Annotated in this window: 82 protein-coding genes, 2 tRNA genes, 1 other RNA gene, 4 pseudogenes and 1 riboswitch (1 of these 90 only partly in view); of the genes and pseudogenes, 41 read left to right on the top strand and 48 right to left on the bottom strand. The window is 45.4% G+C overall.

The genetic code is table 11. The annotated features are described in order from the left end of the window. Positions 1-97: 97 nt before the first annotated feature. The 7 genes from LZT22_RS09115 to LZT22_RS09085 form a co-directional block, all read right to left on the bottom strand. Entirely contained in the window at positions 98-853 is a 756-nt protein-coding gene (locus LZT22_RS09115; RefSeq protein WP_233924829.1) for an MFS transporter, read from the bottom strand. A 690-nt stretch (positions 854-1,543) separates the two neighbouring features. Further along, positions 1,544-3,133: a class I adenylate-forming enzyme family protein gene (locus tag LZT22_RS09110; protein WP_233924828.1), complete on the bottom strand. Its 1,590-nt coding sequence runs from the start codon at positions 3,131-3,133 to the stop codon at positions 1,544-1,546. A 30-nt stretch (positions 3,134-3,163) separates the two neighbouring features. After that, positions 3,164-4,777 carry a CoA-transferase gene (locus LZT22_RS09105; protein ID WP_233924826.1) on the bottom strand — a complete coding sequence of 538 codons (1,614 nt, stop codon included), beginning with the start codon at positions 4,775-4,777 and terminating at the stop codon, positions 3,164-3,166. A gap of 39 nt (positions 4,778-4,816) precedes the next feature. Continuing rightward, entirely contained in the window at positions 4,817-5,584 is a 768-nt protein-coding gene (locus tag LZT22_RS09100; protein ID WP_233924824.1) for a crotonase/enoyl-CoA hydratase family protein, read from the bottom strand. A gap of 14 nt (positions 5,585-5,598) precedes the next feature. After that, entirely contained in the window at positions 5,599-7,251 is a 1,653-nt protein-coding gene (locus tag LZT22_RS09095; protein ID WP_233924822.1) for an FAD-binding protein, read from the bottom strand. 62 nt (positions 7,252-7,313) lie between these two features. Next, the gene (locus LZT22_RS09090) at positions 7,314-8,114 is read right to left on the bottom strand and encodes an HpcH/HpaI aldolase/citrate lyase family protein (protein ID WP_233924820.1); all 801 of its coding nucleotides are present in this window, start codon (positions 8,112-8,114) and stop codon (positions 7,314-7,316) included. A 45-nt stretch (positions 8,115-8,159) separates the two neighbouring features. Next, entirely contained in the window at positions 8,160-9,143 is a 984-nt protein-coding gene (locus LZT22_RS09085) for a tripartite tricarboxylate transporter substrate binding protein (protein ID WP_233924818.1), read from the bottom strand. A 167-nt stretch (positions 9,144-9,310) separates the two neighbouring features. On the opposite strand from LZT22_RS09085, the gene LZT22_RS09080 reads away from it, so the two are divergent. Genes LZT22_RS09080 through LZT22_RS09070 form a run of 3 tightly spaced genes read left to right on the top strand, consistent with a single transcriptional unit; the run spans position 9,311 to position 12,118 of the window. Next, entirely contained in the window at positions 9,311-10,003 is a 693-nt protein-coding gene (locus LZT22_RS09080; protein ID WP_370635209.1) for a GntR family transcriptional regulator, read from the top strand. Positions 10,004-10,035: 32 nt separating this feature from the next. Further along, positions 10,036-11,355: a histidinol dehydrogenase gene (gene hisD / locus LZT22_RS09075; RefSeq protein ID WP_233924815.1), complete on the top strand. Its 1,320-nt coding sequence runs from the start codon at positions 10,036-10,038 to the stop codon at positions 11,353-11,355. Next, positions 11,348-12,118, top strand: coding sequence for an SDR family NAD(P)-dependent oxidoreductase (locus LZT22_RS09070; protein ID WP_233924814.1), 771 nt, complete (start codon positions 11,348-11,350; stop codon positions 12,116-12,118). Before hisD ends, LZT22_RS09070 begins: the two co-directional genes overlap by 8 nt. A 166-nt stretch (positions 12,119-12,284) precedes the next feature. On the opposite strand, the pseudogene LZT22_RS09065 reads toward LZT22_RS09070, so the two are convergent. From LZT22_RS09065 to tsaE, 5 genes and pseudogenes are all read right to left on the bottom strand, one after another. Further along, positions 12,285-13,497: pseudogene (locus LZT22_RS09065) on the bottom strand (IS3 family transposase). A 62-nt stretch (positions 13,498-13,559) separates the two neighbouring features. Next, positions 13,560-13,769, bottom strand: a complete 210-nt coding sequence (locus tag LZT22_RS09060; protein WP_233924813.1) for a hypothetical protein — start codon at positions 13,767-13,769, stop codon at positions 13,560-13,562. Positions 13,770-13,881: 112 nt separating this feature from the next. After that, positions 13,882-13,957, bottom strand: a tRNA-Lys gene (locus LZT22_RS09055). Positions 13,958-14,022: 65 nt separating this feature from the next. Next, positions 14,023-15,372: an N-acetylmuramoyl-L-alanine amidase gene (locus LZT22_RS09050; RefSeq protein WP_233924812.1), complete on the bottom strand. Its 1,350-nt coding sequence runs from the start codon at positions 15,370-15,372 to the stop codon at positions 14,023-14,025. 10 nt (positions 15,373-15,382) lie between these two features. Then, entirely contained in the window at positions 15,383-15,886 is a 504-nt protein-coding gene (tsaE, locus tag LZT22_RS09045; protein WP_233924811.1) for a tRNA (adenosine(37)-N6)-threonylcarbamoyltransferase complex ATPase subunit type 1 TsaE, read from the bottom strand. A gap of 13 nt (positions 15,887-15,899) precedes the next feature. Here tsaE and queG point away from each other — a divergent pair, with 13 nt between their 5' ends. The 11 genes from queG (at position 15,900) to LZT22_RS08990 (ending at position 25,266) form a co-directional block, all read left to right on the top strand. Beyond that, entirely contained in the window at positions 15,900-16,967 is a 1,068-nt protein-coding gene (gene queG / locus LZT22_RS09040) for a tRNA epoxyqueuosine(34) reductase QueG (protein ID WP_233924810.1), read from the top strand. Between the two features lie 3 nt (positions 16,968-16,970). Continuing rightward, positions 16,971-17,777: an AzlC family ABC transporter permease gene (locus LZT22_RS09035; RefSeq protein ID WP_233924809.1), complete on the top strand. Its 807-nt coding sequence runs from the start codon at positions 16,971-16,973 to the stop codon at positions 17,775-17,777. Further along, positions 17,774-18,115, top strand: coding sequence for an AzlD domain-containing protein (locus LZT22_RS09030; protein ID WP_233924808.1), 342 nt, complete (start codon positions 17,774-17,776; stop codon positions 18,113-18,115). The genes LZT22_RS09035 and LZT22_RS09030 overlap by 4 nt, the downstream gene beginning before the upstream one ends. Before the next feature lie 104 nt (positions 18,116-18,219). Further along, positions 18,220-19,203, top strand: coding sequence for a tripartite tricarboxylate transporter substrate binding protein (locus tag LZT22_RS09025; RefSeq protein ID WP_233924807.1), 984 nt, complete (start codon positions 18,220-18,222; stop codon positions 19,201-19,203). Positions 19,204-19,227: 24 nt separating this feature from the next. Beyond that, positions 19,228-20,871 carry a malonate decarboxylase subunit alpha gene (gene mdcA, locus LZT22_RS09020; protein ID WP_233924806.1) on the top strand — a complete coding sequence of 548 codons (1,644 nt, stop codon included), beginning with the start codon at positions 19,228-19,230 and terminating at the stop codon, positions 20,869-20,871. Between the two features lie 2 nt (positions 20,872-20,873). Further along, positions 20,874-21,194, top strand: a complete 321-nt coding sequence (gene mdcC / locus LZT22_RS09015; protein ID WP_233924805.1) for a malonate decarboxylase acyl carrier protein — start codon at positions 20,874-20,876, stop codon at positions 21,192-21,194. After that, positions 21,191-22,087, top strand: a complete 897-nt coding sequence (locus LZT22_RS09010) for a biotin-independent malonate decarboxylase subunit beta (RefSeq protein WP_233924804.1) — start codon at positions 21,191-21,193, stop codon at positions 22,085-22,087. Before mdcC ends, LZT22_RS09010 begins: the two co-directional genes overlap by 4 nt. Further along, positions 22,080-22,787, top strand: coding sequence for a biotin-independent malonate decarboxylase subunit gamma (locus LZT22_RS09005; RefSeq protein ID WP_233924803.1), 708 nt, complete (start codon positions 22,080-22,082; stop codon positions 22,785-22,787). The genes LZT22_RS09010 and LZT22_RS09005 overlap by 8 nt, the downstream gene beginning before the upstream one ends. Continuing rightward, on the top strand, positions 22,774-23,460 hold the full coding sequence (gene mdcG / locus LZT22_RS09000; RefSeq protein WP_233924802.1) for a malonate decarboxylase holo-[acyl-carrier-protein] synthase: 687 nt from the start codon (positions 22,774-22,776) through the stop codon (positions 23,458-23,460). The genes LZT22_RS09005 and mdcG overlap by 14 nt, the downstream gene beginning before the upstream one ends. Further along, positions 23,457-24,329 carry a triphosphoribosyl-dephospho-CoA synthase gene (locus tag LZT22_RS08995; protein WP_233924801.1) on the top strand — a complete coding sequence of 291 codons (873 nt, stop codon included), beginning with the start codon at positions 23,457-23,459 and terminating at the stop codon, positions 24,327-24,329. The genes mdcG and LZT22_RS08995 overlap by 4 nt, the downstream gene beginning before the upstream one ends. Further along, on the top strand, positions 24,322-25,266 hold the full coding sequence (locus LZT22_RS08990; protein ID WP_233924800.1) for an acyltransferase domain-containing protein: 945 nt from the start codon (positions 24,322-24,324) through the stop codon (positions 25,264-25,266). Before LZT22_RS08995 ends, LZT22_RS08990 begins: the two co-directional genes overlap by 8 nt. A 160-nt stretch (positions 25,267-25,426) precedes the next feature. Here the strand turns inward: LZT22_RS08990 and LZT22_RS08985 are convergent, their stop codons facing one another. After that, a complete protein-coding gene (locus LZT22_RS08985; protein ID WP_233924799.1) occupies positions 25,427-28,480 on the bottom strand; it encodes an FAD-binding and (Fe-S)-binding domain-containing protein in 3,054 nt (1,017 codons plus the stop codon). Positions 28,481-28,566: 86 nt separating this feature from the next. Here LZT22_RS08985 and LZT22_RS08980 point away from each other — a divergent pair, with 86 nt between their 5' ends. From LZT22_RS08980 to LZT22_RS08970, 3 genes are read left to right on the top strand one after another with little or no spacing between them, the layout of a single operon-like run. After that, complete coding sequence (locus tag LZT22_RS08980) at positions 28,567-29,799, top strand: alanine--glyoxylate aminotransferase family protein (protein ID WP_233924798.1); 1,233 nt, start codon at positions 28,567-28,569, stop codon at positions 29,797-29,799. Positions 29,800-29,810: 11 nt separating this feature from the next. After that, the gene (locus LZT22_RS08975; protein WP_233924836.1) at positions 29,811-30,218 is read left to right on the top strand and encodes a heme-binding protein; all 408 of its coding nucleotides are present in this window, start codon (positions 29,811-29,813) and stop codon (positions 30,216-30,218) included. A gap of 45 nt (positions 30,219-30,263) precedes the next feature. After that, on the top strand, positions 30,264-31,706 hold the full coding sequence (locus LZT22_RS08970; RefSeq protein ID WP_370635210.1) for a DEAD/DEAH box helicase: 1,443 nt from the start codon (positions 30,264-30,266) through the stop codon (positions 31,704-31,706). Between the two features lie 22 nt (positions 31,707-31,728). On the opposite strand, the gene gluQRS is transcribed toward LZT22_RS08970, so the two are convergent. Further along, positions 31,729-32,652 carry a tRNA glutamyl-Q(34) synthetase GluQRS gene (gene gluQRS, locus LZT22_RS08965; RefSeq protein ID WP_255700947.1) on the bottom strand — a complete coding sequence of 308 codons (924 nt, stop codon included), beginning with the start codon at positions 32,650-32,652 and terminating at the stop codon, positions 31,729-31,731. A gap of 3 nt (positions 32,653-32,655) precedes the next feature. On the opposite strand from gluQRS, the gene dnaE reads away from it, so the two are divergent. After that, complete coding sequence (dnaE, locus tag LZT22_RS08960) at positions 32,656-36,237, top strand: DNA polymerase III subunit alpha (RefSeq protein WP_233924796.1); 3,582 nt, start codon at positions 32,656-32,658, stop codon at positions 36,235-36,237. Here dnaE and LZT22_RS08955 read toward each other — a convergent pair. Together LZT22_RS08955 and LZT22_RS08950 are read right to left on the bottom strand one after the other, a co-directional pair. Further along, positions 36,231-38,147: a glycosyltransferase family 9 protein gene (locus tag LZT22_RS08955; protein WP_233924794.1), complete on the bottom strand. Its 1,917-nt coding sequence runs from the start codon at positions 38,145-38,147 to the stop codon at positions 36,231-36,233. The two genes, dnaE and LZT22_RS08955, sit on opposite strands and share 7 nt — an antisense overlap. Then, on the bottom strand, positions 38,144-38,938 hold the full coding sequence (locus LZT22_RS08950; RefSeq protein ID WP_233924792.1) for a glycosyltransferase family 2 protein: 795 nt from the start codon (positions 38,936-38,938) through the stop codon (positions 38,144-38,146). Before LZT22_RS08950 ends, LZT22_RS08955 begins: the two co-directional genes overlap by 4 nt. A 10-nt stretch (positions 38,939-38,948) precedes the next feature. Here LZT22_RS08950 and msbA point away from each other — a divergent pair, with 10 nt between their 5' ends. Further along, a complete protein-coding gene (gene msbA / locus LZT22_RS08945) occupies positions 38,949-40,712 on the top strand; it encodes a lipid A export permease/ATP-binding protein MsbA (protein ID WP_233924790.1) in 1,764 nt (587 codons plus the stop codon). A 28-nt stretch (positions 40,713-40,740) separates the two neighbouring features. Here the strand turns inward: msbA and rng are convergent, their stop codons facing one another. From rng to LZT22_RS08905, 8 genes and pseudogenes are all read right to left on the bottom strand, one after another. Further along, entirely contained in the window at positions 40,741-42,204 is a 1,464-nt protein-coding gene (gene rng, locus LZT22_RS08940; RefSeq protein WP_233924788.1) for a ribonuclease G, read from the bottom strand. A 1-nt stretch (position 42,205) separates the two neighbouring features. Next, entirely contained in the window at positions 42,206-42,856 is a 651-nt protein-coding gene (locus LZT22_RS08935; RefSeq protein WP_233924786.1) for a nucleoside triphosphate pyrophosphatase, read from the bottom strand. 2 nt (positions 42,857-42,858) lie between these two features. Then, positions 42,859-43,302, bottom strand: coding sequence for a 23S rRNA (pseudouridine(1915)-N(3))-methyltransferase RlmH (rlmH, locus tag LZT22_RS08930; protein WP_233924784.1), 444 nt, complete (start codon positions 43,300-43,302; stop codon positions 42,859-42,861). A gap of 33 nt (positions 43,303-43,335) precedes the next feature. Next, positions 43,336-43,707: pseudogene (gene rsfS, locus LZT22_RS08925) on the bottom strand (ribosome silencing factor); the annotation flags it as partial. 52 nt (positions 43,708-43,759) lie between these two features. Continuing rightward, positions 43,760-44,461 carry a nicotinate (nicotinamide) nucleotide adenylyltransferase gene (gene nadD / locus LZT22_RS08920; RefSeq protein ID WP_233924782.1) on the bottom strand — a complete coding sequence of 234 codons (702 nt, stop codon included), beginning with the start codon at positions 44,459-44,461 and terminating at the stop codon, positions 43,760-43,762. A 3-nt stretch (positions 44,462-44,464) separates the two neighbouring features. Then, positions 44,465-45,391, bottom strand: coding sequence for an oxygen-dependent coproporphyrinogen oxidase (gene hemF, locus LZT22_RS08915; protein ID WP_233924780.1), 927 nt, complete (start codon positions 45,389-45,391; stop codon positions 44,465-44,467). Next, complete coding sequence (purD, locus tag LZT22_RS08910; protein WP_233924778.1) at positions 45,388-46,671, bottom strand: phosphoribosylamine--glycine ligase; 1,284 nt, start codon at positions 46,669-46,671, stop codon at positions 45,388-45,390. The genes hemF and purD overlap by 4 nt, the downstream gene beginning before the upstream one ends. A 10-nt stretch (positions 46,672-46,681) precedes the next feature. Next, positions 46,682-47,401 carry a YebC/PmpR family DNA-binding transcriptional regulator gene (locus tag LZT22_RS08905; RefSeq protein ID WP_233924776.1) on the bottom strand — a complete coding sequence of 240 codons (720 nt, stop codon included), beginning with the start codon at positions 47,399-47,401 and terminating at the stop codon, positions 46,682-46,684. Between the two features lie 159 nt (positions 47,402-47,560). Between LZT22_RS08905 and LZT22_RS08900 the strand changes: the two genes are divergently transcribed. The 3 genes from LZT22_RS08900 (at position 47,561) to LZT22_RS08890 (ending at position 49,550) form a co-directional block, all read left to right on the top strand. Further along, positions 47,561-48,535 carry a quinone oxidoreductase gene (locus LZT22_RS08900; protein WP_233924834.1) on the top strand — a complete coding sequence of 325 codons (975 nt, stop codon included), beginning with the start codon at positions 47,561-47,563 and terminating at the stop codon, positions 48,533-48,535. A 35-nt stretch (positions 48,536-48,570) separates the two neighbouring features. Beyond that, positions 48,571-48,655, top strand: a tRNA-Leu gene (locus LZT22_RS08895). 193 nt (positions 48,656-48,848) lie between these two features. Beyond that, positions 48,849-49,550 (top strand): DUF5672 family protein, encoded by a 702-nt coding sequence (locus LZT22_RS08890; protein WP_233924775.1) that lies wholly within the window; start codon positions 48,849-48,851, stop codon positions 49,548-49,550. A gap of 76 nt (positions 49,551-49,626) precedes the next feature. On the opposite strand, the gene LZT22_RS08885 is transcribed toward LZT22_RS08890, so the two are convergent. The 3 genes from LZT22_RS08885 to lptF all read right to left on the bottom strand — a co-directional run bounded on the left by LZT22_RS08885 (position 49,627) and on the right by lptF (position 52,907). After that, positions 49,627-50,568 (bottom strand): CysB family HTH-type transcriptional regulator, encoded by a 942-nt coding sequence (locus LZT22_RS08885; RefSeq protein WP_233924774.1) that lies wholly within the window; start codon positions 50,566-50,568, stop codon positions 49,627-49,629. Positions 50,569-50,652: 84 nt separating this feature from the next. Next, a complete protein-coding gene (gene lptG / locus LZT22_RS08880; protein WP_233924773.1) occupies positions 50,653-51,807 on the bottom strand; it encodes an LPS export ABC transporter permease LptG in 1,155 nt (384 codons plus the stop codon). Next, positions 51,804-52,907, bottom strand: a complete 1,104-nt coding sequence (gene lptF, locus LZT22_RS08875) for an LPS export ABC transporter permease LptF (protein WP_233924772.1) — start codon at positions 52,905-52,907, stop codon at positions 51,804-51,806. The genes lptG and lptF overlap by 4 nt, the downstream gene beginning before the upstream one ends. A 63-nt stretch (positions 52,908-52,970) precedes the next feature. Here lptF and LZT22_RS08870 point away from each other — a divergent pair, with 63 nt between their 5' ends. Genes LZT22_RS08870 through LZT22_RS08845 form a run of 6 tightly spaced genes read left to right on the top strand, consistent with a single transcriptional unit; the run spans position 52,971 to position 59,834 of the window. Next, positions 52,971-54,653, top strand: a complete 1,683-nt coding sequence (locus LZT22_RS08870) for a leucyl aminopeptidase (protein WP_233924771.1) — start codon at positions 52,971-52,973, stop codon at positions 54,651-54,653. A gap of 12 nt (positions 54,654-54,665) precedes the next feature. After that, positions 54,666-55,130, top strand: coding sequence for a DNA polymerase III subunit chi (locus LZT22_RS08865; protein WP_233924770.1), 465 nt, complete (start codon positions 54,666-54,668; stop codon positions 55,128-55,130). A gap of 9 nt (positions 55,131-55,139) precedes the next feature. Next, complete coding sequence (gene lgt, locus LZT22_RS08860) at positions 55,140-55,928, top strand: prolipoprotein diacylglyceryl transferase (protein ID WP_233924833.1); 789 nt, start codon at positions 55,140-55,142, stop codon at positions 55,926-55,928. 10 nt (positions 55,929-55,938) lie between these two features. Further along, entirely contained in the window at positions 55,939-57,243 is a 1,305-nt protein-coding gene (locus LZT22_RS08855) for a malonyl-CoA decarboxylase (RefSeq protein ID WP_233924769.1), read from the top strand. Positions 57,244-57,283: 40 nt separating this feature from the next. Continuing rightward, on the top strand, positions 57,284-58,279 hold the full coding sequence (locus LZT22_RS08850) for a Bug family tripartite tricarboxylate transporter substrate binding protein (protein ID WP_370634826.1): 996 nt from the start codon (positions 57,284-57,286) through the stop codon (positions 58,277-58,279). A 31-nt stretch (positions 58,280-58,310) separates the two neighbouring features. Then, complete coding sequence (locus LZT22_RS08845; RefSeq protein WP_233924768.1) at positions 58,311-59,834, top strand: malonyl-CoA synthase; 1,524 nt, start codon at positions 58,311-58,313, stop codon at positions 59,832-59,834. A 3-nt stretch (positions 59,835-59,837) separates the two neighbouring features. Here the strand turns inward: LZT22_RS08845 and LZT22_RS08840 are convergent, their stop codons facing one another. From LZT22_RS08840 to LZT22_RS08770, 16 genes and pseudogenes are all read right to left on the bottom strand, one after another. Next, positions 59,838-60,662 (bottom strand): sulfite exporter TauE/SafE family protein, encoded by an 825-nt coding sequence (locus LZT22_RS08840; RefSeq protein WP_233924766.1) that lies wholly within the window; start codon positions 60,660-60,662, stop codon positions 59,838-59,840. Positions 60,663-60,667: 5 nt separating this feature from the next. Next, positions 60,668-60,886: non-coding RNA, 6S RNA (ssrS, locus tag LZT22_RS08835), on the bottom strand. A 105-nt stretch (positions 60,887-60,991) separates the two neighbouring features. Continuing rightward, positions 60,992-61,213, bottom strand: a pseudogene (locus LZT22_RS12770) (cell division protein ZapA); the annotation flags it as partial. Beyond that, positions 61,194-61,484: a hypothetical protein gene (locus LZT22_RS08830; protein WP_233924764.1), complete on the bottom strand. Its 291-nt coding sequence runs from the start codon at positions 61,482-61,484 to the stop codon at positions 61,194-61,196. The gene LZT22_RS08830 and the pseudogene LZT22_RS12770, both read right to left, overlap by 20 nt. Positions 61,485-61,529: 45 nt before the next feature. Then, positions 61,530-62,072, bottom strand: coding sequence for a histidine phosphatase family protein (locus tag LZT22_RS08825; RefSeq protein WP_233924763.1), 543 nt, complete (start codon positions 62,070-62,072; stop codon positions 61,530-61,532). 10 nt (positions 62,073-62,082) lie between these two features. Then, complete coding sequence (locus tag LZT22_RS08820; RefSeq protein WP_233924762.1) at positions 62,083-62,892, bottom strand: adenosylcobinamide-GDP ribazoletransferase; 810 nt, start codon at positions 62,890-62,892, stop codon at positions 62,083-62,085. Between the two features lie 7 nt (positions 62,893-62,899). Then, positions 62,900-63,943, bottom strand: coding sequence for a nicotinate-nucleotide--dimethylbenzimidazole phosphoribosyltransferase (cobT, locus tag LZT22_RS08815; protein WP_233924761.1), 1,044 nt, complete (start codon positions 63,941-63,943; stop codon positions 62,900-62,902). Positions 63,944-63,952: 9 nt separating this feature from the next. After that, complete coding sequence (locus LZT22_RS08810) at positions 63,953-65,446, bottom strand: cobyric acid synthase (protein ID WP_233924760.1); 1,494 nt, start codon at positions 65,444-65,446, stop codon at positions 63,953-63,955. Continuing rightward, the gene (locus LZT22_RS08805; RefSeq protein WP_233924759.1) at positions 65,436-66,470 is read right to left on the bottom strand and encodes an aminotransferase class I/II-fold pyridoxal phosphate-dependent enzyme; all 1,035 of its coding nucleotides are present in this window, start codon (positions 66,468-66,470) and stop codon (positions 65,436-65,438) included. Before LZT22_RS08805 ends, LZT22_RS08810 begins: the two co-directional genes overlap by 11 nt. A 3-nt stretch (positions 66,471-66,473) precedes the next feature. After that, entirely contained in the window at positions 66,474-67,496 is a 1,023-nt protein-coding gene (cbiB, locus tag LZT22_RS08800; RefSeq protein ID WP_233924758.1) for an adenosylcobinamide-phosphate synthase CbiB, read from the bottom strand. A gap of 17 nt (positions 67,497-67,513) precedes the next feature. Further along, positions 67,514-68,083 carry a cob(I)yrinic acid a,c-diamide adenosyltransferase gene (cobO, locus tag LZT22_RS08795; protein ID WP_233924757.1) on the bottom strand — a complete coding sequence of 190 codons (570 nt, stop codon included), beginning with the start codon at positions 68,081-68,083 and terminating at the stop codon, positions 67,514-67,516. 3 nt (positions 68,084-68,086) lie between these two features. Next, positions 68,087-68,878 (bottom strand): ABC transporter ATP-binding protein, encoded by a 792-nt coding sequence (locus LZT22_RS08790; protein WP_233924756.1) that lies wholly within the window; start codon positions 68,876-68,878, stop codon positions 68,087-68,089. After that, positions 68,878-69,888, bottom strand: a complete 1,011-nt coding sequence (locus tag LZT22_RS08785; RefSeq protein WP_233924755.1) for an iron ABC transporter permease — start codon at positions 69,886-69,888, stop codon at positions 68,878-68,880. The genes LZT22_RS08790 and LZT22_RS08785 overlap by 1 nt, the downstream gene beginning before the upstream one ends. 4 nt (positions 69,889-69,892) lie before the next feature. Further along, on the bottom strand, positions 69,893-70,765 hold the full coding sequence (locus LZT22_RS08780) for an ABC transporter substrate-binding protein (RefSeq protein WP_233924754.1): 873 nt from the start codon (positions 70,763-70,765) through the stop codon (positions 69,893-69,895). Beyond that, positions 70,762-71,352: a bifunctional adenosylcobinamide kinase/adenosylcobinamide-phosphate guanylyltransferase gene (cobU, locus tag LZT22_RS08775; protein ID WP_233924753.1), complete on the bottom strand. Its 591-nt coding sequence runs from the start codon at positions 71,350-71,352 to the stop codon at positions 70,762-70,764. Before cobU ends, LZT22_RS08780 begins: the two co-directional genes overlap by 4 nt. A 42-nt stretch (positions 71,353-71,394) precedes the next feature. Continuing rightward, on the bottom strand, positions 71,395-73,287 hold the full coding sequence (locus tag LZT22_RS08770; protein ID WP_233924752.1) for a TonB-dependent receptor domain-containing protein: 1,893 nt from the start codon (positions 73,285-73,287) through the stop codon (positions 71,395-71,397). 245 nt (positions 73,288-73,532) lie between these two features. Next, a riboswitch (cobalamin riboswitch) is annotated at positions 73,533-73,767 on the bottom strand. Between the two features lie 114 nt (positions 73,768-73,881). Between LZT22_RS08770 and LZT22_RS08765 the strand changes: the two genes are divergently transcribed. The 8 genes from LZT22_RS08765 to LZT22_RS08730 all read left to right on the top strand — a co-directional run bounded on the left by LZT22_RS08765 (position 73,882) and on the right by LZT22_RS08730 (position 82,395). Further along, complete coding sequence (locus LZT22_RS08765; RefSeq protein WP_233924751.1) at positions 73,882-74,499, top strand: Crp/Fnr family transcriptional regulator; 618 nt, start codon at positions 73,882-73,884, stop codon at positions 74,497-74,499. A gap of 155 nt (positions 74,500-74,654) precedes the next feature. After that, the gene (gene oxc, locus LZT22_RS08760) at positions 74,655-76,367 is read left to right on the top strand and encodes an oxalyl-CoA decarboxylase (protein WP_233924750.1); all 1,713 of its coding nucleotides are present in this window, start codon (positions 74,655-74,657) and stop codon (positions 76,365-76,367) included. A gap of 40 nt (positions 76,368-76,407) precedes the next feature. Next, the gene (frc, locus tag LZT22_RS08755; RefSeq protein ID WP_233924749.1) at positions 76,408-77,658 is read left to right on the top strand and encodes a formyl-CoA transferase; all 1,251 of its coding nucleotides are present in this window, start codon (positions 76,408-76,410) and stop codon (positions 77,656-77,658) included. Positions 77,659-77,740: 82 nt separating this feature from the next. After that, positions 77,741-78,163: a PAS domain S-box protein gene (locus tag LZT22_RS08750; protein WP_233924748.1), complete on the top strand. Its 423-nt coding sequence runs from the start codon at positions 77,741-77,743 to the stop codon at positions 78,161-78,163. Between the two features lie 97 nt (positions 78,164-78,260). Further along, complete coding sequence (gene frc, locus LZT22_RS08745; RefSeq protein ID WP_233924747.1) at positions 78,261-79,508, top strand: formyl-CoA transferase; 1,248 nt, start codon at positions 78,261-78,263, stop codon at positions 79,506-79,508. Positions 79,509-79,548: 40 nt separating this feature from the next. After that, a complete protein-coding gene (locus LZT22_RS08740) occupies positions 79,549-80,490 on the top strand; it encodes a methionyl-tRNA formyltransferase (RefSeq protein ID WP_233924746.1) in 942 nt (313 codons plus the stop codon). A 51-nt stretch (positions 80,491-80,541) separates the two neighbouring features. After that, on the top strand, positions 80,542-81,390 hold the full coding sequence (locus LZT22_RS08735) for a prolyl oligopeptidase family serine peptidase (protein ID WP_233924745.1): 849 nt from the start codon (positions 80,542-80,544) through the stop codon (positions 81,388-81,390). A gap of 18 nt (positions 81,391-81,408) precedes the next feature. Further along, positions 81,409-82,395 (top strand): tripartite tricarboxylate transporter substrate binding protein, encoded by a 987-nt coding sequence (locus LZT22_RS08730; protein ID WP_233924744.1) that lies wholly within the window; start codon positions 81,409-81,411, stop codon positions 82,393-82,395. A 28-nt stretch (positions 82,396-82,423) separates the two neighbouring features. Here LZT22_RS08730 and panC read toward each other — a convergent pair whose 3' ends face one another. From panC to metG, 4 genes and pseudogenes are all read right to left on the bottom strand, one after another. Then, positions 82,424-83,266: a pantoate--beta-alanine ligase gene (gene panC / locus LZT22_RS08725; RefSeq protein WP_233924743.1), complete on the bottom strand. Its 843-nt coding sequence runs from the start codon at positions 83,264-83,266 to the stop codon at positions 82,424-82,426. After that, a complete protein-coding gene (locus LZT22_RS08720) occupies positions 83,263-84,114 on the bottom strand; it encodes a ScpA family protein (protein WP_233924742.1) in 852 nt (283 codons plus the stop codon). Before LZT22_RS08720 ends, panC begins: the two co-directional genes overlap by 4 nt. Further along, a complete protein-coding gene (locus LZT22_RS08715) occupies positions 84,107-84,295 on the bottom strand; it encodes a DUF3460 family protein (protein ID WP_233924741.1) in 189 nt (62 codons plus the stop codon). The genes LZT22_RS08720 and LZT22_RS08715 overlap by 8 nt, the downstream gene beginning before the upstream one ends. Positions 84,296-84,403: 108 nt before the next feature. Then, positions 84,404-86,113: pseudogene (gene metG / locus LZT22_RS08710) on the bottom strand (methionine--tRNA ligase); the annotation flags it as partial. A 106-nt stretch (positions 86,114-86,219) separates the two neighbouring features. Between metG and LZT22_RS08705 the strand changes: the two are divergent. Genes LZT22_RS08705 through LZT22_RS08695 form a run of 3 tightly spaced genes read left to right on the top strand, consistent with a single transcriptional unit; the run spans position 86,220 to position 89,972 of the window. After that, a complete protein-coding gene (locus LZT22_RS08705; protein ID WP_233924740.1) occupies positions 86,220-87,056 on the top strand; it encodes a formate dehydrogenase accessory sulfurtransferase FdhD in 837 nt (278 codons plus the stop codon). 38 nt (positions 87,057-87,094) lie between these two features. Further along, positions 87,095-87,661: a dCTP deaminase gene (dcd, locus tag LZT22_RS08700; protein WP_233924739.1), complete on the top strand. Its 567-nt coding sequence runs from the start codon at positions 87,095-87,097 to the stop codon at positions 87,659-87,661. 40 nt (positions 87,662-87,701) lie between these two features. Then, positions 87,702-89,972, top strand: a complete 2,271-nt coding sequence (locus LZT22_RS08695; protein ID WP_233924738.1) for an arginine/lysine/ornithine decarboxylase — start codon at positions 87,702-87,704, stop codon at positions 89,970-89,972. Here the strand turns inward: LZT22_RS08695 and argH are convergent. Further along, complete coding sequence (argH, locus tag LZT22_RS08690) at positions 89,965-91,398, bottom strand: argininosuccinate lyase (protein ID WP_233924737.1); 1,434 nt, start codon at positions 91,396-91,398, stop codon at positions 89,965-89,967. The genes LZT22_RS08695 and argH overlap by 8 nt on opposite strands. Before the next feature lie 38 nt (positions 91,399-91,436). Between argH and hemC the strand changes: the two genes are divergently transcribed. Both hemC and LZT22_RS08680 read left to right on the top strand, forming a co-directional pair. Beyond that, complete coding sequence (gene hemC, locus LZT22_RS08685) at positions 91,437-92,390, top strand: hydroxymethylbilane synthase (RefSeq protein WP_233924736.1); 954 nt, start codon at positions 91,437-91,439, stop codon at positions 92,388-92,390. 21 nt (positions 92,391-92,411) lie between these two features. Next, positions 92,412-93,197 carry the 5' portion of a uroporphyrinogen-III synthase gene (locus tag LZT22_RS08680; RefSeq protein ID WP_233924734.1) on the top strand. 63 nt of this gene lie beyond the right edge of the window, so 786 of the gene's 849 nt are visible here — the first part of the coding sequence; its start codon is at positions 92,412-92,414; the stop codon falls past the right edge of the window.

Genomic DNA, 93,197 nt, shown 5'->3' with positions numbered 1-93,197 from the left:
GACTGGATGTGGACATACAATCATGAAAGACCGAATATGGGCTTAGGGGGAATTACACCTAAGCAAAAACTAGCACTTGCAGTACCAGCCTCTACTTTTAGCTTATGTTAAAAATGGGGGGATTACCGATGGGGCGATAGCTTTCCCATGAAAGTAATTTGACCTTATTTGAATTTGATATCCAAATTGTAGGCTTCTCTTTTGGAGTTTTAACCGGTAGAAAGAAATACAAGATAACTATGGATGCGGCGCAAATCATTGCAAGAGATAAAAAGACTCCTCTCCATCCAATATAAGGCAAAATAATGCGAACAGGTGCAGAGGCAAAAAGAGCTCCCGATGTACCAAAGATAAGCATGGCTGATGTTAATTGAGGTTGCTTATCAATTGGATACCATGACCTAAAGCCTGAAAGTGCTGACATTAAGCAAGAAGAAACTCCAACGCCAATTAACATTCTTCCTGCAAAGAGGAGCGCAAAGTTATCGGCAGAATAAAAAAGCAAGGCACCTACAACAGCAAAAATCATTAAGCTTATTTCCGTAATTCGGGGACCATACTTATCTAAAAGTACCCCAACGGGAATCTGCGCTAGTCCGAAACCAATTAAATAAGATGATGATAGGAGGCCTAGCTCGCCGCTGCTAATATCTAAATCATTTATTAGTTCGGGAGAAAGGACTGCATTCACCGATCTAAATGAATATGAGATGAAATATGCAAATGCAAAGCAAAAAAATACTTTAAACGCCTGCCTACCTATAAGAGGTATTTCTAAGGCTTGTTTATTTGAAAGCCAGAAGTCTGCCATAGTTGCTTTAATTGTGATTGGGAATGTAGTATCCCCCGTCAAGCCGACATTTGTTAATTTACATCAAATCCTAACCCGCCAGTTGCATTGAAATCAGATCCACCTAAGTGATGAGGTAATTTTTCACTAGCAGACCATATTAAACAGATGTTGGGCTAAAATTAGATGAAAATTAAGGCCTTAATTGGACTGGAATTTGATGCAAAGGGACGCACCAAATCCAAGTTTTATCGGTAGTTTTTCTGACCTTTTTAAAAAAATTCGAATCCCGAACCCATCACCAATTTGACCTAAAAAGTCATTACACACTTCATTGCACACCCTATTTTGACGCTTGTAAGCTATTGAATTAATTAGGCTTTTAGGTGGAACAATATTCTTTTAATCCGTTGGTCGTGGGTTCGAATCCCGCCCGACCCACCAAATAAAAATGGCCCTTTCTGGGGCTATTTTTATTTGATATGTTGTGTTGGATGAGAACCTTGGTTCGACTTTGAGCAAAGCGAAAAGCGGTGGACACTAACTTTGTGTAGCAAAGTTATGTGGAAGCCAATCCCGCCCGACCCACCAAGCCTCTAGAGTTGATATGGGGGGCTTTTTTATTTGGTTGGCGTGGATGTGAATGACTTTGATCTCTTTATAAGATATTGTCAACCGCTCTACCAATAATTTTCACTATTTGTCGAGTATTAAAAGTACACTTCTTTTGCTAGAAATTTTATAGTTGCGGCTCTAAGTCTTATTATGATTAGAGTTAAGTGATAACTTAATCCGTGCAAGCTCAACTTCTGCAAGTTGTCGTAGTGCGATTCGGTTCACTTTCTCAGAACCAGTTGTAGGGAATTTCTTTAACAGGATCACGTGCCGTGGGTGCCGATAGACTGGGGCATGTTCGAGCGCAAATTTGCGGAGATCTTCAGGAGTTGCACTAACACCAGCATGCAGGATTACGAAAGCAAATGGCTTTTGCCCTTTGATTTCATCATCTACAGGTACAACACAGGCCTGTTCAACTGCAGGATGTTGCTCTAGTAGTTGCTCAACCTCATTAGGATAAATGTTCTCTCCACCACATACGAACATGTCATCGTCCCGCAATAAAAAGTAGTATTCTCCGTCAACTCCGCGGCGCATTCGATCTCCCGTGCAATACAACCCACTGGAGTCAAGTACAAGCTTGCTAAGTTCCGGTAGGTTCAAGTACCCCTTCATAGTTGCAGGAGTTTTAATCCATAACACTCCTTCATCCGTATTATGTCCATTTTTATCAACAAGGCGTACCTGCACATCTGCAGAAAGCCATCCAAGTGAAAGGGGTGGAATGTGTTGGTTACTAGGGCCTGGTCCGAAGGGCACTAAGCCAGACTCAGTTGTGCCATATGCATTAATAATGCTAGCGCCCTTGAAAATATCTGCCAACCGCTGCCTAAGCGCGGCACCGAATGGCGCAGAGGCAAGGCGTACAGTTCGTACACAACTTAAAGCGTGTGGAAGCTGACATTCTAGCTGTGTAAGTGCCATAGCCAGCATAGCGGGAACACCCGTAATATAGCTGACTTGATTTTGTAGTATTGCCCTAACAAAGGAATTGGCATCAAATCTAGGTTGTAGTACCAGCTGTGCACCAAGCGCAAGTGCAAAGATGCAGTTGCCTAATCCATTACTATGATACATAGGAGCAGCTACCAGTAACGTCTCTTTAGGTGCATAACCCTGCGCAGTTATTCGCTTATCAATTATCCACTTCAGTCCCATATGGTTTATTGGCACGCCTTTAGGTTGGCCGGTAGAGCCAGACGTATACATCACCATTGCTTCATCTAATAGCGATGGGGGTGACAGCTTGACCAGCTTGCTGGCTAACCATTCCAGCCAACGCTCAGAACCGAAACGAACCATCCTCACTCCTGTCGGCATACGTGCCTCAGCCTCTTCATCCACTAAGATAAAATCTATGCATGCGTCGTCGATCATGTGCTGCAAGGCTGACGGCGCCAACTGGAAGTTAAGAGGCACCACTACAAGGCCAGAGCGCAGTAGCGCAAAATAGGCAATTAGGAAATCAACGCTATTTAATGAAGCAATCCCAATCCGAGTACCGCGCGGTAATCTAAGATTATGGAGACCAACGGCTAGTTGGGTGATCATTTCAGCCAGTTCATCATAGTGCCAAGTCCGCTGCATTTTGGCACTATCTTCGATAACAGCTATACAACCAAGCGTTTCATAATCGGAAATGGTATTTGTTTTGGGGTCGAGGGAGTCTGCCCTCTTTATAGGGCCAAGATAAGCCTCCCCGCCCTTCATTGATATTCTGGTCATGTTTATTAAGACTCTACTCAGCGCTCTAAGTCAATGACGCGAAGGTAGTTGTAACCCCATCAGGGTTTCTTCAAATATCTCAGATGACATTACACACAATGCTGACGACACCTGAAACACAAAATCTACCTGCGGAACAATATCACGCTCGATATCTATACCGGGAGCCACTTCCACTAGAACCAATCCATTGGGCCCAGAATCAAATACAGCTCGCTCAGTAATTATCCGAACCAACTGCCCACGACGAAGAGCTAATTGACTATCGAAATCAACATTTTCCACTATTGCGCACATCTTGCGAATTTTACCTTCTTGCACAATCCGCAATTCCCGAGCACCTTTTGCGCCTGAATCAATCCGCAGTTTTAAACCGCCACTTGTGAGTGTTCCTACCAAGAGCACTTTGGCAGTGCTATGTGTGATGTCAACATATCCACCAGGTCCGCGAATCAATCCGTTATAACGTCCAACATTGATACGCCCCGCACCGTCTATTTGCGCAAAGCCCAGCAACGTAGCGCTGAGCCCACCACCGTGATAGAACTCAAAAATTTCGGTTGAATCAAGAATGGCGTCGGGGTTGAAATGCGCCCCGAAAGCGCCTGCGTTGCCCGGGTAGCCTTCGGCTGGAATTCCGCCAAAGGCTCCGTGTTCCAGACTAAAAGTAAGGCCATCGATTACACCCTCATCTCTTGCTAAGCCAGGTAACATACTCCCCATACCAAAACCCAAATTTACAATATCCCCATTTCGAAGTTCAAATAATGCGCGACGAAGGATAATCTTCTGTGCACCCATAGTCAGTTTTGTTAAGGGTGGTGAGGGAATACGTATCTGTCCAGTAAAAGATGGAACCGAACCTAATACCGAAGGCTGGGCTTTAGGATCTACTACTACTGCGTCGATAAAAGCTGATGGCACTTTAACTTCCCGCGCCGGCAAGCTACCATGCAGAGTAAGCTCAGATACTACCGCGATTACCCGACCACCCGCAGCGCGAGCTGCCATTGTCATATGCAAAACTCCACCATCAATTGGTTCATCGCGCATACTCACGTTTCCATTTGTATCTGCCAAGCTACCCTTGATTATTGCAACGTCAATTTTCAGGCTTCTGATGAACAAGCAGTCAATTCCATCGATCTTAATGCGATGTACCAGATCAATGCCCCGGTCGTTTTCATTTGTGCGTGTTACACGAGACGCGCCAGCATTCACCGTGCTAGGGTCTAAGAAGCTACCTAGACCTACTGTTGTTAGTAATCCGGGTGAGCCGGCGGTGCATTCGCGTAGCCAGCGAAAGAGTATTCCCATGGGAAAAATGTAAGCATCGATCGTTCCATTGGCTACCAATTGCATAAAGTGCGGAGAGTCTGCTGGGCTAAAGCTCGATGATAGAATTCGGCTTACTAATCCTGGATGTGCAAGGTGTTCTATGCCAGTTGGCTCTCCCCCAGCCTGCCAACCGGCTCGACATGGACAGATAATGGTTAAGTCTCGTGGCGAACCCTCAGTTAGGAACCGCTCGCCGATAGCGCGAAGTACGACATCAGCTACTACTAGCGAGACAACACCAGAAAGTGCTACTGTGTCGCCATCCTTGATCATCGAGGCTGCAGCGCGCGCGTCCATCAACTGCATGGAATAATTCTTTGAAAATAGATTGCAGAGAAAATCAAATTACTTAGCCTTCCAAATAGGCTCTCGGCGTTCGGCAAATGCGAGCGCACCTTCTTGTGCATCTGCTGACTGAAAGATAGCATCAACAATGACAGCCTGACGCTGGAACATCATGTCTGAGGGCCAGCTAGCCGATTCCTGCATCACCTGTTTACTTACTGAAACAGCAAGTGGACCAGCAAGTAGTATCTTTCTCGCCAAAATCTGTGCTTCCGCAAGCGCTTTTCCAGGTTCCACTAGGCGATTGACAAGTCCATGCATATGTGCGGTTTCTGCTGTCATTGGCTCCCCTGTAAATACCATTTCTCTTGCAAGATTAGGTGGTAGCAAGTGCGGCAGTCGAAGCAAACCGCCGCTCGCAGCTACAAGGCCTCGACGCACCTCAGGCAGAGCAAAATAGGCGCCTCTTGCTGCCACAAGTAAGTCACAAGCTAATACGACTTCAAACCCTCCTCCAATGGCGAAGCCCTCTACAGCTGCAATCAGCGGTTTGGCTGGCGGTTGATCACTTAAACCCAAAAATCCTCTGCCGGGCAATCTTGGGCGTTCACCAGTTTCCCTAAAGACCTTTAAATCCATACCTGCACTAAAAAAACCTCCGGCACCAGTGAGTATGGCTACTCGTAGGTCAGAACTCGTGTCTAACTGGTCAAGTGCGGCGGCTACGCGTTCGGCGCAAGAGCGGGTAACTGCGTTTCGTCGTTCGGGACGATTGATAGTGATGGTCATCACGCCATCATTGCATTGCACAAGAATAGATTCACTCATGTTATTTCCACCTCCTAGGATACAACATGCAAGTCGATGAGCTTTAGTTGGGAGTCGTTATTGACTTGTTGTTGAGCAATAACACGGCCCCAAGTGCTGTCATCACGATTAGGGAAGTCGCTACGAAAGTGACTTCCCCTACTCTCGCGGCGCATCTGTGCAGCCCTTAACATTAGTAAGCCAGTTTGAATTTGATTCCGCAACTCGTGTTCAGCCCAACTGCGGGGAGCATCTTTCCAGCGTGACTTTAGCTCATTTAGTACGATCTCTGCACTAGCCATCGTCGCTCCATTACGCTCTATTAATAATGCGTCAAACATTAGACTGGTAAGATTCGCCCGATCAACCTCGCAGTCTTGCGATCGAGCTTCATCTGGGGGTTCCACTATCTCAGCTGGCCAGGTGCCGCGCCAATTAGGCTTGGAATTGCTTAGTGCTCGTTCGGCAGCATAACGGCCACAGCGCGCTCCGAAAATCTGGGAATTTGACAGCATGGCACCTCCCAGTCGATCAGCACCATGGGCGCCTCCAGCAACCTCTCCTGCTGCATAAAGCCCCGGCAATGAGGATGATCCAAATTCATCTATCAATACACCACCATTGATGGCCTGTGCGTAGACCGAAATCTGAGCAGTAGCGTTCTCTAAATCTAAACCACGTTTGAGTAACCATGGGAACATAGGCATCGTTTTGTATTCCGCTAACCGAGGTGAGTTTCGCATGTCATAGTGCACAGTGCGACCTTCTCGCTGTTGTTGCAAAATTCCTACTTCAAGGTATTTAGAAATATCCCTCGAACTAAAAGGAAAATGGCCTGTCTTAGCTTGGTATACATCCTCAACTGTCAACCCGAGTGGCAATGTTGATTGCAAAAACTCCTCGCCATCACTATTTCGTAGCGTGGGCTTGTAAGCCCAAGTCCACGCGCTCATCAGAGTCAATGGAGTTAAGATACCAATGCCGGTCTGCATAAACTCCATATTCACCATGCGCGCTCCAGCACGCCATGCCATTGCATAACCATCTCCCGTTATTCCCTTGGGATTAATATTGGCTTTAAAAAGTTGCCCTGCACCACCAGTCCCCAACACAGTTGCGCCTGCTAAATAAAAGGTTCTATGGCCGGAAGTGTCAACTCCTATTGCACCAATACACATTCCATCTTGCACAAGTAAATCTTCAATAAAAATCTTCTCATTAACAGTAATTGGGCGTGCTGCAATCTGTTGAATTAGGGCGTGCATGATTGGCCCTCCATGACCCTCAATACGATGCGAGCGTGGGTGAGAAGCAAAGCAGCCCTGCCAACGCTGACGTTGGCCATGCGAGTCACTCAGGAATGGAACCCCCTCTGCCGCTAACTTTCGCAAAGCTAATGGTGCTTCTTGGGCCACAATCCTCGCTAGGCGTGGGTCACACATACCTTGAGCATTAACCATAGTATCTTGGTAATGACGTTCAATACTGTCATCAGGATCGCTATCATCAACTGCACCAAAGGTGCCATGCAAGGAAACTGGAAATACAGTTGATCCTGATTTTCCAAGTCGGCCCTTCAGTGCCATGTGCACGGTAGCGCCACTGTCACTTGCTTCGACCGCCGCACGGGCAGCGGCTCCACCGCCCCCGATGATTAATACGTCACACCTTATGACACGATCACCCATAAATATCTCTATTTTTTGATTGATACATTACTAAGTTCTAAAAAATGATTTTCTGTGAGATTTCAGTATTGACCACCAGTTACAACATCAGGCATATCCTTGCTACGCGCCTCCGATAATTTGCTAGACAGGGCTGCAGTAAAGATACGTGCATCAGTCATCAACGTTGCAAGATTGAATCCCTGATCGAGCATACGCTGTACCATCTCAGAAGAGCCGCAATGGATGGCTGCGTACTTGCCAGCCCGGAGAGCAGTTTCACGGATATAAGTAATGGCTTCAAGCACGGATAATTCAGTTGGTTCCAATGTTGGAGTGAATCCCATCGACAAACCAAGATCGGAAGGTCCAATGTAGATAGCATCGACTCCGTCAACAGCTAAAATCTCATCGAGGTTTTGAACCGCTTGGATAGTCTCGATCATTGCGAATGTAGTGATACGTTCATTGGCAGTAGTACCGTAATCGGCACCAAATACATTTAGCGCGCGCGCCGGACCCCATGAACGCTGACCCACCGGTGCATACCGGCAAGCCGCAACAAACTTTTGCGCGTCATCAGCCGTATTAATCATGGGACAAATGATTCCAGTGTACCCAGCATCAAGTAACTTCATGATGATGCCTGGATCATTCCAGGGTACTCGCGCTAACACCGGGTGTCCTCTACTATCAATCACTTGAATCATAGAGAGCGCGCGTTCGTAGTCAATAAATCCATGCTGGAGATCAACCCCGATAACATCAAACGGTAAGCGAGCAATGGCTTCGGCAGTAATAGTGCTAGGAATTGCACACCAACCCATTATGAGTTTCTTGCCTGAGGCTAACTGTTGCTTAAGATGTCGAGGGATATTATTCATTTTAATTGTGCGTGTCAACGGAAATTTTGGAGATTGATCCCTTTGTTAGTCGGTCTTAATATTGCCATTCTTTATGACCTTTGCCCATTTAGTAACTTCTTCACGTTGGAAAGAACGTAATTTTTCAGGACTGGATGCCACAACTTGAATACCCATTTTTGTAAAATTGGCTAACACCTCAGGATTGCGTAATGCTGTTACTGCTGCTGAATTTAGTTGCTGCACAATAGGGGCCGGCAGACCCAATGGACCAAACATAGCCTGCCACGACGTAACTTCGTACCCAGTGAACCCCGACTCGTTAAGTGTTGGCAAATCAGGCCAATCTTTGCTTCGTTCAGCAGAAGTAATGGCTAGGGCCCGTAATTTACCATCGCGTATATGCGGTGTTGCAACAGCGAGATTCTCAAAGCTAAAATTCACTTCACGTGCAAGTACAGCTTGTAGAGCAGGTCCAGCACCCTTGTAAGGGACATGAATTAGATCAAGGCCACCAAATTGACGCAGCATTTCCGCTGATAAATGCTGCGAGGTGCCATTGCCCGCTGAGGCATATGAGATAGACCCTGGGGCTGCCTTAGCAGCCTTCACTAGGTCACTAACTGAACGAAATGGTGAGTCTGTAGGCACTATTAATACATTTGGCATAGTCCCAATTAAAGTAATCGGGGTGAAGTCTTTCAGAGTGTCGTAAGGCATTCGCTCATACAAGCTCGCGTTAATAGCATGAGATGCAATAGAGCCTCCACCGATAGTATAGCCATCAGGTGCTGCGCGGGCTACCTCTGCAGAACCTATATTACCTCCGGCACCTGCCTTATTATTGACAACGATTGTAGTGCCAAGAATTTGACCCATATGAATAGCAAGAACTCGCGCCACAATGTCAGTAGTGCCGCCAGGTGAAAATGGAACAATATAATTGATTGGTTTGTTCGGCCATTTCGTCTGGGCCCAGGCTCGATTTAAACTACAAACTGTGGCGCCAACCAAGCCGCTAAAAACAAAGGTGCGTCGTGAAAATTTCATTAATAATTTCCCTCTTTAAGTTTCTGAACAGACATGTTTGCCTTTTTGCCTTATCTCCTGGACTTTCCAATTTAAGCCATATTTTTTCAAATAAGAAATCTTGTTTTTTTAATTGCTATGTGTCATCATATATCTGTGATCACAGTTTGTCAACAACTATAAACCTAATGAAAACCCCTAGAAAAGTCCCTATCTCCGCACCATCACCCGAAAGGGTGACGATGGGCCAGGATGTATATCGGCAACTCAAAACCTGGCTCACTATGGGCTATTTGATGCCTGGAGAAGCTTTATCTCTAAGGCATATCAGCCAATCACTTGGAGTTAGTGTTATGCCTGTCCGGGGTGCAGTGCACCAACTCGTGGCAGAGCGCGCACTTGAAATGACGCCTCAAAAAGTAATTCGTGTACCAGTATTAACTGTAGCGGAATTTCAAGAGCTAACAAATATCCGTATTGCACTAGAGGGTATGGCGGTAAGTATTGGAGCAAAAAGTAGAACTGAGGAAGAACTCAAGATCATTCAACAAAATCAAAAATTATTTGGCGGAGAGATGGATAAAAAAAATCCTAAAACACGCATCCTCATTGAGCAAAATCGCCATTTTCATTTTTCAGTATATCGCGCAGCACATAAAGAATTACTCATGCAAATGATAGAAACTTTATGGTTACGTATCGGGCCAATACTGAACTATGACCTACACAAGTCAACCCCTCAGAAAGTTGCAGGATTACACCATGACAGACTTGTTGGGGCCTTTGAAACTAAAGATTCAAGATTAGCTAAAAAAAGTTTAGAGAATGACATCTTAAGCGCGGCTGAATTTATTATTTCTGAAAAAATTTTGGTGAACTAAACTCATATCAAGACTTATAACTGGAGACTGGATTGATTAAATATTTAAAACGTAGTAAAGCAGCTGATGTGCGAGCTAACGATGATGCTAAAGTGCGAAAAACTGTTGAATCTATCATTAAAGACATTGAAACGCGCGGAGATATTGCGGTCAAAGAGTACAGTCAAAAGTTTGATCAGTGGGACCCGGCAGATTTTCGTCTCTCTCGTGCAGATATTGAGGTCGCTCGTAAAAAACTATCGGCACGTGAAATCGAAGATATTGAGTTTGCCCAGAAGCAAATTCGTAATTTTGCACAAATCCAGCGCGAATCAATGAAAGATGTTGAAGTAGAGACGCTACCAGGAATCATTCTTGGCCATAAACATATTCCAGTTAATGCTGTAGGTTGTTATATTCCAGGCGGAAAATATCCTATGTTAGCCTCTGCTCATATGAGCGTACTTACCGCAAAAGTGGCAGGTGTCCCACGGGTGGTATCTACTGCTCCACCCTTCCAAGGGCAGCCACACCCAGCAATCGTTACAGCTATGGCGATGGCAGGCGCAGATGAGATTTTAGTTTTGGGCGGGGTACAAGCCGTCATTGCTATGGCTATTGGCACTCAAAGTATAGATCCTGTAGACATGCTAATAGGGCCAGGCAACATGTATGTAGCAGAAGCCAAAAGACAATTATTTGGAAGGGTTGGAATTGATTTATTAGCTGGGCCAACAGAAACGCTTGTTATTGCAGATGAGTCAGTAGACGCTGAACTATGTGCGGTTGACCTACTAGGACAGGCCGAGCACGGACCAACCTCACCTGCAATACTCCTTACAACCAGCGAAAAGTTAGCCAAAGAAACCTTGATCGAAATTGAACGCCAATTAAAAATTTTACCAACCGCTGAGATAGCCGCTAAGAGTTGGGCTAATTACGGAGAGGTGATTGTTTGTGATACAGAGCAAGAAATGTTAGTCAAAGCAAATGAGCTTGCGTTTGAACACGTGCAAGTGATGACTAAAAATCCAGACTACTTTTTAGAAAAAATGACTAACTACGGAGCACTATTTCTAGGTCCAAGAACCAATGTGAGCTTTGGTGACAAAGTCATCGGAACGAATCATACTCTACCAACCAACCGAAATGCAAGATTCACAGGTGGACTATGGGTTGGGAAATTTATCAAAACATGTACCTATCAAAAAGTTCTTACCGATCAAGCAAGCGCAATGATAGGTGAATACTGCTCTCGTCTATGTCATATGGAAAATTTTTTTGGTCACGGGGAGCAGGCTAACATTCGCGTACGCCGCTATGGCAATAGCCCTGACTTACCTTGGTATCAACCAGTTTTAGCAAATGACTAGTCTTCATATGCAAGCACCTAACTTTAATTTAGATGGAAAACGAGCATTAATAACTGGTGGAAGTCGGGGCCTAGGATTTTATGCCGCTAAAGCGCTGGCCCAAGCTGGTGCACATGTCACACTAGTAGCTAGATCAAAGGAATCGCTAAAATTAGCGCAAGATGAATTAAAACAAGCTGGGCATAATTGCGAAATTCTGCAGCTCGATGTAACTGATTCGGCAGCAGTAGATTCATCTCTTGCAAAAAATCAGCCCTTTCAAATTCTAGTTAATAACGCTGGCATGAATATCCCCAAAAATTTAGTAGACCTAAAGAATGAAGATATAGATGCTGTTCTTAATCTTAATGTCAAAGCTGTTTTTTATGTCACTCGCAAGGTGACGCAACAACTTCTGGATGCAAAACTTTCAGGATCAGTTATCAATATTTCCTCCCAAATGGGGGTCGTGGGTAGTCCACGTCGAACACTATATTGCGCTAGTAAACATGCAATTGAGGGAATGACAAAGGCACTAGCATGGGAGCTAGGGCCAGAAAACATTCGGGTCAATACAATCTGTCCCACTTTTATACATACTCATATGACAGCTAATATGTTTACAGACCCAGAATTTCACGATTGGGTTATTAAGAAGATTGCTCTTGGCCGAATTGGTCAGCCCGAAGAAATTATGGGCGCAGTTGTCTTTTTAGCAAGTCCAGCTTCCAGCTTAGTTACCGGCACTGCTCTAATGCTAGATGGCGGGTGGTCAGCCGCATAAATTGAGTTCGATCGATGGACTAAATAGGGCTTGGACTAAGGTAGCAGTTTCACATCATTTGATCCAGGCCCACCAAACCAAAGGTCACCAGAAGGCGGTCTTTGGAAACGAAAGTGAACTGCTGTCAATTTAGGTCCACTACTTGAGAGAGTTTTTCTATAGTAAATCATTGCAGCAATATGGGTTGATTTTGGATTAATTGAAGTACTTGGGTTTGGGGTGCTGGTGGTCTGTAACCGAGTGCACTATGCGGCCTGACATGGTTGTCCCTAAAGGGATTCCCTTTGGTCATTTGCTTGACCCACTCCCCCACGATGATCTGGGCTTCTTTAAGACTGTAGAAGATCTCACCATCCAAAAGGTTGTCCCTAGAGGTGCCGTTAAAGCTTTCACAAAAGCCATTCTCCCAAGGGCTGCCCGGTTCAATGTAGGCTGTCTTTACTCCAATGCCAGATAACCACTTGCGCAGGTCTTTGGCAATAAATTCTGGGCCATTATCACTTCGGATGTACTCTGGGATACCGTTGGCGATCATGGCGTTCGCTAGTTGTTCAATGACTTGGATCGATCCAATCCTTCTGGCGCAGTGGATAGTTAGGCACCTTCTACTGAACTCATCAATCATGGTGAGCATCCTGATCTTGCCCCCATAAGCATCTCTAATAAAGACAAAGTGACCAAAGGGAATCCCTGTGGGACGTAGCTCCATACATGATTGGGGGCAGTAGCCCTCAGGCGCATACAACTGCCATCGTTAAACCAGAGCCTGCCTCTAGGGGGTTGTTTTTGTGGGATCTTTAGACCCTCTTGCCGCCAGATACGAGCGACCTTTGCGGTGGTTGCTTGTCCCCAACCAGCGCTGCGCATCATGCTGGCAATAAACCGATAACCATATCTACCGTAGGTGCCGGCCATCCGAATCACTTCAACTCGCAGCGGCTCTTCGTCATCCTTGGGGAGTGGCATATAGCGATACGCTGCTCTGGATAGCCCTACTAATTCACAAGCTAAGCGCTCTGATGTTGAGTATTTATTCATCAACACCTGAGCAGCTGTTTTGCGTTTAGCAGGGCTTAGAAGTTTCCCTTAATGACTTCCTTGAGCATCACTTCTCGTAGCGATAAGTCCGCTACGAGCTTCTTAAGCCGGGTATTTTCCACTTCCAGATCTTTGTACTTACGAGCCTGATCGACTTTGACCGAAGGGAATCCCTTTAGGGACATACCACCATAAATCTTGCGCCAACGATAGTAGCTTTGCTCAACCGTACCCACTTCTTTACAAGCCTGGATTAGGGTTTTGCCGTTCGTTGTAAGAACATCGATTTGACGCAATAAGGTGACGATTTGCTCGGGTTTAAGACGTTGACCTTTTGCCATATTTAGCACTCCTTTAGGGTGAAGATTATCAAAAATCCTCTCTTTTAGAGTGGTACTAAAAATCAGGTCAGTTCATTCTTAAGCGTATTAGCTTCTACCAGTATGTCGTGCGCTTTTGCTTTAGCGTCAGCTAAATCTCTTGTGCCTGTACTTGTGCGTTGCCATCTGCCATCTACATTGAAACGACATTGCCAAATAGCACTACGCTCACGCTGATAAACAATGAGTTTTCTATCAATGAGAGTATATGTGGTGGGCTTTTGTAGGCTCATTTATCGCTCGCTAAGCCTTTAGCTTACAGGGGGTAGCGAAAATGGGCAATAGGTGTGTAAGCGGTGTGTAGCCAAAAGAAAAGGGACTTCATTGCTGAAGTCCCTTATGTACTGGTGGGTCGGGCGGGATTCGAACCCACGACCAACGGATTAAAAGTCCGCTGCTCTACCGACTGAGCTACCGACCCAGAAAGAGAGAAATTATAGCAATTTGTTGCTGGACTTCTTGAAGATGGCTACCCACCCCAATGAATCAGGAGTTAACACGTCTTGCTACAGGTGGATTTTTAGCAAAGTAGTCTTTAATTCCCTTCAAAATGGCTTCTGCAATGCGATCCTGGTAAGCCTCATCATTCAGTCGGGCTTCTTCTTCTGGATTGCTGATGAAGGCTGTTTCTACCAAAATAGAGGGAATATCAGGTGCTTTTAAGACTGCAAAGCCTGCTTGCTCTACTTTGCCTTTATGCAAGGGTGCAAACCCACCAATTTGTTGCAGAATGGACTGTGCTGCTTGCATGGAGTCTTTAATTTGTGCGGTTGTCGACATATCTAAGAGAAGATTAGCTACTTGTGCGTCTTTAGTTTTGATATTGATGCCACCTATTAAATCAGAGGCATTTTCTTTGTTCGCCATCCAACGGGCAGCAGTACTTGACGCTCCTTGTTGCGAAAGGGCAAACACCGAAGCCCCTTTTGCATGTGGTTGCATAAACGCATCAGCATGAATTGAGACAAATAAATCGGCCTGTACTTGGCGTGCTTTCTGAACTCGTACTCCTAGTGGCACGAAATAATCGCCATCTCGCGTGAGGTAGGGGCGCATATAAGGAACATTCTCGATTTTATCTTTTAAGCGTTTGGCAATTGCAAGTACCACTTGTTTTTCTTTTGAGCCTCGAGCTCCAATAGCGCCAGGGTCTTCGCCGCCATGACCGGGATCAATCGCAATCGTAATTAAGCGTTTATAGCGGTTAGTGCCGACCTCTTTATTTGGGAGGGCCGAACTTTTAATGGGCGGTAATTCTTTATTAGCAAATTCAGCAATTAAATCGGGTTGTGCGTTTAATTGTTCGAGAGCTTTTTCTTTGCGGGCACTGTTTTTTACTAACTCCATTAATGGGTCGGGTGGGGTGGCTGAATAGAGATCAAAGACCATGCGGTACTGGTATTCGGCAACTGGGTCAAGGGTAAAAATTTGTGGTTTGACGGGCTCTTTTAAGTCAAATACCAAACGCACTACATTGGGCTGAAATTGGCCCACCCGAATTAGTGACACATAAGGATCATTCGGTTTCACCTTGGCTACTAGATCCTTTAAGGTTGAATTCAGCTCTAGTCCTTGCACATCGACCACTAGACGATTGGGATTCGTTAGCATCTGCTGCGTAATGGGCAACGGTGTATCGGACTCTAAGGTAATACGAGTGTAATCTTCGGAGGGCCAAATGCGCACTCCCATAATCTTGGCGCCGTAGGCGATTTCATTGACACCCAACAGAATTAAAAATCCTGCCTTTTGTAATCCACCCAAACCCAAAACTGCTTTAGCAGACCGTCTTAAGGTGCTACGCTTAATTTGATTAACTGAAGAAGTTTTGGCCATCGTGTTTAATTTAGCTTTCAAGCTTTAATAAGATGCTTTGCCCTGCCGGAGAGTGCGCGGTGACATTAATGTCGCGCTCACATTCGGCTTGCCGCCCTTTGAGCACAATAGATAGATCAAAGACGGGTAGTGTATCCCCCGCTTTTTCTGGCCATTCAACTAAACAAAGGCCTGGTGCGGCAAATAAATCAGCAAAGCCAGCCTCTTGCCATTCCAAGTCACTATGCATACGAAATAAATCAAAATGATGCAAAGCAATCGAGTGTTGCTCTACCGAGATCGAATAGGGTTCACACAAGGCATAACTAGGGCTTTTGACTTTACCTAGATGCCCCATGGATTGAATGAGGCTACGGGCAAAGCTGGTTTTACCCGCGCCTAACTCTCCGCTAAGCGCCAAATTAAGGTGTGCGCTAGGAAATTCCTTGAAATATTGAATCAGCACTTGGCCTAGGGCGCTAGCTAGATCACCCGTTTCGCTTTCCTGCCTACAATGTTTACTTAATTGATTCAATGTGTACTTTGATATGAATATTGCATGGTTGCGTGAACAAGCCACTCTTTTCGGCTTTGACCGTTTGCGTATTACCGACACCTACCTCGGCGAGGCTACAGAGCGCTTGCATCACTGGCTAGCCGAAGGTCGCCACGGACACATGGATTATATGAGCCGTCATGCACTTTTGCGAGCCGACCCAAAATTACTCTTGCCTGGCACAGTTCGTGTCATTTGCGTCAGCTTGAACTATCTACCCGACGATCATGACATAGACCAAGAATGGCGGCAATTGGCCAACCCTCGTGCCGGAGTCATTTCGATGTATGCCCGTGGACGTGATTATCACAAAGTTTTACGTGGCCGCTTAAATGATTTTGCCAAAGCAATTGAAGGTCGTATCGGCCCATTTGGGTATCGCGTCTTTACCGATTCAGCGCCTTTAATGGAAGTTGAGCTTGCGCGTAAAGCGGGTGTAGGTTGGCGTGGAAAACATACTGTACTTTTAAATCGTGAATCGGGATCCTTTTTTTTTCTGGGTGAAATTTTAGTTGATCTTGCTCTACCTGTTGACCCTGAGGAAGTGCAGCATTGCGGTACGTGCACAGCTTGCATTGATGTCTGCCCTACACAAGCAATTACTGCGCCTTATCAGCTTGATGCACGTAAATGCATTTCCTACTTAACGATTGAAAATCCTGCTGCAATTCCGCTTGAATTTCGGCGACCGATGGGTAACCGGATCTACGGGTGTGATGATTGCCAATTAATTTGCCCATGGAATAAATTTGCTAAACGCTCCAGCGTGCCTGATTTTGTAGAGCGCCATGGCCTAGGCGAGCAAAGTTTATTGGCATTATGGTCTTGGACTGAAGCCGAGTTTGAGCAGCGACATGAAGGTAGTGCAATTCGGCGGATTGGCTATAGTCGCTGGCGGCGTAATTTAGCTGTAGCCATGGGGAATGCGATTGCTAATTCTGCATTAAATAGGGTCGAGCGCGCTGAAATAATAGCTGCATTAACTACTTCCTTGGGTAGCGCAGATGATTTAGTACGAGAACATATTCAGTGGGCTTTACAAGCAGAACCTACAATCTAGCTTATGACTGCTGCTACGCCACCACCACAAAATCTGCAACCCTTCCTGACGCCTGACTCTAAAGAGCTCAATGGTGATAAGCCAGCCCGTTTTGGTAGTCGCAAAGAAGCTTTTTGGAGCGGCTTTCGGTGTGCCTCAGGTGCTCCAGCAATGGTACTTTTCGCCGGTATGGTGGGCTTTGGGGCAATGGCTAAAACAAATCATCTCGATCTGTGGTTTACCTCATTAAGTACTTTATTGATGTTTGCTTTGCCTGGCCAAGTGGTGTTGTTAGATATGGTGCTTTCTGGTTCATCAGTAGTGGCAATTATCTTGGCTGTAACTCTCACCTCTACCCGCTTCATTACGATGACAGTGACTTTGTTTCCACAACTGCATCCCCGTGATCGCAATCGTAAACTCTATGCATCAGTCCATTTATTAGCAATGACCGCTTGGGCGGTATCGATGCGTGAATTTCAGGCTATTGAATTACAGCATCGCTTGCACTATTACTTAGGTCTCGGCATTTTATGCTGGGCAATTAGCTTTCCAGCAACAATTTTGGGTTATTTGTTGGCTGGTTTTGTGCCCAATTGGATTGCCTTAGGACTTGTTTTTATTAATCCTTTATTTTTCTTATTGACGTTTACGGAAGTCAAAACTGCCATTAACCGTCTGGCAATTATTTTAGGGAGCATATTAGGCCCATGTTTTTATTTGCTGGATCGCGATTCGAGCTTGCTCGTAACTGGTGTGGTCGCTGGCACAGTAGCCTATTTTATTGATCGCCAGTTTTTACGCCACCGTTTTAAAGATCAATCATCATGAACACTGCACTGCAGGGTTGGGGTATTTGGCTAGCGCTTGCCGGGGCTTGTATCGGCACTTATTTATGTCGCGCTATCGGCGTTTTACTGTCAGGGAAGATTAATCAAGAGAGCCCGATTTTTCAGTGGCTTTCGGCGGTAACTTACGCAATGGTGGCAGCACTTACAGTGCGGATGATTATTCTGCCTTTTGGCTTACTGATAACAGTACCAATCTTGGTGCGAATTACATTATGCGGCCTATGTTTAGCCATAATGCTTTCAAATCCTCAAAAGCGATTAGTGCCTGCCTTATTAACTGGCACCTTGCTGATGATGGCTTACGGATTAATCTTCTAATTTTTTGAAAATTGTTGATAAAACGAATTAAGCTGCCAATCCATTTTTTTCAATGTAATATACAAGAAATATACTAGCATTAAGTATCGCTTTGGAGGTTAAAAATGACTTTAAATAGAAGGTTAGCGCTTAAATCCATAGTTGCTATTACAGGCACACTTTTATCTTTACGCAATTGGGCGCAATCTTGGCCGGATAAGGCAATTAAACTTGTGCTTGGCTATACCACTGGCGGAGCATCAGATGCGACTGCACGCATTATTGTTAGGCCTTTAGAGCAAAATTTAAAGCAAACTGTAGTCATTGACCATAAGCCTGGTGCTGGCGCATCAATAGGCGCTGAATTTGTGGCCAGAAGCACGCCTGATGGATACACTATTGGCCTAACCGATACGGGCCCCTTGTGCATCATGCCCCATTTACGCAAAGTGGCATATGACCCACTAACTGATTTCACCCCATTATCTTATGTATGCTCTACGGGATTAGTTTTAATTGTCAATCCAGCATTGGATGTTAAAAACGTCCAAGAATTAATCGCTTTAGCGAAGGCTAACCCAGGTAAGTTTAGTTATGCAAGTTCTGGCGTCGGATCTGTACATCATTTAGCTGGCGAACTCTTTAAAGCTAGAGCTGGGGTTTTTATTGTGCACATTCCCTATCGCGGTGCTGGCCCAGCGTTAACTGATTTGATTGGGGGGCAAATTCCGATAATGTTTGCCACAATCGGGCCTGCATTACCCATGATTGTTTCTGGGAAAGCTAGGGCATTGGGGGTGACGTCTATTGTTCGGTCTAGCTCTTTGCCGAATGTTCCAACCATTGCTGAGCAAGGGCTAAAGGACTATGAAGCAGTTTTACGATTTTATATGGTTGGACCAATCAAAATGCCGGCGCCTGTTACTACCTTATATCAATCTAATTTTAAGCAGATTATGCTTGAGCCCAATGTAGTTAGTGAGCTTAAAAAATTGGGTAATGATGACATCGTTCCCAAAACACCAGCCGAAATTCAGTCGATGATTCAGTCAGACTATCGAAAATGGGGTGCAGTGATTAAAGATGCAAAAATCACGCTCGATAGTTAAGAGCACAGCGTAGAAAAAGAGCCCATGAAAAAATGGAATACGCTCGCACTTAATTTAGCTCAACGCCTGGAGCGGGCACGCACAATAACAAATAATAAGTATGTTTCACAAGAAGATATAGTTCGCCTGCTTGAGTTGGTGATTGAGTCTGGGGATAAGATTTGCATTGAAGGCAATAATCAAAAACATGCTGATTTTTTATCACAATCGTTGGCGGCGGTAGATAACCAAAAAATCCACGATTTACATATCGTGCAGTCAAACATTGCCCTTCCTGCGCATTTGGATATTTTCGAAAAAAAAATTGCAAAAAAATTAGATTTTTGTTATTCGGGCGAGCAAGGGGTTCGCTTAGGAAAGTTAATTAAAGAGGGGCTTATTGAGGTTGGTGCGATTCATACCTATTTAGAGCTGTATAGCCGTTACTTTGTTGATTTAACCCCGCGCGTATCTTTTATTGCCGCTCAAAGCGCAGACTCACGGGGCAATCTATATACCGGACCGAATACTGAGGATACGCCGCCGATTGTTGAGGCTACAGCATTTAAAAATGGCATAGTAATTGCTCAAGTAAATGAGATAGTTGAAAATGTACCCCGCATTGACGTGCCTAGTGATTGGGTTACTTTTATTGTCAAGGCGCCTAAGAATCACTATATCGAGCCAATCTTTACGAGAGATCCTGCATTAATTACTGAGGTGCAGATATTGATGGCCATGATGGTGATTAAAGGTATTTATATTCCTTATGAAATTAATCGACTAAATCATGGCATTGGATTTGATACTGCGGCTATCGAGCTAATTTTGCCGACCTATGGTGAGGCGCTTGGATTAAAGGGTAAGGTCTGTGAATACATGAGTGTTAATCCGTGCCCCACCTTAATACCCGCAATAGAGTCGGGTTTTATTAAAAATATTCATTGTGCGGGGTCTGAGCTGGGGATGGAGGATTATGTTGCGGCTCGCCCTGATATTTTTTTTACTGGCCCAGATGGATCGCTTCGCTCGAATAGGGCTTTTTGCCAACTTGCTGGCCACTACGCCGATTTATTTATCGGCTCGACTTTACAAATTGACACCGAAGGAAATTCATCTACAGCAACTTTAAATCGAATTGCTGGATTTGGTGGTGCGCCTAATTTTGGATCTGACTCAAGGGGTAGACGCCATGCTAGCAAAGCATGGTTAAAAGCTGGCGAGGAAAGCATGCATCCAGGAAAATCTGCAATACCTCGTGGGAGGAAGTTAGTAGTGCAAATGGTTGAAACCTTTAAAGATAAGATGCAAGCTACTTTTGTAGATAAATTAGATGCCTGGCAATTAATGGAAGATTTTCAGTTAAGCATTCCGCCGATCATGATTTATGGTGACGATGTTACTCACTTAGTTACCGAGGAGGGTATTGCACACCTTCATCGCTGTAGTAATTTGTCTGAAAGAGAGCAGGCAATAAGAGGTGTGGCGGGATATACCCCTGTAGGGTTAGCTAGAAATAAAAAAGTTGTAGAAGAATTGATTAGAAAAAAGATCATTCAGCGACCCATTGATTTAGGTATAGATCCGCGTATGGCAACGCGTAATCTATTAGCAGCTAGGTCGATTAAGGATTTAGTTTTTTGGTCTGATGGTTTATATAAACCACCTAAACGTTTTAGGAATTGGTAACTATGGAAACTTTTGAATTTAAGTTTGGCCCTTGGTCAAAGCAGTCTCAATTAAGTAATAAAAAACCGATTATTGTCGGTGTAGTTGGGTCAGGCAATTTAGAGGTCTTGGTTGAGGAGGTTGATTTAAATGGGGGTACTAAATTTTATTTAGAGACTTCGATTGATGGTTTTGAGAAAACATGGCAAGCAGTACTTGCAGACTTTGCCGAACAAGAGCGATTTGCAAATACCATCATTACGATAAATGATGGCGGGGCAACTCCAGCAGTAGTTCAGCTACGACTTGCTCAGGCGGCACAGCAATGGAAAGAAACACCATGAGATTAGAAAATATTTCTGGTCTTTATGAATCTTCAGCACGTGAACGCATTTCATTAATTTTAGATGCAGCTACTTTTCAAGAGATTCTGCCTCCATCTAAGCGGATCTCAAGCCCGCACTTAAAAACGCTGGGTATGCCAATTGCATTTGATGATGGCATCGTCATAGGGGTTGGCTTATTGGAGGGGAAGAAGGTATTTTGTGCAGCTCAGGAGCCAGGCTTTATGGGTGGCTCTGTTGGAGAAGTGCATGGTGCAAAATTAACCGGCTTACTTGAACGGGCTGCGATAGAAAAGCCTGCTGCCGTTATTTTAATTTTAGATACTGGTGGAGTCCGTCTTCACGAAGCCAATGCTGGACTGATTGCTATATCTGAAATACAAAGAGCATTATTTAAGGCGCGTTCAATGGGTGTGGTTGTAATTGCGCTTTCTGCTGGATCAAATGGTGTGTATGGCGGTATTGGAATTGTGGCGCGATGCTGTGATTTCGTTTTAATAACTGAGCAGGGTCGCTTATCTGTGTCGGGTCCTGAGGTGATTGAGTCGCAAAAAGGAGTTGAAGAATTTGATGCCCGCGATAAGGCCTTAGTGTGGAGAACCATGGGGGGTAAGCATCGCTACTTACAAAATGAAGCGCAGGCCTATACAAAAGATTCAATTGAAAATATACGTGCGACCATCGCAGATTATTTCGGCAAACCAGTTCCTCTTAGCCTGGAGGAATTATTAAGGCAGCATAAAAGCCTAGGCCAGAGATTAGAAAAATTTAGTGACTGTGCAGATGCCATTGATATCTGGACAAAAATGGGCATTCAGAATCCTGATCAAATTCCTAGTCTTGATGATGAATCTTTTATTACCATTGCAAATCGAGTTAGAGATCATGACTAATGTTAATTCTGCTTGTGAGCAATTATTTCCCTTGGGCTTTAATTTAGTTACTTCAGGGGAAATGATTTATGGTGAAGCAAAAACAAGTAAGGGCGTCGTTGCATTACTGGGCACAATTAATAGCGCACCCATTGGGGTCGATTTGGCTTTTGCTTTAGCTGGGAAAGTGCTTGAAATTATTCAAAATCATCCCCAGAGACCGATCATTATTTTGGTAGATACGCAAGGGCAAAATTTATCACGGCGTGATGAGTTACTGGGCAACGCGGGCTATTTGGCCCATCTTTCAATGTGCTTCGAACTTGCTCGAATGCGTGGTCACACGCTAATTAGTATTGTTTATAAGGAAGCTGTAAGTGGCGGTTATCTTGCATTAGGAATGATTGCCGATAGATCATTTGCCTTAGATAGCGCACAAATTCGCGTGATGGCACTTTCAGCAATGTCGCGCATTATGCAAATTTCATTAGAAAGACTAGAGGAGCTATGTGCTAGCTCGCCCATATTTGGTCCTGGAGCTAGCAACTACGTTGCACTCGGGGCATTAGATGCGGTTTTGGCAAATGATTTATCGTCTCCAATTGAGCAGGCCTTAAGTCAAAGCGAGCAGCTTGATCAGCGTGCAAAACTAGGTCTTGAAAGAGGCGGCAGAAAATTAGCCTTTGAAGTTATTAATTTAGTTATTAATGCCCATGTATGAAATTGCCAACCTAACGCCTTGGCGACATCGGCAGATTTGGATTCGACCTGAGGATGCTAGTGAAGTTTTTTTTGAGCGTGATGAATCTAGTGAAAAATTAAACTATTTAGTATCTTGGATTCAGCAAAATAAGCCTCTAGTAGGTAGAGCTTCTGGGCAAGCTAATCTAGCCTCAAAAGACTTAAGACCACTTGGTTTACTGCAGTTTGGTTCGTCTGAAAGTAAGCAGCGCCTTTATCTATTAGTAAAAAACACAGTTATTGATAAGGTTGAGCAACCCCTTTTATTATCCTCAGTTCTAGAGTATCTTCCTCTCCAGCATCGTTTATGTGCCACCCATTTATTGCATTTAATTCAAGGAGTTGAAGTTGAAATTCGGGTATATGGATCTGCTTTCTGGAGTTATGCACAAAAATCTACTTGTATGAAGGAGGAGTCAGATTTAGATTTATTAATTCAAGCTCATGGTCGAAATAACATTGAAAATATTTTTGCTGCGCTTGTTAAATGCAGTAATTTATATGCCATTAGACTAGATGGCGAATTAGAGTTGCCCGATGGTAAGACTGTTGCTTGGCGTGAACTATCGATCATGCCAGACAAAATATTAGTGAAGTCAGACCACGGACCTTCACTGCAAAATTGTAGTGAAATTTGGGCGCAACTAGAATGAGGCCATTAATTCTGAAGCAGGCCCTGCATGAATCACTTAACCCACTAGCAAATGCGCAAAAAACTATTAGAGATTCTTGTTTATTAGCCCTTTGGCATGAGTTAATTACCTTTCCTAAGCCTGGCTTAGTTAGCCTTGAAGACTCTGGTAGCCATTCTGATATGTCAGCTAGCCACTTTTCTAGCAGCATCTTTGCCTTGCGCTTTTATTTTTATCAAATTGCCGAAGCGGGTTCTAGAGGCCTTAAGTTTGAAGTATTACGTGAATTGGGTGTCTCGAGTGAGCAAAGAATGCTGGCCGCTACTAATGGCCGCAATACCCATAGAGGGGCTATTTTTAATTTAGGTTTATTAGCTGCCGCAGCTGGCTATCAATTAAAAAATAATATTCAATTGAAATCTCTTGGTGAAATTGTGACTGAGCTTTGGGGCGAGGAATTAATCAAACATCAGCGGAGCACTGAAAGTAATGGCTTCAAAATCTTTAAAAAACATGGTACAGGCGGGGCATTAAGTGAGGCGCAGAGTGGCTTTAGAACTGTCTATCAAATTGGTTTACCAGCCTACCGGAAGCTTTTGTTTCAAACCCAAGATCTTGAATTAGCGCGCATTCATACTTTCTTTAAACTACTGTCAGTAACTGAAGACACGAATTTATTACATCGGGGAGGATTAGATGGACTTTTGTTTGCCCGGAATGAGGCTCTTTCTTTCTTGCACGAAGGTAGCGTTTTAAATCCCGACTGGCAACAGCATGCTGTATCTATTCACCATAAATTCATAGCAAGAAAACTAAGTCCTGGAGGATGCGCTGACTTATTGGGGGCCTGTCTTTTGATTGATTATCTTGATCTGACCCTTGATGTCTAATTTAGCCCCTAACTTCGCAATTGTCTGTTCTGGCCAAGGAAATTTAAGTGCAAATACCTTAACTTTTTCAAAGTTACAGCACGAAGGCGTAGAGGTAGTAGAAATTTTTTCCTCAATTTTTAGTTCCAATCTTTATGCTGAAGTTGGCAAGCTATCACATCACGGCTTAAATCCGCTATCGCAGCCACTTGCTGTGGCTTCGGCGATTGCCAATTGGAACATTCTTAAAGAAGCCCTGCCAATTCCAATGATATTTGCTGGATATAGTGTAGGTGAGGTTTCTGCATGGGGATGTGCGACATCATTACCAATTGAGCAGATTGCCCAGATTGCCTTCAAAAGATCATCCTTGATGGATCAATATGCTCCGCCTAATTCTGGCATGCTCGCAGTTCGGGGAATAGATTTACTCAAGCTTAATCAGCATTTAAATGGTGGTTTAATATATGTGGCAATTATTAATGAAGATACCCATTTTGTGGTTGGTGGCAATAAAGATGAGTTAAAGAAGCTTGCTGAGGTGCTAACAGCTTCGGGCGTTTGGTCAAAATTATTGGATGTCTCTGTTCCTTCTCATACTCCCTTGATGGTAAAAGCCAGTAGTGAAATGAATATCTATTTACGAAACTCCTTTTCAACAACTGTCGTACCCTGCAATTCTCCAGTTTTACTGGGCATTAATGGCGCGCGTTGTACAGATTTTGTAGTGGGGATGCAATCTTTAGCCAGAGCAATTGCTGAACCCATTTATTGGCAACATGCTATGCAAACTTTATCCGATAGTGGCATCAAAGTAGTTTTAGAGCTTGGCCCAGGCGGATCATTGGCGAAAATGATTACTGAAGTTCACCCGCATATTGCGGCAAGATCTATAGCTGATTTTAGGACCCCCAAAGGCGTTGTAGATTGGGTCTTACGGCAATTGGATGAAGGCTAAGAATTTATTTTCAGTGCCTTATCGCCTATTTAATTGAGGGCTTTACTAGCTATTTTTTAGTTGATAATCATTCTCATTTAAACTAAGCACTGGCGTTTTGCGGTGCAACCTTTGGGGAGGGGGCACCGCTTTTTTATCTGCACTCAATTACCCAGCTAAATCAAAGGTGGGCCGCCAGAATGCGTGCAATATGCACCGCCTCTCGTTGTACACCATCTTGAATTTGATGGCGACAACTCGTACCATCGGCAACGATCCATGCATTCGGTACTTGCCGAATCGCAGGTAACAAAGTAAGTTCTGCCATTTTTTTTGAAACGGTAATGTGTTCAACTTCATAACCAAAACTTCCAGCCATGCCGCAGCAAGAAGATTCAATCAGTTGGGGGTTGGCATTGGGAATTTGTTTTAATAGCTCTAATGTAGGCGTCAATTCAGCAAATGCCTTTTGATGACAATGTCCATGTACTAAGACGGGCTTTATGGCTGTCTGTAAATCAAAGTGACAACGACCTGCTTTTAATTCTGCAACTAAAAATGTTTCGAGTAACTGTGCTTGTTGACTTACGGTAATCGCTTGCTCGCCAAAACCCATGACTAAAGCCTCATCTTTAAGGGTGAATAGGCAGGAAGGCTCTAGGCCAATAATTGCAATGCCGCGCTCGGCATAGGGATGTAAATGCGTTAACAGGGCGCTTAGTTGTTCTTTTGCTTCATCCACCATGCCGGCAGCTAAATAAGTTCGTCCACAGCAAAATTGCTTGCCGCAACCTGCTTGCTTGGCCCGAGCTGCTTTAGTGGGTTGCGGAATATGAATGCGATAACCCGCGGTTTCAAGTAAACGAATTGCCGCTTGGAGATTTTCATTTTCAAAATACGCATTAAAGGTATCGGCAAATAAGACCACGCCTTTACCATCACCTTGAAGCAAGGCATCAGGTGAATGCGTATATTTCTTTTGCAGAATGGCTTGGTTTTTCCATAATGTTTTAGCGCTCCAGACTGGCAAGCTGCGGGCTGCAGAAATTCCTGTGAGCCATTGTTGCAGTTTGGCGATAAAAGGAATTTGATTACGTAAATTGAGTAGGGCTGGCAAGCCTGGTATTGCGCTGATGACGGGGGCATAGCGTGGTAAATAAGCAACCAGTAAATCGCGTACGGAATGACCGACCCGTTTTTTATAGCGCTGCAAAAATTCAATTTTCATTTTCGCCATATCAACCCCGGTGGGGCATTCGCGGCGGCAGGCTTTGCAACTCACGCATAAATCCATGACTTCTTTAACTGCATCACTGGCTAATGGGTCGCTTAAACTAATCTCATCTTGCTCCAATTGACCCGACATCGCTAAGCGCAAGGTGTTGGCGCGCCCGCGGGTCAAATGTTTTTCATCCCTAGTAACCCGATAACTTGGGCACATCACCTCGGCGTCAAACTTACGGCAATGGCCATTGTTATTACACATTTCAATGGCTTTTGTTAAACCTAGAGCTGGATCGCCACCCGTGCCTGGAGCAGAGATTGCCTCGGTAACGGGATTATTTTGCACATCCCAGGCCGACCAATCGAGCGCAGGTTTTAGGGGAATGATGGCGTAGTTAGGTGGATATCGAAATAGAATCTGCTCATCCATTTTGGGCGGATCAATGATCTTGCCGGGATTAAATAAATGATGTGGATCAAAAGCAGTTTTGATGGCGCCTAAAGCGGCTGTTATTTTGGGACCAAATTGCCAAGAAATCCATTCTCCACGACACAAGCCATCGCCATGCTCACCGCTATACGCGCCTTTATAGCGCCGCACTAATTCTGCAGCCTCTTCGGCTACTGCGCGCATTTTTTGCGCTCCGTCACGGCGCATATCTAAAATTGGCCGCACGTGTAATGTGCCAACGGAGGCATGTGCATACCAAGTACCGCGTGAGCCATGTTTAGTAAAGACTTCAGTTAGGGCTTGGGTGTAATCCGCCAAGTGTTCTAGGGGTACTGCGCAATCCTCAATAAAGCTGACGGGTTTGCCATCACCCTTTAAGCTCATCATGATATTGAGACCGGCTTTACGCACTTCCCATAAATTCTTTTGCAAACCAAGATCGATCATTGGCACAACGGTATTGGCTAAACCGAGGTCACCCATTAAATCTTGCAGGCTTTTTAATTGCGCTAGCAAAGGCGCCTGACTTTCCCCTGAAAATTCAACCAACAAAATTGCCTCTGGGGTCTCGGCTTGGGAGTCGACTAAGGCAGTTTCGATTACTTGCTTGAAGCTAGGATTGCTGCGGGCTAAATCGATCATAGTGCGATCGACTAATTCCACTGCGCTGGGGCCTAACTTTACTAGGTGCTGCGCACTTTCCATCGCGCGATAAAAGCTCGTGAAGTTGATTACTCCCAGCACTTTATGTTGCGGCAAAGGGGCTAGCTTTAAGCGCAGGGACTTGAAATAGGCGAGGGTACCTTCGCTACCCACCAGCAAATGCGCTAAATTGACACTACCGTCATTGGTATAGGGCAATTCACTTTGGGGATGAAAAACATCGAGGTTGTAGCCTGCTACGCGGCGTAATACCTTGGGCCAATTGGCTTCTATTTCAGGCTGAAGTTGCTCAGCCAGACCTTTGACAAAGATGCCCAATTCTTTAGCGACGCCTGAGCTTTGAGCATAAGGGCCAAATTGCCCAACCTTGCCATTCGCCAACCAAGCTTCGATGCCAAGCACGTTATGCACCATGTTGCCGTAGGCAATGGAGCGGCTGCCACAGGAATTATTTCCGGCCATTCCGCCAATCGTGGCTTGCGCACCGGTTGAAACATCCACTGGAAACCACAAACCACTCGCTTTGAGTTTGGCGTTGAGATGGTCTAGTACTAGTCCTGGCTCGACCTCTGCCTCGGCTCGATTAAGGTCTATTTCGAGGATATTGCGAAAGGCGTGGCTATTGTCGATTACTAACGCCGCCCCTGTGGTTTGGCCGCATTGACTCGTTCCACCACCACGGGGCAAAACAGGAATAGCAAATTCTGCGGCTACTGCCAAGGCAGTTTTAAGGTCTTCAGCGTCTTCTGGAATAAAGACAGCCAGAGGAAATTGCTGGTAAATCGACGCATCGGTAGCGTATCGACCCCGATTGGCCATATCGGTCAATAAGGCGCCCTTGACGTTTTTGCGTAGGCGGGTCGCAATTTCAGGAGGGAATACGTAATTCCTCAGCATATGGCAAGATATGGCAAAATGCTGTAAAGAACCGTATTTAGCAAGCTATCAATAGCGTTAAACATAATTTTAATTTAGGAGACTCCATGTTGAAACTTGACACACACCCTTCGGGCCACCATTTTCTCAATATTCCTGGCCCAAGCCCAGTACCACCCCGTATTTTGCGCGCAATTAGCTTTCAGGTCATTGACCATCGCGGCCCGGAGTTCCAAGCTTTAGCTTTAAAGGTCTTAGAGGACGTTAAAAAAGTCTTCAAAACCAAGCAACCCGTAATTATTTACGCTGCCTCTGGCACTGGCTCTTGGGAAAGCGCTTTAGTGAATATCTTAAATCCTGGTGACAAAATCTTAGGTTACGAAACTGGCCAATTTGCCCACTTGTGGATGGTGTTGGCAAAAAAACTCGGCTTAAATGCTGAAATTATTTCTAAACCTGGCGATGCTGCTTGGCGTTGGGGAGTTGATGCCAACTTAATTGAAGAGCGTTTAAAGCAAGATACTAAACACGAAATTAAAGCAGTGTGCGTGGTTCATAACGAAACTGCCACTGGTATTACTTCCAACATTCCTGCAGTGCGCAAGGCCATTGATAACGCCAAGCATCCGGCCTTACTATTAGTCGATACCGTTTCGGGTTTAGGTTCTGCTGATTACCGTCACGACGAGTGGGGCGTTGATGTCACCATTGCGGGTTCACAAAAAGGCTTAATGCTGCCGCCAGGTTTAGGCTTTAATGCAATTTCGCAGAAAGCCATTGAAGCTAGCAAGAAAGCGACCATTCCTCGGGCCTATTGGGATTGGGCCGATATTATGGAATTTAATAAACAAGGCTTTTGGCCCACCACGCCTAATACCAATTTGCTTTATGGTTTGCATGAGGCCTTAGATATGATGATGACCGAGGGCTTGGATAATATTTTTGCGCGGCATCAACGCTTAGGTGAAGCTTGTCGGCGTGCTGTGGCAGCCTGGGGTCTTGAAAATCAATGCTTAGATGCAAGCGCTTATTCACCAGTAAACACTGCTATTTTGGCCCCGGAGGGTATGGATTCCGATGCCTTGCGCAAACATATTTTAGAGCGCTTTAATATGGCCTTAGGTACTGGTTTAGGTCGCGTTAAGGGTCGTGTATTTCGCATTGGTCACTTGGGCGATTGCAACGACTTAACTCTCATGGCAGCCTTAAGTGGCGTCGAAATGGGCCTACAAACAATGGGTTACAAACCCAAAGCCAGTGGGGTAGTGGCTGCGCAAGATTTCTTAAAATCTGCCGGTAATAAGATCGAAAGAGAAGCCGAGAGCCCTGTTGTTGTTTGAAAAAAATTACCATGCTAGCTAAAAAGCCCTATCTCACTCAAGCTGATGTGCAGAAAATTTTGAATGCGGCAGATGCTTTTGCAGCAGCTGGTAATTTTGCGGTAACGATTGCCGTATGTGATGACGGGGGCCATCTCTTAGGCTTAATTCGTCGTGATGAATGCGCCCCTGTTTCAACCTATATAGCCGAAGAGAAAGCTCGTGCTGCCGCAATGGGCAAACGTGAAAGTCGCGTCTATGAAGAGATTATTAATAATGGACGCATTTCCTTCTTATCGGCGCCGCATATTGGCGGTATGTTAGAGGGTGGGATCAATATCGTCGTCGATGGGTTTACTATAGGGGCTGTAGGCGTATCTGGCGTTAAATCTGCTGAGGATGCTAGCATCGCCCAAGCCGGCATTGCCGCTCTTTCGTAAGCCGCTAATTTAAAAGGGCTTTTTTGTATTTTATAAGGTATTTTGATTAATTCTGCTCCTGAAGTAAATTCCCCTGCCAATTCCCCGCCCAATGGCGGATCTGAAGACTCTCCCAATGCCCCAGTGGCAGCCTTTACTGATTTTGCTTTAGATCCCCTCATACTGAAGGCGATTGCTGAGCAGGGCTATACAACCCCCACCCCAATTCAGGCAAAAGCTATACCAATTGTGTTGACTGGGCAAGATGTGATGGGCGCAGCACAAACAGGTACAGGTAAGACTGCTGCTTTTATTTTGCCGATTATTCAAAAATTATTACCCCTATCAAGTAGTAGTGCTTCCCCAGCACGTCACCCAATTCGGGCTTTGGTATTGACCCCCACGCGCGAACTCAGTGATCAGGTTGCAGAGAATGCCGCCAATTATTCGCGCCATACCGATTTACGTACTGCGGTCGTTTTTGGGGGGGTTGATATGCAACCTCAGGTAGCGGCTTTACGTGCCGGAGTCGAAATCTTAATTGCTACACCAGGTCGCCTGCTTGATCACTTGGGATCAAAGACTGCAAATTTGTCGCAAGTAGAAATCCTCGTCTTAGATGAGGCCGACCGGATGTTGGATATGGGTTTCTTGCCGGATTTGCAGCGCATTATTAATTTGATTCCTGTTAAACGACAAACCCTGTTGTTTTCAGCGACTTTTTCACATGAAATTAAAAAGCTCGCGCAAAGTTATTTGCGTAATCCCGTGACTGTTGAAGTAGCTCGACAAAACGCGGCTGCTGATACAGTGACGCAGGTGGCTCACTTAGTGGCATCTGAAAATAAGCAAGCAGCTATTGTGAGCATTATTCATGAGCGCACTCAAGCGGGCTTTCCGCGGCAATATTTAATTTTTACTAATAGTCGTTTAGGTTGCGCAAGATTGGCTCGCGCCTTAGAGCGCGATGGCATTAAAACCGGTGCTTTGCACGGTGACAAAAGTCAAGGTGAACGCACCTTAACTTTAGATGCTTTTAAATCTGGTGTCATTGAAGCTTTAGTCGCGACCGATGTGGCAGCTCGAGGCTTAGATATTCCGGATATGCCTTGTGTTATTAATCATGAGTTACCCTTCAGTGCCGAAGACTTTATTCATCGCATAGGCCGCACCGGACGAGCTGGCAGCAAAGGCGATGCGATTGCCTTAGTCGACTCTAGTGAGAAGCGTTTGCTTGATGATATTGAGAAGCTATTAAAACGGCAGTTGGATATCGCGCCCTTACCAGCGTCTGACTTTGCTCCAGCTAAGGCCCTGACTAGAGGGCGAAGCACCAAGTCGGTACCGCCGCCAAAGCAACCCGTCGACCCTTTCTTCTATCAGCCCTATCAAGCCTCGCCTAAAGCGAGTAGTGAGGCTGCTGCTGAACCGATGAATGAGGCTGGAATTACCCCTGCTAAGCCGCTCGTTGGCGCACTCTTGGGTGGCAGTAGAAAAAAATCTCACTAATCTAAACAAGCAATTCAGCGCTTTAGATTTTCTGCTCCCGCCAAGCGTGGGTCGCAGCGTGTAACCATTCGGCAATTGTGAGATGGTGGCGATTGGATAAATTAGCAAGGCCTAAATGATTTGCTGCTGCTTGCAGTGCTTGCAAAGTGAGTTGCGGATTTTCTGTGGCGATGGCAGTAGCCAGGGTTTGCTTGCTGAGCTTTTCCCCCCGCTGATCGAGCACTAAGGGTAAGTGCAGATAGTGTGGGGTAGGATATCCCAAAACGCCTTGTAAATAGACTTGTCGAGCCGTATTGCTGGCTAAATCGGCACCCCGCACGATATGCGTGATATTTTGGGCAGCATCATCTACCACTACGGCCATTTGGTAGGTAAAAAAGCCATCTGCACGCCGTAAAACAAAATCCCCTACGCTTTGCTTGAGCTCCTCTGCTTGAAGCGCAAGACGCCAAGCTACTGGGCTGGCCAAATTAAAGAATTCCGAGTTGGCTAGCGAGTGGGGAATCTGGGTTGGGCGACAAATACGTGGATAAATGAGCTCTTCATGCCGTTCAGAATGGCTACCCTGGGCTGCTAAGGCACTCATAATCTGCTGTCGCGAGCAGGTGCAGGTATAGGCCAAACCCGCTTGAAAGAGCTGCAGCAAAGCAGTTTCATAGTATGAAGTGCGTTGAGATTGGTAGATGAGCTCTTCGTCCCATTGCAGGCCACAGGCACTGAGTTGATGCAGAATAGTTGTCGTTGCCCTTGGTAATGACCGTGGCCCATCGACATCTTCAATTCTGAGCAACCATTTTCCTTGGTGGGCGCGAGCGTCAAGCCAGCTTCCTAGAGCCGTAGCAAGGGAGCCTAAATGCAAAGGCCCAGTGGGTGAAGGCGCAAAGCGCCCCCGATAGCTAGAGCCAAAAAATGTGGCAGGTTGAAGTGTAGACACAGCTAAAATCATCTCATGACCGCGCCCCAATTTGTTCATTTACGCCTTCACTCCGAATTTTCAATTACGGATGGCGTGGTGCGGATTGAAGAGGTAGTAGCTGCAGCCCAAAAAGATCAAATGGGCGCAATTGCCTTAACCGACCTGAGTAATTTATTTGGCTTAGTCAAATTTTATAGTAAAGCCCGCGCCGAAGGAATTAAGCCGATTGCCGGTAGTGATGTGTGGATTAGTAATGCCCAGGAACCCGAACAAGCCTATCGGCTTTTATTGTTGGTGCAGAATCATGCGGGTTATCTCAATTTATGCCAACTCCTAACGCGTGCTTCCTTAGATAATCAAGCGCGTGGGCGGGCTGAAATTCAGCCGGAATGGTTTTTAGAACCTGCTGCAAAAGCGTCTGATCGAGCGGCAGGTAAAACCCTAGCTAGTGGTTTAATTGCCCTGTCAGGCGCACACCTTGGGGATGTGGGTCAAGCGCTTTTAAATGGCCAAGAAGCCATAGCTCAAGCAGCTGCTAAACGTTGGCAAGCTATTTTTCCTGATGCTTATTACATTGAAGTTCAGCGCGCCGGTCATGCCCAAGATGAGCAGCATCTGCAACTTGCTTGCCAGCTTGCTAGTGCAATGGCTTTGCCGGTCGCGGCAACGCATCCCGTGCAATATATGAAAAAAGACGATTTCACGGCACACGAAGCGCGCGTTTGTATTGCGGAAGGTGAGTTACTAGGTAACCCGCGGCGCCAGAAAAAATTTACTACCGAGCAGTATTTTTTAACCCAAGCTGAAATGGCTACTCGTTTTGCCGATTTACCTAGCGCTTTAGCGAATACGGTAGAAATTGCTAAGCGCTGTAATCTGTCATTGGTATTGGGGCAACCGCGCTTACCTGAGTTTCCTACCCCGCCAGGAATTACCTTGGGTGATTATTTATTGCAACAAGCTGAAGTGGGTTTGGTACGCCATCTCGAGCGCAATTTTCCTCTGCCTGAAGAGCGTGCAGCGCATGAGCAGCGCTATCGTGAACGTTTAATTTTCGAAGTCAAAACCATTGAGCAAATGGGTTTTCCAGGCTATTTTTTAATTGTGGCTGATTTCATTAATTGGGCGAAAAATAATGGTGTGCCAGTTGGTCCAGGGCGTGGCTCAGGCGCCGGATCTTTGGTAGCTTATTCATTAGGCATTACTGATCTTGACCCCTTGCGATACAACTTACTTTTTGAACGGTTCTTAAATCCAGAACGGGTTTCCATGCCCGACTTTGATATTGATTTTTGTCAACATGGGCGTGACCGAGTCATTCAATATGTAAAAGATAAGTATGGTGCCGATGCCGTTAGCCAAATTGTGACCTTTGGTACGATGGCTGCGCGGGCAGCAATTCGTGATGTTGGGCGCGTGCTCGAGCAAGGCTATACCTTTGTCGACGGCATTGCGAAGTTAGTACCCAATAAACCAGGCCAGGTTGTCACGATTGAAATGGCTAAAAAAGAAGAAAAGCAATTAGCCGAGCGCGAAAAAAATGAAGATGAAGTTAAACAATTATTGGCTTTAGCTCAGCAATTAGAGGGCATCACCCGCAATGTGGGGATGCATGCTGGCGGCGTTTTAATTGCGCCAGGTAAGTTAACTGATTTTTGTCCGTTATATACACAAGACTCTAAAGACCAAGATAGCAATTCGGTCATTAGTCAGTTTGATAAAGACGATGTCGAGGCAATTGGCTTAGTGAAGTTTGACTTTTTAGGCTTAACTACCCTCACCATTCTGGCTGCTGCTGAACGCTGGATTCGTGCACTGCATGCTGACCGCAAGCACTGGAGTATTGGTGAAATAGTACTTGACGATCCTGCACCCTTTGATATTTTGAAAAAAGCCAATACCGTTGCAGTCTTCCAATTGGAAAGTCGCGGCATGCAAAGTATGCTGCGCGAAGCTAAGCCCGATCGCTTTGAGGATATTATCGCCCTCGTTGCTTTATATCGTCCAGGGCCAATGGACCTGATTCCCGATTACATTAGTCGTAAGCATGGTAAACAAAAAGTCGAATATCCCGACCCTCGGATTGAGCCAGTATTACGCGAAACTTACGGCATTATGGTTTACCAAGAGCAGGTGATGCAAATGGCGCAAACCATTGGCGGATATTCTTTGGGTGGCGCCGACTTACTGCGTCGGGCGATGGGTAAGAAAAAGCCTGAGGAAATGGCACAGCACCGTAAAATTTTTAGCGATGGTGCAAAGCAGGGCGGCATTAGTGAGAGTAAAGCGCACGAAATTTATGATTTGATGGAGCGTTTTGCTGGCTACGGATTTAATAAATCCCATGCGGCAGCCTATGCCTTATTAGCTTATCAAACTGCTTGGCTTAAAGCGTATTATCCCGCTGAATTTATGGCTGCCAACTTATCGTTAGCGATGGACGATACAGACAAAGTCAAAATTTTGTATGACGATTGCTTGCAGAATCGAATTACTGTTTTGCCACCGAACATCAATACCGGAACGTATGAATTTACCCCTCTGCGCTTGGCTGAAGACGCTATTGACTTACCGCTGCATCAAATTCGCTATGGCCTAGGGGCTGTGCGGGGTACCGGTGAAGCAGCTATTGCAGCTTTAGTGAAGGTGCGGGAAAACGGTGGCCCCTTTAAAGACCTGTTTGATTTTTGTGCTCGCATTGATCGGCGCCAAGTAAATCGGCGCGCGATTGAAGCTTTACTGCGCGCGGGCGCTTTTGATGTTTTATATCCTGTAGAGCAAAACTCGGGAGCAAAACGGTACGATATTCGGGCCACCCTTCTAGCATCATTAGCACGGGCAATTGAGGCGGCTGAACAGGCTGAGGCATCGATTCATCAGGTGAGCCTATTCGATTCGGTAGATGATGGTGATCGCCATTTACCAGAGTTAGTGCGTGAGCCAGTATGGCCTGAAAAGAAACGCCTCCAAGAAGAAAAAACTGCCTTGGGCTTATGTCTCACTGGTCATCTTTTTGATGCCTATCGGCTCGAGGTTGAGCACTTTGTGCGGCAACCTTTGCGTAAAATTACCGAAGGTAAGGATCAATTGGTGGCTGGCATTATTACTTCGGCGCGAATGCTAACTGGGCAACGTGGCCGCATGATGATTGCGACGATTGATGATGGGACCGCAGCGCTTGAGGTCACTTTATACAGCGAAGTGTATGAACCCAATCGACCTTGGCTCAAGGAGGATGAGTTACTTATTGCCAAAGTCAATGTGATGCCAGATAAATTTTCTGGCGGAATGCGGATTGTCGCGGAGCAAGTAATGGATATTGCTGGCGCCCGTTTACGCTTTGCCCGTAATGTTCATGTTTGCATTGATGCGGGCCTCGACTTAAAAATGTTACGCAGCCAAATGGACCCCTACTTAATTGCTAATCGGGTGAAACCCAGCAATGATATGGTGCGTGGCTTACCCTTGACTGCAGCAGTTACTGCACAAGGGGGTGCATGCTTAATGCAATTTCCTGATGAATTGCGTTTATATCCCGATGATGCATGTTTGCATAGCTTGCATCAGTTATTTGCTGCTAAGCAAGCCAATGCAGTAGTTGTACAGTATCAGTAACTTGCTTCGATTGCACTAATGACTTCACTTGGCTCCAAGAGGTCGAGACATTCGCTGCGGCTATCGGCGCGATCATCGCAACCTGCTTTACGGCAGGGCACACACTCTCCAGGCCCTTGCAAAATAGTCACGTTTGCCACAGTTTGACTGCGGGCCCGTAGCGCATAGGGCGTCGTGCCGATAAAACCATTCGGCCATGGACCAAAATTACTCGGTGGGGTAGGCCCAAAAAGAGCAATCGTAGTGGTACCGCAGGCAGCGGCTAAATGGGTAATTGACGTATCAATACCAACATACAGTTTTGCTTGCCGCAATAAACTACCCATTTGGGGAATCGATAAAGCACCTTTGGTATCGACTACATGAGCTCGTATGCTGGGATCTAACAGAGATATTAAAGCCTCATTTAATTCTAAATCTTGGGGTGCAGATGATGCGCTTAATACGACTTGCCAACCTTGCTTTACTAAATAGACCACTAAAATTTGCCAATACGTTAGAGGCCAACGTTTGTAGGCCATTAGTGGACCGGTATGCAGTATCGCTAATTTATTAGTGCGCAGTCCTTCAGCAATTTGCGCTACAAATGCTGGGTTGAGATCTGCTGGTGAGGGTGGAATAACTGCAATAGGATTGGCAAACAAAGTGGCATTACTTACAAAGGGCTCTAGTAAGCGCATTTTTTCAATGACGACATGCTGATGAAAATAATCAACCTCAATGTTTTGCAGACTAATCCATTTTTTCCACGCATTTTTTAAACTAGTTGATTTTTGGGTGATCTCGCCTTGCGGATGGTTGGCTACGACACCGACGCGTCGTGGAGCTGCTATCAGACTATAGAAATAAGCGCGATCGCTGGGCTGGGTCACTAAGGCTAAATCATAGCGTTGAAAGAGACGCTTAAAGAGGCTGAGATATTCCCTAAAATTAGGCCGATCAGCGGTTTCAATCCATTCTTGAATGTCTGCATTCCCTTTGAGCATATCCAATTTGCCGCGATATCCAAGAAAGTGAAATTCTGCTTTTGGCCATAATTCGCGTGCTTGTCGAATGAGGGGGGTGGTGACCAAAACATCTCCAATTTGGCGGGTAGCGATGAACAGCACGCGTTTGGGTGGTTTCAAATCAACGACCGCTTTCGCCATAATTTGCGCGCGCACATGCGCGGCATTTTCGGCAGCATTGGCTTGATCATGAATGCGATGAAATAAATGCAGCACCTCAGTTGACCATGAGCCAGATTTACGGATCACCCCATTTTTTTGTAAACGAAAGACAAAATCAGCATCCTCGTGACCCCAACCCGTCATGCTTTCATCAAAACCCTGAATGGCTAACGCATCGCTCCGCCAGCAGGCCATATTGCAACCCTTGATGCGGCGCCAGACAAATTGGCGGTAATGTCGCCAAGTGCCATCGGCGAATTTCAGATGCAAAGGTAAATACTTGTTAATTCCGTGGCATAAGCGGTAGACAAAGCTATGCGCTAAAAATTGGGAAAAATCCCATTGCGGCCACTGCAAAATGCGTTGGGTTAATTGATCGTTAACCAAGATGCGACTACCAGTCACTAAATATCCTGCTTGAGCAAGCTGACGATGGCGAGCGACAAAATCGGGTTGCACAATGCAATCGCCGTCGAGAAAAATAAAATAGTCGCCACTGGCAGCCTGAATTGCTTGATTTAGTATTTGGGTTTTGCGAAAGCCAATATCAGCTTGCCACAGATGCGTAATGGCCACTGGAAATTGTTTTTTTGCCGCATCAATAATTGCTCGTGTGCTGCCTTCTGAACCATCATCAGCAATAATAATTTCAAAATCAAGATCGGTTTGCGTGCGCAAAGAATCGAGGCAAAGCGCCAAGGCTTTAGGCCAGTTATAGGTTGCCAATAAAATGGAGATCATGCCTGCGGTGTTTCCTTGGCAACTGCTTGTTGTTGATTGAGGCGCCATAATTTGATATAGCGGTAGTAGGTGCCTTGCATATTCGAAATGGCTAGACTAAAGCCTTGCGAGCCATCGAGAAAACCAGCTTGCAAAATATAAGTACGGATGAAAGTCCATGCGCCATGTGTGATTGCTTTAAGTGGAGAACTTTTTTTACCTCGGGCAAAAGCCTGTTCAGCTGCAGCGGTGGCATAGCGCTGCATTTTTTGTTGCACCTGTGCTGCATTCATAAAGCTGTAGTGCAGCATCGGCTGCTTCAATTTGCCAATAGGTTTGCCATGGGTTGCGCTGCTCATTAACTGCTCATGGACTAGGTCATTTGAAAAGCGCGCAGTACCGCGTAAAAATAAGCGATTGACATAGTCTGGAGTCCAGCCCGAATGACGCATAAAGCGACCACAATACCAAGACGAGCGCGGAATGGCGAAACAGGTTTGGCCAAGGGGGTGCTCGATAGCCTGCTGAATTTCAGCTCGCAGTTCTGGGGTGAGGCGCTCATCGGCATCAAGGGATAAAACCCACTCGCTATTCGCAAGCTCAAGAGCCCGGTTTTTTTGGGGGCCAAAGCCTGGCCAATCGGCGGGTTGGGCGATGGTTGCACCAAACTCTGTGGCAATTTTTAGGGTCTGATCTACGCTATTTGTATCGACTACCACGATCTGCGTGGCTAAATCTCCAAGGGAGTTTAGGCAGTCGGCCAAATTGGCTTCTTCATTGCGAGTTATGAGTATGACTGATAAGGTGGGCATAATTCATTATATGAATGCTGAAGACCGTGTAGCCCTGACCCGTTTAGTTCAATATTTACGGCCCCATGCAGCCCTTATTGTAGGGGCGATTCTCTCTATGGCCTTGGTTGCAGGGTCAGAAACTGCCATTCCAGCTCTGATGAAGCCCTTATTGGACCGGGGCTTTACAGGACAGTTGAACGACAAATTATGGCAAGTTCCGGCCTTTTTAGTGGGTTTAGCCATTATTCGCAGTTTTGCCCAGTTTTTTTCCAATTACCTCTTAACCAGAGTCATTACTGAGGTTTTGCTCAAATTGCGTGAGCAAATGTTTAATCGCCTTTTACGGGCCAAAACCGATTTTTTCCAAAAAAACTCGGCCTCGAGCTTAATTAATGCAGTAGTTTTTGAAGTGAATAATGTCCTGTCTATTATGGGCGGCATGCTGATCAGTTTGGTTAGAGATTCGTTAACCGTGGTGGGGCTAATTGCCTATTTGATTTATCTCAATTGGCAACTGACCTTGTTAGTACTCATTATTTTTCCCATTATTGCTTTTATCATGGGGCGCATTAATCGTCGACTGCGCTCCTTAAATCGCCAGCAGCAAACCTTAACAAGTGATTTGGCTTATATCGTCGAAGAAACAGCTGGTGGTCACAAAATTATTAAAGTGCATGGCGGTGAAGATTATGAAATGCAACGCTTTATGGAAAAGGCCAATCGCTTGCGCGAGTTTGGTTTGAAGTCGGCAATTGCGGGTGGTTTAAATCAACCCATTACCCAACTGATCGCCTCGATGGCTTTATCAGTTGTTTTGGTAGTGGCTTTAATGCAATCGGCAACGGAGGGGGTCACGGTTGGTGGCTTTGCCGCTTTTATCACCGCAATGATGTTAGTCATTTCACCTTTAAAGCATTTGGCTGATATTAACCAACCTTTGCAACGCGGACTGACTGCAGCGGAAATGATTTTTGCTCTAATCGATCAGACGATCGAGGAGGACGACTCTCGACAGCTTGGGGCTACACCGCTAAATAAAGCCCGCGGTGAAATTCAATTTAGTCATGTTTCGTTTTCTTATGAGCAGGAAGAGGGGCGTCAAGACGCCTTAAAGCAAGTGGATTTTCATATTCAGCCTGGTGAAATTGTGGCTTTTGTTGGGCCTTCAGGCGGAGGTAAGTCGACGCTAGTTAATTTATTGCCACGCTTCTTTAGTCCTACGCAAGGGTCTATTACCCTCGATGGCATTCCCTTAGAAGAACTCTTGTTGACTGATTTACGACGCCAAATTGCCTTTGTTAGTCAAGACGTGGTTTTATTTAATGACTCGATTGCCGCAAATGTAGCTTATGGTTCTGCCGCTACAGGCGGAATTGATCGGGGTCGGGTTATTGAGGCTCTGGAGGCAGCCAATCTGTCAGCATTAATCCGTGAACTGCCCGAAGGGATTGATAGTTTGATTGGTGATAATGGCAATCGTTTATCTGGTGGCCAGCGCCAACGCTTAGCGATTGCTCGGGCGATTTATAAAAATGCCCCCATTTTGATTTTGGATGAGGCGACTTCCGCATTAGATTCTGAATCCGAGCGTCAAGTACAAGACGCGCTTGAACGTTTAATGAGTGGACGTACTACTTTAGTGATTGCACATCGCTTATCGACCATTGAACACGCTAATCGCATCATTGTTCTAGAGCATGGCAAAGTCATCGAGAATGGAACCCATGCAGAGCTCATTGCACATAATGGCATGTACGCCAATTTACATCGCTTGCAGTTTGCTAATGCCTAAGGTAGCAAGAGAAGTTTTTGAGCAAACTTTAATTTAAGACAATATCGTACTGATCTTGGCGAAAGCTACCTTCTGCCTGTAGACGAATCGGTTTTTTAATAAAGTCACCCAGCATGGCTAAAAATTGATTTTCTTCCTCTAGAAAAAGATCAATCACATCGGGGGCAGCAACGATGCGAAATTCTTTAGGATTAAATTGGCGGTGTTCGCGAATAATTTCCCGCAAAATTTCATAACAAACAGTTTGAGGGGTTCTGACCTCTCCCTTGCCCGTACAAATTGGGCAGGGCTCACACATAATGTGGGCTAATGATTCCCGAGTGCGTTTGCGAGTCATTTCGATTAAGCCCAGACTAGAAAAATCGTTCACCGTAGTACGGGTATAGTCACGCTCTAAATACCGTTTCAATTCATAAAGCACCGCGTCTTGATGTTCCTTACTATCCATATCAATGAAATCTATAATAATGATGCCGCCCAAATTACGTAAGCGTAGTTGCCTGGCGATTGCTTGAGCAGCCTCTAAATTGGTTTTATATACCGTGTCGTCTAGATTACGCGCGCCGACAAAACTACCCGTATTAACATCAATCGTGGTCATCGACTCCGTTTGATCAAACATCAGATAGCCTCCCGACTTAAGGTCAACTCGCCGCCCTAGGGCTTTATTAATTTCGGCGTCAACATCAAATAAATCAAACAGCGCACGTTCACCCCGATGGAGGACTAACTTATGGGTTAAATTGGGCGTGTAGGCGGTAGCAAACAAAGTTAATTTGGCAAAATTTTCAGCTGAATCGACCCGAATTTGGGTAGTAGTTTCTCCAGCTAAATCGCGTAAGACACGTTCAGCTAGACTTAAATCTTGAAATAATAAAGCGGGCGCACTAGTTTGACTGGTGGCTTGATGAATGTTGTGCCAAGTTGTTGCAAGGTATTGAAAATCTAATTGAAGCTCAGCATCACTCGCATCTAAAGCGCTGGTGCGCACAATAATGCTACCTTTTTCATTCGCTGGCATTAGCGTACTAATGCGTGCCTTAATGGCTTCGCGTTGTTCGGGCTGATCAATTTTTTGGGAAATACCAATATGGGGTTCAGTTTGATCAGCTCGCCCCAGATCTGGTAAATAAACTAAATTACGTCCAGCAATACTGAGCTGGGTGGTGAGGCGCGCACCTTTAGTGCCAAGCGGGTCTTTTAAGACTTGCACTAATAAAGTTTGACCTTCAAATAACAGTTTCTCAATTTGCGTTTGGTTATTACTTTGATTGATATCGGCTACATGCATAAAGCCAGTGCGCTCTAGACCGATATCGATAAAGGCCGATTGCATGCCAGGCAAGACACGAGCAACTTTAGCGAGATAAATATTACCGACAATGCCACGTTGGCGGGTGCGCTCAATACGTAGTTCTTGTACAGCAGCATTTTGAATAATCGCTACCCGCGTCTCTTGGGGAGTGATATTTATGAGGATTTCTTCATTCATGCTAATTAGTGTTGGTGTAATTGAGGGCAAAGCTAACTTTAGCTTGAGTCAGTAGCTGAGCAGTTTCATAAAGGGGTAGACCCATGATACCGCTATAACTGCCAGCCAGCGATTCAATGAGGGCGCCGCCGAGGCCTTGAATCCCATAGGCACCCGCTTTGCCAAAGGGTTCACCACTGGCAATATAAGCATCAATGGTGGCTTTATCGAGCTTGGCAAAACGTACCTGCGAAGTTTGTATGAGACAGTTAGGGGCTTGATCTGGTGCAGCTAAGACGCAAACTGCAGTGAGCACCCGATGCTCTTTGCCGCTTAGCATTTCTAAAATGCGTTGAGCGTCATAGGTATCTTGGGGCTTACCAATAATTTCTACTGCATCATGACTCACCGTAGTATCAGCACAAAGAATCGGCGCCCACGGTAGATTTTCACCCTGGTGCACACGGCTTTGCCAGCGTAATTGGGCGGCTCTGATTTTGGCTTGGGTAACTCGTTCAACATATGCATATGCAGTTTCATGGGGCAAGGGGATTTCTAAAGCCTCAACATTTTCATTGCTTGATGCTAATAGCGGTACAAAGCGAACTCCCAATTGAGTGAGCAACTCTTGACGGCGAGGACTTTGCGAAGCAAGATAAATAAAAGCAAACATGATTATTCGCGGTGGTAGGGATGGCCTTGCAGAATAGTCCAGGCCCGGTACAGTTGTTCGCTGAGTAAAACGCGGACGAAAGCATGCGGCAAAGTAAGACTAGATAACTTCCAGAGCGCATTAGCCCGCGATTTTAAGCTTGGGTCTAAACCATCAGCGCCACCAATGAGAAAAGTGATGTTAATACCATCTTGGCGCCATTGCGCCAAATGATTAGCCAAGTCTTGGGTACTAATATCTTGGCCACGTTCATCTAAGGCAATGACATGGGCGCCTTTAGGAATTGCTGCCTCAATCTGGATTGCGTCTTTAGCAGAATTTAGCGCCGGCTTCAGTTCTTTAATAGCAATACTGCAATCGGCAGGCATACGCTTGATGTAATCGTTGGTGGCCGCTGTAACCCATGCGGGCATCTTATGTCCTACCGAAATAATAGTGAGGTGCATCTGAATGAAGTCTGTTTACAGTAACTCGACTTACTCGCTAGCCTTAACTAATTTTTTAGTAGTGGCCAGCTTCACCCGCACAGGCTTGGCGCCCCACATACCCTCTAGTTGATAGTATGCCCGTAGCATGGGTTGCAAAATATGGACGATGACATCGCCACAATCGACTAAGACCCACTCGCCAGTTTCCAATCCTTCAATAGAAATGACTTCACCGCCATTGGCTTCAACCTCCTCCTGCACGGATAACGCTAGGGAGCGGGTTTGCCGATTACTCGCACCAGTAGCAATAACCACGCGGTCGAAGAGATCGCTAAGGCCACTAGTATCGAAGACGCGAATATCTTGGGCTTTTACATCTTCTAGGGCATCAATAATGATACGTTGTAGTTTACGCAGTTCCATGGGCTCTTAAGTCAGGTGAAGATAGTCGGTATTGCATTATCGGTGTTTATTGTTATTTGCTTTGATATAGGCCTAATTGCCTGATTAAGTCACTGATATTTTTTGGCAACCCAGAGGATAAATCGGGCTCAGTGATTTTCTGACGCAGGACAGAAGAGGATAAATCGACTGCAAATTGATCGTCGAGAAGAATTTTTCCTTTAGGCAGCTTTTCTAACTCAGAAGCTGAATGCGCTTCATGTGCTTTGACAAACTCAGCTAATGCGGGATTTCGTTCGAGTTCATAGGGATGGCCAGGCCGACTAGCAACAGCTAAATGTACATAATGCAGCAATCCTTGCCAATCGTGCCAAGTGGGTAATTGCATCAAGCTATCAGCTCCCATCAACCAAATAATACTAAGCTCGTTACCAAGCACATGGCGTAGGGCTTGCACGGTATCGATCGTATAGCTAGGCCCGCCACGTTCAATTTCCATTGGGTCGACAGTAATTACAGTGTTGATTTGCTTGGTTGCTAACTCTGCCCTTAAAGTAAGCGCTGCTGCCTCGGCTAATTGTAGTCGGATAGGTGCTGGGGTAATTTGCACACTTTTTTGCCAAGGTTGACCACTTGGTATCAAAATGAGTTCATCGAGATTAAATTGTGCGCAAAAATATTTGGCTAGCTCGAGATGACCCCAATGTGGCGGATCAAAGGTGCCACCCAAAATACCAATAACTTGCTGCAAGCGACCATTTTTTTCTGATGACATAAATTAAGCCAACCAATTACGCGGTTGTAGATAATAGTCGTAGAGCTTTGCTTCGGGAGTATTGGGCGTAGGGTGCCAGTTATAGCGCCATTTAACAATGGGCGGCAGTGACATCAAAATCGATTCTGAACGCCCACCTGATTGCAAACCGAAAATAGTGCCGCGATCAAAAATGAGATTGTATTCAACATAACGACCACGGCGATATTCTTGAAAATCTTTTTCTTCGGGAGAATAGGGCTCTTGATAGCGGCGTTGCAGGATCGGTAAATAAGCGTTGATAAAGGCATCGCCGACTGCACGCATCATTGCAAAGCTCTTGTCAAAACCCAGCTCATTAAAGTCATCAAAAAATATACCACCAATGCCGCGTGGCTCTTCGCGGTGCTTAAGGTAGAAATAATCATCACACCATTGCTTAAAGCGGTGGTGTAAATCAGCACCAAAAGGATCTAGGGCATCTTTAGCGGTTTGGTGAAAATGACGGCAGTCTTCGTCATAGCCATAGTAGGGGGTTAAATCAAATCCCCCGCCAAACCACCAAATAGGTTCTTGATTAGGTGCTTGAGCAATAAAGCAGCGCACATTCATATGGGTAGTCGGCGCTTTCGGATTATGCGGATGAAATACTAATGACACGCCCATTGCCTCAAAGCCGCGACCTGCAACCTCAGGACGATTTTGGCTGGCGGCACCAGGCATTTGGTCACCATGCACATGAGAAAAACCAACCCCACCTTTTTCAAGCACATTACCATTTTCTAAAATACAAGTGCGGCCCGAACCCCTCAGTTTGCTATCTGGAGGCTTCTGCCATTCATCTACGATAAATGCTTTGCCGTCTAATTCGCTCAGCGCTGAGGTAATGCGATTTTGTAGGCCTAAAAAATAGTCTTTAATAAGGGCGATATCGATTGTGGTGGTGGTCATATTGATTTAATGGCGTGATAACCAATGTCATGGCGATATTGCATGCCATCAAAGTGAATCTTGTCGATGGCTGCGTATGCTTTGCTTTGTGCTGCCCGTACTGAATCAGCGAGACCCACGACGCACAAGACGCGTCCGCCAGCAGTAAGAAGGGTATTACCGTTAAGCTTGGTACCGGCGTGAAAGGTAATATGCTCTGCAGAGTCAGCGGGAATCCCAGTAATAGTATCGCCGCCGCGCGGTGTATTGGGATAGTTATGCGCTGCTAAAACAACCCCTAGGGCGGTGCGCCGATCCCACTCAAATTCCACTTCGTTTAATTTGCCGTCGATGGCTTTATCTAATGCCGGCACTAAGTCGCTACGTAAGCGCGCCATAATGGGTTGGGTTTCTGGGTCGCCCATTCGGCAGTTGAATTCTAAATTTTTAATTTGCCCGTTGGGGCTAATCATCACACCTGCATATAAAAAACCGGTATAAGGTATGCCATCATCAGCCATGCCTTTAACGGTTGGCATGATCACTTCACGCATGATGCGCGCGTGAATTTTTGGAGTGACAACGGGCGCAGGCGAGTAAGCCCCCATGCCACCTGTATTGGGACCTTGATCACCATCCAGCAATCTTTTGTGATCTTGGCTCGTCGCTAAAGCAAGCATATTTTTTCCATCAACCAGCACAATAAAACTCGCTTCTTCACCCCTTAAAAATTCTTCAATAATGACGCGCGCACCGGCATTACCAAATTGGTTATCGGCCAACATCATTTCGACTGCTGCATGTGCTTCGGGAAGGGTCATTGCTACCACTACGCCTTTACCTGCTGCAAGACCATCGGCTTTGATCACAATGGGGGCGCCTTTAGCGTCTAGATAAGCATGCGCAGCAGCTAGATCGCTAAAAGTTTGGTAGTCGGCGGTCGGAATGCCGTGGCGCTTCATGAAGGCTTTTGAAAAATCTTTCGAGGATTCAAGTTGAGCAGCGAGTTGGCTAGGGCCAAAAATACGCAAACCCTGTTGCCGAAAGAGATCGACGATGCCAGCAGCTAGCGGTGCTTCTGGTCCCACGACGGTAAAGGCGATATTTTCACGTTTGACAAAATCAGCCAACGCTTGGAAATCGCTAATGGCAAGATTTTCAATGCCAGCTTGTTTTTGAGTGGCCAGCGCAGTGCCGCCATTTCCAGGGGCAATAAAGACTTTTTGAACCAGTGGTGATTGCGCCATTTTCCAGGCTAAAGCATGCTCGCGACCACCTGAACCAATGAGTAATAATTTCATGCGTAGGATTTCATAGTTCAGTGTTTGTATAAACGGCTTGCACGTCGTCCAAATTTTCAAGTGCATCGAGTAATTTTTGCATCGCTTCAAGCTGATCGCTGGTGAGGCTGATATCGGTTTCGGGGCGCATGCTAACAGCCGCTAATTCAGCCTTGAAATTGGCTTTTTGCAAGGCCTCTTGGATCTTGGAAAAAAGCGCCACCGAGCTGATTACTTCAAGGGCACCATCCTCATGACTAATCACATCATCGGCGCCAGCCTCTAAAGCCACTTCCATTAACTGATCCTCATTCGTACCTGGGGCAAATAAAAGCTGACCGCAATGCCGAAATAAAAAAGCCACCGAACCTTCGGCCCCCATATTGCCGCCATTTTTAGTAAAGGCATGGCGCACTTCCGCTACAGTACGAGTGCGGTTATCAGTGAGGCAGTCAACAATAATAGCGGCGCCATTAATGCCGTAGCCTTCATAGCGAATTTCTTCATAGTTCACGCCCTCAAGCGAGCCAGTGCCACGTTGCACTGCCCGCTGAACATTGTCATTGGGCATATTGGAGTCTTTGGCTTTATCTATCGCTAGCCGTAAACGTGGGTTCGTAGCGACATCACCCCCACCAAGTTTGGCGGCAACGGTAATCTCGCGAATTAGTTTGGTCCAAATCTTGCCGCGCTTTTCGTCTTGACGACCCTTGCGGTGTTGAATATTGGCCCATTTTGAGTGACCTGCCATGCAGAAGTATCCTTTTTAGGGTATTTTACAGTTCCTACGGCGTATTTCAGCTGGAATAGAATAAAAGCAAGAAACGCAGGCTTTTGGCTTACAGCCATAATCCTCGGTAATTAAACGCGACATCAATGAAGAAAAGTGGGTAATAGCATGGCAAAAGAAATGGTAAAGGCAATACGTGTAGACGAAGCAGGTGGACCTGAAGTAATGAAATATGTTGATGTGGAATTAGGTGAGCCTGGACCTGGAGAAGTATTAATTCGTCAGCATGCCTGCGGCTTGAATTACATCGATGTGTATTTTCGGATGGGTTATTACCCGCAACCTCTGCCTGCTGGCTTAGGTATGGAAGGGGCTGGCGTAATTGAAAAAGTAGGCGCCGGCGTAACCCATGTCAAAGTTGGCGATCGAGTGGCATATGCTGGACGACCCACAGGTGCTTATGCCGCGGCCCGAGTAATGCCCGCCGATATCTTAGTTAAATTACCCGATGCTATTTCGTTTGAAACTGGCGCAGCGATGATGTTGCAAGGTTTAACGGTAGCCTATTTATTAACTAGTACTTATAAAGTGCAAAAGGGCGACACCGTTTTGTTTCATGCTATTGCTGGCGGAGTTGGTTTAATTGCCTGTCAGTGGTTAAAGGCGATTGGTGCTACGGTCATTGGTACAGTTGGTAGCAAGGAAAAAGCTGAGCTGGCCAAATCGTACGGTTGCGATCACATTATCTTGTATCGTGAAGAAAATTTTGTCAAACGTGTGCAAGAAATTACCGGCGGTAAAGGCGTACCAGTAGCGTACGATTCAGTTGGTAAAGATACGTTTATGCAAACACTCGACTGTATTTCACCCTTGGGCTTGGCAGTTTCTTTTGGCGGTGCATCGGGCTCGCCTCCCTTGCTTGATTTGAGTATCTTGGCTGGTAAGGGTTCGTTAAAAGTGACTCGTCCGACGGTGTCAACTTATGTTTTGAACCGTAGTTTGCTTGAACCTATGGCTGCTGAACTATTTAATATGGTACAAAGTGGCAAAGTCAAAATTGAAATCAATCAAAAGTACCGTTTGGCTGATGTGGCTCAAGCCCATACTGATTTAGAAGGGCGCAAGACTACAGGATCGACGATTTTGATACCTTAGTTTGTTAAACTCTAGCCTCTAAAGCGTTTTCACCAGCCTCGGTGATGGAATTGGTAGACGTGCCGGACTCAAAATCCGGTGCCGCAAGGCGTGTCGGTTCGAGTCCGACCCGAGGCACCAAGTTAATAGCATTATCCCCATATCTTAAGGCTACGCAGTTTCCTTAGAGTTTCATCTTAGGTGCTATGAGCTTAGGTGAAGAATATACAAATTTACTCATTTATCATTCATGGGCCTCATGAATCCCCCAGCCTACCTAACAATCGTCCCAGTTTATAAAGTAACGCCTTCAAAAAGTGAGGCATTCTCTTTTATGCAGCTGCGTGAGCTCCAAATTCAAAATGTCACTCTGATGTGTCCAGAAGGACTTGATATTGGGGCTTATGAAGCACTATGGCCAGAGATTAAAATAGCGCGGTTTGCGCCTGAGCACTTTTTAAGCGTTCAAATTTATAACAACTTCATGTTAGAACCTAGTTTTTATGAAACCTTTGCCGCTCGTTATCAATGGATGCTGGTCTACCAACTCGATGCTTTTGTCTTTAGCAATCACGTTCAAGAATTTTGTGAGCTAGGGTATGACTATTATGGAGCGCCTTGGCGAGTGGGTTATCCAAAACTAAGCTTTTTATTTAATCGCTTTCCTATCCCCCTTAGTACCCAACGCTTTTATGTCGGTAACGGTGGATTCTCTTTAAGAAATATCTCCAAGACCATTGATTTGCTCCACCGCACTCAGGGTCATATCTCGAGAAGCTATTTCATGGAGGATGTCTTCTTTGGATATTGGGGGTCAATCGATTCCCAATTTCATGCCTGCCCTGCGGATATTGGCGCTCGCTTTTCTTGTGAGACTTATCCAGATCATTGGCTCAAAATCACCAAACAATTTCCGATGGGTACGCATAATTTCGAAAGGGTAGGTCCCGAGTGGGCTACTGAGTTCCTTAAACCTTACATTCAAGAGGCGTGCACTAAGCTTTTGCATTCCTTTCCGGAGCTTGGCAGATTTTAAGGCGTTAAGATCTCATCTAACTGCCAAGTAGGCCAATCAGAGCCCCTTAGTGTTTCGATTGCGCCTAGAGTTCCACTTAAATTTGATAATTTTCTGCGGTACTCGACATTGCTTGTTCAACAATTTTTTTCGTTAAGGTTGGGGAAAATAACTCAATGAAGGTGTAGATGAATGAGCGTAAATAAGCACCTTGCTTAACCCCTAAATGGGTCACATTATTCCCAAAGAGATGGCCAACCGCAAGGGCTTTTAAATTGCGATCGCGCTCAGAGTCGTAAGCTACACCCGCCATAATGCCAATTCCCATACCCGTTTCTACATACGTTTTAATGACGTCTGCATCAATGGCTTCCAGAATAATATCGGGCTGTAAATTCCGCGAAGCAAAAGCTGCATCGATTTTGGCGCGACCAGAAAATGCTTTGTCGTAAGTAATTAAGGGGTATTTGCATAAATCATCGAGCGTAATTACAGTTGCATTTAAAAGTGGGTGACTTAGCGGTACGATTAAGACATGTTGCCATTGAAAACCTGGCAGCGCTAAGATGCCAGGTGTATTGGCAATACCCTCGGTTGCAATGGCAATGTCGGCACGATCGTGGATTAGCATCTCAGCAATTTGACTAGGATTACCTTGCTGCAAACTAACGCGTACCTTAGGAAAACGTTTCGTAAATTCGCTTAATACTTTAGGTAAGGCATAGCGCGCTTGAGTATGCGTGGTGGCAATGACAAAATTACCTTGGTCTTGACTAGCAAAATCTTGGCCAACGCGTTTAAGGGTTTCAACTTCGTCAAGAATATGCTCAATTGAAGCAAGGATGCGTTTACCTGGTTCGGTTAAGGAGCGTATCCGCTTACCATGACGACGAAAAATTTCTACCCCTAACTCATCTTCGAGTTCAATGATCGCTTTGGATACGCCTGGTTGTGAAGTAAAGAGTACTTTGGCAGCAGTAGTTAGGTTAAAGTTTTGCCTTACTGCCTCACGGACAAAGCGAAATTGATGCAAGTTCATCGTTGGTCTTGCCTAACCCTTAGCCTATATACAACTTATGGTCTTAAACCTTCATTCTAAATGAAGTAGGGTAATAAAAGGATGCTATGAACGAGATACCCGCTGCAGGGCAAACAGAGCCAGCCCAAAGTAAATGAGTGGCGGTATAACTGCCGTTAGTATGGCGGGCCATGAGCCTAATAAACCCACATTGGAAAACAGCGAATTAAAAAGCTGGAAACTCATACCGAGCATGATGCCGCCAAATACTTTAATACCGACGCTACCCGAGCGCACTCGTAAATAAGCAAAGGGCAGTGCTAAAGCGAGCATGACAAAAATGATGAAGGGGTAAACTAATTTTTTCCAAAATGCAATTGAGTGGCGCTGAGCATCTTGTTTATTTTCATTTAGGTGATCAATAAAGCGGCCTAAGCTTTGAATTGACATTTTCTCGGGGTTGAGTAACAGCACCTCGAGTATCTGCGGAGTGACTTCAGACATCAGCTTTAAGGTGGGATACGTTTTGGTTGTGGCGGAATAAACAGCATCAAGCGGGTCTTTATTTTTGGCCTCTTTAAAGCGAGTTTCGGTAACTTGATTTAAATCCCAAATACCAGCGCTGTCGAAGCGGCCTGAGAGGGCATTGCGAATCGATAAAAGGTGATAGTTGACGTCAAACTCGTACATGCGAATATTTCGAATTTCATTATCGTTTTTAATTTCTCCCACATTTACATAACGAATACCCGGGCGAATGGGACCAGAACCATCTTCATCGCGTAAGCGGTCTTTCACCCATACCCCAGAGCGAAACTGAGATTCAAAATTGGCTCCTAGTGCGCGCGAGCGAATTTGATCGGAAACCGACTCACTGTAAGGCCCCAGCCATTCACTAACGACTAAGGTGAAAATAACTAAAGGTAAGGAAATTTTTGCTAAGGTTATGAGACCCCGTTTTACATCTAAGCCTGCCATGCGAAAAATGGTGAATTCAGATTGACTGGCCATCATTGCAAATACATAAATGCTACCAATGAGTCCGGCAATTGGAATAATTTCAATCATCCGATTCGGGGCTTTTAAGAGCACATGAAGTAAAGCGATGGGGAGGGTATATTTTGAATTCACTGAGCTTAACTCGCCCAAGATATCAAAAAATAAAAATAGAGCTACTAAGGCAAATAAAATAAAGCCAAAGGCCACATAGATTTGCTTAGCAAAGTAACGCTCGTAAATATAAGGGAAAATTAATTTCATTGCCGACCAAACAGCGCAGGTAATTGTCTACGCCACCACGCAATAGAGGGGTTAACACGATTGCGTATCAGTATTAGCGCAATGACTAGAGCAATAAAGTGAATTGGCCAAATGGCCATGAAAAAATTTAATTTGCCTTGAGCTACAAAATTTTGCGCCAAGTTTAATAGATTGCTATAAATTAAATAAATTAACACGGCATAAAATAACGCAGTGTAATTGCCTAAGCGGGGATTGACATAAGCCAGTGGTATGGCAATAAGTACTAATCCTAAAGCCATCAATGGCAAGCCTAGGCGCCATAAGATCTCACCTTTATTTTGATTGGTAGGGGTAGCGAGTAATTCAAACAGGTCTTTTTCTCGATCCCGCGGAGGTGGAGCTTTGATTTCTTTACTCCGTATTTTGGTACGGTACTCCGCAAATTCAAGAATGCGAAAATTAGGTTGAGTTGGCTGGCCATCATAGCGGCGCCCATTTTGAAGGACGACGGTTTTTTCTCCATTGGGCGAGTTCTCTAGATAGCCCGATTCAGCAACCGCAATACTAAGGCGCTGATTGCGAGTATCGGCAACGAAGATATTTTTGATGATATTTTTATCGACATCAATTTGCTCGATAAAGAAAACGCGCTCAGCTTTAGCTGATTCTCGAAATTGACCCGCAGTTACCATTGAGACATCATCACGTTGTTGAAACCGCTGACTAATGACAGAAGATTCTCGATTAGCCCACGGCCAGACAAAAATTGCTAGGGCCCCAATAATGACAATTAGGGGGAGGGCAAAGCTGAGTATGGGGCGAATTAAACTCATAATGCTTAAGCCGCTAGAAAACCACACAATCATTTCTGAATCTTTATACCAGCGCACCAACACGATTAAGACCGCAACAAATAAAGAGACAGTGAGTAAAACTGCGGTGTAACCGAGAGTGGCAAGCGCAATTAACACCAAAGCATCTTCAGGATTGACTTTGCCATTAGCCGCAAAGCCAAGAATACGAATGACTAAGGTCGTAATCATGATCGTAACGAGGATCAGAAAAACACCGCCAGTAGTAAAGCTAAGCTCGCGTCTGAGTGAGCGTTGAAATATCATGCCTGAGAAAATCTTTCGACCTAAATGGTTTGTTTCAAGGATCAGATTGCGTGTCGGAGGATAATGATAAAACCTCTTTTATTCCATCACACCATGACAATCCAATTTAGCACGAAACTATTTGCCCAGGCCGACTTTAGAGCGACGAAAAACCTGAAATCAGCTTTTGCGCTCCTAGTAAAACAGGATAGCGATTGCCTGGTCATGGCCTATTCCAAAGCCGATTTGGTCAATTTACAGGGCCAGACTACTGGGAAAGGGGGCTCTAAGAAAGCCCATCAACGCCTAAATTTAGGTAACCTAGGGCCATTAGCGGTCCTCGACAGCTTTCTTGGCGGAGCCATTTTACGGGCGTCTACTTTTGGCGATTTAGAGGCTAAAGAGGCTACTGTGACCCTTTTAAGGGCCGACTCTAGTTGGCTAGCGCAGGGCGTCAAACTTAAACGAGTTTTATTGGTGGGTTTAGGCGACGCGCAGCAAAAATCGGGTGACGATATTCTGGGCTATGCCAAATTAGCGCGTTCTGCAATTAAGGCCTTGAGTGGCGGCGCAATTGAAACCGCCCTGTGGCTAATGGCTAGCTTTATGGAAAAACCGCATCCGCAAAGGCTTGGCGAATTAGCGCGACTGACCATGCAATTGGCTGGAGATCAGGTTTATCGCTTTGGCGTGCGCCAACCAGCGATGCGCTTTAAGGTAAAAGATACACCCGACCCATTGAAGTCATTTATTTTTATTGGTGGGGGCAAAGAAGCGAGCGCCTTGAAGATAGCAGTGGCCGAGGGCACGGCTTTGGTCGAGGGCATGAATTTAGCTAAAGATTTAGGTAATTTGCCCCCCAATGTTTGCACGCCCACTTATTTAGCGCAAACCGCCCAAGCCTTGGCTAAAAAAACCACTTTGAAAGTAGAGGTGCTAGATCGGAAGCAAATGGAAACTTTGGGAATGGGTTCTTTTCTTGCTGTTACACAAGGGTCTGAGTTACCGCCCCAATTTATTATCATGCGCTATCTTGGCGGTAAACCCAGTGCAGCACCAACGGTATTAGTTGGGAAGGGCATTACTTTTGATACGGGTGGAATTTCATTAAAGCCTGGCGATGCCATGGACGAGATGAAGTATGACATGTGCGGTGCAGCCTCGGTAATGGGCACAATTTATGCAGCGGCACTGCTTAAATTAAAACAAAATGTCATTGCCGTTATTCCCACTTGTGAAAATATGCCATCCGGTAAAGCCACTCGACCCGGCGATATTGTCAAAAGCATGTCGGGTCAAACTATCGAGATCTTAAATACAGATGCTGAAGGCCGTTTAATTTTATGCGATGCCTTAACTTACGTAGAACGCTTTAAGCCCCGCGCAGTTATTGACGTGGCCACCTTAACAGGCGCTTGTATTATTGCTTTAGGCAGCGTACACAGCGGTTTATTTTCCGACGATGAAAATTTGGTCAAAGAACTCAGTGAGTCTGGCAAAGCGGTACTGGACACGGTTTGGCGTTTGCCATTGGATGCCGCATATCAAGAGCAATTAAAATCGAATTTTGCTGATGTGGCTAATATTGGTGGGCGACCCGCAGGCAGCGTGACAGCCGCATGTTTCTTAAAGCGCTTCACCGAGAAATATTGTTGGGCGCATTTAGATATTGCTGGTACAGCTTGGAAAAGTGGTGCCATGAAGGGCTCTACAGGGCGCCCCGTGCCTTTGTTATTTAATTATTTAGTGACCTACGGAGCACCTTAAGCGAGTTTACGTATGGCAAGAATTGATTTTCATAGCAATGTGGGCGATAAGCTAGATTATGTGTGTCGGCTCACACGCAAAATTTGGAGTTCAACGGCAGAAGGCCAGCCTGTGCGGCCCATTGTGATTGTGGCAAATAAAGCTGAGCTAAAGCGCCTGGATGAGCTACTCTGGACTTTTAGTAAGACCGATTTTTTACCCCATTGTTTTATCGATCATGAGGCGGCTGCAGAAACCCCGATTGTCTTAACTGAAGATTGCGCAGTGAATAGCTTACAAGCGATTCCGCATGCGGATATTTTGATCCAATTAGGCCAAGAGATGCCTAGCGATATCACAGCCCTAGTAGAACGTTTCCCCCGCATCGTCGAAGTGGTTACAACCCATGAAGCAGAGCGCTTAGCTGGACGCAATCGTTTTAAAACTTATCGTGACTTAGGTCATGAGCTACACAATTTTGACCAAACTAAAACCTGAGTGCCTGCCGTGCTAATTCATCCTAACTTTGATCCGGTCGCTATTCATCTGGGCTCTTTTGGTATTCATTGGTATGGTTTAACGTACTTGATGGCGTTTGCGCAGTTTATTTTACTCGGCCGTATCCGCATTCGTATGCCGCAATTTAAAGCCTTGGGCTGGACCAATAAAGAGCTTGAAGATTTACTGTTTGCTGGAGTTTTGGGAGTGATTATTGGTGGACGTTTAGGCTACGTTTGCTTTTATATGCCCGCATTTTATTTGTCACATCCCCTTAATATTTTTAAAGTCTGGGAGGGCGGGATGTCCTTTCACGGGGGTTTACTTGGAGTAATTACCGCGATGTTCTGGGTTGCCCATAGGCGACATACTAGCTTTCTTACGGTGAGTGATTTGGTTGCCCCCTTGGTGCCATTTGGATTAGCCTTTGGGCGCCTAGGAAATTTTATTAACGGCGAGCTCTGGGGTCGTCCCACAGATGTGCCTTGGTCAATGGTATTTCCAGCTGTCGACAATTTACCGCGCCATCCCTCACAACTCTATCAATTGGGTGGAGAAGGTCTGCTTTTGGGTATGGTGCTTTGGCTTTATGCCAGGCATCCTCGCCGGCTAGGACAGGTATCTGGATTTTTTCTAGTGGGGTATGGCATCTGTCGCTTTCTCGCTGAATTCGCCCGTGAACCTGATGCTTTTTTAGGTTTATTGGGGCTGGGTCTGTCGATGGGTCAATGGTTGTCATTGCCTATGGTTGCCTTTGGGTTATATTTGCTGCTTAGACAAAAAAATAGCAAACCCTGAAGGAAGTAGCATGCTCGAGAAACTGACTAAGTCACGGTATTTGGCGCGTGCTATTGGCGCAGTTAACCGCCTGATTTCTGAGCGCGGGGAATCGAATGCGGTCAGCATGGCTGATGAGTTAATTCATAATTATCGTAAATTAGATAAAGATCAGCACATAAAGTTTTTCACCGCATTAGCTGAAAAATATAATCCTGACCCCGATAAAGTATTAAAGGCTGCGCAAAGTTTTGCTGCTGATCCCAATACACGCAACTATGTGCGTTTACAGCGAATTACCGAATCGCCACGCCAAGAACTACTACGCCGTCTTAATCGCGCTCGCGCAGGTACTGCAGCGGTGGTAGAAATGCGCCGCGATTTGTTGCAGTTACTCGATAAAAAACCCGAACTAGCAACAGTTGATTTTGATATGCGCCATCTACTTTCCTCTTGGTTTAATCCAGGATTTTTAAAGATGCACCGAGTCGATTGGAAGTCGCCAGCTGAAGTGCTAGAGAAAATTATTAAACATGAGGCTGTGCATGCGATTGATGGCTGGGATGATTTACGCCGTCGTTTACAGCCCGATCGTCGCTGCTTTGCTTTTTTTCATCCCCAATTACCTGATGAACCCTTAATTTTTGTAGAAGTCGGTTTATTACCAGATATTCCCATAGCCATTGCCCCGTTAGTAGACAAGAAGGCTGAGGCAGTAAGTCAGCCAAAAGTATATAAAGTGGCCGCCTTTTATTCTATTAGTAACTGCGAGCCAGGCTTGCGCGGCGTTTCGATGGGTAATTTTTTAATTAAGCGGGTTGCTGAACAATTGCATGCGGAATTTCCGTCGCTTAAAACATTTATTACTTTATCGCCTATTCCAGGTTTTGTAGATTGGATTGCCGCGGGTGCAAATTTAGCGGATCAAATGCCGATGGAGCAAATTAAGCCAGCACTTCGTACTGCTCGTGATCAGGCCTTAGCAACTCTAAATTTAACGGATCATTCTTGGGCAGAGCGTTTAGGCGGAGGATGGCATCCTGATACTGCTACGGCAAAGGAAAAAAGTGCATTACTCTGTTTAACAGCGCTATATTTGGCTCACGTCTCAACGGGACGCAATGGCAATCCTGTAGCTAAATTTCACTTAGGTAACGGTGCGAAGTTGCATCAAATTAATTGGGCGGGTGATTTATCGCGTAAGGGTTTACGCCAATCAGCGGGCATTATGGTCAATTATCTATATGATTTAGCTAGCGTAGAAGAGAACCACGAACGCTTTGTCAATGGTGAGGTCATGTATTCGCGTTTGATCAGTCGCTTAATGGCCTCTTAGCTTAAAATAACCAGCACATAAATAAAGGAGACTTAGCATGATGGTCCAATCAAATAGTTTATCCCTACTGGCGCAACAACTGCGCTTGGCTTTTGTCTTAGCCTTAATGGCATTTGCTGGCGTAGTTGTAGCTCAGACGTGGCCTACCAAACCTATTACTTTATTAAATCCCTTTCCTGCTGGCGGCGGTACTGACGCTTTTGCCCGTCCTTTAGCCGCTCAGTTAGGCGAGCAATTGGGCGTACAAGTATTAATCGATAATCGTGGTGGAGCTGGTGGCACGGTGGGTGCTTCGGTTGCAGCCAAGGCACCCCCTGATGGGTATAGTTGGTTTATTGGCGCTTCGCACCACACTATTGCACCTTCGATGTATAAAAATCTTGATTACGATATTGAGAAGAGCTTTATCCCCGTTGCTCTCATTGCTAGCCCACCACAAGTTTTAGTAGTTAATCCACAAAAAGTGAGTGCGCGTGATTTAAAGCAATTTATTGAGCTCTTAAAAAAGAACCCTGGTAAATATAATTTTGCTAGTGCTGGTAGTGGCACCGTGCATCATTTAGCGGGCGAATTATTTAAAATACAAACGGGTACCTTCATTACGCATATTCCTTATCGGGGTGCAGGCCCAGCGATGAATGATTTATTGGCAGGGCAAGTTGATCTTGAGTTTGATGGTTTAGGTACTTCAGCGCAGCAGATTAATGGTGGAAAACTATTCGCTATTGCGGTTGCTTCACCTAAGCGCTCACCAGCAATTCCGAATGTACCGACCTTCATGGAGGCTGGTCTACCGAATTATGAAGTGTCAACGTGGTATGCCATGTTTGCCCCCAAAGGTACGCCAAAGCCCATTGTCGACAAAATGATTGCAGAAGTGGAGAAAGCGCTAAATACACCAAAGTTAAAAGCCATTTGGGCTTCCAACGGCTCGGATACCCCAAATTTATATGGCGAAGCGTTTGGAAAATTAGTTAATTCAGATGTTAAGCGTTGGGCTGGGGTAGTTAAAAAATCGGGCGCCACTCTCGATTAATTGTTATGCAGTAGATCATTTTGAGGTTCGTATGAATTTGTATTCAGTATTGGAAAAGGGTTTTCCAAAAGATCGCAAAGCGTGTGCAATCGAAACTCAAGATGGTTTGTATTACTCGTGGAGAGATTTAGAGCGCGCTTCAGCAATGTTGGCCAACCTCTTAAAAAGTCTTGGCTTGCCTCAAGGGGCTCGGGTTGCAGTTCAAGTAGAAAAGTCGCCCGAGGCCCTATTTTTATACTTAGCCACTATTCGGGCGGGCTATGTTTACCTGCCCTTAAATACCGCTTATCAAGCTGCTGAAATTCAATATTTCATTGAAAATGCTAAGCCTGCAGTCATGGTCTGTAGCAGCAAAAATTTTGCTTGGGTTTCTAAGGTTGCATTTAAGGCGGGCACGAATCACGTATTTACCTTAGATGACAACCGCTCGGGTAGCTTACTTGAGCGCGCTACTGGTCAAAGTGATCAATTTAAAACGGTGGCCTCTAAAGACGATGATTTAGCTGCCATTCTCTATACCTCAGGTACTACTGGACGTAGCAAAGGAGCGATGCTAACGCATCGTAATTTAGGCAGCAATTGTTTAGTATTAAAAGATTTTTGGCAATGGCAAAAGGGTGATGTTTTATTACATGCCTTGCCGATTTTTCATGTACATGGTTTATTTGTGGCGGTCCATGGCGCTTTAGTGAATGGTAGCAAAATGATTTGGCTACCCCGCCTCGATACTGCCCAACTAATTCAGCAAATGCCCCGAGCTACTGTCATGATGGGAGTGCCTACCTTTTATGTGCGTCTAACGGCTGACAAGACCTTTACGAAAGCAGTATGTCGCAACATGCGTTTATTTATTTCTGGTTCTGCACCCTTGCTAACTGAAACCTTTAACGAGTTTAAAAGGTTGACTGGACATACTATTCTAGAGCGGTATGGCATGAGCGAAACCATCATGCTGACTTCTAATCCATATCAAGGTCCTCGGGTTGGTGGGGCCGTTGGCGTGCCGTTACCCGGAGTGAGCGTCAGGGTGGTGAGTGATGACGGGCAAATTTGTCAGGTAGACGAAATAGGCGGCGTACAAGTAAAGGGCCCTAATATTTTTAAGGGTTACTGGCACATGCCTGAAAAAACCGCTGAAGAATTTACTGCTGATGGTTGGTTTAAAACAGGTGACGTGGGTCGCTGGGGCGGAACAAATATTAGCGGTAAAGTTCCAGATCATTATTTATCGATTGTGGGCCGTAGTAAAGATTTGATTATTTCTGGGGGCTATAACGTTTATCCCAAAGAGATTGAAAGTTTTATTGATGACATGGCCGGCGTCGCAGAGAGCGCCGTCATTGGTATTCCGCACCCCGATTTTGGTGAGGCTGTGTTGGCAGTAGTCGTACCAAAAGCAGGAGTGAAATTAGATACCCAATCCATGATTGATTCGCTCAAAGGGCAAATCGCGAATTTTAAAGTACCTAAGCGCATTGAAATCATGAAGGATTTACCTCGGAATGCAATGGGCAAGGTACAGAAAAATATGTTGCGTCAGCAGTTTGCGAGCTAAGTGCTAAGTAAAAAATCCAAATGCTTTACGGCTTTCGTTCAACATAAAGCCAGCTATAAAAAATAATAGCACTCCGAAAACCCGCTTTAGCTGGGCAACATTGAGTTTGCGCGCCATTTTTGCGCCCAGTGGGGCAGTAAATATACTGATCACCACAATACAGGCAACTGCAGGAACATAAACAAAGCCCAAAGAGCCGGCTGGTAAATTAGGTTGTCCCCAACTGCCATACATGTATCCCAGCGTAGCTGCCGCGGCAATAAAAAAACCTAATCCAGAAGAGCTGGCCATGGCAATATGGGGTTTGACGTTGCACCACAACATAAATGGCACGGTAATAAAAGCGCCACCTGCTCCAACTAGGCTAGAAAGTACTCCCGCAAACGAACCAAAGGAAAAAAGCCCCAGAGTTCCCGGTAGCTCTCGCCCCGCATGGGGTTTTTTGTTGATGAACATTTGAATGGAGCTATACACAATAAAGATAGCAAAAAAGAGCGATAGCCAAGCTGTTTTTAAAGCTTCAAATAATTCACTACCGCCAATCAGGCCGCCGACAATCATTCCAGGGCTTAGTGCCGCAACTAATTGCCAATCGATTGACTGATGCTTGTGATGGGCCAATATAGCCGATGCTGAGGTAAATAAAATAGTCGCCATACCTGTAGCGATGGCCATATGCACAATGAGACTTTGATCAAAATTTAAATGGTTAAAAACGATGATCATAAATGGTACTAAGATCATGCCGCCACCAATGCCGAGTAAGCCTGCTAAGAAACCCGAAATACCGCCGCAGACTAGCAGTAGCAGAATGTCATTAAATGACATAAAAAAGATTCCCCACCTTAGCCGCTAGGCCCTCATCCTGAACCCTAAGGTTCAAGTTGGAGCGGCAGTTACGCTTCGGGTGCATTAAGATGCACAGGGAGTATCAAGCCAGAAGCCGACACTGTGAAACATCGAAACGCTCACGCCCACGTAGCAAAGACCGCTCCGTATGCTTTCGCATCGGTTCAAGGAGCTATTGGCCTTGGCGAACCAGGCAGGGAAAGGGTTTTCAACAAGGCATCGACTTGATCTTCCAGCGCATTCACTTCGCTTGCTAGACGTGAGATCTCTGCACTATTTTCTGGGGCAGTGGTTGGTGATGCCTGAGGAATATTTAGGGCAGTCTCTTTAGCAGCGATGAGATCGCCCGCTAATTTTAAGGCAGCCATCAGGGTGGCACGTTCGAGACTGCGATTGCCGCTAGCAATGGCTAGCTGTATGTGATCATCTACTAATTGGCAAGCTGAACGAAGTAAAGGCTCATGTTCATCGCTGGTTGCCAGGGTAATTTTCTGGCCAGCAATAGTTACATCAATGCGTCGTTGGCTCATGGTCATCGTTATCTAAATTAGGGGGGCTTGTAGAGCTAGCCGACTCACCAAGTAAATTGAGTTGGCGTGTATCGCCTTGATCGGGAAGGCGGCTTAAGATGTGCTGAATCCGTTTTTGAGCATCTTCTATTTTGCCTTCTAGTGCTAGGCGATTTTGGCACATGGCTTCGGTCGCAGTTTGGATGGCGGCGATTTTATGCTTAATGCGTTCAAGACTGGCTTGAAAATCAGTCAGCAAATTTGAAGTTGTTTCACTGGTTTCGGGACTCATAAGATCCATTGTATATCGAGCTGTAATCTAATAGAAAGAGCTCAATTACGAGCCCATTTCTAGGGTTTGGTGACACCCCACCGAAATGACGTCGATGGGCCAATCACTGGCTTGGGTAATGAATTTTTTAGCGTGTAATAAATGGCTTGCGCGAATTACACCGGCATGGGTAATCCAAGCACAATTAGTAGAAAATTTTCGGTAACTTTGATTGACTCTTGCCATAAATGTGCTTACAGATTCTCCGCCTCCAGGTGAATAATGCAAAAAGTTGTCGGTCCATGCTGCAATTTCATTCTGCGGTATATCTTGCCATAACTTTCCTTCCCAGCTACCAAAATCCATTTCTTGTAGGTTGGGATCAAGCTCAATTTGGAGATCCTTGCGAAGCGCTAAAAGCGTTATTGCTAAATGGTGACAGCGTTGGAGTGGTGAGCAATAGATTATTAAGTGATCTGGCAAAGTTGCAGCTAAGGACTGTGCTTGAGTAGCATTGCTTGCGGGGTCACTAGGGATATCTAGCTGTCCATAACAAGTACCTGATTTAATTAGCACTTGAGGGTGACGAATGAGCCAAAGTTGTTTCATGGGCAGCTGTTTAGACGGCAATGAGAAAGCCGATGTACAGGCCAATTTCACATAATTGTTGTGCCGCCCCGAGTCCATCGCCGGTATAACCCCCTAAGCGTGATTGCAAACGGGTTTTAAGATAGAGCCAAATTAAGCCTGAAAGTAGTAGGCCAAGCAAAAGTTGTTGCCATTGAATTAACTCCAATCGAAGCAACCCAAAACAAATGACCAGAAGAATACTACTGAGAATTAGCAGTTGTTTACTCGAGATGAAACGCGTGATGTAATGGGTTTTGGATCCCGCTAAATCGCCTACATTCGGTAGCAAATAGACTAAACCTAATGGCCAGGCTCTTGAGATGATATTAACCAAACAAATTGCGACGATCACATGAGCTGGATTAAGTAGTGCCTGACCTAAGGCGCCAATTAACAAAATACGAATCAAGGTGGCAAGAATTAGCGCTAAGCCACCATAGGTGCCAATACGTGAATCCTTCATAATTTCTAGGGCTCTGGCGCGATCGGGTGAGCCACCTAACCCATCAATTAAGTCAGCTAAGCCATCCTCATGCAAAGCCCCGGTTAGCCAGATGCTACTAGCTACACAAAGAGCGGCAGCTAATAACGTGCTGGCACTACTAGTGGGAAAAAGAAGCATCGCTAGTAACCAAACTAATGAACAGCAGATGCCGATAATTAAACCTACTGCAGGCGCATAAATAAGGCTATCACTTTCTTTTTGAGGACTCCAATCAGCCCAGCGCATCCAACTTTTAGGAATAGGCAAACGGGAAAAAAACTGGACTGAAATTAACAGGTGGCGAATGAAATTCATGATTAATTTAATTAATATTTTTTGTGCTTACTTGCGCACTAGAAAAACTTGCCATTTCATTTAAAAGATAACAGGCTGAGATGAGTAATGGCCAAGCGAGCGCCGCCCCTGATCCCTCACCTAATCTTAAGTCTAAATCAAGCAGGGGCTTCACATTTAAATGGTTTAAAAGTTGAGCATGCGCTTGCTCATGAGAGCAATGGGAAAAAATACAATACTGCAATACATTGGGGTCAAGCGCTTGCGCGATTAAGACAGCCGAGCTAGTAATAAATCCATCAACGACAATCACGCGGCGTTGCGCAGCAGCTTGTATGATCGCGCCTACCATTGTGGCCATTTCGAAACCGCCAAAAGCGCAAAGCACCTCAATTGCCGAGTTAGCCTGAGAATGTCGTTGTAATACTTTTAGTAACACGCTGATTTTTTTTTGTAAGCCAGCGTTATCAAGACCAGTTCCAGCGCCTGTGCATTTTGCAATGGGTATGCCTAATAGACGACTCATGATGAGTGAAGCAGCAGCAGTATTCCCAATACCCATTTCACCGAGTAAAAGTACGTTGCCCGGTAACCCGCAAATAATCTCCTGACCATTTTTGATGGCCTGCAAGCATTGTGATTGCTGCATAGCGGGCGTTTGACTAGAATCGGCAGTGCCAAATGCCACCTTCTTAATAATTAAACCTTTGCGCGGTAATATTTCTTTGGCAACGCCAGTATCGACTATGGTCAAATCTAGCTGGTGTTGGCGCGACAGCACACTAACTGCAGCACCGCCAGCTAAAAAATTCTCGACCATTTGCCAAGTGACATCACTCGGAAATGCAGAGATACCCTGCGCAGTTAAGCCATGGTCACCTGCAAATACGACTAACTGTGGTTGAACTAGGATAGGGTTTGAGCTATTTAAAATTAAGCCCAATTGTTTGGCTAATGATTCAAGTTGACCTAAAGAGCCAAGCGGCTTAGTCTTATTGTTGAGTTCTGCTTGAATTAATTCACCTAATTCGACATTGTTAAGTGGGGTGATGAGGGGTAATTCTATATTCATCCGATGCTTTCATTCAACCAAGGAGAGTAAGGTTTCTTTTGGAATATGGTGCCCAATTAAATCAGCGAGATTATTAAATACCGTATCTAGAGTTTTAGCTTCTTTGCCAAAGAGAGATTTGATAACGGCCGGATCCTCAAATAACCCATGTATATAAATACCAAGCACGTTACCAAGCGAATTTTGCCAAGCTAAGCCAGCAATAATTTCTTGCGCCATTAGCGCTTGTTTTTCATTGTCTGCAGTTTTGTGAGAGGACTTGCCATGATGAATTTCATAGCCAAATACCTCTAGGTAAGATAAAGCAGACCAAAGGCCCTTAACTTGACCGAAGCGAACAGTGATTTTATTTACTTGTTTATCCTTAGCAAAAGTCGTTTGAATTGCTAAGTGCCCTAGGCCCGTTGCCGCACCATCAATATTAAATGGATCGTGCAGCACTTGGCCAAGCATTTGTAGACCCCCGCAGATACCCAGAACCATTTTCCCCCGCTGGATATGTTTCTCAATAACCCGCTCAAAGCCGCATTGTTTTAACCAGGCTAAATCAGCGCTGGTCTGTTTTGAGCCAGGCAAAATAATCCAGTCGACATCTTCTAAAGAGCTTGGCTGACGAGCCCAAATTAGTTCTAAATCTGTAATATTTTTAAGTGGTTGAAATTCATCTAAATTACTAATGCGGGGATAGACCAAAACTGCCACTTTTAGGGCGCCAGCTTTTCTATCAAGTGTGCGCTCATCGAAAATTCCATCCTCTTCAGGAAGGCCATGATTAAACAACATGGGGATGGTGCCAATAATTGGAATTCCAGTCAATGATTTCAATTGCTCTGGGGCTGGAGCAAGTAGGGTGGGGTCCCCCCGAAATTTATTTAACAAAAACCCCTTGATACGTTGCTGGTCGGGTTTAGGCAGCAAGGCCCAGGTGCCATAAAGATGCGCGAAAGCACCGCCACGATCAATATCGGTTACTAAAATACATTGAGCGTTTGCATATCGTGCTACTCGTAAGTTGACAATATCACTAGCCATTAAATTAATTTCAGCTGGCGATCCTGCACCCTCTATTACTAATACATCATTTTCTGCTATTAAGTAATCGAGGGATTGTTGAATATGTGGCCAAATTTTTTCACTGCGCTCGCGCCATGGCATAGCGCTTAATTCAGTATTGACTTTGCCTAATAAAATTACTTGGCTACGGGTATCCGCTTCGGGCTTAAGTAGCACTGGATTCATGTTGACGTTGGGTTCAGCATTGGCAGCTAGGGCTTGAAAATATTGCGCCGAGCCAATTTCACCGCTAGCTTGGTCAGCATTGCTAAATTCAGTTACTGAACTCTGGCGCGTATTCACGACACGCGCATTATTGCTCATATTTTGCGCTTTGAAGGGCGCTACTTTATAGCCCTGTCGAGCATACCAGCGGCATAGCGCTGTGCTTACCCAGCTTTTACCAGCACCGCTTGAAGTGCCTAGGACCATGACACATTTAGCGGGCATACAATTTTTCAGTAGGCGGGGATATTGATTGCCAAGCTTGACAGAGTCGAATTTGTGAGGCGGGCGGTAATACAGCCATCCGTACGCAGTCAGCTAAGCCAAAGGATAAGGTATCGCGTAATTTAATACCACTTTGCCTTAGTTGAAACAATAAGTGACAAAGATCATTTACAGGAGGTTTAGCGCAATAAAAATTGGTTTCACTAGGATAGATTTCCCAACCCATTGCTTGGCATCGCTGCAGTTGCTGCACTTTCCATTCACGCAAGCTGTTTAGGCTTTCTTGTAACCACATGTGAGTTTCGTGTTTTGCCCAACTTGAGAGTAAGCTGACACCGTCAACGCCAAGCGGCCAAGAGGGCGCCAGTAATTCAAGTTCAGCAATAAGGGCAATGGCTGCTTTCGGGGCGATGGCATAGGCGGCTCGAATACCGGTTAGACCCAATGCTTTGTTAGGCGACCAAAGTTGCCACACTTGGTCTAACTGGGTTTGATTTAATGCGCTTTCTCCACTTAAGCGTAAGGGATCATAAGCACGATCAAGGACGCAGATTTGCTGCGCTTTTAGTGAGTCAATTAAAGCGCCAATAGAGCGGGAAGTTTCTCCGAATGGAGTTGATGGATCGCATACCCAGATCAGATTAGCATCTTGGCTAGTAGTGACCGTCGCCAAGCTCCAAGCTTCCGCTGCATTTTTATAATCGCTATAACTGTACCGAGGTAAATATACTTGCGGTCTGATAGATACTTGATTATTTGCCTGTTTGGCAATGTGCGCGCTCATGCGATAAATAAATTCACTAGCACTAGCCGCCAATACAATGCGCTGAACAGGCACTTGATGCCATTGCGCTAACAGTTCTTTTAGTGCTGTGTAGTTTGGGTCGGGATATGCTGTATGAGTAGTGTTGATTAGTGCTTCTAAGGTAATTGGGCATGGCCCAGCACCATTTGCATTGGTAGAGAAATCATCGGTAATAGGCCCCAATGAGTCAGGGCCACCATGGGTCTTATATAAAGTCATTGATTAGCCATTTAGACCTGAAGTCATGAGCAGATAAATTACAGGAATTAAACTGCTGATTAAACAGAGGAAAATCAATTTATTCATTAGGCGCTGTAATAATGTACAAGCACGACCAATGTCCGTAGACATTGCTAAGCAAGCGCCTTTATTAAGACTATAAATTGTGGGCTTACTCAGCTGAATATGTAAGGCTAGCGCCATTGAGCCCATTGGCCAGCCACCATTGGGCGATGGCGTTTTTTTTGCCTCGCGACATAGTTGTTCAAAGGTATATGTTGGCTCATGTTGTTGTCTTGCCTGCATTAAAATCAAAAGGCCACTGATGCGTGCTGGAATCCAAGATAAAAGATCATCAATTTTGGCGGCAAATTTACCAGCCCATTCCCAATGTCTTCCATTGCGTTGATCACGATATCCCCACATGGCATCTGCGGTATTCGCATAGCGATATAGGGCTGCAGCTGGAAGGCCGCCAAGTACTAGCCAAAATAGCGGCGCAATTACAGAGTCATTAAAATTTTCAGCTAGCGCCTCAATCGCACTTTCCCTTACTTGGATCGGATTGAGTGCTTGTGTATCGCGACTCACAATCATGGCTAAGCGTTGACGCCCTTCAACTAAAGAACGGCTTAAGGCGGCGTTCACAGCGTAGACCTCTGCAGATAAAAATGCCCAAGAAAATAGGGGCTTAATTAGTAAGCCCAGAAATAGGCAAGCAACAATTGGAGACAAAGAAAAGGCTAGTCTTTGTATATAGACTGCGCAAACCACGACTATAACTGCGCCCATTAGCCATGCGGCCATTCCTATAAAAAAATAAGCTAGTTTTTGATGCTTTTTGTAGATTACGACTCGGGGCGAAATAAGTTGTCCAGTTATTTTTAAATACTGGCCCATCCATACAACTGGATGCAAATAGTAATAGGGCTCACCAAAAAAACGATCAATCATGAGAGCAATAAATATAGCGCCGCCCAGAATTCCCCATCCTAGGACAGAGTTGTTGAACATAAATTCAAGCATGAGTATCCATGCGTGCGTTAATCCTCAATGCCCCGTTGTGCTGGAACACCTGCGTCGAAAGCATGTTTAATTTGCTGCATTTCGCTCACGGTATCGGCAATATCAATAATCTCCTGTGGGCAGCGTCTACCAGTTAGGCAAACATGCACATGGCTAGGCCGTTTTTGCAATGTTTCAACTACATCGGCTAAGGGTATCCAGCCATAAATAAGGGGATAAGTGATTTCATCCAAAGCAATTAAAAAATAGTCACCGCTCAGAATGCTTTGCTTGGCTTTTTCCCAGCCATTACGCGCAAGTTGTGCCGAATGTTCTAAATCTTTACTTTTCCAGCTAAAGCCATCACCTAAGCCTTCAATGGGTATACCTAATTTTTCAAACATGCGATGTTCACCAAAACGGGCACTGGGAACTTTCATGAATTGGTAAATTTTGACCTTTTTATCTCGACCATGGGCGCGTAGAGATAAACCAAATAAGGCAGTACTTTTTCCCTTGCCGTTGCCGGTATAAATGAGCACTAGCCCACGGCGTTCGCCGGGAGATTTTTCATAGGGCTTGTCTGTTGGAGGTGCTTCAATATTCATTTATTATGCCAATGGAGTAGTGGGGTGATGAGGTAAAGAAACCCAAGCATCTTCAAGTGGAAATATCTTGATTCGTTGCTCAAATGCGGCTTCAATTTGGATATGTGTTTGAATCTCATTAGTAGCGCCTTGATACAGTAAGGTGCCATTCTTAATAATGATAATCTGCTCAGCTTGTAATGCAAAAGTAATATCATGTAAGACACTTATCACTGTTGTCCCGCTTGCGGTAAGGGATCGAATGAGTGTGATCATATCTGCTTGATGGGGCGGGTCGAGATTGTTTAATGGTTCATCAAGTAACAAAATTTCGGCTTCAACCGCTAGCGCTCGCGCAATCAAAACGCGCTGACATTCCCCTCCAGATAATTCATCTACTGGACGCTGACATAGTTCTGAGGTGTTGGTTAAGGCCAGCGCATGCTTTACTGCTTGATGATCTGCTTGATTAGCGTTGCTCAACCAAGCTTGATGAGGTAAACGTCCTAACATAACTAAATCGTAGACTAGCAGATCATCGCTGATAGTTTCATTTTGACCTAGCCAAGCAATTTTTCTAGCCCGAATTTGAGGGTTAATTTGCTTCTTAGTTTGCCCATTGATTAGGACTTGATTATGATCCGGTAAGAGACCTGCAATAACCTTGAGCAAGGTGGATTTCCCAGCACCATTTGGGCCAATCACGCTAGTCCAGCATGCTTGGGGAATTTGCAAACTAACATCATGCAAGACTTCAACATTAGCTAGTAAGGTACTAAGCCGATTGGTAATGATGATCGGGGTTAATGGCTTCATCATTTTGCTCGATTTTGCCCAGCATGCATTAGCCATAACAGATAGGAGCCCCCTAAGATTGATGTCAGTAAGCCAACAGGTAATTCTTGAGGTGCAATTAGGCCTCTTGCCAAAATATCGGCAGCCAGCAATAAAATGCCACCAATTAGGGTCGAATAGATTAACAAGGTTCGATGTACTACTTTAATTAGCGAGCGTACTAAATGCGGAGCAGCTAAGCCAACAAAAGCAATTAAACCCACTTGACTCACTGCTGCACCAGTTGCAAGCGCTAAGATCACAATTAAGACACCACGCGCAAAATTTAATCTCAAGCCTAAGCTGATGGCTGTTAGCTCACCTAAAGTCAAGGCATCGAGTGCTTTAGCTAAAGACCACGCGACTATGCAGCAACTGATTAATACAGCCGACATTAGTAGGCAGGCGGACCATCCAGCAAAGCTGGTAGTACCCAACATAAAGGCTTGCATCGCTGGCAATATTTCGGGGTGCATGATCGCAAAAAAAGAGCTGATAGCGGCTAATATCACCCCCACAATGACGCCAGCTAAAAGTAGGCGAAAAGTATGTTGAAAACCTCTTGCTAGAATTACTGTAATAACTACACCTACTAAGGCGCCGATAAAGGAAATGCTAGTTATGCCCAGCCGCAGTAACCAATTTTCAGTAAATAAGGTAGTGCTTAATACCACTAAACTCAAGGCAACGCCGAGGGTTGCGCCTGAGGCGCTTCCCAGTAAATAGGGGTCAGCAAGAGGGTTGCGAAATAAACCCTGAGCGATCGCACCCGCTAAACCCAATAGTGCGCCGGCTAACCAGGCAGCTAGAGTCCGTGGTAAGCGAATGTCCCACATTATTTGTAGTGAACTTGCATCATTTGTTAGTGGCCAGAAAATAGTAAAGCCTGTACTTCCCACACTCATGCCGAGTAAAAATAAAACTAGCGTAATGATAGTTATGGCGTAGGTGAAGCGCTGAATTTGGCTGCGCTGAAAGTGTAGTTGTACCATTAATTTATTTTGAAGTTTGAGCGATTAGGCAATTAGCCATAATTTGCGCTGCCTCTGGAATACGTGGACTAGGGCGCGATAAGACGTCTATTTCTTCTGGGGAAAAGCTACAAATACGCTGCTGTGAGACTGCCTGAATTTTATTCCACCCTGGTCGAGCCGATAGATTTTCATTCGCAGTGTAGCCTAGCATGATTAAATTTGGATTTTCTCGAACGATAAATTCAGGGTTGAGTTTGGGAAAAGGCCCTAAGCTGGAGGGAATAATATTGGTAACTTTTAAGCGAGATAAGGTTTCGCCAATAAACGATGATTCCCCCGCACCAAATGGGGTATTGCTTACTTCAAAGTAAACACGCATCCCTTGACTATTTTTAGGCAAACTGGCTGTAATTAAGCTAACCTGAGAAATAATGTTTTGCCATATTAGTTCAGCTTCCTTGTCAGGTAAGCCAAGTATTAAAGCAATTTTAGTAATGGCAAGTTGGGTGCTACGGTAATCTTTAACATCAAAGGTCAGCACTTTTATGCCGAGTGATCTTAAGCGATCGGTAGCGCGCGATGATTTCCCAACCAAAACAACATCTGGCTTGAGCATCGCAATTGCCTCAATATTTGGATCTAAACCGCCCCCAACGATAGGTAATGACTTGATACTGGCTGGCCAGTTTGAATATCGATCAACTCCTACTAATTTTTGACATTGCTTTAAAACACATACTGTTTCAGTAAGCGATGGTAAGAGGGAAATAACACGTTGTGGTGGGATTGCAAAACTAGACGTAACACCAAGATCATCTGTTATTTCGATGGCCACCAATGGGGGACTTAAAAATAAAGATAAAAATACAAAGCCCACTGAGCCGAATCGCTTCATCGCTCCCCCTTTATATTAATTGGGTAACCAGCCACTATTAGGGTTACACATTCACAGGCTTTTGCTACAGCTTGATTTAATAGGCCTAGTTGATCTACAAATTGACGGGTTTCTAGTCCTAATGGAATTACCCCTTGACTGATTTCATTGCTTACCAGTACTAACGGACCGACGCTAGTTTGCACTTCCTGCAGAAGATCATTAAGGGCTGTTGTGTATCTAGCCATCTGCTTTTGCGAATCAAGATCGGCATCGTTTTTATAGGGGGTTAAATAATTGCTCAACCATAGAGTTAGACAATCAATTAGCAAAAGTCGTTTTGGCGCAGTATTTTTTTGCAGCGCAGCCGCTAATAAAAGCGGTTCCTCCAAAGTTTTTATTTGCGGTAAATTTTTTTTTCGATCAAGCTGGTGACGATCAATTCTTTGGCGCATTTCGCTATCGTATGCTTGGGCAGTAGCAATAAACAATACTTCATGATGCTCCGACTGCTCAAGCCAATTAGCAGCTATTGCCTCAGCAAAACGCGATTTACCACTTTTTTGGCCGCCTAAAATAAGTTGTGTTCGTGGCAAGGTCGTTTGCATAACTGTAGAGTAGGCTTTAGGGGTTTAATAGGGCGCGAATAATTATGGGGTGTACCGTACGCCAGCAAAAATATTAGAGCCGGGAGTGAGATAGCCATATGAGAGCTGGTATTGGTTATTTAAGGCATTATTCCAGCGGGCAAATAAGGACCATTTTGGCTGAATTTCATAGCTCGCGAATAAATCAAGCAGGGCATAGGAAGACATGGTCACCGTATTTTTTGCATTGCCATAACGTTGCCCAGCGATCGTTATATTCGCGCCCGCATTTAATTTTCCCCGACGGTATTCGCTGCCTAAATTAGCCAATTGTTTAGCTCGATTAGGCAAAGCTAACCCCGTATTTTGATCTACTGCATTGAGTAAGTCGAGTGCAGCTTTTAAGTTCCAGTATTCAAGTCGCGTATTGGCACCCAATGATGCGCCGGTAATGTTGACTGAGGCAAAATTTGTGGGGCAGTAACCGCTGGCTTGGGTTGTACAAGGCAGGGCTTGAATTAAATTTTGTACTTTATTTTGATAGCCTACTAAGTGAATTTCATAATTACCTGGCTCGTAATGTAGGCCTACTTCGGCGTTGCGATTCGTTTCTGGTTGCACGTTCGGAGTGCCATAGCCAGGATAGTAAAGGTCGTTAAAGGTCGGCGCTCTAAAACCGGTACCGTAGTTCACATTGGCTCGTAAGCCTTTAGTTAAAAAATAACCATAAGCTCCGCTATAGGTAAAGATAGGGCCGTACCCCGTAATCGTGTCATTCCGTACCGCTACTGTGGCTAAATTATTGCCACGATTTAATTGATACGATCCTGCAGCTGAATTAGTAGTGCGAGAGGCATTAATATTCGTGGTATTGGCGTATTGCACTAGCCGCTCGACCATTAGCTGTAAATTATCGGGACCAACTTTGATATCGTTTTTCCATAAAAAATCATTTTGTGGAGACTTAATGCTGTCGTTACTATTTGTAGTTAAATTCTGGCCAAAATTTGAAGTATTTGAAAGTTGAATGAAGCTCTGCCAATTTTCCGTAATTTGATTTTTAGAAAAGACAGTAGCGATCGATAAATTATTAACTTGAGAATTGACCTCTGGTAGGGAGACATCGTAATCGTAGCCAGGGTACTGGTAGTTGGTACGGCTGGCCAGTACTTTGACGCCAAACTCTTGACCTTTTTGCCACTCATGCGAAACCTGTCCCGTAGCACCAAGACGGGTATAGCCCGTGCGGGTTGTAGGGTAGCCTGGCGCACAATAATTTTTCGTGGCATTCGCAGCGCTACAGGGGTTTGTAGATGCCACGGTATTGAAGCCCATTGAATTTTCTTGGCTTAAACCAAGGTTATAACGTGTGGGCTTATCGTCACCAACCGAGCCTGATACCGAAGCAGTATTAATAGTGGTGCCATATGTACCATAACCACTTGAGGCACTAAATTGCGCTGGACCATCGCCCCGTTTGGTAAAAATTTGAATGACACCACCAAGGGCATCTTGTCCATAAAAAGTACTTTGCGGTCCAAAGATAATTTCAATATGGTCAATTAATTGAATTGGAATTGCGCTCCAAACTGCACCACCTAAAGTGGATGATTCGGTACGCACACCATCAATTAAAACTAAACTTTGATTATTGCTAGTACCACGTAAATAAACGCTGGCCAGACCACCGGGTCCACCATATGTCGATATTTGTACGCCACGCTGCTGTTGCAAGAGCTCGGGTACGCTCATTTGCCCAGCCTGAGCGATTTCTTCGGGACCAATATAAACATAGTCAGCCAACACATCCGCACCTTTGGTGGGCATACGGGTGGCTGTTACGATGAGTGGTTTAGTGGAATTCGGGGAGTTAATCACCGCTACTGAACTATCTCCTGAAGATTGCGCTTGGGATGGGTTTTGAGCTTGGGCAGCAGTATTCGAAATCAGGCCCATGATACTCAGCAGCGCCAATAAAATGAAACGAAGAAACGCAATCCTCTCGCAAAATGAAGAAGTAATACAAGAACAATACTGCATGGTTTAAATCCTGTACTAAGAACACTAAGCCAACTTCCCCGTTAGCCGAGTCGAACAGAATTTTGAGTTGAGAAACAGCACGTCAATAGAGCAGGGCGCGATGCAATGCAAATAACTTACGCAACCATTGCTACGATTGGCGCGCGAAGTTCCCCGTCCGCAAAAATTCCACCTGTCTTGGCCGGTATCCGGGCTGACGAGTTTCAGAAATTTGGCCTTCCCATGTATTGACTCACACAGTGGCTTATTCAAATTCTGCGTCTCAAGGAAGATTGCCTTCAAATGGGACACTCGCTTACCGTTGCGGGGGCAGCACACGTTTGTTTAGTGTTTCCCGTTTAACCTTCATTGCTAGCTTGCACTAGCCAAAAAGGCACCACGACCTAAGCAGTTTACCTGATTGCGTAAAGGGTTTTACAATATCGCTTACAGACCGCTAAAGCCCCCCCCAAAGGGATTTTCCATAGCGCTTCTGTAGAGCTTGTGAGGGAGATCTAAACTCTAGAATTGATGACCATACTCGAAAACCACCCTGAAAAAAACGTGATTCGCTTGCAGTTGAGTCAAAATGTGATTTTGCAGCATCTTGACCCTAAAAGCATGTCAGAGCTTTTGGGTCTCCTTGAGATTGCTGATTTAAAGAAAACTGAAATTTTGCTTCATCAAGGCGACACACAAATGGAGCAGTACTTTGTCTTGGATGGCATCTTAAAGCGAATTGTTTCTAGTGTCGATGCAAAAGAAATGATTTTGCGTTTCGCAATTGAAAAAGATATTGAAACTAGTTACGCTGCCTGGCGACTGAAAACCGCTGCCCCTTACAGCATCGCTTGCGTTACTAAAGCGCGAGTTGCGCGGATGCCCTTAAAAAAATGGGTTGATTTCTTAGATCGACATCAAACTATTAAAGATAGTTTTGAATTTGAAGTTATGCGCCTGATGAGTGAAATCATGGCCCATACTATTACCTTGCATATGCTTGATGCCCCAGGGCGGGTAGAGCGATTTGTGCGGAAGTATGCTTACCTCTTTGAGTTATTGCCCAAAAAAGAGCTTGCGGCCTACCTCAACTTGTCTCCCGAGACCTTGAGTCGCTTAAAAAATAAGCATAAAGAACTTTTTTTGTAGATTCTTGATTGGGCCAAAATAGCCAATATTGGCGATTTCGGACTAACTTGACGTAAGTCAATGCGCCTCATGGCGCCTCAGCCTAATATTCTCGATATTGCATTAAGACCCTTTAGAATTGGGCTTTAAACGCGGGCAAATAGACTAAAAAATATATGACAAATGACACTCAAACCCCAGCATTAACTGACGGCTTTCATCTGGTAATTGATGCCCTTAAACTCAATGACATCCATACTATTTTTGGTTTGGTTGGTATACCCATTACCGACTTAGCGCGCTTGGCACAGGCTGAAGGCATGCGTTTCATTGGCTTTCGCCATGAGCAGCATGCGGGAAATGCCGCAGCAATTGCCGGCTTTATGACCCAAAAGCCAGGTATTTGTTTAACTGTTTCAGCGCCTGGTTTTTTAAATGGACTTACCGCTTTAGCGAATGCTACGACCAATTGCTTCCCAATGATTTTAATTAGCGGGTCGAGCGAACGTGAAATTGTGGATTTACAGCAGGGCGATTATGAAGAAATGGATCAACTCAATAATGCGCGACCCTATGCTAAAGCTTCTTACCGAATTAATAAGGCTGAGGATATTGGTATTGGGATTGCCCGAGCCATACGCGCAGCGGTTTCTGGGCGGCCGGGCGGCGTTTATTTAGATTTGCCAGCAGAGCTCTTGGGCCAATCGATTGATGCTGAAAAAGGAAAAAAATCCTTAGTAAAAGTGGTTGATCCAGTGCCTCGTCAAATTCCTGCTCCCGATGCAATTCAACGGGCAGTTGATCTGATTAAAAGTGCAAAACGCCCCTTAATTTTATTGGGAAAGGGTGCGGCTTACGCCCAAGCCGATGCCGACATTCGGCAATTTGTTGAAATGTCTGGAATTCCATACCTTCCCATGTCAATGGCTAAAGGTTTATTGCCCGATACCCATCCGCAATGTGTTTCTGCGACTCGTTCTTATGTTTTGGCAGAGGCCGATGTGGTGATCCTGATTGGCGCGCGTTTAAATTGGTTATTAGCGCATGGCAAAGGAAAAACTTGGGGTGGTGCACCAAAACAATTTATTCAGATCGATATTTCACCTACAGAAATTGATAGTAATGTTGCCATTGCCGCGCCGCTTATTGGCGATGTGGGTTCGTGTGTGGCTGCGTTGCTAGCAGCGATGGGGCCAAACTTCCCAAGACCAAGTGATGCTTGGATTGGTGATATTACTGATCGTAAAGATAAAAATATTGCCAAGATGGCGATCACCTTGGAACAAAATCCAACGCCAATGAATTTTCATAGCGCTTTGCGCGCAATTCGGGATGTATTGAAAACACGCCCCGATATTAATGTGGTGAATGAAGGCGCTAACACGCTTGATTTTGCTCGCAGCATTGTTAATATGTACCAGCCCCGCAAGCGTTTTGATTCCGGCACCTGGGGCATTATGGGAATTGGCATGGGTTACGCCATTGGCGCAGCCGTTACTAGCGGGCTGCCAGTGGTGGCAATTGAGGGTGATAGCGCTTTTGGTTTTAGTGGTATGGAACTAGAAACAATCTGTCGTTATAACTTACCCGTGACCACCATTGTGTTTAATAACAATGGTGTATATCGTGGCACCGATGTAAATCCTACTGGTGGAGCGGATGTTGCGCCTACCGTGTTTGTAAAAGGTATTCGTTACGACAAAATGATCGAAGCCTTTGGCGGCATTGGTTATAACGTAACGACTCCAGAAGAGTTAACTAAAGCACTCACCGCGGCGATTGCCGCAGGTAAGCCAGCTTTAATTAATGCGGTAATTGATGAGACTGCGGGCACTGAAAGTGGTCGCTTAACGAACCTGAATCCATCTAGCGCTGCAAATAAGAAATAACTATTTTTCACTTAATTGATTTAAACCAAGGAACTGCAAGATGACTAAACCATTAGATGGCATTCGGATTATTGACTTCACCCATGTGCAGGCTGGGCCTGCTTGCACCCAGTTATTAGCTTGGTATGGCGCTGATGTTATTAAGGTGGAACGCCCAGGCTCTGGCGATGTTACCCGCAGTCAATTGCGCGATATTCCCGATGCCGATGCTTTGTATTTCACTATGTTGAATGGCAACAAACGTTCATTAACTTTAGATACTAAAACACCAGAAGGTAAAGCTGTTTTAGAAAAAATGATTAAAACTTCCGATGTCATGGTAGAAAACTTTGGCCCTGGTGCGCTAGACCGCATGGGCTTTAGCTGGGCACGTATTCAAGAGTTAAATCCTAAAATGATTTTGGCTTCAGTTAAAGGTTTTAGCGATGGCCATTCTTATGAAGATTTGAAAGTTTATGAAAACGTAGCCCAATGTGCTGGTGGCGCTGCTTCAACAACAGGTTTTTGGGATGGCCCGCCAACCGTATCAGCCGCCGCCTTAGGTGATAGTAATACCGGTATGCATTTAGCGATTGGTATTTTGACTGCCTTGATGCAACGCCAAAAAACTGGTAAAGGCCAAAAAGTATCCTGCTCGATGCAAGATGCAGTCTTAAATTTATGCCGCGTTAAATTACGCGATCAACAACGCCTTGATAAAATCGGCTATTTAGAAGAGTATCCGCAATATCCCCATGGCACATTCTCCGATGTCGTGCCTCGTGGTGGCAATGCTGGCGGTGGTGGACAACCGGGCTGGGTATTGAAATGTAAGGGCTGGGAAACGGATCCTAATGCCTATATTTATTTTACGATCCAGGGTCATGCTTGGGAACCCATTACAGCTGCTATTGGCAAGCCAGAGTGGGCTACAGATCCGGCCTATATGACAGCCCAAGCTCGGCAAGATAAGATTTTTGATATCTTCGCCACAATTGAAGATTGGCTAAAAGATAAAACAAAATATGAAGCAGTCGATATCTTGCGTAAATTTGATATTCCTTGCGCGCCTGTTTTTTCGATGAAAGAATTAGCTGATTCACCCGATTTACGTAAGAGTGGATCAATTGTTGAGGTGGATCACAAAGTGCGAGGGAAGTATTTAACTATTGGTAGCCCAATTAAGTTCTCCGATTTGGAAATTGAAGTTAAGCCTTCGCCAGTCTTGGGAGAGCATACCGATGAAGTTTTAGCCGATCTAGGCTATGGCGCTGAAGAAATTTCCCAATTACACGCCGCTAAGGCAGTTTAAATTGCTTAGTTCATGATCTAACACAAAAAGGCGCCTTTTATAGGCGCCTTTTTTATCAAATATCCACTATGCTCTTGACACAATGAAAACATCAGTAGATTTGGAGCAGTTAGTTGAAGTCATGGGGGATGCCGTGATTGTTGCTGATCGTGCCGGCAAAATTACTCTATGGAATGCTGCGGCGACACGAATTTTTGGTTTTACTGAGGCTGAGGCATTGGGCCAATCGCTTACTTTAATTACCCCCGAGCGTTTACAACATCGCCATAATGTCGGCTTTGATAAATCGATGGAAACAGGCACGACTCGTTATGGCAGTTCCCTGCTAAAGGTTCCCGCGAATCATAAGGACGGCCGCACCATTTCAATTGCTTTTACCGTAGCCATGCTTTTTGATGACGCCCATCAAGTAACAGGGGTGGCTGCGGTCATTCGCGATGATACTGAGCGTTTTTTAGAAGAACGACAACTAAAACAGCGTCTAGCAGCTCTCGAGCCTAAATAGCCTGCAAAATACCCCCTCAATCCCTTTATATTAGGCTTCACACGCTTTAACTTACTAAGCTAAAATAGCATTTTTGTAACATTTTAGGATTAAGGCAATGGCAAAAGCGCTGGATGGTGTAAAAATTTTAGATTTCACGCATGTGCAATCGGGTCCGACCTGCACACAATTACTAGCTTGGTTTGGCGCTGATGTAATTAAGGTGGAGCGGTCGGGTGAGGGCGATGCAACGCGCGGTCAACTGCGGGATGTTCCCGAAGCTGACAGCTTGTATTTCACCATGCTCAATCACAATAAACGCTCGTTGACGGTAAATACCAAAACCCCCGAAGGTAAAGAAATCCTCGAGCGCTTAATTAAGCAGTGTGATGTGCTTGTCGAAAATTTTGCTCCAGGCGCACTTGATCGGATGGGTTTTACTTGGGAACGTATTCAAGAGCTGAACCCCAAAATGATCATGGCTTCTGTAAAGGGCTTTGGACCTGGTCCATTTGAAGATTGTAAAGTTTATGAAAACGTGGCCCAATGTGCGGGTGGCTCGGCCTCAACTACGGGCTTTGATGATGGGCCGCCTACGGTTACTGGTGCACAAATTGGCGATAGCGGTACGGGTTTACATTTGGCCTTAGGAATTGTGACCGCTTTATATCAACGCACCCATTCTGGCAAAGGTCAAAAAGTATTGGCAGCCATGCAAGATGCGGTCTTAAATTTATGCCGCGTGAAGTTACGTGATCAGCAGCGTCTAGAGCGTACTGGAGTGTTAAAAGAGTTTCCACAATTTCCGAACGGCCACTTTGGCGACGCAGTACCCCGTTCAGGTAATGCTTCTGGCGGCGGGCAGCCAGGCTGGATTTTGAAGTGTAAAGGTTGGGAGACTGACCCGAATTCCTATATCTATGTAGTTGTGCAAGCGCCGGTTTGGGAAGGAATTTGCAAAGTGATCGGTCGTGAAGATTGGATTACTGATCCTGATTACGCTAAACCAGTAGCCCGCTTACCTAGGCTGATGAGTATTTTTGCGGAAATCGAAAAATGGACGATTCAGCACTCGAAATTTGATGTCATGAATACGCTGAATAAATACGATGTACCCTGTGGCCCAATTTTATCCATGAAAGAATTGGCTGAAGAACCTGCTTTGCGGGCCACTGGCACGATTGTTGAGGTAGATCATCCAGTACGAGGCAAGTACCTGACGGTTGGCAATCCAATTAAAATGTCGGATAGCATTACGGAAGTCACTCGCTCGCCTTTACTAGGCGAACATACCGATGAAATTCTCCGCGAGCTGGGCTTTAGCTTAGAAGAGCTGACTGCTTTACGTGCTAAGGAAGTTATTTAACTAATAATTTCATTTGGTAGCTTAATCCAAGGGGTGTTGTATGCGCATAGCCTTAATTGGTAGTCAAGATTTTGGTAAGGCCGCTTTAGAAGCTTTTCTAAAGCGCGGCGATGAAGTTGTCGCAGTTTTTTGTCCGCCTGATAATCCCAAGTCGAGCAAGCCTGAGGTGCTGAAAGAAGCCGTGGTGGCTCTGGGCTTAAAGCCCTTGCAATTTGCTTCGCTCAAATCTCCCGAGGCTGCGCAAGCCTTAGCTGATAGCAAGGCGGAAATTGGTGTGATGGCTTATGTTTTGCAATTTGTACCGCAAGATTTTGTACACATTCCCAAATTTGGCATGATTCAGTATCACCCTTCATTACTGCCCCGATATCGCGGGCCCAGTGCGATTAATTGGGCGATTGCCTTGGGTGAGACTAAAACGGGCTTGACGATATTTCGGCCTAGTGATGGCTTGGATGAGGGCGCTGTTATCTTGCAAAAAGAGGTTGCCATTGGGCCCGATGACACTTTGGGTAAAGTTTATTTTGAGCGCCTCTTCCCATTGGGAGTTGCTGCATTAATGGAGGCCGCTGATTTGGTCGTAGCAGGCAAACATCACGAGCACATTCAAGATGAGTCACAAGCCAATTACGAAGGCTGGTTTGATCAAGCCGCAACACGCATCCATTGGACCTCACACTTACAAGGGGTGTACGATTTGATTCGTGCCGCCAACCCAGCGCCAGGTGCATGGACGACCTTTGGTGGTGAAAAAATTGCCATTTTTGATGCAGCTAAACAGGTGGCCCGTACCTTTTCAGCAGTACGCGGCAAGCCTGGAGTGGTAACAGAAATTAGTGCACAGAGTATTTTTATCGCCTGCCATGGCGGAGAAATAGAAGTGTTAAAAGCTAAGTCAAGCAAAGTAGCGAACGGTAGCAAAGTTAGTGGCGCTGAATTGGCAGCTGGTTTAGGCTTGCAGCTTGGCCAAAGCTTAGATTAGCCCTAGTAAAATTTGTTAGTAAAAAATCAAACAAATTTAGTAGCAAACTCAGTGGTGAAACCGCTTGCGCTCGCTATTTTTTTCATTACTTGGTTTGCCATCTCTTTATCGGTCGTAGGCCAAAGTAAGTTACCTGAGGAAGTAGTTTTTGTACCCAAAAAATTATTTTTAGGTTCTGTCAGTCTTGAAACTACCATCTTTAAGCCTAGCGGTGATGGTCCATTTCCTTTGGTGATTATTAATCATGGTAAAGCAAATGGATTAACGCAGTTTCAGCCGCGGTATCGACCCCTATCACCCGTTCGATTTTTCTTAGAGCGCAATTACATCGTCTTGGTACCAATGCGCCAGGGATTTTCTAAGTCGAGTGGACATTACATGGGCGGTGGCTGTAGCTTGGAGGCGAATGGACTCAATCAGGCAGAAGATGTTCCGCCAGTGATTACGTTTGCGCATCAACTTCCCTACGTCGACAAAACCCGGACTTTAATTGTTGGTCAGTCGCATGGGGGTTGGACCACTCTCGCTTATGGCGCGTCTAAACCCGACCATTCTGTGAAGGGCTTGATTAATTTTGCTGGTGGCTTAAGAAGAGAAGGCTGCGGCGACTGGCAAAGTGATTTATATAAAACGGCCGGAACTTTTGGTAAGGAAACTACTCTGCCAAGCCTGTGGTTATATGGCGATAATGATAGTTATTTCAGTCGATTTGTTGCCGATAGAATGTTTGAAAATTATCGGTTGGGTAACCCCAATGCTAAATTCATTGCCTATGGTAGCTTTGGCTCAGATTCCCACATGCTTTTTACGAGTAGTGAGGGCAAAGTAATTTGGGCACCATATGTTGATCAATTTTTGGAAGACATTGGGTTACCGAATAAAGTAGTCAATCCACTTTGATAACTTGGGAGACAAAAATTGCTAAATCATTTGATTAATATAGTTCTTGTACTTGCTTTAAGTTTTTTAAGTAGTTTTTGTGTGGCTCAGGCGCCCACAGGCAATACTTTTCCAACTCGTACTGTGACTTTGGTTGTGCCTTTTCCGCCTGGTGGCGGAACCGATGTGGGTGCACGTTTAATAGCGCAAAAATTATCAGCCAAATGGGGTCAATCGGTCGTGGTTGAAAATAAGGGCGGTGCCGCTGGCATGGTGGGCTCTGACTATGTCAGCAAAGCAAAGCCAGATGGCTACACTCTTTTAGTGGGTAATGTTGGCACCTTATCGATTAACCCTTCGCTCTATAAAAAAATGCCTTATGACGCTGAAAAAGCGTTTACACCCATCAGCATGATTGCCGAATTACCCTTTTTTTTGTTGGTTAACCCCAATTTTCCTGCGAAGTCGATTAAGGAATTGATCGCGCTAGCAAAAGCAAAACCTGGCAAAGTCAGTTATGCCAGCTCGGGTAGCGGGGGTGGCCCGCATATTGCTGCTGAAGTATTTGAAAAAATGGCAAACATTCAGCTACTACATGTTCCCTACAAGGGCGGGGGCCCTGCTGCAGCTGACGTGATGGCTGGCCACGTAGACATGTATTTTGCCACGGTACTAGAGTCGCTTGGCGCGGTTAAAACCGGCAAGTTTACGGCACTCGGGGTCAGCACCTTAACAAGATCGCCAGCCCTACCTGACTTACCAACCATTGCTGAGTCGGGCGTACCGGGATATGACTCTGGCTCATGGATTGGGGTAGTGGCACCTGCGGGAACACCGGTCGCAATTATTGATAAAGTTGCTAACGATATGCGCGATGTGATTGCCGAACCCGATACCCGCCAAACGCTGATTCAACAAGGGGCAACTCCATTATCGCTGAGCCCTGCTGCCTTTAAGGCGCGTATTGAAAATGATCGACAGCGCTATAGCAAAGTAATTAAAGATGCGAATATACAAATTGAGTAAAAAAATTGCTTGGCCAAAAGCCCCGAAATTAAACTTCTAAATTATCAATTAGCCGCGTTTTACCTAATTTCGCTGCGGCTAATATAACCAAGGGTGTACTGTCAATAGCGCTTGGAATTAATAAGTCTTTTTGCTGTCGAATGGCGATGTAGTCGGGCTTCCACCCGCGGGCGATTAAGACTTCTTTCGCTTTTTTTTCAAGAGCCAATAATTGTTTTGGATCGCTTGGCCCTAAACTCAATATTTCTTGGCGTAAAACTTCTAGGGTCATTCTCAACTGCGGCGCTTCTGCGCGCTCGTTTTGAGAAAGATACGAATTGCGAGAAGAAAGCGCTAAGCCATCGTCAGCACGAATAGTTTCAGCGGGAATAATTTGCATCGGCAAGGCAAATTGTTGCACCATTTGCCGAATGATCATTAGTTGCTGATAATCCTTTTTGCCAAAAATAGAGACGCTGGGTTGTACACAGGAAAATAGTTTCATCACCACAGTACACACACCGATAAAAAATCCTGGTCGAAACTCGCCCTCAAGAATATCGCCTAATTGTTGTGGTGGATTAATGCGGTATTCCTGTGGCTCGGGGTACAAATCTTTTTCGTGCGGCGCAAACAAAACATAAACCCCTTCTTTTTCGAGTTTAGCGATGTCGGCATCCATTGTGCGCGGATAGGAATCAAAATCCTCGCCGGGGCCAAATTGCAAGCGATTAACAAAGATGCTCGCTACAACGGGGTCGCCATATTGCCGAGCTAAGCGCATTAAAGAGAGGTGCCCTTCATGTAAGTTACCCATCGTGGGTACAAAAGAAGCGCGATTTTGGCCGCGCAACTGCGCGCGCAGCTCTTGTATATCGCTAATAATTTTCATGTATTTGGCGAATAGGCCAAGCGCACATAAATTGGGGCATAGGGCTCTGCTTGGGTGATTTCGATTAAGGCCTCACGGGAGAGCTCTAACATGGCAATGAAGTTAACGATGATGACTGCCACCCCCATGCCAGTAGCAATGGCTTCTTCAAATAATTCACCAAACTCAACGAAACGGGTATTTTGTAGGCGCCGTAAAATTCGGGTCATAAAATCGCGTACCGATAACTCTTCACGCATAATAGTGTGATGTGCATTAAGATTAGCGCGATGCAAAACGTCACGCCAAGCTATTTGTAAGTCACTAATATTCACATCAGGCCAAACGACGGCTACCGTCGTATCAATGTGACCATGAGCTATTTGAAAGTCGCGACCTTGTTGGGGCATCCGCTCTAATTCTTGGGCAGCCAATTTCATCCGCTCATACTCCAATAAACGGCGTACTAATTCAGCGCGGGGATCTTCAACCTCTTCATCGCTGTCCGCTTTTTTCATTGGCAAAAGCATGCGCGATTTAATTTCAATCAACATGGCTGCCATTAATAAGTATTCAGCAGCTAGTTCTAAATTAATATGGCGAATTTGATCAATGTAAATGAGGTACTGTTTAGTAACCTCTGCCATTGGAATATCAAGCACATTGAAATTTTGTTTGCGGATGAGGTACAACAATAAATCGAGCGGCCCCTCGAAGGCTTCTAAAAAAACTTCCAGCGCATCGGGCGGAATATACAGATCGGTGGGGAGCTGAAAAAGAGGCTCGCCATATAACTTGGCAAATGCTGCCGACATGCCATCGGTGACTGATGGTGTGCTGTCGTTTTCGCTAGCGACTGAATCAATCATTCGAGTAGACGTACGCGCGTTGCCTTATTTTTGCTTCCAGGGCGCGACGCTGATCTTCTGCGCTTACGGGTGCTTTATCCCAGAGCAAGGCTCGCCCCTCTTGTTGGCCCGCCTCTAAATTCGGCCGAGCCGTCTTCAGTTGCGTTAAAAAGCGGGTGATATCAGACTGATATTTTTTCATAGGCTACAAATTTTCTGAATATTTTCAATGACTTATGCTATTTAAATTGGCTTTACTACTACTTCAGCCCACCATTATTAACGATTTTAAGATTGCTCAAGGAGCTTATTGATTTGCTGAAACTAAAGCGTCAATTTGGCTGGCTTCTACTCGACTCATTAAATGCTGATAAGGACGAACAGGATGTTTGCTATTTAAGGGCACAGCAATATCGTGCCATTGTTGTGGAGGCAGATTTAAAAATTGTTCGACGTTAATCGCAACGTGGGGAAGCACTGGTTTTAAATAAAGACTTAGAGCACGAAAGGCTTCGAGGGTAACGCTACAGACGGTATGTAACGCTGCTTTATGAGCTGGATCTTTTGCTAGGTCCCAGGGTTTTTGTTCGTCGACAAAAGCATTGACCATATCCGCTAATTCCATCACGAGTCTTAACGCTTTCGCAAATTCACGTTCCTCATAAAGTGTCGCAATAGGTTCGCTAGCAGCGCGAATTTGTTGGAGTAAAACATGTGACATAGCGCCATCATTTACTTGACCAGCAAAATGCTTAATTAAAAATCCTGCGCTACGGCTCGCAATATTGACATACTTCCCAATCAGGTCGCTATTCACGCGGGCAATAAAATCTTGTAAATTAAGATCTAAATCTTCCATGCTGGCATTCAGCTTGGTCGCAAAGTAATAACGCAACCATTCAGGATTAAAGCCAGTTTCAATTACGCTCTGTGCAGAAATTAAGGTGCCACGTGACTTACTCATTTTTTCGCCATCAACCGTCAGAAAACCATGTGCAAAAATATTGGTAGGAGTGCGATAGCCTGAAAAATGGAGGGTTGCTGGCCAAAAAAGGGTATGAAAATAAAGAATATCTTTGCCAATAAAATGATACTGTTCGGTGGTGGTGTTGGGCCTTACCCAGTCTTCGAAATCCAGCCCCTTTTGTTGGCAGTAATTAAGAAAGCTGGCGTAATACCCAATTGGGGCATCGAGCCACACATAAAAATATTTGCCGGGTGCGTCGGGAATTTCAAAGCCAAAATAAGGGGCATCTCGGGAAATATCCCAATCACTTAATTTACTTTCGCCAGCTTCACCCACCCACTCTTTCATTTTATTGCGCGCCTCTACTTGCAAGGGAGTTTTAACCTGAGTCCATTCACGTAAAAAAGTCTCACAGCGGGGATCAGACAGTTTAAAGAAATAATGTTCCGAGGCCTTGCGAATTGGCGTGGCACCACTGACTACCGAATAAGGGTTGAGTAAATCTGTGGGCGCATAAGTGGCACCACATTTTTCGCAAGAATCACCGTATTGGTCGGCGGCATTACATTTAGGACAATTCCCTTTAATAAAACGATCGGGTAAAAACATTTCCTTGACGGGATCATAAGCTTGTTCAATCGTGCGCTTTTCAATCAGGCCGGCTTCACGTAACTGCAGATAAATTGCACTTGCGAGAGTTTTATTTTCAGGGCTATCCGTGGTGTAGTAGTTATCAAAGGAAATTTGAAAGGCATCAAAATCACGTTTATGCTCTTGCCAGACTTTGGTAATTAAGGCTTGTGGACTAATGCCCTCTTGTTCAGCGCGTAACATAATGGGGGTGCCGTGGGTATCATCAGCACAAACGTAGTGCACTTCATGACCCCTCAGGCGTTGAAAGCGCACCCAGATATCGGTTTGCACGTACTCCACTAAATGACCAATATGAATTTGTCCGTTGGCATAGGGCAGCGCAGAGGTGACCAACATGCGTCGCGGCGAGGGCAAAGGCACCTGCGGTTGGGAAGTCAAATTATGTTGGGGGTTACTCATACAGGGTCAATTCACTTCTCTTCATATCGGGATAAAGCACTAAGTTGCAAAAGCTCAATTATGCTGGGTCAGCAGCAATTTTAGACTGCGGTTAAAGTGATGAGCCATGAGTTCGCAAATCATCCTCTCAAAAGCCACGGTGCCAGTTGTCCAGGAAGTGGGCATTACGGATGAGCTTGGGCGGAAAAAAACCACTTTCATCCCTTGCGAGCGTTCTCTCACGATTTATTTAGATAAGCGTGAGGTTGTGACCTTAATGACCCTTGGAGCCGCGCCAGAGGCCTTAGTGCTGGGATATTTGCTGAATCAACGTTTGGTCGAGTCACCTGATGATATTCACAGCATTCAGGTCGATTGGGAGACTGATTCAGCAGCTATCAAAACCCACCGCAGTTCGGTTGATATCGATGCCCTGACGAGCAAACGGGTCGTAACCACGGGCTGTGGCCAAGGCACCATGTTTGGCAACTTAATGGAGGATATGCAGCAAATTCGTTTGCCTGCTGGCCCGAAGTTGGCTCAAGCGGCCATTATTTCTCTTCTTGAGACGGTGCGTGGCTTGGAGACGATTTATAAACAAGCCGGCTCGGTACATGCCTGTGCGGTGTTTGAGCGTCTCGCTGAAGATCAGCTCAATTTGCTCCATTTTGTTGAGGATGTTGGGCGACATAATGCCGTCGACTCGATTTCGGGTTTACTTTGGCTGGCAAACCTACCTGGACGTGATTTAGTGTTTTATACAACAGGACGGCTCACCTCTGAGATGGTCATTAAGGGTGCGCAGATGGGTATTCCATTTCTTTTAACCCGCTCAGGCGTAACCCAAATGGGTCTGGAGTTAGCCCAGAAAACCAATTTAACCTTACTAGCACGTTGCTCGGGTAAGCATTTTGAGATCTATAACGCTGCTGAACGGGTTGTTTTAGCCAATCCAGCCGGCTAATTTACCCCTTGAGGGTAGGTTGGTTTTACAATGCCGCCATGACTATTAAATCAGATACATGGATTCGGCGCATGGCTGTAGAGGGCATGATTAGCCCCTTCGAGCCTGGCCAAGTGCGTCTTAACGCAGCGGGTCAAAAAATTGTGAGCTATGGCACTTCAAGTTATGGCTACGATATTCGTTGCGCTAATGAATTTAAGATTTTTACTAACATCAACAGTACGATTGTTGATCCAAAACAGTTTGATGAAAAATCATTTGTCGACTTTAATGGCGACGTATGCATCATTCCGCCAAATTCATTTGCCTTGGCACGCACCGTTGAGTATTTCAAAATACCGCGCAGCGTGTTAACTATTTGCGTGGGTAAAAGTACCTACGCACGCTGCGGCATTATTGTTAACGTCACCCCTTTTGAACCCGAGTGGGAAGGTTATGTCACACTCGAGTTTTCCAACACTACGCCATTACCAGCAAAAATTTATGCGGGCGAAGGTTGTGCCCAAGTACTCTTTTTTGAGAGTGATGAGGTTTGCGAAACATCGTACAAAGATCGGGGCGGTAAATATCAGGGTCAGCAGGGCGTAACCTTGCCTAAGGCCTAAGCAAGCTTAATCGATCTCGGTAAGCCATCAGAAAGTCACCATGAAATTTCGCTTTCCAATTATTATTATTGATGAAGATTTTCGCTCAGAAAATATTTCCGGCTCGGGCATTCGCGATCTTGCCGAAGCAATTGAAGGTGAAGGTATCGAGGTTATTGGCCTGACCAGCTATGGCGACCTTACTTCTTTTGCGCAGCAAGCCTCGCGGGCATCTTGTTTTATTTTATCGATTGACGATGAAGAGTTTTTAACTGATTCCGAAAGCACTGAATTACCTGCATTAAATAATTTACGTGCTTTTATTGTCGAGGTGCGCAAGCGCAACGAAGATATTCCGATTTTCTTGTATGGCGAGACGCGCACTTCACGTCATATGCCCAATGACATCTTGCGTGAATTGCATGGCTTCATCCATATGAATGAAGATACCCCCGAGTTTGTAGCCCGGCATATTATTCGCGAAGCCAAGGTCTACCTCGATTCCCTGTCACCGCCGTTTTTTAAGGCACTAACCCATTACGCCTCGGAAGGTTCTTATTCTTGGCATTGCCCTGGTCATTCTGGTGGCGTCGCTTTTCTTAAAAGTCCAGTTGGACGCATGTTTCACCAATTCTTTGGCGAGAATATGTTGCGTGCCGATGTCTGTAATGCGGTAGAAGAGCTTGGTCAACTTTTAGATCATACCGGGCCTGTATTAGCGAGCGAACGCAATGCAGCCCGTATTTTTGGTGCCGATCATTTGTTTTTTGTAACCAATGGCACTTCAACTTCAAACAAAATTGTTTGGCATTCCACGGTTGCTCCAGGCGATGTGGTGTTAGTCGATCGCAATTGCCATAAGTCAGTTATTCATGCCATTACGATGATGGGTGCGATCCCGGTTTTCTTAATGCCAACACGCAACCATTTGGGCATTATTGGCCCCATTCCCAAAGAAGAATTTGAGTGGGCTAATATTCAAAAGAAAATTAATGCCAACCCATTTATTAAAGATAAAAATGTGGTGCCCCGCGTGATGACCTTAACGCAAAGTACCTACGACGGCATTATTTATAACGTTGAAATGATTAAGGCTATGCTCGATGGCAAAGTCGATTCTTTGCATTTTGATGAAGCTTGGTTGCCACATGCTGCTTTCCATCCCTTTTATAAAAATATGCATGCTGTAGGTGATGATCAACCGCGACCGAAAAAGAGCTTGCTGTTTTCTACTCAATCAACTCATAAATTGTTGGCTGGGTTATCGCAAGCGTCCCAAGTTTTAGTGCAAGATGCAGAAGAGCGGAAGCTAGATCGCGAGTCTTTTAATGAGGCGTATTTAATGCATACCTCCACGAGCCCGCAATACGCCATCATTGCTTCTTGTGATGTCTCAGCAGCAATGATGGAGTCACCAGGCGGTACAACCTTGGTTGAGGAGTCGATTGCAGAAGCAATGGACTTTCGGCGCGCAATGCGTGAGGTGGATGCAAAATTTGGTGCGGACTGGTGGTTTCAGGTGTGGGGCCCCGACCAAATTGCGGAAGAGGGTATTGGTGAGCGTGCCGATTGGATCTTAAAACCTCATGCTCAGTGGCACGACTTTGGTAAGTTAGCACCCGACTTCAATATGCTCGATCCGATTAAAGCCACGGTAGTAACCCCCGGCTTAAATATCGAAGGGGTGTTTGGAGAAATGGGAATTCCAGCCGCCATTGTTACCAAATATTTAGCGGAACATGGAGTGATTGTCGAGAAGTGCGGGCTCTATTCTTTCTTCATTATGTTTACGATTGGCATTACCAAGGGTCGCTGGAATACCCTCGTAACTGAACTGCAGCAATTTAAAGATCATTTTGAAAAAAATCAGCCTTTATGGAAAGTCTTGCCTGAGTTCGTTGCCAAATATCCGCGGTATGAGCGTATTGGTTTAAAAGAAATTTGTGCGCAAATTCATGATTTTTATAAAAGCCATGATGTGGCACGGATGACGACGGAAATGTATACCTCGGATATGGTGCCAGCGATGGTGCCAGCTGAAGCCTGGGCCAAGATGGCGCATAAGGAAGTAGATCGAGTATCAATTGATGATTTAGAAGGGCGCGTGACTGCCATGTTGGTGACACCTTATCCACCAGGCATACCCCTGTTAATCCCAGGCGAGCGTTTTAATCGCCGCATTGTTGATTACCTCAAATTTGCCCGTGACTTTAATCAGCGCTTCCCAGGTTTTGAGACTGATGTGCATGGCTTGGTGAAGCGCGAGGTCGATGGAGGTAGCGAATACTTCGTTGACTGCGTAAAAACCACCGCCGTCAAACAACTCAGCTAAGTGAGCTCGCTAAGTCAGCCCGCGCTTGCAGAATGGCAGCAAGCACCTGTTTTGGCGCACTGCCGCCGAGATGAGCGCGAGCCTCAACAGAACCCTGCACTTGCAATAAAGCAAATACATCTTCAGTCAATAAATGAGCCTGCCCCTGTAAGCCGCAGGCGTTTTGTAATTCAGCTAAGGAGAGCTCACTAAGGGCGCACGACTGATTAACGCAGGCTTTCACGGCAAGAGCTACCGCTTCATGCGCATCACGAAATGGCAAGCCCTTTTTGACTAAATAATCGGCTAGGTCGGTTGCAGTGGAAAAGCCTTGCTCTGCTGCCGCCAACATTACTGGCACATTCACCACAATATGCGGTACTAGCTCGGCAAAAATACGTAGGGTATCTAAGAGGGTATCTGCTGCATCAAAGAGGGGTTCTTTATCTTCTTGATTATCTTTGTTGTAGGCTAAGGGTTGGCTTTTCATCAGCGTTAATAGGGCGATGAGATCACCATAAACCCGACCTGTTTTGCCACGGGCTAATTCAGGCACATCAGGATTTTTCTTTTGCGGCATGATTGAGCTACCTGTACAAAAGCGATCGGGAAGATCAATAAAGCCAAAGCGTGGGCTTAACCAAAGTACTAGTTCTTCGGCTAAGCGAGAAATATGCATCATGCAAGTGGCGGCGACGGCGCAAAACTCAATGGCAAAATCGCGATCAGATACTGCATCTAAAGAATTGCGGCAAAGCCCATCAAACCCAAGCGCTTTGGCAACCTGCATCCGATCAATCGGATAGCTAGTGCCCGCTAAAGCAGCAGCCCCAAGCGGTAATTGATTGAGGCGTTTACGGCAATCGGCCAGCCGACTGGCATCACGACTAAACATTTCATAGTACGCCATCATGTGATGACCAAAGGTAACGGGTTGCGCCACTTGTAAGTGCGTATGACCAGGCATGATGACTGCAGCATGTTGCTCGGCTAAATTGATAAAAGCCGTGCGCAGTTGAGTCAATGCCTCAGCTGTTTCATCGATACTGGCACGCAAAAAAAGTCGCAAATCGGTGGCCACTTGATCGTTGCGTGAACGACCGGTATGGAGTCGTTTGCCAGCATCGCCAGCTAGCTCGATAAGACGAGCTTCAATATTTAAATGCACATCTTCCAAGGCCAGTTGCCACTGAAATTGACCTGCGGTAATTTCACTACGAATCTGTGCCATACCAGCTTCAATAGCCGCTAGGTCTGCTGGGCTAATAATCTTTTGTTGTGCCAACATAGCGGCATGCGCTAAGGATGCCGTGATATCTACTTGCGCAAGACGGTGGTCAAAACCAATCGAGGCGGTATAGCGTTGGACGAGCGCATCAACAGGTTCTGTAAACCTTCCTGACCAGGCTTGGGCTTTATTGGCAAGGGAATTTTTAGATGAGCTCATAAACACAGTATATTGTGGCAAGTTATATTGATATTTTAATGCCGATGCAGACCAAGCCTAACCCTCTCAGTTTAACCATTGCTTCGCGTGAAAGTCGGCTAGCCATGTGGCAGGCCGAATATGTGCGGGATTGCCTGCAAAGCCTCTATCCTGATTGTGTCATCACCATTTTAGGAATGACTACCCGTGGCGATCAAATTTTGGACCAATCACTCTCAAAAGTGGGTGGTAAAGGCCTATTTGTTAAGGAATTAGAGACTGCCCTTGAAGATGGCAGGGCTGATTTGGCAGTTCATTCGCTCAAAGATGTGCCGATGAATATGCCTGAGGGGTTCGAGCTAGCCTGCGTTATGGAACGAGAAGAGGCGCGAGATGCCTTGGTTTCGAATGACTTTAATTCGCTTGATGATTTGCCTAAGGGCGCCATAGTAGGAACTTCAAGCCTGCGTCGCGAAGCGGTGTTACGCGCCGCATTCCCGCATTTACAAATTCAGTCTTTACGGGGTAATTTAGATACCCGTTTAGGTAAATTAGATCAAGGTCAGTACCACGCCATTATTTTGGCGGCTGCAGGCCTTAAACGCTTAGGCTTAGCTTCGCGAATTAAAGCCTTGTTACCGCTTGACCCATTTACACCAGCGGCTGGTCAGGGTGCCTTGGGAATTGAAATTTATTCTCGTAATACCGCGATGCGGGCGATCCTAGCACCCTTAAACGATCCCGCTACTTGGTTGGCGGTAAGTGCCGAGCGCATGGTGTCGCGCCAATTGGGCGGCTCGTGTCAGGTGCCTTTAGCAGCGCATGCGGTATGGAATGGTGCTCAATTAGAGTTACGTTCATTTGTGGCCAGCCCCGATGGGTTGCAAATCTGTGAAGCTGCAGCCAGCAGTCCAGTGGTTGATTTAGTGATGGCCGAAGTGCTAGGCCTTAAAGTAGCTGACGATTTAATTTTGCAGGGTGCGGCCGCATTGATTCCTGCGCCACTGCCCTAGGCTTCTTGGTTTGATTGGCTCATGAGCGATTTAACGATTGCCCCGACCATTATTGTGACGCGCCCTATAGCGCAGGCGCAACAATTAATTGAGCAATTGCAAACTGCCTTATCTGTGGCGTCTAGTGGGATAGCGCAGCAGACTAGCGTGTTAGCTTTACCGCTACTTAAAATTATTCCCAAAACCGATTTTCAATTACAGGTGGATATCCCCGCGGCGATCAGTCAGGCCGATTTGGTCATTTTTGTCAGCCCGAATGCTATTGAGTGTGGCATGCGTTTACTGAATGCGCCTTGGCACGAATTAGCGCCGATGCAGTTACAAGTTGGGGTGATGGGGGAAAGTAGCAAAAAATCACTCTTGCAACATGGGGTTGATGCCCAGATGATTTTGTTGCCAAAAAATCCACAGCAGTGGGATTCAGAAGGTTTATGGCAGACATTACAAGCAGAGCAAAAAAAACACGATTGGGATTGGGCTGAACGTCGTGTCATTATTTTTAAAGGGGACGGCGGCCGCGAGTGGCTGGCAGAAACCTTATTGGCAGCGGGGGCACAGCTAGAAACTTTTGCGGTTTATAGCCGAGTACCTTTAGAAAAATCAAACCCATTATGGCAAGCAATTCAGGCAAACTCTAGCGATAAAAAACTTTGGCTGCTCACCTCATCTGAGGCTGTGCGTTATTTAGGTCAGCCTGATCAAGATCGGACGACACTGAATTTACAGCAGGCCACTGCTTTATGTCCACATCAAAACATTGCGACGTTAGCTAGCGAAATTGGTTTTGGTGACGTGCGACTCTGCGGG

It is taken from the genome of Polynucleobacter sp. IMCC 29146, assembly GCF_021395195.1.
GTDB lineage: Bacteria > Pseudomonadota > Gammaproteobacteria > Burkholderiales > Burkholderiaceae > Polynucleobacter.
This window is presented reverse-complemented; position numbering and strand designations above follow the sequence as displayed.

Excerpts from the sequence above, each read along its gene's own strand:
- LZT22_RS09110 (WP_233924828.1), bottom strand. The coding sequence starts at position 3,133 with ATGACCAGAATATCAATGAAGGGCGGGGAGGCTTATCTTGGCCCTATA.
- LZT22_RS09105 (WP_233924826.1), bottom strand. The coding sequence starts at position 4,777 with ATGCAGTTGATGGACGCGCGCGCTGCAGCCTCGATGATCAAGGATGGC.
- LZT22_RS09100 (WP_233924824.1), bottom strand. The coding sequence starts at position 5,584 with ATGAGTGAATCTATTCTTGTGCAATGCAATGATGGCGTGATGACCATC.
- LZT22_RS09095 (WP_233924822.1), bottom strand. The coding sequence starts at position 7,251 with ATGGGTGATCGTGTCATAAGGTGTGACGTATTAATCATCGGGGGCGGT.
- LZT22_RS09090 (WP_233924820.1), bottom strand. The coding sequence starts at position 8,114 with ATGAATAATATCCCTCGACATCTTAAGCAACAGTTAGCCTCAGGCAAG.
- LZT22_RS09085 (WP_233924818.1), bottom strand. The coding sequence starts at position 9,143 with ATGAAATTTTCACGACGCACCTTTGTTTTTAGCGGCTTGGTTGGCGCC.
- LZT22_RS09080 (WP_370635209.1), top strand. The coding sequence starts at position 9,311 with ATGAAAACCCCTAGAAAAGTCCCTATCTCCGCACCATCACCCGAAAGG.
- LZT22_RS09070 (WP_233924814.1), top strand. The coding sequence starts at position 11,348 with ATGACTAGTCTTCATATGCAAGCACCTAACTTTAATTTAGATGGAAAA.
- LZT22_RS09060 (WP_233924813.1), bottom strand. The coding sequence starts at position 13,769 with ATGAGCCTACAAAAGCCCACCACATATACTCTCATTGATAGAAAACTC.
- LZT22_RS09050 (WP_233924812.1), bottom strand. The coding sequence starts at position 15,372 with ATGGCCAAAACTTCTTCAGTTAATCAAATTAAGCGTAGCACCTTAAGA.
- queG (WP_233924810.1), top strand. The coding sequence starts at position 15,900 with ATGAATATTGCATGGTTGCGTGAACAAGCCACTCTTTTCGGCTTTGAC.
- LZT22_RS09035 (WP_233924809.1), top strand. The coding sequence starts at position 16,971 with ATGACTGCTGCTACGCCACCACCACAAAATCTGCAACCCTTCCTGACG.
- LZT22_RS09030 (WP_233924808.1), top strand. The coding sequence starts at position 17,774 with ATGAACACTGCACTGCAGGGTTGGGGTATTTGGCTAGCGCTTGCCGGG.
- LZT22_RS09025 (WP_233924807.1), top strand. The coding sequence starts at position 18,220 with ATGACTTTAAATAGAAGGTTAGCGCTTAAATCCATAGTTGCTATTACA.
- mdcA (WP_233924806.1), top strand. The coding sequence starts at position 19,228 with ATGAAAAAATGGAATACGCTCGCACTTAATTTAGCTCAACGCCTGGAG.
- mdcC (WP_233924805.1), top strand. The coding sequence starts at position 20,874 with ATGGAAACTTTTGAATTTAAGTTTGGCCCTTGGTCAAAGCAGTCTCAA.
- LZT22_RS09010 (WP_233924804.1), top strand. The coding sequence starts at position 21,191 with ATGAGATTAGAAAATATTTCTGGTCTTTATGAATCTTCAGCACGTGAA.
- LZT22_RS09005 (WP_233924803.1), top strand. The coding sequence starts at position 22,080 with ATGACTAATGTTAATTCTGCTTGTGAGCAATTATTTCCCTTGGGCTTT.
- mdcG (WP_233924802.1), top strand. The coding sequence starts at position 22,774 with ATGCCCATGTATGAAATTGCCAACCTAACGCCTTGGCGACATCGGCAG.
- LZT22_RS08995 (WP_233924801.1), top strand. The coding sequence starts at position 23,457 with ATGAGGCCATTAATTCTGAAGCAGGCCCTGCATGAATCACTTAACCCA.
- LZT22_RS08990 (WP_233924800.1), top strand. The coding sequence starts at position 24,322 with ATGTCTAATTTAGCCCCTAACTTCGCAATTGTCTGTTCTGGCCAAGGA.
- LZT22_RS08985 (WP_233924799.1), bottom strand. The coding sequence starts at position 28,480 with ATGCTGAGGAATTACGTATTCCCTCCTGAAATTGCGACCCGCCTACGC.
- LZT22_RS08980 (WP_233924798.1), top strand. The coding sequence starts at position 28,567 with ATGTTGAAACTTGACACACACCCTTCGGGCCACCATTTTCTCAATATT.
- LZT22_RS08975 (WP_233924836.1), top strand. The coding sequence starts at position 29,811 with ATGCTAGCTAAAAAGCCCTATCTCACTCAAGCTGATGTGCAGAAAATT.
- gluQRS (WP_255700947.1), bottom strand. The coding sequence starts at position 32,652 with ATGATTTTAGCTGTGTCTACACTTCAACCTGCCACATTTTTTGGCTCT.
- dnaE (WP_233924796.1), top strand. The coding sequence starts at position 32,656 with ATGACCGCGCCCCAATTTGTTCATTTACGCCTTCACTCCGAATTTTCA.
- LZT22_RS08955 (WP_233924794.1), bottom strand. The coding sequence starts at position 38,147 with ATGATCTCCATTTTATTGGCAACCTATAACTGGCCTAAAGCCTTGGCG.
- LZT22_RS08950 (WP_233924792.1), bottom strand. The coding sequence starts at position 38,938 with ATGCCCACCTTATCAGTCATACTCATAACTCGCAATGAAGAAGCCAAT.
- msbA (WP_233924790.1), top strand. The coding sequence starts at position 38,949 with ATGAATGCTGAAGACCGTGTAGCCCTGACCCGTTTAGTTCAATATTTA.
- rng (WP_233924788.1), bottom strand. The coding sequence starts at position 42,204 with ATGAATGAAGAAATCCTCATAAATATCACTCCCCAAGAGACGCGGGTA.
- LZT22_RS08935 (WP_233924786.1), bottom strand. The coding sequence starts at position 42,856 with ATGTTTGCTTTTATTTATCTTGCTTCGCAAAGTCCTCGCCGTCAAGAG.
- rlmH (WP_233924784.1), bottom strand. The coding sequence starts at position 43,302 with ATGCACCTCACTATTATTTCGGTAGGACATAAGATGCCCGCATGGGTT.
- nadD (WP_233924782.1), bottom strand. The coding sequence starts at position 44,461 with ATGTCATCAGAAAAAAATGGTCGCTTGCAGCAAGTTATTGGTATTTTG.
- hemF (WP_233924780.1), bottom strand. The coding sequence starts at position 45,391 with ATGACCACCACCACAATCGATATCGCCCTTATTAAAGACTATTTTTTA.
- purD (WP_233924778.1), bottom strand. The coding sequence starts at position 46,671 with ATGAAATTATTACTCATTGGTTCAGGTGGTCGCGAGCATGCTTTAGCC.
- LZT22_RS08905 (WP_233924776.1), bottom strand. The coding sequence starts at position 47,401 with ATGGCAGGTCACTCAAAATGGGCCAATATTCAACACCGCAAGGGTCGT.
- LZT22_RS08900 (WP_233924834.1), top strand. The coding sequence starts at position 47,561 with ATGGTAAAGGCAATACGTGTAGACGAAGCAGGTGGACCTGAAGTAATG.
- LZT22_RS08890 (WP_233924775.1), top strand. The coding sequence starts at position 48,849 with ATGCAGCTGCGTGAGCTCCAAATTCAAAATGTCACTCTGATGTGTCCA.
- LZT22_RS08885 (WP_233924774.1), bottom strand. The coding sequence starts at position 50,568 with ATGAACTTGCATCAATTTCGCTTTGTCCGTGAGGCAGTAAGGCAAAAC.
- lptG (WP_233924773.1), bottom strand. The coding sequence starts at position 51,807 with ATGAAATTAATTTTCCCTTATATTTACGAGCGTTACTTTGCTAAGCAA.
- lptF (WP_233924772.1), bottom strand. The coding sequence starts at position 52,907 with ATGATATTTCAACGCTCACTCAGACGCGAGCTTAGCTTTACTACTGGC.
- LZT22_RS08870 (WP_233924771.1), top strand. The coding sequence starts at position 52,971 with ATGATAAAACCTCTTTTATTCCATCACACCATGACAATCCAATTTAGC.
- LZT22_RS08865 (WP_233924770.1), top strand. The coding sequence starts at position 54,666 with ATGGCAAGAATTGATTTTCATAGCAATGTGGGCGATAAGCTAGATTAT.
- LZT22_RS08855 (WP_233924769.1), top strand. The coding sequence starts at position 55,939 with ATGCTCGAGAAACTGACTAAGTCACGGTATTTGGCGCGTGCTATTGGC.
- LZT22_RS08850 (WP_370634826.1), top strand. The coding sequence starts at position 57,284 with ATGGTCCAATCAAATAGTTTATCCCTACTGGCGCAACAACTGCGCTTG.
- LZT22_RS08845 (WP_233924768.1), top strand. The coding sequence starts at position 58,311 with ATGAATTTGTATTCAGTATTGGAAAAGGGTTTTCCAAAAGATCGCAAA.
- LZT22_RS08840 (WP_233924766.1), bottom strand. The coding sequence starts at position 60,662 with ATGTCATTTAATGACATTCTGCTACTGCTAGTCTGCGGCGGTATTTCG.
- LZT22_RS08830 (WP_233924764.1), bottom strand. The coding sequence starts at position 61,484 with ATGAGTCCCGAAACCAGTGAAACAACTTCAAATTTGCTGACTGATTTT.
- LZT22_RS08825 (WP_233924763.1), bottom strand. The coding sequence starts at position 62,072 with ATGAAACAACTTTGGCTCATTCGTCACCCTCAAGTGCTAATTAAATCA.
- LZT22_RS08820 (WP_233924762.1), bottom strand. The coding sequence starts at position 62,892 with ATGAATTTCATTCGCCACCTGTTAATTTCAGTCCAGTTTTTTTCCCGT.
- cobT (WP_233924761.1), bottom strand. The coding sequence starts at position 63,943 with ATGAATATAGAATTACCCCTCATCACCCCACTTAACAATGTCGAATTA.
- LZT22_RS08810 (WP_233924760.1), bottom strand. The coding sequence starts at position 65,446 with ATGCCCGCTAAATGTGTCATGGTCCTAGGCACTTCAAGCGGTGCTGGT.
- LZT22_RS08805 (WP_233924759.1), bottom strand. The coding sequence starts at position 66,470 with ATGACTTTATATAAGACCCATGGTGGCCCTGACTCATTGGGGCCTATT.
- cbiB (WP_233924758.1), bottom strand. The coding sequence starts at position 67,496 with ATGCTTGAATTTATGTTCAACAACTCTGTCCTAGGATGGGGAATTCTG.
- cobO (WP_233924757.1), bottom strand. The coding sequence starts at position 68,083 with ATGAATATTGAAGCACCTCCAACAGACAAGCCCTATGAAAAATCTCCC.
- LZT22_RS08790 (WP_233924756.1), bottom strand. The coding sequence starts at position 68,878 with ATGAAGCCATTAACCCCGATCATCATTACCAATCGGCTTAGTACCTTA.
- LZT22_RS08785 (WP_233924755.1), bottom strand. The coding sequence starts at position 69,888 with ATGGTACAACTACACTTTCAGCGCAGCCAAATTCAGCGCTTCACCTAC.
- LZT22_RS08780 (WP_233924754.1), bottom strand. The coding sequence starts at position 70,765 with ATGAAGCGATTCGGCTCAGTGGGCTTTGTATTTTTATCTTTATTTTTA.
- cobU (WP_233924753.1), bottom strand. The coding sequence starts at position 71,352 with ATGCAAACGACCTTGCCACGAACACAACTTATTTTAGGCGGCCAAAAA.
- LZT22_RS08770 (WP_233924752.1), bottom strand. The coding sequence starts at position 73,287 with ATGGGCCTGATTTCGAATACTGCTGCCCAAGCTCAAAACCCATCCCAA.
- LZT22_RS08765 (WP_233924751.1), top strand. The coding sequence starts at position 73,882 with ATGACCATACTCGAAAACCACCCTGAAAAAAACGTGATTCGCTTGCAG.
- oxc (WP_233924750.1), top strand. The coding sequence starts at position 74,655 with ATGACAAATGACACTCAAACCCCAGCATTAACTGACGGCTTTCATCTG.
- frc (WP_233924749.1), top strand. The coding sequence starts at position 76,408 with ATGACTAAACCATTAGATGGCATTCGGATTATTGACTTCACCCATGTG.
- LZT22_RS08750 (WP_233924748.1), top strand. The coding sequence starts at position 77,741 with ATGAAAACATCAGTAGATTTGGAGCAGTTAGTTGAAGTCATGGGGGAT.
- frc (WP_233924747.1), top strand. The coding sequence starts at position 78,261 with ATGGCAAAAGCGCTGGATGGTGTAAAAATTTTAGATTTCACGCATGTG.
- LZT22_RS08740 (WP_233924746.1), top strand. The coding sequence starts at position 79,549 with ATGCGCATAGCCTTAATTGGTAGTCAAGATTTTGGTAAGGCCGCTTTA.
- panC (WP_233924743.1), bottom strand. The coding sequence starts at position 83,266 with ATGAAAATTATTAGCGATATACAAGAGCTGCGCGCGCAGTTGCGCGGC.
- LZT22_RS08720 (WP_233924742.1), bottom strand. The coding sequence starts at position 84,114 with ATGATTGATTCAGTCGCTAGCGAAAACGACAGCACACCATCAGTCACC.
- LZT22_RS08715 (WP_233924741.1), bottom strand. The coding sequence starts at position 84,295 with ATGAAAAAATATCAGTCTGATATCACCCGCTTTTTAACGCAACTGAAG.
- LZT22_RS08705 (WP_233924740.1), top strand. The coding sequence starts at position 86,220 with ATGAGTTCGCAAATCATCCTCTCAAAAGCCACGGTGCCAGTTGTCCAG.
- dcd (WP_233924739.1), top strand. The coding sequence starts at position 87,095 with ATGACTATTAAATCAGATACATGGATTCGGCGCATGGCTGTAGAGGGC.
- LZT22_RS08695 (WP_233924738.1), top strand. The coding sequence starts at position 87,702 with ATGAAATTTCGCTTTCCAATTATTATTATTGATGAAGATTTTCGCTCA.
- argH (WP_233924737.1), bottom strand. The coding sequence starts at position 91,398 with ATGAGCTCATCTAAAAATTCCCTTGCCAATAAAGCCCAAGCCTGGTCA.
- hemC (WP_233924736.1), top strand. The coding sequence starts at position 91,437 with ATGCCGATGCAGACCAAGCCTAACCCTCTCAGTTTAACCATTGCTTCG.